The sequence below is a fragment of the Candidatus Dojkabacteria bacterium genome (assembly GCA_030583845.1).
Taxonomy (GTDB): domain Bacteria; phylum Patescibacteriota; class Dojkabacteria; order SC72; family JAHDCA01.
The window spans coordinates 230,685-346,027 of record CP129478.1 but is presented as its reverse complement, the minus strand read 5'-3'; the positions used below and the strand labels follow the sequence as shown (position 1 = coordinate 346,027).

The 115,343-nt window shown below is 46.2% G+C and carries 88 protein-coding genes and 8 tRNA genes (2 of these 96 cut by a window edge); 64 read left to right on the top strand and 32 right to left on the bottom strand.

Features of this window, described 5'->3' with window-relative positions:
* Positions 1-637: the beginning of an excinuclease ABC subunit UvrA gene (uvrA, locus tag QY318_01555; GenBank protein WKZ31437.1), read on the bottom strand. 2,264 nt of this gene lie to the left of the window's left edge; only the first 637 of its 2,901 coding nucleotides appear in the window; the start codon lies at positions 635-637; its stop codon lies off the left edge, out of view.
* A gap of 195 nt (positions 638-832) precedes the next feature.
* Here uvrA and QY318_01550 point away from each other — a divergent pair, with 195 nt between their 5' ends.
* The 7 genes from QY318_01550 (at position 833) to QY318_01520 (ending at position 7,703) form a co-directional block, all read left to right on the top strand.
* Positions 833-1,489, top strand: a complete 657-nt coding sequence (locus QY318_01550; GenBank protein WKZ31436.1) for a rhomboid family intramembrane serine protease — start codon at positions 833-835, stop codon at positions 1,487-1,489.
* 66 nt (positions 1,490-1,555) lie between these two features.
* Positions 1,556-1,629 (top strand) — tRNA-Arg (locus tag QY318_01545).
* 195 nt (positions 1,630-1,824) lie between these two features.
* Positions 1,825-1,901, top strand: a tRNA-Arg gene (locus QY318_01540).
* 27 nt (positions 1,902-1,928) lie between these two features.
* Complete coding sequence (gene argS / locus QY318_01535; protein WKZ31435.1) at positions 1,929-4,556, top strand: arginine--tRNA ligase; 2,628 nt, start codon at positions 1,929-1,931, stop codon at positions 4,554-4,556.
* Positions 4,557-4,782: 226 nt separating this feature from the next.
* Positions 4,783-6,540 carry a proline--tRNA ligase gene (gene proS / locus QY318_01530; protein ID WKZ31434.1) on the top strand — a complete coding sequence of 586 codons (1,758 nt, stop codon included), beginning with the start codon at positions 4,783-4,785 and terminating at the stop codon, positions 6,538-6,540.
* Between the two features lie 117 nt (positions 6,541-6,657).
* A complete protein-coding gene (gene uppS / locus QY318_01525; GenBank protein ID WKZ31433.1) occupies positions 6,658-7,464 on the top strand; it encodes a polyprenyl diphosphate synthase in 807 nt (268 codons plus the stop codon).
* Between the two features lie 165 nt (positions 7,465-7,629).
* Positions 7,630-7,703: transfer RNA gene (locus QY318_01520), tRNA-Arg, on the top strand.
* A 78-nt stretch (positions 7,704-7,781) separates the two neighbouring features.
* Here QY318_01520 and QY318_01515 read toward each other — a convergent pair.
* Complete coding sequence (locus QY318_01515) at positions 7,782-9,416, bottom strand: PEGA domain-containing protein (protein ID WKZ31432.1); 1,635 nt, start codon at positions 9,414-9,416, stop codon at positions 7,782-7,784.
* Positions 9,417-9,831: 415 nt separating this feature from the next.
* Here QY318_01515 and trpS point away from each other — a divergent pair, with 415 nt between their 5' ends.
* Entirely contained in the window at positions 9,832-10,812 is a 981-nt protein-coding gene (trpS, locus tag QY318_01510; protein ID WKZ31431.1) for a tryptophan--tRNA ligase, read from the top strand.
* A gap of 37 nt (positions 10,813-10,849) precedes the next feature.
* Here the strand turns inward: trpS and QY318_01505 are convergent, their stop codons facing one another.
* Complete coding sequence (locus tag QY318_01505; protein WKZ31430.1) at positions 10,850-11,731, bottom strand: hypothetical protein; 882 nt, start codon at positions 11,729-11,731, stop codon at positions 10,850-10,852.
* A 140-nt stretch (positions 11,732-11,871) separates the two neighbouring features.
* Here QY318_01505 and QY318_01500 point away from each other — a divergent pair, with 140 nt between their 5' ends.
* A complete protein-coding gene (locus QY318_01500; protein ID WKZ31429.1) occupies positions 11,872-12,882 on the top strand; it encodes a rod shape-determining protein in 1,011 nt (336 codons plus the stop codon).
* Positions 12,883-12,983: 101 nt separating this feature from the next.
* Complete coding sequence (locus QY318_01495) at positions 12,984-14,144, top strand: DUF1704 domain-containing protein (protein WKZ31428.1); 1,161 nt, start codon at positions 12,984-12,986, stop codon at positions 14,142-14,144.
* A gap of 48 nt (positions 14,145-14,192) precedes the next feature.
* On the opposite strand, the gene QY318_01490 is transcribed toward QY318_01495, so the two are convergent.
* Genes QY318_01490 through QY318_01480 form a run of 3 tightly spaced genes read right to left on the bottom strand, consistent with a single transcriptional unit; the run spans position 14,193 to position 18,296 of the window.
* Positions 14,193-15,107 carry a hypothetical protein gene (locus QY318_01490; protein WKZ31427.1) on the bottom strand — a complete coding sequence of 305 codons (915 nt, stop codon included), beginning with the start codon at positions 15,105-15,107 and terminating at the stop codon, positions 14,193-14,195.
* A gap of 52 nt (positions 15,108-15,159) precedes the next feature.
* The gene (locus tag QY318_01485) at positions 15,160-16,842 is read right to left on the bottom strand and encodes a hypothetical protein (protein WKZ31426.1); all 1,683 of its coding nucleotides are present in this window, start codon (positions 16,840-16,842) and stop codon (positions 15,160-15,162) included.
* A 38-nt stretch (positions 16,843-16,880) separates the two neighbouring features.
* On the bottom strand, positions 16,881-18,296 hold the full coding sequence (locus QY318_01480) for a glycine--tRNA ligase (GenBank protein ID WKZ31425.1): 1,416 nt from the start codon (positions 18,294-18,296) through the stop codon (positions 16,881-16,883).
* A gap of 352 nt (positions 18,297-18,648) precedes the next feature.
* Between QY318_01480 and QY318_01475 the strand changes: the two genes are divergently transcribed.
* Positions 18,649-18,825: a hypothetical protein gene (locus QY318_01475; GenBank protein WKZ31424.1), complete on the top strand. Its 177-nt coding sequence runs from the start codon at positions 18,649-18,651 to the stop codon at positions 18,823-18,825.
* 22 nt (positions 18,826-18,847) lie between these two features.
* Here the strand turns inward: QY318_01475 and QY318_01470 are convergent, their stop codons facing one another.
* From QY318_01470 to rpmG, 10 genes are all read right to left on the bottom strand, one after another.
* The gene (locus QY318_01470; protein WKZ31423.1) at positions 18,848-19,822 is read right to left on the bottom strand and encodes a hypothetical protein; all 975 of its coding nucleotides are present in this window, start codon (positions 19,820-19,822) and stop codon (positions 18,848-18,850) included.
* 34 nt (positions 19,823-19,856) lie between these two features.
* Positions 19,857-21,317 (bottom strand): sugar-transfer associated ATP-grasp domain-containing protein, encoded by a 1,461-nt coding sequence (locus tag QY318_01465; GenBank protein WKZ31422.1) that lies wholly within the window; start codon positions 21,315-21,317, stop codon positions 19,857-19,859.
* Positions 21,318-21,367: 50 nt separating this feature from the next.
* On the bottom strand, positions 21,368-22,027 hold the full coding sequence (locus QY318_01460; protein ID WKZ31421.1) for a 7TM domain-containing protein: 660 nt from the start codon (positions 22,025-22,027) through the stop codon (positions 21,368-21,370).
* Between the two features lie 141 nt (positions 22,028-22,168).
* Positions 22,169-22,570, bottom strand: coding sequence for a 50S ribosomal protein L7/L12 (rplL, locus tag QY318_01455; protein WKZ31420.1), 402 nt, complete (start codon positions 22,568-22,570; stop codon positions 22,169-22,171).
* 88 nt (positions 22,571-22,658) lie between these two features.
* The gene (gene rplJ, locus QY318_01450) at positions 22,659-23,189 is read right to left on the bottom strand and encodes a 50S ribosomal protein L10 (GenBank protein WKZ31419.1); all 531 of its coding nucleotides are present in this window, start codon (positions 23,187-23,189) and stop codon (positions 22,659-22,661) included.
* Between the two features lie 187 nt (positions 23,190-23,376).
* Complete coding sequence (gene rplA, locus QY318_01445; GenBank protein ID WKZ31418.1) at positions 23,377-24,072, bottom strand: 50S ribosomal protein L1; 696 nt, start codon at positions 24,070-24,072, stop codon at positions 23,377-23,379.
* Positions 24,073-24,143: 71 nt separating this feature from the next.
* Positions 24,144-24,578: a 50S ribosomal protein L11 gene (rplK, locus tag QY318_01440; protein WKZ31417.1), complete on the bottom strand. Its 435-nt coding sequence runs from the start codon at positions 24,576-24,578 to the stop codon at positions 24,144-24,146.
* Positions 24,579-24,665: 87 nt separating this feature from the next.
* A complete protein-coding gene (gene nusG / locus QY318_01435) occupies positions 24,666-25,328 on the bottom strand; it encodes a transcription termination/antitermination protein NusG (GenBank protein WKZ31416.1) in 663 nt (220 codons plus the stop codon).
* A 296-nt stretch (positions 25,329-25,624) separates the two neighbouring features.
* Positions 25,625-25,698, bottom strand: a tRNA-Trp gene (locus QY318_01430).
* 95 nt (positions 25,699-25,793) lie between these two features.
* Entirely contained in the window at positions 25,794-25,967 is a 174-nt protein-coding gene (gene rpmG / locus QY318_01425) for a 50S ribosomal protein L33 (GenBank protein ID WKZ31415.1), read from the bottom strand.
* Positions 25,968-26,168: 201 nt separating this feature from the next.
* Between rpmG and QY318_01420 the strand changes: the two genes are divergently transcribed.
* Positions 26,169-31,958 (top strand): response regulator, encoded by a 5,790-nt coding sequence (locus tag QY318_01420; protein WKZ31414.1) that lies wholly within the window; start codon positions 26,169-26,171, stop codon positions 31,956-31,958.
* 4 nt (positions 31,959-31,962) lie between these two features.
* Here the strand turns inward: QY318_01420 and QY318_01415 are convergent.
* The 6 genes from QY318_01415 to QY318_01390 all read right to left on the bottom strand — a co-directional run bounded on the left by QY318_01415 (position 31,963) and on the right by QY318_01390 (position 34,741).
* Positions 31,963-32,039: transfer RNA gene (locus QY318_01415), tRNA-Thr, on the bottom strand.
* A gap of 77 nt (positions 32,040-32,116) precedes the next feature.
* Complete coding sequence (dcd, locus tag QY318_01410) at positions 32,117-32,677, bottom strand: dCTP deaminase (protein WKZ31413.1); 561 nt, start codon at positions 32,675-32,677, stop codon at positions 32,117-32,119.
* A gap of 61 nt (positions 32,678-32,738) precedes the next feature.
* A tRNA-Tyr gene (locus tag QY318_01405) sits at positions 32,739-32,824 on the bottom strand.
* 203 nt (positions 32,825-33,027) lie between these two features.
* A tRNA-Thr gene (locus QY318_01400) sits at positions 33,028-33,104 on the bottom strand.
* A gap of 114 nt (positions 33,105-33,218) precedes the next feature.
* Complete coding sequence (locus QY318_01395) at positions 33,219-33,749, bottom strand: hypothetical protein (protein WKZ31412.1); 531 nt, start codon at positions 33,747-33,749, stop codon at positions 33,219-33,221.
* 347 nt (positions 33,750-34,096) lie between these two features.
* On the bottom strand, positions 34,097-34,741 hold the full coding sequence (locus tag QY318_01390; GenBank protein WKZ31411.1) for a site-2 protease family protein: 645 nt from the start codon (positions 34,739-34,741) through the stop codon (positions 34,097-34,099).
* A 133-nt stretch (positions 34,742-34,874) separates the two neighbouring features.
* Between QY318_01390 and QY318_01385 the strand changes: the two genes are divergently transcribed.
* The 3 genes from QY318_01385 (at position 34,875) to mreC (ending at position 37,390) form a co-directional block, all read left to right on the top strand.
* Positions 34,875-35,126 (top strand): L28 family ribosomal protein, encoded by a 252-nt coding sequence (locus QY318_01385; protein WKZ31410.1) that lies wholly within the window; start codon positions 34,875-34,877, stop codon positions 35,124-35,126.
* A gap of 200 nt (positions 35,127-35,326) precedes the next feature.
* Positions 35,327-36,376, top strand: a complete 1,050-nt coding sequence (locus QY318_01380; GenBank protein WKZ31409.1) for a rod shape-determining protein — start codon at positions 35,327-35,329, stop codon at positions 36,374-36,376.
* A 153-nt stretch (positions 36,377-36,529) separates the two neighbouring features.
* Positions 36,530-37,390 carry a rod shape-determining protein MreC gene (mreC, locus tag QY318_01375; protein WKZ31408.1) on the top strand — a complete coding sequence of 287 codons (861 nt, stop codon included), beginning with the start codon at positions 36,530-36,532 and terminating at the stop codon, positions 37,388-37,390.
* Positions 37,391-37,499: 109 nt separating this feature from the next.
* Here the strand turns inward: mreC and QY318_01370 are convergent, their stop codons facing one another.
* Complete coding sequence (locus tag QY318_01370) at positions 37,500-37,628, bottom strand: hypothetical protein (GenBank protein ID WKZ31407.1); 129 nt, start codon at positions 37,626-37,628, stop codon at positions 37,500-37,502.
* Between the two features lie 22 nt (positions 37,629-37,650).
* On the opposite strand from QY318_01370, the gene QY318_01365 reads away from it, so the two are divergent.
* The 21 genes from QY318_01365 to dnaX all read left to right on the top strand — a co-directional run bounded on the left by QY318_01365 (position 37,651) and on the right by dnaX (position 61,808).
* The gene (locus QY318_01365; protein WKZ31406.1) at positions 37,651-37,878 is read left to right on the top strand and encodes a hypothetical protein; all 228 of its coding nucleotides are present in this window, start codon (positions 37,651-37,653) and stop codon (positions 37,876-37,878) included.
* A gap of 11 nt (positions 37,879-37,889) precedes the next feature.
* Positions 37,890-39,842 carry a penicillin-binding transpeptidase domain-containing protein gene (locus tag QY318_01360; GenBank protein WKZ31405.1) on the top strand — a complete coding sequence of 651 codons (1,953 nt, stop codon included), beginning with the start codon at positions 37,890-37,892 and terminating at the stop codon, positions 39,840-39,842.
* Positions 39,843-40,021: 179 nt separating this feature from the next.
* On the top strand, positions 40,022-41,074 hold the full coding sequence (gene dprA / locus QY318_01355; protein WKZ31404.1) for a DNA-processing protein DprA: 1,053 nt from the start codon (positions 40,022-40,024) through the stop codon (positions 41,072-41,074).
* Between the two features lie 16 nt (positions 41,075-41,090).
* Positions 41,091-43,214: a type I DNA topoisomerase gene (gene topA / locus QY318_01350; protein ID WKZ31403.1), complete on the top strand. Its 2,124-nt coding sequence runs from the start codon at positions 41,091-41,093 to the stop codon at positions 43,212-43,214.
* A 74-nt stretch (positions 43,215-43,288) separates the two neighbouring features.
* On the top strand, positions 43,289-43,939 hold the full coding sequence (gene radC / locus QY318_01345) for a DNA repair protein RadC (GenBank protein ID WKZ31402.1): 651 nt from the start codon (positions 43,289-43,291) through the stop codon (positions 43,937-43,939).
* A 52-nt stretch (positions 43,940-43,991) separates the two neighbouring features.
* Entirely contained in the window at positions 43,992-44,714 is a 723-nt protein-coding gene (locus QY318_01340; GenBank protein WKZ31401.1) for an HAD-IA family hydrolase, read from the top strand.
* A gap of 219 nt (positions 44,715-44,933) precedes the next feature.
* Positions 44,934-46,040: a methionine adenosyltransferase gene (gene metK / locus QY318_01335; GenBank protein ID WKZ31400.1), complete on the top strand. Its 1,107-nt coding sequence runs from the start codon at positions 44,934-44,936 to the stop codon at positions 46,038-46,040.
* An 80-nt stretch (positions 46,041-46,120) separates the two neighbouring features.
* A complete protein-coding gene (locus QY318_01330; protein ID WKZ31399.1) occupies positions 46,121-46,387 on the top strand; it encodes a hypothetical protein in 267 nt (88 codons plus the stop codon).
* Positions 46,388-46,590: 203 nt separating this feature from the next.
* Positions 46,591-47,799 carry a 30S ribosomal protein S2 gene (gene rpsB, locus QY318_01325; protein ID WKZ31398.1) on the top strand — a complete coding sequence of 403 codons (1,209 nt, stop codon included), beginning with the start codon at positions 46,591-46,593 and terminating at the stop codon, positions 47,797-47,799.
* A 59-nt stretch (positions 47,800-47,858) separates the two neighbouring features.
* Positions 47,859-48,596: an elongation factor Ts gene (gene tsf, locus QY318_01320; GenBank protein ID WKZ31397.1), complete on the top strand. Its 738-nt coding sequence runs from the start codon at positions 47,859-47,861 to the stop codon at positions 48,594-48,596.
* 283 nt (positions 48,597-48,879) lie between these two features.
* Positions 48,880-49,425: a ribosome recycling factor gene (gene frr, locus QY318_01315; protein ID WKZ31396.1), complete on the top strand. Its 546-nt coding sequence runs from the start codon at positions 48,880-48,882 to the stop codon at positions 49,423-49,425.
* A gap of 42 nt (positions 49,426-49,467) precedes the next feature.
* Positions 49,468-50,640, top strand: coding sequence for a M50 family metallopeptidase (locus tag QY318_01310; GenBank protein ID WKZ31395.1), 1,173 nt, complete (start codon positions 49,468-49,470; stop codon positions 50,638-50,640).
* Between the two features lie 712 nt (positions 50,641-51,352).
* Positions 51,353-51,955, top strand: a complete 603-nt coding sequence (locus QY318_01305; protein WKZ31394.1) for a hypothetical protein — start codon at positions 51,353-51,355, stop codon at positions 51,953-51,955.
* Positions 51,939-52,400 carry a hypothetical protein gene (locus QY318_01300; protein WKZ31393.1) on the top strand — a complete coding sequence of 154 codons (462 nt, stop codon included), beginning with the start codon at positions 51,939-51,941 and terminating at the stop codon, positions 52,398-52,400. The genes QY318_01305 and QY318_01300 overlap by 17 nt, the downstream gene beginning before the upstream one ends.
* 196 nt (positions 52,401-52,596) lie before the next feature.
* Positions 52,597-55,236: a hypothetical protein gene (locus tag QY318_01295; GenBank protein WKZ31392.1), complete on the top strand. Its 2,640-nt coding sequence runs from the start codon at positions 52,597-52,599 to the stop codon at positions 55,234-55,236.
* Between the two features lie 79 nt (positions 55,237-55,315).
* Complete coding sequence (gene rpsU / locus QY318_01290) at positions 55,316-55,525, top strand: 30S ribosomal protein S21 (protein WKZ31391.1); 210 nt, start codon at positions 55,316-55,318, stop codon at positions 55,523-55,525.
* Between the two features lie 106 nt (positions 55,526-55,631).
* Positions 55,632-56,087, top strand: a complete 456-nt coding sequence (locus tag QY318_01285; protein WKZ31390.1) for a GatB/YqeY domain-containing protein — start codon at positions 55,632-55,634, stop codon at positions 56,085-56,087.
* Entirely contained in the window at positions 56,084-56,548 is a 465-nt protein-coding gene (gene ybeY, locus QY318_01280; protein ID WKZ31389.1) for an rRNA maturation RNase YbeY, read from the top strand. The genes QY318_01285 and ybeY overlap by 4 nt, the downstream gene beginning before the upstream one ends.
* A 45-nt stretch (positions 56,549-56,593) precedes the next feature.
* Positions 56,594-57,157 (top strand): aminoacyl-tRNA hydrolase, encoded by a 564-nt coding sequence (pth, locus tag QY318_01275; protein ID WKZ31388.1) that lies wholly within the window; start codon positions 56,594-56,596, stop codon positions 57,155-57,157.
* Positions 57,158-57,171: 14 nt separating this feature from the next.
* Positions 57,172-59,679, top strand: a complete 2,508-nt coding sequence (locus QY318_01270) for a CarD family transcriptional regulator (protein WKZ31387.1) — start codon at positions 57,172-57,174, stop codon at positions 59,677-59,679.
* A gap of 326 nt (positions 59,680-60,005) precedes the next feature.
* Positions 60,006-61,808 (top strand): DNA polymerase III subunit gamma/tau, encoded by a 1,803-nt coding sequence (dnaX, locus tag QY318_01265; protein WKZ31386.1) that lies wholly within the window; start codon positions 60,006-60,008, stop codon positions 61,806-61,808.
* Positions 61,809-61,837: 29 nt separating this feature from the next.
* Here dnaX and recR read toward each other — a convergent pair whose 3' ends face one another.
* Both recR and QY318_01255 read right to left on the bottom strand, forming a co-directional pair.
* Positions 61,838-62,461 carry a recombination mediator RecR gene (recR, locus tag QY318_01260; protein WKZ31385.1) on the bottom strand — a complete coding sequence of 208 codons (624 nt, stop codon included), beginning with the start codon at positions 62,459-62,461 and terminating at the stop codon, positions 61,838-61,840.
* Between the two features lie 40 nt (positions 62,462-62,501).
* A complete protein-coding gene (locus QY318_01255) occupies positions 62,502-62,807 on the bottom strand; it encodes a YbaB/EbfC family nucleoid-associated protein (GenBank protein ID WKZ31384.1) in 306 nt (101 codons plus the stop codon).
* 325 nt (positions 62,808-63,132) lie between these two features.
* Here QY318_01255 and cysS point away from each other — a divergent pair, with 325 nt between their 5' ends.
* The 7 genes from cysS (at position 63,133) to QY318_01220 (ending at position 81,742) form a co-directional block, all read left to right on the top strand.
* A complete protein-coding gene (gene cysS, locus QY318_01250) occupies positions 63,133-64,599 on the top strand; it encodes a cysteine--tRNA ligase (protein WKZ31383.1) in 1,467 nt (488 codons plus the stop codon).
* A 6-nt stretch (positions 64,600-64,605) separates the two neighbouring features.
* A complete protein-coding gene (gene rnhC, locus QY318_01245) occupies positions 64,606-65,493 on the top strand; it encodes a ribonuclease HIII (protein ID WKZ31382.1) in 888 nt (295 codons plus the stop codon).
* 5 nt (positions 65,494-65,498) lie between these two features.
* A complete protein-coding gene (locus QY318_01240; GenBank protein WKZ31381.1) occupies positions 65,499-66,482 on the top strand; it encodes an ATP-binding cassette domain-containing protein in 984 nt (327 codons plus the stop codon).
* A 49-nt stretch (positions 66,483-66,531) separates the two neighbouring features.
* Positions 66,532-66,618: transfer RNA gene (locus QY318_01235), tRNA-Ser, on the top strand.
* A 568-nt stretch (positions 66,619-67,186) separates the two neighbouring features.
* The gene (locus QY318_01230; GenBank protein ID WKZ31380.1) at positions 67,187-79,963 is read left to right on the top strand and encodes a tandem-95 repeat protein; all 12,777 of its coding nucleotides are present in this window, start codon (positions 67,187-67,189) and stop codon (positions 79,961-79,963) included.
* 35 nt (positions 79,964-79,998) lie between these two features.
* Positions 79,999-81,318: a serpin family protein gene (locus QY318_01225; protein WKZ31379.1), complete on the top strand. Its 1,320-nt coding sequence runs from the start codon at positions 79,999-80,001 to the stop codon at positions 81,316-81,318.
* 10 nt (positions 81,319-81,328) lie between these two features.
* Positions 81,329-81,742, top strand: coding sequence for a CoA-binding protein (locus tag QY318_01220; GenBank protein ID WKZ31378.1), 414 nt, complete (start codon positions 81,329-81,331; stop codon positions 81,740-81,742).
* Here the strand turns inward: QY318_01220 and QY318_01215 are convergent.
* Positions 81,720-82,367 carry a hypothetical protein gene (locus QY318_01215; protein ID WKZ31377.1) on the bottom strand — a complete coding sequence of 216 codons (648 nt, stop codon included), beginning with the start codon at positions 82,365-82,367 and terminating at the stop codon, positions 81,720-81,722. The genes QY318_01220 and QY318_01215 overlap by 23 nt on opposite strands.
* 484 nt (positions 82,368-82,851) lie before the next feature.
* Between QY318_01215 and QY318_01210 the strand changes: the two genes are divergently transcribed.
* Together QY318_01210 and QY318_01205 are read left to right on the top strand one after the other, a co-directional pair.
* Positions 82,852-84,015: an AAA family ATPase gene (locus QY318_01210; GenBank protein WKZ31376.1), complete on the top strand. Its 1,164-nt coding sequence runs from the start codon at positions 82,852-82,854 to the stop codon at positions 84,013-84,015.
* Positions 84,016-84,078: 63 nt separating this feature from the next.
* Positions 84,079-84,579 carry a hypothetical protein gene (locus tag QY318_01205; protein WKZ31375.1) on the top strand — a complete coding sequence of 167 codons (501 nt, stop codon included), beginning with the start codon at positions 84,079-84,081 and terminating at the stop codon, positions 84,577-84,579.
* Positions 84,580-84,611: 32 nt separating this feature from the next.
* Here QY318_01205 and QY318_01200 read toward each other — a convergent pair whose 3' ends face one another.
* A complete protein-coding gene (locus QY318_01200; protein WKZ31374.1) occupies positions 84,612-85,724 on the bottom strand; it encodes a hypothetical protein in 1,113 nt (370 codons plus the stop codon).
* 49 nt (positions 85,725-85,773) lie between these two features.
* On the opposite strand from QY318_01200, the gene QY318_01195 reads away from it, so the two are divergent.
* Both QY318_01195 and QY318_01190 read left to right on the top strand, forming a co-directional pair.
* Positions 85,774-86,775 (top strand): succinylglutamate desuccinylase/aspartoacylase family protein, encoded by a 1,002-nt coding sequence (locus QY318_01195; protein WKZ31373.1) that lies wholly within the window; start codon positions 85,774-85,776, stop codon positions 86,773-86,775.
* Positions 86,776-86,797: 22 nt separating this feature from the next.
* Positions 86,798-87,415 carry a hypothetical protein gene (locus QY318_01190; protein WKZ31372.1) on the top strand — a complete coding sequence of 206 codons (618 nt, stop codon included), beginning with the start codon at positions 86,798-86,800 and terminating at the stop codon, positions 87,413-87,415.
* 34 nt (positions 87,416-87,449) lie between these two features.
* On the opposite strand, the gene QY318_01185 is transcribed toward QY318_01190, so the two are convergent.
* Positions 87,450-88,412, bottom strand: coding sequence for a manganese-dependent inorganic pyrophosphatase (locus tag QY318_01185; protein WKZ31371.1), 963 nt, complete (start codon positions 88,410-88,412; stop codon positions 87,450-87,452).
* 177 nt (positions 88,413-88,589) lie between these two features.
* On the opposite strand from QY318_01185, the gene QY318_01180 reads away from it, so the two are divergent.
* Both QY318_01180 and QY318_01175 read left to right on the top strand, forming a co-directional pair.
* Positions 88,590-90,014 carry an MgtC/SapB family protein gene (locus QY318_01180; protein WKZ31370.1) on the top strand — a complete coding sequence of 475 codons (1,425 nt, stop codon included), beginning with the start codon at positions 88,590-88,592 and terminating at the stop codon, positions 90,012-90,014.
* 57 nt (positions 90,015-90,071) lie between these two features.
* Complete coding sequence (locus QY318_01175; GenBank protein WKZ31369.1) at positions 90,072-91,517, top strand: HD domain-containing protein; 1,446 nt, start codon at positions 90,072-90,074, stop codon at positions 91,515-91,517.
* On the opposite strand, the gene QY318_01170 is transcribed toward QY318_01175, so the two are convergent.
* Positions 91,514-92,431 carry a hypothetical protein gene (locus QY318_01170; GenBank protein WKZ31368.1) on the bottom strand — a complete coding sequence of 306 codons (918 nt, stop codon included), beginning with the start codon at positions 92,429-92,431 and terminating at the stop codon, positions 91,514-91,516. The genes QY318_01175 and QY318_01170 overlap by 4 nt on opposite strands.
* A 290-nt stretch (positions 92,432-92,721) precedes the next feature.
* Between QY318_01170 and QY318_01165 the strand changes: the two genes are divergently transcribed.
* From QY318_01165 to QY318_01155, 3 genes are read left to right on the top strand one after another with little or no spacing between them, the layout of a single operon-like run.
* The gene (locus QY318_01165) at positions 92,722-94,215 is read left to right on the top strand and encodes an MBL fold metallo-hydrolase (GenBank protein WKZ31367.1); all 1,494 of its coding nucleotides are present in this window, start codon (positions 92,722-92,724) and stop codon (positions 94,213-94,215) included.
* Between the two features lie 2 nt (positions 94,216-94,217).
* Positions 94,218-95,162 carry a translation initiation factor eIF-2B gene (locus tag QY318_01160; protein WKZ31366.1) on the top strand — a complete coding sequence of 315 codons (945 nt, stop codon included), beginning with the start codon at positions 94,218-94,220 and terminating at the stop codon, positions 95,160-95,162.
* A gap of 55 nt (positions 95,163-95,217) precedes the next feature.
* Positions 95,218-96,735 (top strand): thymidine phosphorylase, encoded by a 1,518-nt coding sequence (locus tag QY318_01155; protein ID WKZ31365.1) that lies wholly within the window; start codon positions 95,218-95,220, stop codon positions 96,733-96,735.
* A gap of 89 nt (positions 96,736-96,824) precedes the next feature.
* On the opposite strand, the gene QY318_01150 is transcribed toward QY318_01155, so the two are convergent.
* Positions 96,825-98,693 (bottom strand): transglutaminase-like domain-containing protein, encoded by a 1,869-nt coding sequence (locus QY318_01150; GenBank protein ID WKZ31364.1) that lies wholly within the window; start codon positions 98,691-98,693, stop codon positions 96,825-96,827.
* Positions 98,694-98,989: 296 nt separating this feature from the next.
* On the opposite strand from QY318_01150, the gene ychF reads away from it, so the two are divergent.
* The 12 genes from ychF (at position 98,990) to QY318_01090 (ending at position 113,339) form a co-directional block, all read left to right on the top strand.
* Positions 98,990-100,108: a redox-regulated ATPase YchF gene (ychF, locus tag QY318_01145; protein ID WKZ31363.1), complete on the top strand. Its 1,119-nt coding sequence runs from the start codon at positions 98,990-98,992 to the stop codon at positions 100,106-100,108.
* Positions 100,109-100,248: 140 nt separating this feature from the next.
* Positions 100,249-100,854, top strand: coding sequence for a hypothetical protein (locus tag QY318_01140; protein ID WKZ31362.1), 606 nt, complete (start codon positions 100,249-100,251; stop codon positions 100,852-100,854).
* Positions 100,855-101,043: 189 nt separating this feature from the next.
* Positions 101,044-101,388, top strand: a complete 345-nt coding sequence (gene rpsF, locus QY318_01135) for a 30S ribosomal protein S6 (GenBank protein ID WKZ31361.1) — start codon at positions 101,044-101,046, stop codon at positions 101,386-101,388.
* A 66-nt stretch (positions 101,389-101,454) separates the two neighbouring features.
* A complete protein-coding gene (locus tag QY318_01130) occupies positions 101,455-101,943 on the top strand; it encodes a single-stranded DNA-binding protein (GenBank protein ID WKZ31360.1) in 489 nt (162 codons plus the stop codon).
* Between the two features lie 27 nt (positions 101,944-101,970).
* Positions 101,971-102,294, top strand: coding sequence for a 30S ribosomal protein S18 (gene rpsR / locus QY318_01125; GenBank protein ID WKZ31359.1), 324 nt, complete (start codon positions 101,971-101,973; stop codon positions 102,292-102,294).
* Between the two features lie 118 nt (positions 102,295-102,412).
* On the top strand, positions 102,413-103,816 hold the full coding sequence (locus QY318_01120) for a hypothetical protein (protein WKZ31358.1): 1,404 nt from the start codon (positions 102,413-102,415) through the stop codon (positions 103,814-103,816).
* Complete coding sequence (locus QY318_01115) at positions 103,809-104,849, top strand: hypothetical protein (protein WKZ31357.1); 1,041 nt, start codon at positions 103,809-103,811, stop codon at positions 104,847-104,849. Before QY318_01120 ends, QY318_01115 begins: the two co-directional genes overlap by 8 nt.
* Positions 104,850-104,955: 106 nt before the next feature.
* Positions 104,956-106,305, top strand: a complete 1,350-nt coding sequence (locus QY318_01110; protein WKZ31356.1) for a S41 family peptidase — start codon at positions 104,956-104,958, stop codon at positions 106,303-106,305.
* A 29-nt stretch (positions 106,306-106,334) separates the two neighbouring features.
* Positions 106,335-107,600: a trypsin-like peptidase domain-containing protein gene (locus tag QY318_01105; GenBank protein ID WKZ31355.1), complete on the top strand. Its 1,266-nt coding sequence runs from the start codon at positions 106,335-106,337 to the stop codon at positions 107,598-107,600.
* A 224-nt stretch (positions 107,601-107,824) separates the two neighbouring features.
* Complete coding sequence (locus tag QY318_01100; protein WKZ31354.1) at positions 107,825-108,916, top strand: hypothetical protein; 1,092 nt, start codon at positions 107,825-107,827, stop codon at positions 108,914-108,916.
* A gap of 451 nt (positions 108,917-109,367) precedes the next feature.
* Positions 109,368-112,250, top strand: a complete 2,883-nt coding sequence (locus tag QY318_01095) for a ribonucleoside-diphosphate reductase subunit alpha (protein ID WKZ31353.1) — start codon at positions 109,368-109,370, stop codon at positions 112,248-112,250.
* Between the two features lie 96 nt (positions 112,251-112,346).
* Complete coding sequence (locus tag QY318_01090; GenBank protein ID WKZ31352.1) at positions 112,347-113,339, top strand: ribonucleotide-diphosphate reductase subunit beta; 993 nt, start codon at positions 112,347-112,349, stop codon at positions 113,337-113,339.
* A gap of 105 nt (positions 113,340-113,444) precedes the next feature.
* Here QY318_01090 and QY318_01085 read toward each other — a convergent pair whose 3' ends face one another.
* Both QY318_01085 and QY318_01080 read right to left on the bottom strand, forming a co-directional pair.
* Positions 113,445-114,461, bottom strand: coding sequence for a peptidoglycan bridge formation glycyltransferase FemA/FemB family protein (locus QY318_01085; protein ID WKZ31351.1), 1,017 nt, complete (start codon positions 114,459-114,461; stop codon positions 113,445-113,447).
* Between the two features lie 24 nt (positions 114,462-114,485).
* Positions 114,486-115,343, bottom strand: the 3' portion of a protein-coding gene (locus tag QY318_01080) for a peptidoglycan bridge formation glycyltransferase FemA/FemB family protein (GenBank protein ID WKZ31350.1). Its footprint extends 201 nt past the window's final position; 858 of the gene's 1,059 nt are visible here — the last part of the coding sequence; its start codon lies off the right edge, out of view; the stop codon is at positions 114,486-114,488.

Sequence of the window (115,343 nt, the reverse complement as noted above, 5' to 3'; positions counted from 1 at the left end):
CGATAACTAGGTCGATGCTGTGCTTCTTGTTCTTATCAAGCTTGATCTCGTCAGCCTCGTCTAGTGAGTATACCTCACCGTCGACGCTTACTCTTAGGAATCCCTTGGACAGAAGGTTGTCGAAAAGATCTTTATAGCTTCCTTTCTTTGCCTGCACGATAGGTGCAAGCACCTGCAGTTTAGCCTTGTCTTCTTTGCCCTCAAGCAGTTTCGTATTGATCTGAGCGACGATCTCCTGGATAGTCTGGGCTTGGATAGGGCGGCCACAATTTGGACAGTGCGGCTCACCGATCTGGGTGTAAAGAAGCCTCAGGTAGTCATAAATCTCTGTCACTGTGCCGACTGTCGATCGTGGATTGCTGCTAGATGTTTTCTGGTCGATGGAGATAGCTGGGGATAGTCCAGTTATGCTCTCAACGTCGGGTTTCTCCATGAGTCCAAGGAACTGTCGTGCGTATGATGAGAGCGACTCCACATAACGACGCTGCCCCTCAGCATAGAGGGTGTCAAAAGCGAGCGACGACTTCCCAGAACCAGAAACGCCGGTAATAACAACAAATTTGTTCTTGGGGATGGACAGGCTGATATTTTTTAAGTTGTGCGTCTTCGCGCCCTTAATTACTATTTCTTCCTGCATAACGGTGAGCATTATACCATTAAAATGTGTGTTTCGTCTCATATCATGTAGAGGTAAGTGTAGAGGATTGCGCTGCATTCAAGCCAGATTCCATTAAATTTTAATGAAAGAGCGGTGGAGAGAAATCTTGACTTTCTGAAAGTCAAAGGAAGTTTGCTAGTTCTTTAGCTCATCAGATGCTAGAATTTCAACAAGATGTGGCCAATAAGCGACTCGCAAAAATCAAAGATCTTCCCAGTGGTAACAGTCGTACTTATTCTAATAAATGTCCTCTTTTTCGTTTTTCAGTACCTGCAGTCAGATCTTGAACTGTTTCTGCAGAGCTATGCACTGATCCCAACAGAGCTAATTGCAAATGGCGAGTGGCTTACACTTGTTACATCTATGTTTATCCATGGTGGGGCGCTACATCTATTCTCAAATATGTGGTACCTCTGGGTGTTTGGAGATAACGTTGAGGCGAAGATGGGGAGTGGGAAGTATCTGCTGTTTTATCTTGTAGCTGGGCTCGTTGCCGCACTTGTCCAGTTAGGGATTTCGTGGGACACAAATGTGGCAATCATAGGAGCGAGCGGAGCAATTTCAGGAGTGCTTGGATATTATGCGGTTGCTTTTCCACAAAGCAAAATCAAGAGCTTTATAATTGCATATCCTCGCGTTGGGATTTATGATATTAGTGCGAAGTATCTACTAGCGTTCTGGTTTGCTTTGCAGTTCTTAAACAGTTTGTTGAGCTATAGCAATGGCGAGGGCGGCGTAGCATGGGGAGCACACGTTGGTGGCTTCCTCTTCGGAGCTGGGATCGCCTGGCTGGGTAAGGCAATGGGTGGTCAGGTTGTGCCCAAGAAGTGAGAAATCGAAACGGCATAGGTTGGTTGCGGTTATTGATGTCGTCGGGTAAAATCACCTGACGATTATGTACCCGTAGCTCAACTGGATAGAGCATCAGCTTGCGGAGCTGAAGGTTGACGGTTCGATTCCGTCCGGGTACGATTTACTGTCCTATAGCCATATGGCCGCTGGTACTGCAGACTTAACGATCTAAATGAGTGTAAAAACCGTGTAACGCGCATGGGACGGAGTGAAACTAACGATCACATGATTGGTGCAGAGTCGGTATCAAGGTGGTAAAATAGGAAGTAATTCATTCGCAACTTCGAGGGTAAATGATTTTGGACTTTGGAGATGCATCCGTAGCTCAATTGGATAGAGCATCGGTCTTCGGAACCGAGTGTTGGGGGTTCGAGTCCCTCCGGATGCGCCAGGCAAGATAACCTAGAGAATAGATCGAATGAAGGTCTCAATTAGTAACAAAATCTTCGAGAAGTTCCCCGACGCAGTGGAGTATATTGTCATCGCTCGTGGCCTAAATATCGAGACCAGATTTGGCAAAGATATATTGGAAGAAAGCCGGAAGATAGAAGCTGGGCTGCGTGAGAAATATGCCGACCTTGATTGGCTAAGCCTCCCACAGTACAAGCTATGGCAGGATCGCTACCAGATGGTGCTAGACAATATCTCTCAAACGACCAAGGTAACTGAGAGCTTCGACGCCTCACATATTGCCCTTACCAAGAGGGTTATGAGCGATAAGGACCTCCCAAATATTAATGCTTTGGTCAACTTCTACAACAGCTATTCGGTCAAGTATGGCCTCCCATTTGGAGGAGAGGATCTAGCTAAGGTTGTCGGTGATTTGCAACTCGATTTCGCAACAGGCGATGAGCCTTATTTGGGCATAGGTGAGGCGGAAGTTGGCACTCCATATGTTGGTGAGCCAGTCTGGAAAGATGACCACTCTGTAACCTGTAGGATGTGGGGGTGGCGACAGTCGGAAAGAACAGCAGTGACAAGGGAAACCAAGGATGCCTACTTTGTCATCGATTTCTCGGAATCGCTTTCTAAAGGTATTGAGGTGGGTATCGAGCAGGTAGTCGAGGAATTTGCTAAAAACCTCCAAAAGTACTTTGGAGCAGTAACTGATGTATATCGACTAGATAATAACTCTCAGCATATAGTAATTGAATATGACCAGTCAGCTGCAATTAATGCTTATGACAAGGCAAATCCTAGAGAAGATCTACAGAAGATGGTCGCAAAAGATGTGGCAAAAGAGAAAGGCAGTAAGGGTATAAAGAAGAGAAGGGCAGAGAATATGGGTCTGGTGAAGGAGGATTCGATCTTATCCCTTATTGATTCTGAATTGACTAAGATAGTTAGTGAAGCAGGGCTGGCAGCCGAGAGTCTATATTTCCAATACTGTGCGAACTCTGAGATGGGAGATTTCTCAAGCACTGCGGCTATGAGGCTAGCGGGCGAATTGAAGAAAAGCCCTAAAGAGATTGCCGAAGAGCTGGCACGCATAATTAACGATGCCAACCTCGATTGGATATCAGAACTTACAGTTGCTCCTAACAATTTCATTAATCTGAAAGTAAATAACGCATGGCTTATAGAGAATGCAGCCAAAGCTGGGCTCAATTTTGCAAAATTCTCAACAGCAACAGCAGGCCAGGAGCGTGTGATACTTGTTGAATCTCCATCACCCAACCCAAACAAGCCACTTCATATAGGACACCTTCTCAACCTGTTCTTAGGCACTTCACTATTGAGGATGTTTGATAAGGTTGGGTTTGTGGGAGAGCAAGACAGCATCATCAATGACCGCGGCATGCCGATCGTTAAGACGATCTGGGCACTCGATAATCTAGCCCAAGGAGGCACGCCCGATAGTGAAGGGCTGAAGCCTGACCAGTTTGTCGGTAAATACTATGTGTTAGGATCTCAGAAATATAAAGATGACAACGATGTAAAAGAGCAGATCAAGGGCATGCTGGCCAAGTGGGAGCAGGGAGATCCAGAAATAAGAGCGACCTGGAGAAAGATGATCGACTGGGTACTTGAAGGTCAGTTAGCTACAGCAGGCAGAGTGTGGGAAGATTTCGGACATAGGTGGTATGAAAGCGAGATCTATACAAGCGGTCGAGATACTATTATGAACTACCTCGACGGCACCAAGATTGAGAAACTAGAGGACGGTGCTATTGTCGGTCGTATAGAGGATGAGTATGGTGTTCCAGATGTTGTGCTGCTTAAGTCGGATGGAACATCTCTATATCACACCCAAGATATTCACCTGACTACGCTGAAGATCGAGAAATTCAAACCGTGGAGAGCGATGTGGGTTGTGGGCAATGAGCAGATCATGCATTTCCAGAGGCTGTTCTCTCTGCTCGACATGCTTGAGCTTATCCCGATCGATAATCTTTACCATTATGCCTACGGTTATGTGTATGGCAAGGATGGAAAGAAGATGTCTTCGCGAGATGGCCAGGCTCTATCGGGCGATGGTTTGCTGGATAAGATGCACGAGGCCGCAGTGAAGGCAGTGCAGGAGCGCAATGTGCAGATGGAGTCCAGCATGAGTGAGGAGGAGATCGCTGAAGTAGTTGCTGTGAATGCATTGAAGTTTGCATTCTTGGTGACCGACCCGTTCAAGGATATGCGATTTGATATTGAGAAGGCTGTCTCATTCACCGGTAAGAGCGGCCCATATATAATGTATGCATATGCAAGAGGCAAGAGCATTCTGAGAGGTCAGAACTATGAGCCGGGCACTATACCTGTCGATATGGGCAATATTAGTGACTCGATGACAGAGCTAGACCACCAATTGCTAATGAAGGCGTTAGAGTATCAGGAGAGGTTTGTATCGGCAGCAAATAATTATGCACCAAGCATCGTCGCAGAGTATATCTATGATCTGGCCAAGCTATTCAACAACTTTTATGAAAGAGAGTCCATACAGAACGCAAATGAGAGCGAAAAGGCTGTAAGGCTTCTCGCAGTAGATCTGGTAACTCAGGTGCTCGCAGACGGTATGAAGCTGCTCGGCATGAAGCCACTAGAGCAGATGTAGCTCGGTATCAGGGGTAGAATTTATGAATAAAGGTGATAGAATTGTTTTGAGATGGATATTTCATCGTGGAAGACAGAAAAATCGTTCACAGATAACTTAGGTTTGTTTTTACAATCCTCCGACTCTTATTGCTTCAAGAATCCCACATGGCAGTTGATGCCACCCCGTTAGGGGTAAAATTTTATAGAATAGCTGAACTAGTAAATATAATTTGAGCTTATAAGATATGAAATATTCAAATACGCTTTTCAAAACCAGTAAAGGATCAAAAGAGTACGACTCTAAGAATGCAACATACCTAGTAAGAGGGGGCTTCGTAAGCCAGGTAATGTCAGGCGTGTATGCATACCTGCCACTAGGGTTAAGGGTGATTAGAAATATCGAGACAATTGTACGAGACGAGATGGATAAGATAGGTGAGGAGATGCAGATGCCCGCACTCGCTCCGAAAGAGACCTGGCAGACTACCAACCGACTCAATACAGTAGACGTACTGATGAAGACATCTCCTGCAAATGAGGTGTCTAAGGCCAAGAATAGCTCCGAATATATCCTAAACCCGACCCACGAGGATGTGACAACCTCGATCGTAAAACAGTACGGGAATAGCTATAAGAACTTACCCATAGCGTTGTACCAGATCCAGACCAAATTTAGAAATGAGCCGAGGGCCAAATCGGGACTGCTCCGCATGAGAGAGTTCAGGATGAAAGATCTGTATAGTTTCCATGCATCGAAGGAGGACTTTGAGCAGTATTACGAAGAATCGAAGAAATATTATATGAATGTGATGAAGAGGGTTGGTATCGGTAATTATACATATTTAGCGCTCGCATCAGGCGGTGACTTCACTGAGAACTTCTCGCATGAGTTCCAGGTGAGGCTCGAGACAGGTGAGGATTGGCTTTTCCACGTTGAGAGCACTGGGGTTACATATAATAGAGAGGTTGCGCCTAGCAAAGCGCCTGAATTTGAGGGCAACGCAGAGGAGTCAGAACGAAAGCTTGAGGATGTGTATGGTGAGGAGATCACAGGGATGGAGGAGCTTGTGAAATTCTTAGATGTGCCAGCACAGAAGTGCGTAAAGACATTGATATATAAGGCTGACGATCGAGTAATCGTCGCAGCTGTTCGTGGCGACTACGACGTGAACGAGATAAAGCTGAAGAAGGTCGTCGGTGCAAAGCAGTTGGAGCTGGCTGATGAAGCCACAGTCAAAGAGGTCACAGGAGCAGAAATCGGGTACGCAGGGATTATAAATCTGCCCGATAGTGTGGAGCTGTATCTTGATGACTCGATCGAGCCGATGAGAAACTTCGAGTGCGGTACAAATAAGACTAACTATCACACTATAAATGTGAACTGGGGGCGCGATATCGATAAGCCTGAGCAGTTCTACGACATCAAGCTTGCCAAAGAGGGTGATATCCACCCTGAGAGCGGTGAGGTGTATGAGCTGTTCAAGTCATCCGAGGCAGGTAATATCTTCCCGCTCGAGACTAAATTTACCTCGGCATTCAAATATGAAGTGGTAGATGAGGCAGGAAAGAGCAAGCCTATATATATGGGGAGCTATGGCATCGGTATTAGCAGAATGATGGGCATAATTGCGGAGCTATTTAATGACGAGAATGGGGTAATTTGGCCTATAAGCGTTGCGCCATATCATATGCAGCTGATCACGCTAGATAAGGATGAGCAGATTTTGAAGAAAGCAGAGGCAGCATACGACGAGCTGATAGGTGCAGGACTTCAGGTGTTGTGGGATGACCGAGAGGATGCATCGCCTGGAGTGAAATTCGCCGACGCAGACCTGATAGGCAATCCAATTCGTGTAGTGATCAGTAAGAGGAGCCTAGAGAATGGCGGGGCAGAGGTAAAGCAGCGCAGAGAAGATAGTAGTGAGGTGGTTGCACTTGATAAGCTTTTGGGTCGATTGCAGGAGATAAAAAAGAACCTAGAGTCTGAGCTGACCGCAGAGTAGCTAATTAATCTCTTAGATACAACTGGAATCTCTCTTAACCGTATGGTATTGTCGGGGTTCCATTTGTGTTCTATTTGCGTATAATTACGAGCACATACCTTATAAAATTTGGCAACTATGAGCAAGACAAGTAGCAAGAAACAAACCAAAAAGAAGCTGTTTACTGGCGAAAATGGGAAGAAAATACAGTTTGGCGCTCGGAAGATTGAAGGAGGTCCAAGGCACGTTGCAATTATTTGCGATGGAAACAGGCGATGGGCCGAGGAACGCGGCCTGACAGCCTTTGAGGGCCATAAGGCAGGGGCAGAGAACGTCCTGATGCTAGCCGAGCGAGGTATTGAGCTTGGTATAGAGGATGTCACCCTGTGGGGGTGGTCAACCGAGAACTGGCAGCGCGGCAAGGATGAGGTGAAGTTCATTATGCAGCTGTTCATCCAGGTCTCGAGACGATTTAAGCGCAAATTCTTAGATAACAATGTGAAGTTTAGGCATATTGGTAGGAAAGATCGACTGCCTAAGAAGTTGCTTGATATATTTCATGACCTAGAGGAAAGAACAAAGAACAATACTGCGACTACTTTTTCAATCGCGCTCGACTACGGGTCACAAGATGAGATCGTCCGGGCTGTGAAACAGATAGTGGAAAAGGGTATCCCAGCCGATGAAATCGACACCGACCTTATTTCCTCACATCTGGACACAGCCGGACTCATTTACCCGGATATGATTATACGAACTGGTGGGGAGCAAAGGCTGAGTGGATTCCTCCTATGGCAGAGTGCGTATGCAGAACTGTTCTTCGTCGATGAAAAATTCCCCGAGCTTACTCCTGATCGATTTGAGGAGCTTGTCTTGGAGTATGCGACTCGGAAGAGGAGCTTCGGAGGCAACCTGAAAGAGGTTAGCTACCTAGGCAAGAGCTAGAAGCCTCTCATAGAGCGGAATTCTCAGTATTCGGGTAATTATTGTGAACCTGGCCTCCATCGCAAAATTTCAATGTTTCACTTGATTTCGACACTGTTTCACTCGCAGTTATGAGAGGTTTTCAAGCGACACTATTTAAGATACAATTGTCTCCGTAAGCAATTTGCACCCGTAGCTCAATTGGATAGAGCAACTCACTCCTAACGAGTAGGTTACTGGTTCGATTCCGGTCGGGTGCGATTTAGTAGGGTTGGAATGCGTGAGCTAATGATTTCCCCAATGAGGAGTGAGCAGATGGTAAATACCCAATCGTGGCCTTATCTTAGCTCGTAACGTACTAGGCTGTAGCTGCCTGATTCGCCCTCGCTGTCAGATTCAGGAGCGAATGTATATAAGTATTCGCCTGATCTGTTTATCATGTAGAAATCTAGAGCTGCCTTATCATCAAGAATCTTTAGATAATTATCACCCTCATCATCGATCACATAGAGGCTACTGTCGACCAATGTTGAAAGATAATCTGTCGAAGGGACCCATCTGAATTGCTCATTCTTTGATCCCTCAGAATGGTGAGTTAGCACCAGTGTGCCGATCTCTACCGTATGGTCCGCTTCCTCCTTATCATATGTATAGACTGCTGTAACGGTAGTCCCATAAAGTCCTAGCTCGGTGTTGCCACTGTCTGAGCCGACAACTGTAGCAGCTTCCGGTAGCATGAGCGTGTACCTGTTATCCTCAGGGTCATAGAAATAGGTCGAAAGAGTGGTGAATATAACAAAGCCAGGGAAATCCTCCATCTCTAAGATCCCAGTAATATCTCCTGCCAATTTATCTCCAACTTCACTAACCTCAAATGGTGTCTGTAGCTCACTCTTGGTGACAGGATCCTGGAACTGCTCTACCAATATCTCCGACTCAGGCAGAGTGAAAATATCATCGATAAAGACAGTGCTGTCATTTCCTTCCATGCTTGATCTTGCGATCTGAAATTTCGATTGCTGAACCTGCTCGTCCTCAGCTGCCTCGCTAACCTCATCAATTAGGTATAGATGGCCGTCGGTGTTGGTGCTCCATGCGGCTGGTAGATTGTCTCTGCGGATGATGTACTTGGTCTCGTCTCTGGTGTTAAGGGTGACCAGCTCGGTGTCAGATTGAAGCATAAGGAACTGACTGTCCATTGCCCATTCGATCTCGTAGCCCTCCGTAAAGGCCTCGAGATTTAATGGGGTCGGGGTATCATTCTTGCTGCCAGTGTTGAGCAGTGAGTAGGCTTTGGTTTGCTCTTCTGGGCCGGCGACAGGTGTGGTTAGCGTCAGGAGCGCCTTCTGGCCGTTTGGTGATACGAGCAATTCAAATTCCTCTACTGCTGCTATCTCCTCTTCGTAGATGAGCACTGGGTTCTGGGCTAGCTCCCAAAAATTAGGATTTATGTTGTACCGCCATATTTTATAGAGTGCCTGATCTTGAGCCAATGGAGCTGTTGGTGTGGGTGAGGTGGTCAGCTCTTTCTTGGTGGTGATGAAGACATAGTTGTACAGCTGGTCATGGCTCACATTTACTATCTCATCGTCGACCTTAAATACCTCTTCTGCTTTGAGCTCAGACCTCAAAAGAATGGCACTGATAGGTGTAGACTTTTCAACTTTTACATCAACCTCTTTGTACCAATCATGGAACCCATCATTGGTAATCCTCACTGTGTGGACACCTGCTTTAAGGGAGGAGACCGTCTTCGGGGTCCTACCGATTGGTTTGCCATCGAGATAGATCTCACTTCTATATGGGCTTGCACTTATACTTATGACACCAGTCTTGTCTAGTGTCCCTTCCTCTCTATTAAATCTATAGCCGTTAGCGTAGAGGAAGACAATAAGAGTACCCGATATAATTATTAGCGCTCCGAATATGCTTGTAATGACCGGAAGGATTTTCGTTCTGAATTGCTTTTTCATCAATCTGAAGATATCAGAGTGCAATTAACAAATCAATAAGGCTGTAGTATAATGTAATCATACCCTTGTAAATGATTTTGCGAAGGTATGAAATGCCGTGATCTGGAGAATGGGCCAGGGAGCAGCAATCAGAAAGGTCTGTCACACGAAGGCATGATTGAGTATGTGCGACGTAGCGAATCACGTAATAGATTCGGACTGATGAGATAAGTGGTGGAAGTTAGTTTCTACACCGGAAGTCAGTCGACAAGGTGGGTGCAGCGATGTACTCGCAAAGAAGGGGTGGCAACACGTGAGTAACGTCCCCGGGCAAGAGTGAATTTTGGTTCATTCTTGTTCGGGGATTTTTGTTTTATGGCTTAGGCTGTAAACGAGGTCCCCAAGTAAGATAGATTAAATTTAATGAAGAAAAGTGATGGAAAAAAAGAAAAGGCTACTGACAGGGGATAGGGCATCTGGAAATTCATATGTAATCGGTGCTTATATTGGCACGCTCAAAAACAGAATCGCAAGGCAAGATGAGTACGATACCTTTATCTTCTCTGCAGACTATCATACCTTGACTACTCATTATAATCAGGCCGATATAATTCATCAAAACGCGATCGATTTGATAAAGACGCAGATCAGCCTCGGAATGGACCCGGAGAAAGTTACGTTCTACAGGCAGTCTAGGTTGGCTCAGACATTTAGATTGCATCTAATTCTCTCTATGCTGACTCCAATGGTTGAGCTCGAGAGGCAGCCTGCACTGAAGGAGAAGCTGCAGGGTGGGCATGACCTAACATATGGTCTTTTGGGATATCCAGTTCTGATGGCATCCGATATATTGATTGTAGATTCCGACGTAGTCCCAGTTGGTAAGGATCAGGAGGCGCATATTGAGATCACACGCGACTTGGCGAACAAATTTAATAAGACTTATGGAAAGGCTTTGAAAGTTCCTGCAGGTTTGATAGGGGAGATACTGGTAGGACTGGATGGACAAGGGAAGGCAGGGAAATCGACGGGTGGAATCTTCTTTAGTGACTCGCCAGAAGATGTGCGTAAGAAAGTAATGGGCATGTATACAGATCCTAACCGAATCCGTGCTACCGACCCTGGTCGCGTAGAGGGTAATCCTGTGTTCATCTATCATGACTACTTTAATGAAGATAAAGATGAAATTAACGATCTGAAAGAAAGATATGTTAAGGGAACTGTAGGCGATGTAGAGGTGAAGGAGAAACTATACGCAGCAATTGAGAAGATGCTTCAGCCTGTACGAGAGAAGAGGGCTGAGGTAGATAAGCTTGGAGACAAGTATATAGTTGAGCTATTAGAGGAGGGTGAGAAAAGTGCAAATAAGGTTGCAGATGATGTTATAGGACGAGTGATGGATGCAATGAAGATCTAATGAAGTGTCTGACGTGGGTCAGGTAGATGATTGGGAGCTAGCCAATAGGTGGCAGATTCCAAAGAGTGCGGATGATGCTTTTCTCTTTGAGCAGCCTTTCGTTGCCAGCATTAACCATCTGGGTAATTAGGCCAGATAGCTCTTCTTGGCTTTTCACCCCTTCAGTGACTCCGCTCTTGAAGATGATCTCCTCAGCTTGCTTATTAAACGGAGAATCATTAAACAGATCCAGTGCACCATCGGTCAGTAGCAGGATAATATCGCCTGGCTTTAGCTCTACTTTGCCTGTTTGCCAGAAAGCCGACGCGCCTTGCTCGCCGTTAAATGAGCCCCATCCAGTTTTATTGCCCTCGGCGTCTTTCGCATCGGGGTTGTTGCGCAGCTTGGTGCACCAAAATTTCTCGAAGTCTAGAGTAGGATCTTTCTCCTTCTCGTGCTGGGCATATTGAAATGCCTTCATCAATGTGTAGCTCATATTAACCTGGTCGGATAGCTCCTCGCCACGAAGCACATTCAGATAGACATCCTCCATCACGCCGTAGTAGAGGACCCCCTCAACTACTTTTACAACAGCACCTACGCATTCTGGCTTCCAATACTGTTCCAGCTTCTCATAATCGAAGCCTAGAGTCTGGTTGTTTTCATATATTCTCTTATTAATTTCATGAAGCATGTCATCCATTTCACCACTTGCGAAATCAAACTGCTCCTGTAGCTCCTGAGCGCTTTTCACGAATAGCTCAGCAGTTGCAGCCGCATAGAAATCTTTAGGGTAGTTGTGCTTCTCTTTGACGATGTTTCTGGTAGCGCCGTCGGCTAGTGCGAGCAAGTTATTCTCAAGGTCGATCATAGACCTGTCTTCAGCAGGCTGCCAAGGTGCCTTTCGGCTATTTTCATGAAAATAGAAGAGTGCTTTCATGAATTCATAATAGCGAATAGCGAGGGAAATTACTATAAGCAGCTTTCATGAAGTCGCCCGGCCGCTTAATATTGCCGATTCATTAATTAATTGAGCCCATAAGCTTTGAAATTTACCAGCCCACAAGTATAATCAGACCAATGATAGGAGGAAAGAAGCTAGGCATCGACCTAGGAACAGCCAATTCAATAGTATTTCTCGAGGGCAAGGGTGTGGTGCTAACAGAGCCCACAGTTGTCGCCCTTGATGTAAACAATATGTCGGTCCTAGCCGTAGGGATGGAGGCAAAGGAGATGATCGGCAAGACTCCCGATGACATCGTAGCTCGCAGGCCAATGCGAAGCGGTGTTATTGCAGACTCACGCGTGACCGAAGCTCTGCTTAAGTATTTCTTCAACAAAGCACTTGGAGGTCCTTCTCGATTTTTCAAACCGGATGTGATGATTAGCGTGCCTGCCGGAATCACCTCTGTAGAGAAGCGTGCTGTGCTCAAGGCGGCTACGGCTGCTGGAGCCCGTAAGATCTATCTGGTGCCCGAGCCGTTGCTCGCAGCGATTGGCGCCGGCTTGCCAATTGAGACCTCGACCGGAAGCATGATCGTAAATATGGGTGGTGGTACCTCTGAAATTGCCGTGATCTCGCTCCGTGGAATTGTAGAGTACTCATCCTTGCGTGTCGCAGGAGATGCGCTTAATGATGCTATTGTGTCATACCTGCGTAAGCGACATGGGTTGCTGGTTGGTGAGCAAACAGCCGAGATGATCAAGATTAAGATTGGCTCAGCGATGAAGGTGGAGAATCCACAATCGATGGAGATTCGTGGTCGTGATGCAGCAGGCGGAATGCCTCGCTCGATGGAGATAAATTCGAATGAGGTCGCAGAGGCTTTGCGAGTGCCGCTGGCGCAAATTATTCAGGCTATCAAGTCTGTGTTAGAAAAGACACCGCCTGAACTATCGGCCGATATTATTGATCGTGGCATGGCGATGAGTGGGGGTACAGCAATGCTTCGGAATCTGGACAAGCTATTCACGAAGGCGACCGGCGTGCCTGCATACGTTGCTGATGAGCCGATGTACTGTGTGGCAAAGGGTACTGGTGCAGCCTTGGAGCTGCTCGCAGCAGGCGTGACTAGCATCGCGAAAGAATAAGCGCGAAGCGCGAACCAAGTCGCACTTGCAAAGTGCGACTTCCCTTGGTTAAGGCTAATATTTCTGTTAGAATCGGCGGTAAGATTGAATATGGTAACCATATGACGATATTCGCCAAAAAAGGAAAGAGCGAAATTAAGCTCAAGGAACTAACAGAGCTGCTGCAAGAATTCCGCGCCCCTACATCCCTAGTGTTCACCCCAACCAACCTAAAAGAAGAGCGCAAGAGATTCTTTGAGTCCAGCAGCTACAACCCGCTTTTCACTTATACAGTTGTAAAAAATAAAAATGCCGACATCTTAGCAAAGCTGAGTAGTGTAAAAGTTGTCACCGATGTAGATCCTCGAATTTCAGAATTCTACCTAGAACTGATCGATTCGAAGCACCAGCTCAATGAGCTTCTACATTCAGTCGGCCAGAATTTTAGATTCACAAGACTCTCGCAGGAGAGATTTGGAATGCCTGGCGATATCCTTTTTAGGAATGCCACAAGAGTGCTACGGGGCAAGGTGAAAAATTACAAACTGATGGATGAGGGGAGTAAGAAAGTTGAGAGAAAGCTGAGGTACGAAGAGATTGCAGAAACTATGGCAATCGTCCTTGAGGAGCTTGGACTGAGTGATTGGAAAGCAGGCAAGTCAAAGAACATCGACAAGAACGGGGTGAAGGTTGGTATCAAGAAGAAGGAGATATTGATGGATCCAGAGATTGAGAAGAGTGCCGTAGATCTACGGAAGACAATTGTGCATGAATTCACGCATATAGCCAGGGCCTATAATGGAGAGCAGACTAAAGTGCCTGCCTTGGCAAATTCAAACCTCCCTTCATATCTTGAGGCAGAGGAGGGATTAGCTACATATAATGAGGAGATGGTTGGCGTATTGAAGAAGAAAGATCTGGTAGGCCGAGCAGTCAAGGTGTGGGCTATCCGGGTTGGTGAGCAGATGTCGTTCCGTGAGCTTTATAATGCTACACAGGCTTTTGCTCCTAGGATCGAGGCATTCCACATCGTATATCGAGTCAAGCGTGGGCTAGGGGATACAAATATGCCGGGTATATACTCGCGGGACTATAACTACTTTAAAGGCTTTAGAAGGGTCAGGAATAAAGTAGAGAAGGATCCTACAATCTATGAGAAGCTATATGCTGGCAAGATCGGATTTAGCCAGATAAAGTGGGTGGATGAAGGGCTCATCCCTAAGCCAAAGCTTGTTTACAGCAAGAAGATGTTTGATGATGCTTTCAAGGTAGCAGGGCTATAATCGCATCCTGTAGTCACCTAGACACCTCGCAGGCTTATCTGAATTTCATTAAAAAGATTTAACGATCGCCTCGGCGATATTTGTTGGCTCGCCATCTTCGCACTTCTTCTCATAGGCATCGAAGCCAGGGTTCATGCTGAACTCCAAAATGTGAGGCTCACCATCCTTATACATGAAGTCCAATGCCATAAAGTCGACTCCCCAGCCATCCGCGGCGGCTTTACAGATATCTCGAATCTTCTTGTCTGGCTCGTTGGCATAGAAATATCTGGCACCCTCTTTGCGGTTCACGGTCATAAAGCTGTCGCCCGCGACACGCTTCCAGCCTCCTATCACTTCGCCCTTGGATACAAAATATCGGAAATCTTCTCCTGAGTCGGCGAATTCCTGTATGAAGAAGAGCGCTGGGCTCTTGGTGGCCAGCCTGTCCTGCTTCCAACCGTTCTCATTATCAAGCTTGTATACATTCTTTTTAACTTTCTTCTCACCGTCGATCATCACCAGATCATTGCGACCATCGACATGTTTTGCAATCAGAGGGTAGGGGAAGGGTAGGTTGGACTGCTGATACTTACCCGAGCGGTCGTAATATGTTGCGAGGAACGGTAGGCCATAGTCTGCGCAGATCTTTGCCATGTGCAGCTTTGAGTAGAATGTCATTCGTTTAATGAATCGAGAGTTCTGAACTCTTATGGGCTCTGAGTTACCGCTATCCTGGTTATGCTCATCGACAACGTCGACGATCAGTCTCTTTATCTCGTAATCTCGTTGGCTATGGAGGTGGTGACCACCAAAGATAATATGTGTGTACTCTCTAACATCTTTTCCATTAACTTTAATCTGGAGCTCGCTTTTATTTAATGAAATTGATATCTGATCGTTGTATGCGAAATCATAAGGAAGACCGGCCTTCTCAAGCTCCTCCATTATGCGTATAGCACGCTTCGGGTATTCACCGGACATTTTGACTCTTTGGGGCTTTTCTATGTATAGGTATCGCATCTGCATTACATCCTTAGATTTTAATGAAATTCAACACCTTACTCTTATATCCCTCGCCACTCAGCTTCTCACTTACCTCATCATTGGCGATTAGATAGTCTACCTTATCAAACCCAAGTCCCACTTCCTCAACTTCGTCAGCATCTTTATAGTGCAGCACTAGCACCGAGGGTAGGGCATTCAATTTGAGTGCCTCTACTGCCTCCCAGGTCTCTACATCCTCATGCATAATCTCGCTGTCGATATAGATGCTACCACCCGACACTGTACCTACAATTGCATCATCGACAATCACACCCTCGTTCTCCAACTTCTCAAACAGCTCTGGTAATCCCAACCCTATAGCCACGATACGGGTTACTGGCTTCATCTTCTCCAGCAGTCGCTTAATGATTACCTGACCTGTCTCGGGATACTGCTTGCCGATCACCGGGAAGGTGTTGAGGTATGCTTCGGGCATTGTGTTCATCTCGATAAAGCTACCGTTGTCTGCGGTCAAAGGCTTCGAGATATCTTTGCAGATCACGTCGATGCCAACCACATGTGCGTGGATCGAGCTGGCCATTGATTCTGCAAGATACTTAATCTGTGGGTGTACTTTATCTGTGAAATCTTCTGTGATCCCACCCTGGCTCATGCTTGCAACCTTGCGCACGAAGATCTTCTCACCCTCACCTGGGATATGGTCGAGCGATAGATTCTGCTCAGCAAGATACTCGTCCAGTTTCTCATCGAAAGCTATCGGCTTCAAGATATGGGCGGGGTTGCGCATGTCTCGGCGTGGATCTCTGTTTGTCTCTTCGATCAACTGCTCCAGAGTGGATTTCCCATCGCCAGTCACAAAGGCTGGGATGCGCTTGGTAGCAATCTCCAAGATTCCACCAACGACCAGTAGTCGATAATCTTCACCTGCGACCTGCTGCTGGATCATAATCTTCTGCTGCCACGCCGATCGGTTTTTCTCATGGACGATGTCGTAGGCATAATTGTATGCCTTTTTAGCTTGCTCGAGAGTATTAATATTGGTGGTGACCCCATTGCCACCTACCAATCCTGTCGGTTTTATAACCACGGGCTTCTCATACTCCTCAAAAAGTCGCTCAACCTCTTCTTCGGATCGAAGTAAGTCCCATTTGGCTACAGGGAGCTTCAATCGATCGGCATATGTGTTGGTTACCCACTTGTCTCGCTGGATATTCAAAGCCATGATCGGGTCACCAGTAGAGCCAGTTGATTTTGTAAGCATTGCGGCCGAGCCGGCTCCGATCGTATAGACACGATTCCATGCACCACCAGGCTTCTCATAAGAAGGGTCATCGAATACAGGGCCGTTAAAGAGAGACTGGGTGACTTCTTCACCTAACTCGATCGCGCCTTCCAGCATAAACAGTGTCGACATCGAGTAGATCTGATTCTTGATAGTATATCCTATAACGTATTCTTCAACCTCTTCTTGTGAGAGTTCGCCTAAAGATAGTTTGTTCAGATGCTCTGCTGAACTCTTCCACAAGTGCGTTAGCTTCGAATTCAATATCACCGTCGAGCCGTCCACCACATACTCCTTTAACAAGACATGGTGGAAAGATTTAACTAGGTCGAGTAGGGGAGTTACTTTACCAGCATCACCATCTAGGCTGATCTTAATAAGCGTGTGCGGTGCTTCAAAGTTCACACCCTGTAATACTTTGATTTCCATATTGGCAGCTGGCAATAAATTTAACAATTACCCTGGTTTTAAGCCTTCTCCGGATACAACCTTGAGTTAATAATCTGTGGCATATCGTCGATCTTGATCCTTTCCTGCTCTAGCGTATCTCTGTTGCGCAATGTCACCATGTTGTCCTCGAGTGATTCGAAGTCGACAGTGATGCAGAAAGGTGTACCGATCTCATCCTGTCTTCTATATCGCTTACCGATTGATCCTGTTTCATCATATTCGACCATGTGCTGTGAAAGCAAGTATTGATAGATATCTTTAGCCAATTTTGTGAGCTCGGGCTTCTTGATAAGTGGGAATACTGCCACCTTTATTGGTGCCAATGATGGCTTCACCTTCAACACAACTCTTTCGCTACCATCTTCAAGCGTCTCTTCTGTATAGCCGCTATCGAGTACGGCAAGGAACATTCGGTCGAGTCCACCCGAAGTCTCTACTATGTGTGGGATATACTTTTCGTTCTTATCCTGGTCGAAATACTCGAGATTCTCGCCTGAGAATTTCTGATGCTGTGAGAGATCCCAATCACCTCGCTGATGGATACCCTCAACCTCGGCAAATTTCCCAAGTACATTGAAGTCGTACTCTACATCACATGCTGCTTTCGCGTAGTGGGCAAGCTTTTCGTGATCTTTAAATCTAAGCATCTCTGCAGGCACGCCCAACTCCTCTTTCCACCACCTCATTCGCTCCTTTTTCCAATAGTCATATTTCGGCTGCTCGTCAGTTGGGTGAACGAAATATTGCATCTCGCACTGTTCAAATTCGCGCATACGGAAAGTGTACTGTCGTGCGACCACCTCGTTTCGGAAAGCTTTACCAACCTGAGCTATACCAAACGGAACCTTCACCCGCATATTCTGCAGGTAATTCTTATAGTTGAGATAGATACCTTGGCAGGTCTCACCTCGTAGGTAGACAACATTCTCTTCTGAAAGCTCTGAAGTAGGGGAGCCTAAGTTTGATTTAACCAGCAGGTCAAATCGCTTAATATCTGTGAGATCTTTGCCTCCGCATACTGGACACTTCAATTTCCCTTCTGCTTTGACCTGCTCTACGATCTTGTTTGCTTCTGAAATCTCCATGCGGTCGACATCGGTATATCCAAGTGGCTCCAAGAGGTGGTCGGCTTTAAATCGGTTCTTACAGCTTTTGCAATCGATCTCAGGATCGGCGAATGAATCAACATGTCCGCTGGCCTTCCAGGTGGTTGGGTGCATAAATACTGCTGAATCGAGAAGCTTCACATCATCTCGGCGGATCATCTCTTTGACCCACGCCTGCTTGATATTCTCGCGCATAAGCGCACCGTAATGTGCGTAGTCGTATACAGCGGCAAATCCACCATAGATCTCTGATGATTGAAATACGAAGCCGCGCCTTTTTGCAAATGCCGCAAGCGTCTCTATTGTCATGCTTTTCTCTTTTTCCATATTCTTAAATGATTATATATAAATAAAAACCGTCCCGCTAACTTATACTCCGTCGCCGAGGCTATGGACTATAAGTTAGCGGGACGGTATATTTCAAAAATGTACTACCGCGGTTCCACCCGCATTATTACCGCGCCATATAAGCTGCGATAATCTCTCGATATTCTTTTATCACGCTGCTTTCTCAAGCGAAAAGAGTGCCAATTTGTAAGCTCGCCAACCTCTCAAATCCGGCAATTCATGCCTTGGGTCGACTCTCTGTGTTTGCTTCAAAGATCTCTTTCTGCTGGTATTATAGCTCTAAGCAGGCAGGCAATGCAAATTTCGCTTTTGCTTGTGGTATACTGGCGATATGGCAAAAGAGATGAAGATTACAACTGCAAAGAAGAGTGGTAGCACTGTAAACCAGAAGCTCCAGCTCGCTAAATCACGAAGGCTTATGAGGGCAAATACATACCTTGTGTTCATGCTAATTGCAGTTATTGCAGTCCTCAGCTCAGTAGTAGTGTGGCAGCTCTGGGTACGCTAAGGATCCCTTCTGTGAGCTCAAACTATATATTGGCCACTATGTAGGAGAGAATCTTCGTAGCAACTGGCACAACCTCGCCCTTATCCACCTTATAATGCACCCTTAGCCCTGGATTTGTGTTTATCTCGTTAATAACTGCAGCAGCACCAGGAGTGGTCACATCCTCGGCAATCAGATCTACGCCGCCTAGTTTTAAGCCGAGCTCCTTAGTAGCGCGTATGGCTAGATCCAGATAGCTAGGGTGAATTCTCGACATGCACTCCTCAGTCGTGCCTCCAGTTGAGAGATTCGAGTTGAATCTCAGCTCGACCTCTTCGCCCGCTTGAGGCACATAGCCCTCGGTAAATCCGTTGGACCTCAGCTTCAGCATGCTCTGGGCATCAAGCTTGATCGGTTTCATCAGCTCTGCCTTGCGTGCTGCATTTTTTGCTTCGACCAGCTGTGCAACTGTCGAGACTCCATCACCTGTGACATGGGCTGGCCTTCTATGTACGGCACCAATTACCTCATCACCAAGTACTAACAGTCTATAATTAGAGCCGATAGCGAATCGTTCGGCCAAAGCCTCGACCTTTGTGCTTGCCATATTCTTGTCGCGGGCGAGGACATATGCCTGACGCACCTCATCTTCGCTTTGTGGCAGGATAGTGATGCCGGTGCCTCCGATATTGCGGACAGGCTTTATGACGATATTCTTATACTGGTTGAAGAATCCTAATGCATCTTGCTCACTGAATAACTCAGCCTGCTCAGCCACTGGGATACCAGCGTGCTGGAAAACTTTGTATGTATAGCTCTTGATGCGGGATAGTGTAGAGCTGGGCTCGCCGTTAATAGGAACCGAGGCGTTCATCATAAACCAGATCTTCCCATCTTTCTCCATGCGGGCTGTGAGCGAGCGGATGATGACATCATATTTGATGCCAAGCTGGTCGGCTGCTTCTAGATAGTAAGCGAGGTGGACATTGCCGCCTTGCTCTAGATATTTGGGATCCATATTGTACTGGCTCATATTCAAATGAAGAGTTAGGTTAGCGTGTGAAGGTCTTGCTGGCGTCTATCAGGTAGCTCTTCAGCTCTGCGCGACCGATCAGCACTGGATAGAGCATATCACTTTGAGTGCTTACAACAAAGTCCATCGCGCGTCTTTCACCTGCGACCTTGATTTCAAGGCTAATAACAGGCTTTACATTGATTTTGCCATCTTCTGATATCTTAGCGAGACGTAAAATCTGTGGGTGTGAGGTAATCTCTTCCTCATGGGCATCTATGTACTGTTGGGCTTCTGTGAAACTACCGAACTCACGGGGTGGTTTATGCTCGGAAAAGCTTTTCAGAGCGTCTGTGAAACCAAGCCGAGAGGCGAGCCCCTCGTCGATTCGAGATGTAGTAATTCCTGTGTCCAACATTGCACTCACCAGCTCCTTCTTGTCTGCATGCTCGGAGTGGTATACATTTACCTTCTCTACAAGATTGACTACCCGCTTACCGCTGATCACCTCGATCTCTTCCTCGACCTCACCACCGAATAGGCTCTTAGCCACGCGGATTCCATGCTTATTGCTCTTGATTTGCAGCCCAGCGACTCGCTCTAATCGAGCCCGTAGACCTGTCTTGTTTGCTGTCTGGATGCCTAGCCCGGGACGTGCGTTCAGCTCAAGCACCATTGGGCCATGCTCTTGGTCGATTACGATGTCGACGCCTAGATAGCCTAGGCCGCTAACCTCTTGGCATTTTACTGCTATCTGTAGGATCTCTTCCCAAAATGGGATCTTGATACCTCTCAGGGGTAGGGGAGGATTCTGGTCTAGGGTAAATTCGAGGTCTTCATATGTGTCCTCAATCAGCGGCTGCTTGCGAAGGTGCATTGCATTTGTAGTGACGCCTGATGCTATGTCGATACCAGCACAGATCGCACCAGCGTGTAGGTTGGCTTTACCGTCGGAGCGACGGGTGGGCAGGCGTACCATGGCCATGATAGGCACTCTGTTGAAGACGATGAGGCGAATGTCGGGAACACCCTTGTATGAGTAGCGCTTCAATTCACTATGGGTTCGAATTCTATCCTCTATTATCACAATATCTTTGCGGTTACCCATAGATAGACGGCCGTCCAGAATCTTCTCCATGTGCAGGGAGATCTCGTGTGGATCCATGGTCTGGCCGCTCGGTCGGATCCATTCGAGGCTATTCTTCTTCTGGCCGTAGAAGACTATGATGCCGCTTCCTTGAGAGCCGCGGTTTGGCTTGATGACGTAGCTCTTGGGCAATGAGTTCCAGTCGAAGAATTTGAGCTGCTGCTTGCTGCGGATTACTTTGTACAGTTCAGGTGTCTTGATGCCAACCTGATTGAGAATCTTCTTGGTCGTGAGCTTGTTGTCGGCCTTACCACGAGCTGATGGGGGATTGAAGGCACGGATATAGTTCTGGTTGCGCCTGTTGATCCCCAACACCTCTTTTTCTTTCTGCCCAAAAATGGCTGTGGCTATCATGCTTGTAGATGGAAATGATTAAGTGAAAAGGTTAAATATGCTTTAGACGCTTACTCGTCTTTAATAACCCGTTGAAATCTGAAGAGCTCTTTAAATCTTACCCCTGTATATTTACCAAGTGCAATATTTACCCCTAAGAGGATCGGCTGCAGCCATAGGTTATCTAGGATAAATACCTGTAGAAATGGGAGTCTTAGGAGTGCCCAGCCAGCAATACCGATGACTACAGTCTCGGCCACAGCTCTAAGTGAGCTACCCAGGTCCTTCTTAACATACTGTTTAATGAAGAAGTCAGAAAGAGTTACGATCAAGATCACACCAAGTGGTGGAATTGTAGCAACGTTATGGTTCTCAGTAGTGATGGGGAATGGCGAAATTTCATTAAAAGCAATCACGAAGATAATGAAAAAGGTTACCAATATATAGTTGACAGAGATTCTGGAGATATAGTGCATTCTCACCTTCTTGAAGATAGAGTAGGTGATGAGAGTTCCAGCGATTACCGCAGCGGTGATAAGTAAACCGAAACGTATCCCGGTGAAGATATAGGCATATGCTAGAACCATTGGGGCATAGATTCCCAAAGTCTTAAATCCAACCACATACCTGGTGAAGTTAATAAGAGTGACGATCACAGGAATATAGAGCAGCATAAGTAGCATCTGCTCTGTCATTCCAATGTCTGTAACCCACTGTGTGAAATCCATCATTTACGGCTATGTGTAAGGAAATTAATAAATAGCTAAATGCATTGTAGGATAGAAGGGTAGAGGTTGCAACTAAGGAATCACCCCGCTAACCTATAAGTCGCATCGACTTATAGGTTAGCGGGGTGATCTAGTATTGTGCTATTAAGCAAGCTCAACTGTTGCACCTGCTGCTTCCAGAGATGCTTTGAGAGCTTCAGCCTCTTCCTTTGGTGCACCCTCTTTGATGGTACCACCAGCCTCAACAAGCTGCTTTGCCTCCATAAGACCCTGGCCGGTTGCATCTTTCACAACCTTGATAACCTCAATCTTATTGGCACCTGCATCCTTGAGGACAACATTGAAGATAGACTTCTCCTCGGCTGCCTCACCAGCTGCTGCTGGAGCTGCTGCAACTGCTACTGGAGCTGCTGCGCTTACACCGAATTTGTCCTCCATAACCTTCACGAGGTCAGCAAGCTCAAGAACGGTCATTTTCTCAACCATTTCGAGCACTTTCTGGCCATTCTCTGAAAGCTCTGGAAGATTCTTTACTTCGTCTGCCATATTAATGTGTAAATAAATTAAATTATTAGCTTTTGTCCGCTAACTCATAGCGAGTATCTCACTATGAGTTAGCGGACAGTGTTAAATGCTACGCTTTCTGCTCGCCCTTCTCACCGAGCTGGCTCAATACCTGAGCAAACCCTCGAACATTACCAGTCACTGCATTCATCACGCCAGATACAGGTGCAATCATAGAACCAAGCATCTTTGCGAGTAGTTCTTCTCTCGAAGGGATCTCTGCAAGACCCATGACCTTTGATTTCTCAACAAATTTGCCCTCAACCACACCAAATCGTGCCTCAAACTTCTCAGTGTCCTTCTGGACATCCTTGATAAGCTTGGCAACAACGGTAGGGTCGGCATCGTAGGTGATGACAGCTGTCTGGAAGTCGAAATCCTTTGTCTCAACAGGTGATTTGGTCTCATCAAGTGCGATCTTGAAGATATTGTTCTTAACAACAGTTACGGTTGAGCCGATCTCTCTGAGCTTCTTCTTGAGCTCAGTTACAGCTGTTGTATCTACACCCTCGGTGTCGACGGCGATATATCCCTTATTCTCTGTAAGGAGTGATTTGTACTGCTCTAAAAGAGCCGTTTTCTGGTCTTTACTCTTTGCCATTATTATTTATTTTGTAAATTTGAATCTTTGTGCAGCTCCCGAGTAGGGTACTGCGTTAGCCTGGTATGGTTTTATATTCGGGCTGGAGTCTAGCTGCCAGCTGCGAAATACCTTACGTCTTTGGCTGAAGGGAGTATAGCACTGATCTGCCTAATCGTAAAGTGTTAATTCAGCGGAATCGGGCTAACTAATCCTCAAACTCAAATCGAACCTTCACACTTGCTCCCATGGTAGGGGCGAGGTGAGCTTTCGATACGAGCTGGGCTGGTCGGCGACCAACCACATCGGAGGCTGCTGCGACTGCTGCCATTATATTCTCCACAATCTGCTCGTCCTCCATCGAGATCTTGCCGACTGGGAAATGCATGTTGCCGCTGTCGTCGCATTTGAATGTTAGCTTACCCTTCTTATACTCTGATACTGCTGTTGCGACATCGTCGGTTACTGTGCCTGTCTTAGGGTTTGGCATCAATCCTCGAGGTCCAAGCTCCTTACCGAGCATAGCGATCTGAGGCATTACATCTGGAGTTGCGATTGCAACATCAAAATCAACTTTTCCACCCTTTACATCCTTGATCAGCTGCTCCATGTTGTACATGTCCGCACCTGCCTCTTTTGCGGCTGCTTCGTTATCTGGTGTGCAGAAAACTGCGACCTTAACATCCTTGGTGCCTGTAGAGTGGGGGAGTGAGACTGAGCCCTTAAGCGACTTCATGTCTGTATCCTTAGGGAGCTTAAGGGTGATGTGCAGCTCTACTGTGCCGTCAAACTTTGAGTATGAAAGCTTCTTTACTGCTGCCACTGCATCCTTAAGTGCAAACTCCTGGTCTGGAGCTGGGGCTGCCTTCTTCATTTTCTGGTACTGTTTGCTTCTTGTTGCCATTTTTGTAAATCTGTCTAAAATTTATGCCGCTAATTATGTTAACAATACTCCGTAGCTTTAGCGAAGGAGTATTAATTCGAGTATGGTGCTACTTCTACGCCCATCTGCTTAGCTGTTCCCGCAATAATATTGTAGGCGCTCTCTTCGCTAATGCTGTTCAGGTCGGGCTTCTTTATCTCGATGATCTTGAGAACCTGTTCTTTGCTCAATTTACCAACCTTCTTCAAGTTTGGTGTGGCTGAGCCACTCTTAAGCTTCAATTCTCGTCTGATCAGCTCAGATACAGGAGGTGTCTTATACTCGAGTGTGAATGTCCTGTCATCGTAGATTGTGATGATTACTGGTGTGAGGACTCCCTGACCCTCGCGAGTTGCTTCATTAAATTTGGTGATGAACTCCTGGGTGTTGATACCTGTAGGAGCAAGCGCAGGTCCGAGCGGAGGAGCCATAGTGGCCTGTCCGGCTGGGATCGTGAACTTCATTTTGTTTACTATTTCTTTTGCCATTTCTGTTTTATGTATAAAATATTTAACTACTACAATCGCTTACCGCTAACTTATAGTGCGAAGCGCACTATAAGTTAGCGGTAGAGCTTAAAGTTTGCTTACCTGCGAGAATTCTAATTCAATTGGCACCTCGCGGCCGAAGAATGTGATCATTATCTTCACCTTACCCTTCGACTCGTCGATCTCCTTCACGCTACCGATAAAGTCTGTGAATTCTCCATCCACAATCTTAACGGCCTCACCGACGCTGAACGATGCCTGGTAAGCAGGCTGCTCAACCTCCATGAATTTCATGATTGCTTCGACTTCTTTCTCTGGGAGTGGGCGAGGGTGCTTGTCAGTCTTTACGAAGCCGCGTACACCTTCAGTATTTGAAAGGATGCTCCATGTATTCTGGTTCAACTCCATCTTGATAAGCACATAGCCTGGGAAGATCTTCTCTTCTTTAACTGTCTGCTTGCCCTTCTTTACGACGATCTTCTTCTGTACTGGTACTAGGATCTGCTCAACCATGTCGTCAAGGCCAGAAGCCTCGACACGCTGCTTTAGAGCCTCTGACACGCTATTCTCATAGCCTGTCCTTGTGCTCAATACATACCATTTGCACTTTGGATTTGTTTTCTTGGCTGCTGGCTCTGCCTCAGCTGCAGGTGCTTCAACTGCCTGATCGACTGCTGCAGAATTATCTACAATCTGCAGATCACCTGCATTTTCCATTTCTACTTCGTTTTTCACTTTCTTATTTGCCATCTCTCTCAATTATAACTTTAGTAAGGTCTCTCTGATGTTAAAAAATACCACGTCCAGACCCAAGATTATGAGTGCAACTATACCACAGAGTATCATTGTGTACACGAGTAGGAAGAATGTCTCTCGCCTCGTAGGCCAGGTTACCTTTCTCAACTCTGCAACTACATTTTTAATTCTCTGTAACATAATTAGACTCTTAATTAACTGTAACTGACTTATTGTTAACTCCGGCTTAGCAATCTAACTCCAAAAACCTCTAGTACGCCCAGCTCTCATCGATTGAGCCTACTAAAATACAGGCCCACTCCGACTCGAACGGAGAACTACGGTTTTGGAGACCGCTGTTTTAACCGATTGAAACTATGGGCCCCCCGACCACTTGACCCAATCTCTACCAAATACGGTGTAACCATTACCGTCAAGTGGTCGGGGGGGCTTAGGTTCTTAAATTAAAGAGCAAACTGACTAACTAAGCTTTGTCTCTGTCTGCCACTCGTGTTTCTGGCTTTCAGGACAATACTTTTTAATCTTCAACTTTTCGTTGTTTTCCTGGTTGTTCGGCTTGTAGATAGTGTAATGTCTCTTCCCGCAACCCTCACATTTCAAGCCGAGAACGGTCTTTTTTGTTTTCTTAGCCATTGGGAATATCGTGAAAAATGATTCGTGAGTGATTATAGGTGATATTTCGGCGCTGGTCAAACAATTTTTTCTGCTTTAATCTGTGGTGATAAAGTTGGTTGTCGTGTACGCGAATATGCCCAAGATCATACTGTATGATTCGTTGAATTCATCAAGGAAATACATTATCCTGTATAACCAAAATAATCTGCCTACAATGCAATGGGAAGGGATTCCGTAAATATAGTATTAATAGAAGACGATTCTGTCATACGGCTTGTACTGAAAAACCTGCTCTACTCCTCATTTCGCAAGGAGAAGTTAAATATCTATACATGCTCTAACGGCATGGACGGTCTCGGCTATCTATATGTAGTCCATCCAGAGATCATAGTAATCGATGCGACACTCCCTCAGTATGGTGGATTAGAAATAATAGAGTATGTGAGAACCAACAAGGTACTTAACGAGTCATCAAAAAAGGTGGTAGTACTGACCGCGGCAAATCAGAAACTGGGTGATCTTCCCAGCGATTATGTAGTACTGGATAAAGACGACTCCGATTTTCTCGACAGGCTTATCAATGAGATCTCTTCACTAGTAGAGGGCAGAGTGGAGGATGGCTCGAGATGGTTCCGATTTGTTAAGTATATTGCTTCGCAAGCATACAGGTATGCTCACCTCTCAAATCAGTCCGCTGACATGGCGCAGAAGGGTAACGGTCCTATCTCCAAAGCTATCCTGCGAGCGAATTGGATTTTCTACCAGGTAATAACGACCTTCTTTCTCTCGATACTCTACTTTCTGATCTCCCGGGGCGACAAGGATCTCAATGTCCCTCAGCGCAAAGACGATCTAAGGCTATCCAGAGTTCGAGCCTATCCGGCGTTAGCTGTCACCCTCACCTTCACTCTTTTCCTCTGTGCGCAGGTTGTTCTAGTATCGTTATCCTCGTATGAGTTTTTTAATTTTTTTAGATCTCCGGCGAAAGCGGCTACCTACACCTGGGATGGTGGTGGAGCTACGGAGAACTGGAGCGAGTGTACTAACTGGAGCACCGATGTGTGTCCTACCTCAGCGGACTCAGTAATATTTGATGGTACAAGCAGTAAAAATTCTACGGTAGACAGCTCTTTTGGTGGTACTATAACGGCTGTAAGTATTAATGCTGGGTATAGCGGAGTAGTAACCCAGGGACGAGCCCTGATTATGAATGGTGCCTATACTCAGTCCGCAGGTACATATAGTGCGAACAGTTTCAACTTTGATGCAAATAGTACGGTTACGCTTAATAGTGGCGCAATTTTTACTGCCTCGTCCGGTAATACGAACCTAGGCAATGCGGTAACAATCGACAGCGCTGCAACATTTAATAACAACAGTGGAATTGTAATTTTTGATGGGTCGTCATCAGCTGTGATTGCGTGTGGAAATGTAACCTTCAACACTGTGCAAATCACAAGTAGCTCAAGCCGGACTTTCAACAGTGATTGTACCCTACCAGTAGGAAACAATTACACAACCACAGCATCTGGATTTATCCAGTTGTATGGTACTTTGAGTGGCACTGGAACTTTTACTAAAAACAATGGGAGTATGACTGCTTCTGCAGGTTCAGTTTTCAGTGGCTTTAGTGGACTTGCCATAGCATCGTTAATTGTTGTAGACGGCGATTTTAGTAGCTACACATCGTTTGTTTCCACCTCGTCGCTAATAGTTAATGGGACAATCGTGTTACCACCGTCTGGGACGAGTTTCGGTACACTGAACCTAAATGCAGCTGCAAATGTTACCGCCCCATCTGGGACTATGACTATTACTGGAGGTATAAACTTTAACGCTAGCTCAACCTTTAATCACAATAACGGTACAGTAAGCTTTACGGGTAGCTCTGGGACAGTAACCTGCGGAGGGAAACTGTTTAACCTTGTGACGTTTAACAATAGTGGCAGTAAGACTATTTCATCAAGTTGCACAATACCACTTGGGAACAACCCAACTCTACTCGGAAACGGAGGGCTAACGGTGGCAGGTACCTTAAGTGGAACTGGTACTTTGACCTTTCCTACTGGTTCACTATTTACTCTCAACAGTGGCGCTAGTTTTAGTGGATTCTCTAGCATCTCAGGTGGCGGCTTGACTGTATCTGGTGCCACTCTGAATCTCAGCGGGATAAGTAGTTTGACCCTCTCAGGTCAGCTGCTTATGACTTCAGGTAGCGTAACTTTACCCCCAGTTGCAGATATAAATGGAACTCTTTCCATGAGCGCCGGAACCTTTACAGCCTCATCCTCGACACTTAACTTAGCAGGCGCGCTTACCATCTCAGGTAGTGCTGTATTCAACCACAATAGTGGGACGATAATATTTGATGGCAGCACTGCAACACTCAACTGTAACAGTGTGTCATTTAATCAGGTAATTTTTAGCAATACAGGGGTTAAGACTATATCCTCCACCTGCACTATTGCATTAGGAAATAATCCCACCGTTGGGGTAAACAACTCCGGCGGTTTGACAGTCAACGGTAATGTGAGTGGGAGTGGTACGCTTACAGCAATGGGGATACTCACAGTGAATAGTGGTGGAGTGGTAAGCGGTTTCAGTAATGGTTCGATGAACTCTATTACCATCGCAGGTGGGACGTTTAACACATCGATAATGACAGGTATAGCAGCGACTACTGTTGCAGTAAGCTCTGGAAGCATAACCTTGCCGCCGATTGCTGATCTTACCTCGGTATCAGTCAGTGGTGGGAGTATGACAGCATCTTCAAATACAATGTCCGTCTCCGGTTCTTTCACCATAAGTGGGTCTGGATCATTTAATCATAACGGAGGGGTACTTACCTTTGACGGAATCTCAGGCAGTATTAATTGTAATAATTCAACTTTCAATCTCGTGAGCTTTAATCACACGAGTACGAAAACCGTAGCGTCTAGCTGTTCATTACCACTCGGGGGCGATGCAGTCGTCACAGCAGCAATATCACTGCAGGGGACTCTCTCGGGCAGTGGTGATCTGACCATTCAGGGTGATTTGACTGTAAATAGCACAGGCGTTCTTAGCGGCTTTGAGAGTCTATATATACTGGAGGATATGATAGTCTCAGGTCCAACATTAAACCTATCTGGATACAGCGGTTTGGACATTGCAGGAACTCTGACCTTTAGTTCGGGCACACTCACACTTGCTGAGAACTCCGCTTTTGGCGACTTCACCTTTTCTGGCGGAAACCTGATCGCTTCCGCCGGCACAACTACATTACGTGGCCAGATGCAGGTGACTGGCACGACAACATTTGATCATAACAATGGAACAATCCACTTTGATAATACCGCATATGAGCCAATAGACTGTGAAAACTTCGTGTTTAACCATGTGACATTCGGCCTAGACTCTATTCTAGGAATCGCAAATAACTGTAGCCTTCCAGTCGGTAACGATCCAGTACTTCCAAATGGAGCAATAAATCTGTACAGGTATGACCTGGGCGGTGCCAGTTTGACTGGCACGGGAACGCTCACGAAGGGAGGAGATACACTTTACCTAGCTGAGTTATCCCAGGATCCTGGTGGCTTTTTCTCAGGATTTGACTCTCTTAACATTGACAACCTTACTGTTTCAACTACAACTGTTACTGACCTAAGTGGGTCAACGAGCTTTAATAGTGATGTTATGGTTGAAGTCTCGAGTCACCTGATGCTACCTGCTACTTCAACGGTTTCGCAATTGGTCATTAACTATAACGGTACATTAACCGCACCATCTGATGAGCTTATTGTCACAGGTGACTTAACCAATAGTGGTATTTTTAATCATAATAACGGTACAGTGATCTTCGACGGTGGTGCAACGATCCTTACAGGAAACTATCAGTTTAATAATATTGAGGTATTGCCAAACATCGCTACTTTCCAGGTGTTAGAAGGAAGTGTGATAACAGTAGAAGGTATGACTACGATTGCGGGGACAGAAAACAATCATATTGATTTGGTCTCTGTAACTCCAGGTCAGCCTTGGTACATTGATCCTCAAGGTTCAAGGAATATACAGTATGTGGATGTTAGCGATAGCGTAAATAATAGTCCGACTGCTATTCAGCTACTTGGTACTGGGTCTAACCTAGGTAATAATGTTGGTTGGAACTTCGGAATTCCGGTGACGACCGATCTTGGTGAGGGTGCCGTAATAGATGGAGAGTTTAGCGTTAATACAGCCCCTGTATTTGCATTTGCTATATCTGATGAGGACAGTACGGACACAGTCCAGTATCGAATTCAGATTGATGACAGCGAAGATTTCTCAACCCCTGTCGTTGATTTCACATCGGCACCACTAGCACAAGGTAGTTATACCTTCACCGTTGGTCAGGCTCCTTCAGGCGGCACATATGCTGTAGGTAACGAAGGGCAAGTTCTAGGTGATTCTACTTACTACTGGCGCGTTGGTGGCTATGATCCAACCCTTTACCCAGTCGTTTATAGTACTGCAAACGAAGGAGAGGTTGCCTTCGGAGTTGACACTATCCCTCCTGTGGGCGAACTATTTATTACAGACAATTCGGGCAGTAGTAATATTCGAGATATAGTAATTTTGATACCTGCGATCGATACTGGTTCTGGCGTTGCCGAGATTATGATATCGGAAGGCGAAGAATTTATTGAAACTGAGTGGGAGCAGTACGAAGCAAATCTTGAATACAGGACTACGGCAACTGGCTCGGTAACAATAAATGTGAGGCTTAGAGACGCCGTTGGTAACCTTTCGGAGGTTTATTCAGAGACGGTGCTGATATCTAATAGTGAACCTTTACCGCCTGAACCAGAACAGGATCCTGAACCCGAACCAGAACCTGAGCCTGTACCAGGCGCAGAACCAGACGACGGAGAGGAGCCAGCCGCACCAGCAAATAATGGTAGCGGAAGGCAGACTACCTCGCAACCACAGTCGATAATAGGTAGGGCTGGGGAAGCTATCGTTGAGACCACTGGACGGGTGGTGGAGGAGTGGGAGGAGGGAGAGTACGATCTGGTAACTTCTGGAGTGGCTACAGCCGCTTCTGCGGGCTACATATTACTCTTCATACCAGAGATCCCTGGCATGGCCTTGCGGTTCTGGATCGCACTGCTGAACTTCTTGAAATCGCGCAAACGTGAGTCGTTCGGTATCGTCTACGATGCTCAAGACAAAGCCCCACTAAATAATGTGATAGTACGTGTTTACGACGATTTTGGCAGGTTGGTTGATACAGATGTGACCAGATATAACGGTGTGTATAACCTATACCTTGATAATGGTAGATATAGGATCGATGCAGTTAAGACTGGCTACCGATTCCCTGCAAGGACGATCAAGACCTCTACAGATGGGATCTATCAAAGCCTTTACCTTGGTGGAGTATTTAGTCACAAAAAGGATTACTCGGTAGATAGAGCAGTGCCGCTAGATAGAGCTGAGAGCGGGTGGAGCACAGTATTAGTAAATGTCGCACAGAGCGGTTTTGTGAATGCACTATTTATTGTTTTGAGGATACTATTAGTTCTAGGCATGGTGCTCTCTGGCCTTGTACTTATTACCTCTCCATCGTGGTTGAACTTCACATTCTTCCTGCTATATCTAATACCTGTAAGCCTTTTAATCATTCAGAGCATGCTTAAGAGTGGCTATACATATGGTGTGGTAAGGTCTGTTAAAGGGAATAGGTTGGCCGGTGTGGAGATTACTTTAATCGAAGAGGGGACGGATAAAACTGTTCAGAAGGTGATTACTGACGAGCAGGGAAGGTATAGGATTGTCTCATTCGCCGGGATTTACAGATTGGAATTCAACGGTGAGCATAAAGTGGTCAAAGGGAAGGTAAAGTACACAATTAATAAGAAATTGGATCTGATAACGGGTAATTTCAAGCTGCAGCCTCCCGAGGATAATTGGACCGGGAGTACTGAGAGTGGAGTGATGAGGAGAGTTGATAGTCCGCAATCGGTTTCTCCAACACAAATTACCGCTTAATAAATGGAGCTGGATCCGGGGGTCGAACCCGGGACCTCATCCTTACCATGGATGCGCTCTGGCCAACTGAGCTAATCCAGCCTATATCCAAATGATACAGCAGTGCACGAGAGTTTAATATAGCAAGGGTGCTCAGTCAACGCCGCTATAGGAGAGGCCTAGAAATTCTTGTGCATCTTGCTCGCCTGTACATCCATGTCGCCATAATATTTGCTGTTTAATGACTTGTGGCCATAAGGCTTCTCACATGGCTGATCGAGCTCCTCAAATGCCATCTGGGCAATTTTCATCCCTGGATACAGCTTGACCGGCAGAGTGCCGATATTACTGAATTCGAGAGTCATGCGAAGCTTATTGCCTGGGTCGAGGAAGCCTGCGGTCGCATGGATAATTATCCCGATGCGGCCGAGTGAGCTTTTGCCTTCAAGTCGACCAACATGCTTATCGTCTACACCTGTAACTTCGGCAATGTTTGCGAGGGCAAATTCTCCTGGGTGCAGCACGAAGAAATCACCGTCATTTACGACCACCTCGCGCATCAGGGCGCTTGAGTCTTCTTTCACATCAATTACCAAGTTGTTCGGAGTGTCGAAAATCAGAAATTTGTTTCCCAAAGTAAGATCATATGAGGCAGGCTGAAGATGATCCTCATTAAATGGCTCGAGGACTAATTGGCCGCTCTTGACGCGGTCGCGGATAGTTTTGTCTGAAAGAATCATGACTGTAAATTGAAATCTTAAGTTTGGGACTGGTTTCAACTACAGCTATTAAATTTTGAAATGGTGCAGGGGACAGGATTTGAACCTGTGTAGTCCGAAGACGTTGGATTTACAGTCCAATGCATTTGACCGCTCTGCCACCCCTGCTTCTCGGTGATGTTAAATAAAGCTTCTAATACTCGCTACGCTGCGTGCGAAGCTTTATTTAACATCACCTCATGGTTGTGATTCATATCATGCCATGTTTTAGGGAGTTTGAGAACTCGCCTCACCATAAGCATGCTTTTGCGGCCATTTGGAGTATTCTTCCGCAGCGCAGCGAGGACTGAGTTCGAGAGATTCCTAAAACATGGAGCTGGAGGAGGGATTCGAACCCTCGACCCACGGTTTACAAAACCGTTGCTCTGACCAACTGAGCTACTCCAGCGATTATTTAAAAGAGCACTATTATTCTACACAAAATCGCCACAATCCGAAATCGGTTGAGAGTTTAATATAGAGTAATAGGATAGTCAAATGTCTGCTAGTGGGGATTCTATTTCTATTTGGTAGGCTCCTCGTAGAGGAAGTGCCATAAAGACTTTTGTATGCAACCGATTAGGTAGAGGAGCTGCTCATAGTTTTGCAATGCTATAAAATGCTCTTTTCGAACCTGTTTGTAGAGCTCATTAGGTATTGATCTTGCTGGGTTGAACGAGGGTTCGATAACTGCTCGAATAGCCTCAAGTGGGACTATCTTGCTGTCACTGTTCGAGTACACTGCATAGTTCCAGATAACGTAATGTTGAAGTGCTCTAATTGCATTCAATTCGCCCGTGTCATACTCATAATAATCTGGTTTGTAGGATATAAGTAGCGCTATTGCGGCACCGAGCTTTTCAAGATCTGGTGCGTCTGAATGCATGGATTCAAGATAGGCTGATCGAAATGAATCTACTCCGGCGGCTTGATGTATGCAGCTAATCACATCAGTGAGAGGTGAGCTTTGGTCCAAGAAACCATCCACTGCGTCGGCTATCTTAGTAGAGATCTTTGATTTTGTTCGAGTGTCATAAGAGAACTCATCGTGCATGGCAGATGTAGTCTAGTTACAAGATACCGGCTCGTGAAAGAATCGATCTTATAGAGCACTCATTACACACGGGGATAAAGTACCCTAGCACCAGAGAAACTTAAGAGCCCTAAAGAATATTTAGGGTGGGTCACCTCCTCAACACAAGCCCAAGGGCAAGTGCGATCTCGGAGTCCCATTCTTAAACTAAGGGGCTTAAGAATTCCTCTTGTAACGTGCTAGGGTAACCTATTATACAATTGCCAAAACTGTTGTACAACAATTTCAAGCGACTGTTAATAAATCCTTAAATAGGTTGAAAAGCGCCTAGTGACGTTACTTTTCCCGCCCTTGAAAAGCGAACAGATTTACAGGATTAAAAGGTTCATAAAGTAGAGAATTCCACTTGTCAGAAATGTCCCGATTACCTGGCTCAAAGGGGAGAAAGGAAGCAGAATTAATAGCAGCAGTATCCCTGAGTAGTTCTCCATTAGATCCCAGTAGTACTGGAGGCTCTTTGGCATTATCACTTTCACAATCCTTGAACCATCGAGCGGTGGGATTGGAATAAGGTTGAAAAGCATCAGCACAATATTTACATATATAAATGATATCAGTGCAGAGTTGAGCACTCCAAGGACAGGGCTAGATGATGGTAGTAGTGCGAGAAATTGCTGTGCAAAGAGAGCGTTGTATACAATCGCAGCAGCTGTTGCCATTACCAGGTTGGAAGCAGGACCAGCAAGTGCTGTGATCGCCATTCCTACAACAGGATTCTTAAAATTGTATGAATTCACCGGAACGGGCTTCATCCAGCCGAACTTGGCAATTATCATAAGTAGCAGGCCGAACGGGTCGAGATGGGCTAAGGGATTCAGTGTGAGCCTGCCTTCTATAGTGGCGGTGTAATCTCCCAGTTTCTTGGCTGTCCAGGCGTGCATATACTCGTGAACTGTACCGGCTAATATGAATGCTGGGAGTCCTACTAAAATCCATTGGAGGTCGGGAACCATGCCTTGTTAATCCTTGTCAAATAATTTACTTTCTGATAATATCACGCTTGTAATTTTAAACATTGAAGGTTGTTAACACAAGAGAAGTTAATGAACCCTTTAATCGCTTAAGAAAATTTATTGAGTCATCGAAATGGCACGTCAATGTGAAATTTGTGGAAAATCAACAGTCGCAGGCAAGCGAATTCAGCACCATCACTCCATCGGTTGGAGGTTTAAAGCTCCTCGCAAGAATCGCGTCTTTAAGCCAAATGTCCGCAAAATTAAGGCCAGCGTTGATGGCAAAGTGCAGTCTATCTCGGTATGTATGAAGTGCTACAAGCGACTTCGCAAAGAAGATGCAGCAGTAGTAGCTCCTGCAGCCAAAGCAGCTTCAGCAAACTAATTATCCCTCCCGCTAACTTATAGTTCGTGCATCACTGTCCACTGTGACCAATTGCCCAGCCCGGATTTAATGAATCTTGAGAAAACAGTGCAGTACTAAGGGTTGAGTACATACTATAAGTTAGCGGGAGCTATTTTGTTCCACAGTTACAGTCCTGTAGAGTATAATCACCCTGAAAGTGTAATTATCATATTGAAGAAATGTTCGACAAACTTTGGAATCTAGTCACATACGATATCGGAATTGATCTCGGTACCGCGAATACTTTGGTGTACCTCAGAGGGAAGGGTATCGTAATCTCAGAACCTTCAGTGGTTGCGATAGATAAGAAGACGAAGCGAGTGCTTGCCGTAGGAGCTGAGGCTCGCCAGATGATCGGTAGGACTCCAGCCCGGGTAGTTGCCGCTAAGCCCCTGCAAGATGGTGTGATCTCAGACTTCGATATGACCCAGGCGATGATTCATTACTTTATCAGTAAGGTGCATCGGTACAGCTCTGGAAGCTTCAAAATCCCTCGTCCACGTGTGATTGTGGGCGTACCCTCATCGGTGACCGAAGTAGAGCGCCAAGCCGTCATGGACGCTGCTAAGAGCGCAGGAGCGCGCCAAGTATTCATCGTAGAAGAGGCAATGGCCGCCGCGATCGGTGCCGAGCTGCCAATCGAGCAGGCGTCGGGTAGCATGATTATAGATATTGGTGGTGGAACCTCTGACATTGCAGTGCTCTCGCTTGGCGATATTGTCGTAGACAAGACCTTGAGAGTAGCTGGTGATGAAATGGATCAGGATATCATCAATTATGTGCGTCAGAAATATAACCTGCTGATAGGGGAGAGAACCGCCGAAGATGTGAAGATAGCGATCGGCTCAGCTGTGCCGCAGGAAGAAGAAAAGAAGGTGATCATCCAGGGTCGCAACCTGCTGACTGGCCTCCCAAAATCAGTTGAATTTTCAAGCATCGAATGTCGTGAGGCTATCATGAATTCGCTGGACAAGATCACCGATGCTGTGAAGGACGCCATCGAAGAGACGCCTCCGGAGCTACTCTCAGACTTGGTGACCTCAGGTGCATATATTGCAGGTGGTGGCGCCCTGATTCGAGGGCTCGATAAGCTTTGGGAGCAGGAGCTAAAGCTTCCGATAAATATCGTAGACGAGCCACTCTCTGCTGTAGCGCGCGGAACCTCAGCTATGCTCGACCACATCGAGCTGCTCGAGAGAGTACAGAAGTCCTGGGAGGAGCTGGCCTAATTGCAAGTTGCACAAACCGTTTCACAAACTCCGCCTTCACGAAGTCGGACTTCGCCAAGTCGCACTTGCAAAGTGCGACTTGGCGTGGCGTTTCTCCCGCTCGCCATAAGACCCTCTTAAGACAGAAATCGGGAAAATTGCTACAATCAACCGATGAAAGTTACTGACCTCTCTCTCAATGAGAAAAGCTCAAAAGTTCCCAAAGAGTTTATTGCCCTGGCGGTGGCGGTGCTGCTGCTTTCGGCCAACTATATATTGCCCGCAGAGAGCCTGAGAAAGCCGATTGCATATGCCGGGTCGCCTTTGATGAAGGGTGGTGTGGCTGTAGGCAAGGCAATTGACGACTCAGTTGAAGCATTCTTCTCAATCCCATACATCCGCTCTGAAAATGCAGTCTTGCAGATAACATCGGCAGAGTTAGAGGCTGAAAATCGTAAGCTACAGCTACTATTAGAAGAGAATGCTGCATTGCGCAAGGAGATAGATTTAGGCAAGCGAGAGGATAAGTTGTTGGAGGCCAATGTATTGGCTTCAGATATAGGAGTAGATGACTCGATGATAATTGATGCCGGCAAGAAGGATGGAGTAGAAGAGGGCGATATTGTACGGATTGGGAGCATATATATTGGCTACATAGGCGCCGTGAGCGAGCTTACCTCAAAGGTGATCTTGCCAAATAACGAGACAAGCACCCTCGAGGTGTTGCTAATCGATAATCCTGATCTTGACAAGGGAATTGAGCAACTAAAAGAGGAGTTTAGCAACCGCGACGATTTAGCAAATGGTCTCGCCCTAGGCGAAAATTCAGCTATCAAGGTCGACAATATATCCAGGAACGATACGGTGCAGGCTGGATATGCTGTTGTAGTGAATGACCCCGAGATTCAGGAGCTGCTCTACATCGGAAGCGTAAGTGAGGTGATCGATGATCCGGCTGCACCGGTGAAGCGTGCCAAAGTTAGACCAGCTTTTGTGTATGACAATATAAATTACTTATTTGTGGTTATTGAATAATGGGATTGATCATTGCTGTAATAATAGGCTCCCTGCTGCTTGTCTTTATCCAGGCAATATTGAACACATTAAGTGTCTTTAGTTTGCTACTGGTAGTGGCTGTTTTCGCCTATAGCAGGATGAGGCTGGTTGCGTTTTTAGGCTTAATCCTGCCTGCAACCTTGTTAAATGACATATATTTCTCATACCCGATCGGGTTTACATTTTTGTTACTTATTATTGCTTGCTTACTCTTCAAATTGGTGTGTCGCTTTCTCCCTATGAGCAATATCCCAGTAGAAATAATTACATTAATTTTTCTATTCATTGGATTTCACCTCCTCTTCTTTATGGCTGCTGGTGTGCTGGAGCAGGGCCAGATAGGCTTGAGTTGGAGAGAGCTATTTTCGGCGGTTAAGTTCTCCTTGATTGAGGTGGCAATTTATTTCGCTCTTAAGACTGTTGTTTCTAAGATATCGGAAAGTAGTCATTCTACGATTAAACTATAAATAGAGCTTTCTTGGTCTGGCACGAAGAAGAAAAAATCAAAACCTCCTCTTGGAACTTCACCTATCTATTCATAATTATGATAGTGCTTTTTGTCTGGCTAGCAGTCGCGCTAGTAGGGCTTCAGATAGTAGAGGGTGGGGAGTATTCACAAACCTCTGCAGCAAATAGTGTAGTGCTAAGCTATAAATATCCAAACCGTGGAGTGATCTTAGATCGAAACGGTGAGATTTTGGCCGAAAATGTTGCAGCAAATAACCTCTACCTAGTGCTTGATGATTACTACACAAAGGAGGGGGTAGATAAGGAGAAGGTGAGCGAAGCGGCAGAGCAGATTGTTGCCGTGATAGGCGACCAGTGGCGCACCCAAATCGAGGATCAGGACACGGAAAGCCTAGCTGCTTGGCTAGTAGATCAGATGCAGAAATCTCTCGATAAGAGGGAGGAAGATATGACTGTGGAGCTACTAAGTGAGGTATTGATCTCTGAGGATGTAGATAATGAGACGACAATTAAGCTGAAATCTCTAAGTGACACCGTCGAAGGTCTCGCTGTAAGAGAAGGGAGCAAGCGAAATTACCCAGGCGGTCATGAGTTCACACATATTCTTGGCTACACAAGTATTGTAACTGCTGAAGATCTCGACGAGCTTGACTATCTTGATTACGATGAATTTGTAGCACGAAATGGCTATAACGATATTGTTGGAAGGCTAGGTGTGGAAAAAGTATATGACGAGCAGTTGATAGGCGAGCGAGGCCTTATTGCGCTTGAAATCGACGGCTACGGCAATGTAGTGACTGACACAAGCCATGAGCTACAGCCGGTTAACAGTGGCAAGAACCTGTATCTCACGATCGACAGTAAGGCGCAGAAAAAGATGGTGGAGGTCATTGATGCCGGAGTTGAGAAATATAACGCTACTGGTGGTGCGGGGATCATCCAAGATATCAAGACAGGTGAGCTGCTTGTCCTCTCAACATTCCCGACCTACGACAACAATCAGTTTATTGGCGGAATCTCTCAAGCGGATTATGATAAATTGCTTAATGATAAGCGCTTGCCACTGCTGGATAGGCCGATCGGTGCGCAGTTTCCGCCCGGATCGACATTTAAGACTATCGCTGCGGCAGCCGCACTTGATGCTGGTGTGATCGACCTGGATACAATCTATGTAAGCCGCACTGGCTATACTTTCTCTAACGGCGCGCCATTTCAGGAGTACCGCAACAACTCATACGGTTCGCTTAATATCATAGACGCTATTGCTCGGTCGTCTAACATTTTCTTCTGCGAGACGATCCGAGACTGGAGTATCAATGAGCTGGTGCCATATTATGAGAAATTCGGAATTGGTGATTATACAGGGGTTGATCTGTATGGCGAGCAGCCAGGACGATTACCATCTCCTGCTCATAAGAAGGAGCTTGCCAATACTCCAGGCGTCACATGGCTCGATGAGATCTGGTATCCGGAGGGAGACAGCTGCAACACGGTCATAGGGCAGGGTATTGGTTTGGTTACCCCTCTTCAGATGTCAAACTGGATCGCGGCAATTGCCAATGGAGGTACTTTGACTACTCCGCATGTTGGTATGAAATTCAAGGATGCTGATGGAAGTGAGGAGATGCTGGAGTTCAAACCAATTCGAGCCGATTTTATATCCGATGAGGCTTTAGAAACAACCCGCTATGCGATGCGCCAGGCAGTAGCTGGTCCAAAGAAGAGCATCTCGGCTTTGACTGATGCGAAAGTTGCGGTTGCCGCCAAGACTGGTACAGCCGAGTTCGGTGCAATTAACTCGAAGGGGCAATATGAGCATGCTCACGGGTGGGTAACTGGCTTCTTCCCGTATGATGATCCGAAATATGCCTTTGTCATACTACTCGAGGATGGTGGGGAGAGCTTCTATGCTGCGCAGATGGCGCGCGAGTATATCGATTGGATGGTAAGCGAGGGCTACTAAGTCGCACTTGCAAAGTGCGACTTGGGGAAGGCGGAGTTGGTTTCACGAGAGCAGTCATGAATTGGGTTTGTCCTATTCAAATAGCCTTTCCCGGTGATCGCACTCGGCCGGTGCATCTGCCAGTACACATTGACGGAGAATTTCAGAAATATTTAATGATTGGGCGCTACAATCGGAGTATGCCCGATCACAAAGATTTTAAGAGCTACCTGATCTCAAAGCTACTCAAGCCAGGTTATGGCAGCCAGGCTGCTAAGCTTGAGTATGCGAGGATCTCGAACACTTACCATTTGGCTAAATATCCCACTGCGAGGATCTCAACCTCCCACCCTAGATACCATTCATCTAAATATCCCACTACAGAGCCCGGCCAGCCAAGCATAGCTTTCTGGGAGAAAGAGTACCCGCCTCAGCTCAAAGAGCTCACAGATTGCCCAGCCTTCCTTTTCTACGAAGGTGAGCCAGGGATACTAAATAAGAAGCTGATCACTGTGGTTGGCACACGGAGGATGAGCGAATATGGCAGACGTATATGCCACGAGGTACTGGCAAAGCTGTTCGAGAAGATCAAAAATACACATGCAATTGTGAGTGGATTGGCATATGGTGTAGATGCCACTGTGCATCGTATATGCCTCGAGGTTGGGATCGCTTCGGTAGGTGTGGTGGCGGGTGGGCTAGGGCAGGGCTACCCTGCCTCGTCGAGGAGGATTTACGGCGATCTAGGGACAAAGGGGCTTATTGTAGCGGAATTCCCGCCAGGTAGGCCAATAGTTAAGGGGATGTTTCCGATGCGCAACCGAATAATGGCAGGATTATCGAGCCACACAATAGTGGTGGAGTCGGCAATCCATGGTGGGTCAATGATTACGGCAAGATTGGCAGCCGAGTATGGGCGGGAGGTGATCGCTTTCCCGGGCTCGGTATTTTCAAAGCAGTCAGAGGGTTGCAACAAGCTAATTAGTGAGGGTGCTACACATGCTGCTTCGTTAGAAGACTTAATAGATGCCCTTGGCATCGAAGTGCAAGCAGAAAATGGCCGAAACTACCCACCAGAGCTTGCGCAGATAGCGGCTAAGCTGCTCCAAAATTATCCTCATGGGTTCAGCCTTTTGGATGTCCAAAAATTAACAATGCAAAGCATCGGCGAGACGGCCGCTATGTTGACAAGGAATGAAATGACAGGTATTTTGGGGCGTTATGACAACGGTAATTACTATCTAATCAGATGACTGAAGTGGGGGAAGTATGAAGAACTTAGTGATCGTAGAGTCTCCGTCTAAGGCGAAGACAATAAGCAAGTATCTAGGAAAAGATTACAAGGTGATGGCCACGGTTGGTCATATAATTGACCTACCAAAAAGCAAGCTGGGCATCGACGTTGACAACAAGTATGAGCCTGAATTTACCACGATTAAAGGCAAAGCCGACATCATCAAGAAGCTCGGTACAGCAGCTAAAGGGAAGAAAGTGTTTCTGGCAATGGACCCGGATCGTGAGGGGGAGGCTATCGCATGGCATGTAGCGAAAGCATTGAAATTAAAGAAGCCGCAGCGTGTTGTTTTCTACGAAATTACCAAAGGGGCAGTAAACGAAGCAATATTGGCACCGCGGAAGATCGACGACAACCTCGTCGAGGCACAGCTGGCGCGTCGTGCTCTAGACAGGTTGGTCGGATACAAAGTGTCTGAGCTTGTGTGGAAGAAGATCTGGTACGGACTATCCGCAGGTCGTGTGCAATCAGTAGCTCTCAGGCTAATTGTTGAAAGAGAGAAGGAGATCGAGGCATTTGTGCCTGATGAGTATTGGGATCTGTATGCAATCGTTCAGCACAAGAAGAACGAGCTAAAGGCGAAATTCACCAAGAAAGATGGGAAGAAAAATATACCTGGCAGCAAGGATGACGTAGAGAAAATCAAGAAAGATATCGGCAAAAACGATTTAGAAGTTATCGACGTGCAGACAACTGCCAAGTCGAAGAAGCCATATCCGCCATTCTCGACCTCGCTTCTACAGCAGGCAGCCAACAATCTTTTTGGATTTACTGCCAAGCGCACAATGGGATTGGCTCAGGCGTTATACCAGGCCGGTTACATCACCTATATGAGAACTGACTCATTTAATCTCGCCCAGCAGGCGATAGATGCAGCACGAGACAAGATCGTAGAGCAGTACGGCGAGAAATATCTCCCAGAGCAGCCAAACTACTACAAGAGCCGAAGCCGAAATGCCCAAGAGGCGCACGAGGCGATCCGTCCAACCGATTTCAACACTTCAGATATACAGGTGAAAGCAGATCTAGGCCCAGCGGAGGCGAAGCTGTACAAATTGATCTATGACCGCACATTGGCATGTCAGATGAAGAACCAGCAGACCGAGGTGCTAACCGTGACCTGTGAGGTGGTTGGCAAGTCAAAGGCAAAGTATGAATTCAGAATGGGTGGTGAGAAGGTGCTCTTTGATGGCTTCCGCAAGGTGTGGAAGGCCTCAAGTGAGAAGGATGAGGAGCAGCTACAGCAGATCAGCGAGGTCCAGAAAGGAGAGAAATTGGAGAACAAGAAGCTAGATGCTGAGCAGCACTTTACCAAGCCGAAGCCAAGATACACAGACGCATCCTTGGTCAAAGCACTCGAGCATTACGGAATTGGTCGACCTTCAACCTATGCAACCATCATCAGCACAGTTCAGAGTCGTGGCTATGTAGAGAAGAAGGCGCGTTTCCTTCACCCGCTCGACGTCGGCAGGGTAGTAAATGAATTTTTGATGAAGAACTTCGCGAGCCTAGTTGACTACGAGTATACAGCCGAGGTAGAGGAGAAGCTTGACCTAATATCAGAAGGCAAGGTCGAGTATGCACCTTTCCTCGATAAAGAGTACAAGCCTCTCGTAAAGGATATCAAAGCTGCTGACAAGAGCGTTGAGAAAAACGACGTCGTCATTCTAGGCAAATCAGACGAGAAGTGTGACAAGTGCGGTTCAAAGATGGTAATTAGGCTAGGTCGGTATGGAAAATTCCTAAGCTGCTCGAAATTCCCAGAGTGCAAAGGGATGAAGAGCATCGACGGCGGTGAGGAGAGCATCGACCTTAAGAAGTATAAAAAGCCAGAAAAATGCCCAGAATGCGGTGCAAAGATGCTGCTCAAGAACGGTAAATATGGGCAATTTTGGGCGTGCGAGCGCTATCCAGAGTGCAAGGGGATCGTCCCGATGCTTCTACACGAGAAGTGTCCTGAATCTGGACATCATCTAGTCGAACGCCGAGGCAAGTGGGGCAAGAACTTCATCGGTTGTAGCGGCTATCCGGAGTGCAAATTTATTAAGAAGGTCAAAGCAGAGAAGAAGTCGGAAGATGAAGATGGTGATGATGAGTAGTCGTTAGCAAACCGAAGACCCTTAGCCTGTAACTGTTTAAGATATTTTTCACATTCCTTCATTATAATTAAGCAATGAAGCCTCGTGAAAAATATGAATCCCGCGGATTAGAGTCTCTCTCCGATAGAGAGCTTGCTGCAATCGTGATCTCTAGCGGTAGTCGTGGTGTGCACTATCGTGATATAGCCAATAATCTAGTCACAGAGCTAAGGAAAGGCTCCCCAGATCGACCCGTAGATCTTGAAACTCTTTCGCAAGTCCGCGGGCTTGGCCGTGTGAAATCAATGCAGGTTCTAGCTGGGATAGAGCTTGGTAGGCGTCTTTACCAGCTATATAGCAGCGAGAAGCCTCGCATCTCATCGACGAAAGAATCAGTCGCTCAATTTGAAGATATTAAATATAAAAAGCGCGAATATCTGAAGGCGATCTACTTGAACGCCAGATTTGAGCTGCTCCATAAGGAGGTGATCGGGGTTGGGAATATAGATTCACTTTTTATTCAGCCGCGCGATATATTATTGCCGGCGCTAGAGAAGAACGCACTCTATATAGTGATGGCACATAACCATCCGTCAGGAGTACTTGATCCAAGCAGGCAAGATATTGAGCTTACCGATAGGGTGGGTAGGGTAGCAAAAGAGCTCGGCTTTGTGTTGCTCGACCATTTAATAGTTGCCAAGAATGGATGGCGCAGGATAGTACAGAAGGGTTCAGATCTCGTATAGATCCGAGTGAGGTGCTACAATGATTCTGATTTAGATAGTTTTGTGGCTGCCCATGCTGAAATATAAAGCCGTCCTCTTTGACCTGGACGATACATTGACCAAATCTGGCAAGATATATGACCGTGCACTCAGGTTTGCATCCAATTTCTTGGCGAGGAAGTATTCACTTGATACAGATGAATTCTATAGCCTGGTTGCAGAGAAGCATCTGATCGTTCAGCGCAATTTCCCGACGGTGCACACGCGACACAGCAGGATACTTGTATTCAGGATGGCGCTAGATGAGATGGTTGGGAAGTATGATCTCTCGCTGCTTCCAGATGTTGAGGATATGTACTGGGAATTTTTCATGAACAATATTGAGCTATTCCCAAATGTAGAGTATGTACTTATGCGGATCCGTGATACCGGGATGAAAGTGGCAATCGTATCAGATGGTAGCCTGAGCCTGCGCATCCGTAAGGTGAAGGCTGCGGGGCTATTGCATTATGTCGACCAGATAATCGCCTCGGAAGAGGTGATCTTTGAGAAGCCGTTTAGTGCAATATTTACCCTGGCTCTCTCGCGACTCAAGATTGAGCCAAATGAGGCTGTGATGATTGGGAACAACTATAAGAACGATATCCGTGGTGCGCAGCTAATCGGGATCAGAGCAGGAATTTACGACCCAGCAACCGACGGTAATGTAGAGGGGAAGGATGCAGGCGTACAGGCAGATTTCACGATAAAAGATTATCCTGAGCTACTCACAGAGTTGGGCATTGCAAGCAAATAAGCCAGACACATCAGTCTGATTCTGCGTATAGATCTATGAGCAACTTCGGATTGATGTGTTACGTGACTATGTAATATTTAACGGCTAACACTTCACACCAAGGTGGACTTATAGTATCATCGCACCCATATTTAAAGAGTGTGATTTTGTATGTAGTCGGGCTTGTACCTAGTTCGAATCTAGCTATAACACCCTAATAATTTGAATTACCAAATTGTAATGAATCAGACATTCACTTCGGAATCGGTTTGTGCAGGGCATCCAGATAAGATCTGTGATCAGATAAGCGATGCGATAGTTGATTCCGCCTTATCGCAAGACAAGTACGCTCGGGTTGCAGTTGAGACACTCGTCACTAGAGATAAGACAATTCTTGCAGGTGAGGTCACACTTGCAGGTGAAATTGATTATGAGAATGTTGCTAAAGGAGTAATCCGTAAGCTTGGGTACACTGACGATAAACTGGGGTATTCGGATCGATCCCCAATATCAGTATTCATCCATAAACAATCTCAGACAATTTCGGATGTAGTAGATAAGGCTGGTGCAGGGGATCAGGGTATTATGTATGGATATGCGACTAATGAAACAGCAGAATTCATGCCAACCCCCATTGTATTATCACACACCTTTGCACATGAAATTGACAGGCTCAGGGAATCCAAAAAGATCCCATATTTGAGACCTGATGGAAAAACACAAGTGACTATTCAGTATAAAGATGGAAAACCATACAAAATCTTAAACATTGTTTTAGCAGCGCCGCACAAAGAAAATGTAACTCCCGACCAGGTAAAAGAGGACTTCTATGAAAATATTATTGTCCCGATGAGTGATAAATTCGGGTTTGCATTAATCTCTAGAGAGAATGTTTACGTGAATGGTGGTCCATGGTATATCGGTGGTCCAGCTTCAGACACAGGTGTAACGGGGCGCAAGATAATTGTTGATTCTTACGGCTCGTTTGCACGAGTTGGAGGTGGCGCTTTTAGCGGCAAAGATCCAACCAAAGTTGATCGTTCGATGGCTTATTTTGCAAGGTACATAGCCAAGAATATTGTAGCTCATGGATTGGCCGACAAGGTTGAGACTAGGCTTGCGTTTACTTTTGGAGGGCATTATCCTCTTATGAGTGATTTTGATACTTTTGGGACAAGCAAGTCACCTAATAATGTGATTGTAGATTTTGTAAAGAGTTTAGTGGGCAATCTTTCGGTCTCTGAGGTGATTGACTTTCTTGAGCTGAGAAACCCAATCTATCTAGCTACAGCGGCATACGGGCATTTCGGGAGAGAAGATTTCCCTTGGGAGAAGATTCGAGCGTAAAGTATAAGTAAGTAAATATTCGGATGTATAAGATATACGTATTCGTTCCACAAGATAGCACTGATAAAGTAATTCAAGCAATGGCAGAAGCTGGAGCTGGAGTTATTGGCAACTATTCTCATTGCGCATTCATTACTTCTGGACATGGAAATTGGCTAAGTAAGGCTGGTGCAAAGCCAGCGATCGGTGAAGTCGGAAAGATGAGCAGAGAGCCTGAGAATAAAATCGAAATGGTGTGTCCGGAGGATAGATTGGGTGCTGTACTAGAGGCAATAAAGAATTCACATCCATATGAAACTCCAGCAGTTGATGTTATTGAAATGAAGACGCTAGCGGTGCTAGATTAGTTTTAATCTTCCCACGTGCCTAAGTAATATCCTTCTGTATAGCAGCACCCTCGGCTTGCGCCGAGATAATAAATTTGTTATCATCCCGACGTAAATCTCGCATACTTCGAAAGTTTCCTGGGCATTGCCCTTCGGAGTAGGTGGCCTCAACCCGAAGCTAGAAAGCTCGGAGAGGTAGATAAATTATAGTAAGGAAATATTTTATGGCAGAAGCTAAGAAAGCAGCTCCAGTTAAAGGAGCGCAGGCAGTCCAGACAGAGGCTGCAGCACCTAAGAAAGCTAAGGTGCAAATTCCATCACTCGACGAATTTCTGAATGCGGGTGTTCATTTTGGTCATAGGACCAGCCGCTGGCATCCAAAGATGCAGCAGTATATCTATACTTCGCGAAACGGAGTGCATATCATCGACCTCGTAAAGACGATGCAGATGCTTGATACCGCACTCGAGAAGATTCAAGATGCAGTAGAAAAGGGCTCAGTGCTCTTTGTAGGTACAAAGGGTCAGGCAGCTACTTTGGTGCAGAATATCGCGATAGAGAATGGTGCGTTTTACATCAATAACAGATGGCCAGGTGGTCTTTTCACAAATTTCTCAATGATTAAGAAGAGTGTCGACAAGCTTGTATCTATGGAAGAGCAGCTTGCAGCCGGCGCACAGGGTCTAGTAAAGAAAGAGCAGCTAATGCTCGCACGTGATGTTGAAAGATTGAACAAGCTTTACAGTGGTATCAAGTTTATGGACCGTCTCCCAGAATTGGTTGTTGTAATCGACAGCAAGGTCGAGATGAACACCATCCGTGAGGCAGCAAACATGAAGATCCCTGTAGTCGCATTGATTGACACCAACTGTGATCCAGAGCTCGTAACTTACCCGATCCCAGCCAACGATGACTCGATCAAGAGCATCCGACTATTTATTGAGCTCTTTGGTAAGGCTCTAAAGGGTGGTAAGCGATCGGAAGCAGTAATCTCACTCAGGCAGTCGCATGAGGCAAAATTGCATGCATTGTCTACAGAGTTCGAGCGGGAGACGGAGAGAAAAGCTGCAATGGAGGAGCAGGATCGCGAGAAATTGAAACGAATGCGAACAGGTGAAGCAGTTCCAGAAGTAACAAAGGCTTCAGTTGTGAGAGTAGTGAAGAAAGAAGCTCCAAAGGCAGAGGTAGCTAAGGCAGAGAAGCCAAAGGTATCACCAAAAGCAGCAAAGCCAAAGAAGGCAGCTGTGAAGAAGGAGACAGAGAAAGCTTCGGCACTTGGTGACCTCGGACTGCCAGCAAGGACAGTTAAAGCCCTCGAAGCAGCAGGTTACAGCACCGCAGCAAAGATCAAGAAGCTCTCTGCTGAGCAGCTCATGGATATCAAGGGTATCGGCGAGAAAGCTGCAAAAGATATATTAAAGGCTGTTAAATAGCCAAATAAATGCCCGATCCGGTCTGGCATTTCCTAAATTAAGCTAAATAATTAAAAGAAATGGCAAAAGCAGATACGAAAGTAAAGATTGATGCAAAAGATATTATGTTTCTGCGTAATAAGACATCGGCTGGAATCGGGCTTTGTAGAGAGGCATTAGAAGTCACTGGTGGAGATATAGAAAAGGCAATCGCCTATATCAACGAGAAAAGTGATGCAGTTAGCAGGCTCCACAATATGACTGGCGCAAAGATCGGTCTTTGTAAGATCGCATTGCAAGACGCAGAGCAAGATTTTGAGAAGGCTTTGCAGATTATCAAGGAGCGAGGTTGGGAGTCTGATCCAGTCGACGACAGCAACGAGAAAGTAGGCGAGGGTGCAATCGGTGTATACCACCACGGTACAGACCGCAAGACTGTAGCTCTGGTTGAGGTGCAGTGCATCACAGATTTCGTAGCCCGAAACGAGAAATTTATCGAGCTTACAAATGAGCTTGCTAAGCAGGTGGCAGCAATGAAGCCGAAGTTTGTATCGAAGGAGTCTATCCCTGAAGATAAGGTAGCCGAGCTTCGCGAGCTTTTCACCAGAGAGGCTAAGGAAGAGGGCAAGCCGGAGAATATCCTTGAGAAAATTATTGAGGGTAAGATGGCAAAGTATTTCGAAGAGAATTGTCTAATGCAGCAGAAATGGTTCAAGGATGACTCAAAGACGATGCAGAATCTTTTCGACGAAGCGATCTCACAGATGGGCGAGGCTCTCGTCATAAAGAGGATTCTCCTCTGGGAATTTGGCAAATAGTCACCCCGCTAACTTATAGTGTGGTCCTCGATGCTCATGCAATACTGGTTGTAAAGCTCCGTTAAATCTCGAGTTCATGGTTGGGATATTGATCTGTGAGGTTCTCGTTAAACTGGCAGTCTAATCATGGTTAAGGTGTTGTGAAATGCCGCACACTATAAGTTAGCGGGGTGACTTGTTGGATCTGATATACTAGAGAAGCGAATTCGTTAGGAGTGCATTATTGAGATAATGCCTGTGGGATTAATGAATTTGCAAACTAATCTCTAGCAATATCTAATAAATGGATGAAGCGAAGCTAACTGCTGATATGGGTAAATGTGTCGATCACTTAAGGGATGATTTGGCACAGCTAAGGACAGGACGGGCAACTGTTGAGTTGCTTGAGCCAGTCAAAGTAATGGCATACGGAGCTGAAAACCCGATCAAAAGCATCGCAAATGTAGCGGTGGCAGATTCGAAGACCTTGGTCGTTCAGCCGTGGGATAAGTCCATAGTGGCAGAGATAGCCAAAGGAATCAGCGCCGCTAACCTCGGCTTCTCAGTAGTAGAAGAGGGTGATTTTGTAAGGGTTAGCCTTCCTGATCTCACAGAGGAGCGGAGAAAGGACTTGGTCAAAGTAATGAAGGAACGGGTAGAGGCCTCGAGAGTAGCAGTAAGGAGTGTAAGGCATGAATATATGGAGGCGATCGAGGATGCCGTCAAGAACGGCATGTCAGAGGATGAAGGGAAGAGGCAGAAAGAGAGCGTCGAGAAGGCCGCAAAGAAGTGCAATGACGAGATTGAGCAAGTTAGGGAGCAGAAAGAGGCCTCCTTAATGGAAGTGTAACTTTGATTCTGATAGATTGTCTCGAGTAAAGAATTCATCAATATGGAAATTTTTATAAACATCGTATTAACAATTGTTGTATTAAACCTGCTGATTTTCCTGCATGAGCTGGGGCATTTCATCGCCGCAAAGATCATGAAGGTGCGAGTTGATGAATTTGCGCTCGGTATGGGGCCAAAGGTGATAGGCAAAGAGTTCAGAGGTGTCCTGTATGCGATCCGCATGCTCCCAATCGGTGGTTTCGTCCGAATCTATGGTGAGGGTGATGAGCCGGGCAAGAGCTATACAGCCTTAAAGAAAGATCCAAGCAGCTTCCAGAGCAAGAAGTTGTGGCAGAAGATTGTGATACTTTTTGCGGGTGTTTTCATGAACTTAATGACTGCGGTGGTGATCTACTACGCTTTCCTTGGCATGTCAGGTTTTCGATTCCCATTCCCAGCGGCAGAGCTAGGCATTACACCACCATTTGGTGAGGCGCAGGTAGAGAAGCTAGGTGATCTCTCATATAGCGAGCTGATTGAAGATGGTGCTGCGGAGGAGGCTGGGTGGCCTGAGAGCGGCTATATTATCGCTGTTGGCGATGGCCATGATATGAGTCCAATCGAGTACGACTTTGAATTCCGAGAAGTGATTGCTGACAATGCAGGGGAAGAGATAGTTGTAGAGATTTGCGAATCGATAGAAGAGGATGACAGCTGTGAGCTTTACCCAACACTGGTGAGTGATGAAGGTAGGGTAGGCATACTGCTCGGCTTCAACTCGCTCCAATATATCCAGTATTACGGGTTAGAGGTGTACCTTGGTGGGTTTGTGCACTCGATAAATGTGATCTATGTCAGCATAGCCCAGATGGGGAAAATCTTCTCACAGTCTGCGGCCACCGGCGATTACTCGACTGCACTGAATGTGGTATCTGGCCCTCTCGGACTTTACTATGTGATTGATTTCATTAAAGGGCTCGGCTGGATGGGGGTTCTTGATCTTATTGCTAACCTGAGCTTGACCCTGTTTGTAATTAACCTGCTGCCGATCCCTGCGCTTGATGGGGGAAGGATTGTCTTGGCGGTTGCAGAATCGACAATGGGACGATACTTCAGCAAGAGAGTGGAGGCGTGGCTGATCAGGATAAGCTTTGTGATGATGATGCTTCTGATGCTTGCCATCATCCTTAAAGACATTATTTATATAGAAAATTTGCAGAATCTTTTCGGTTAATGTAGATTAGATGAAGGTGCGGCATATTTGTCGTACATTCGGTATGAATACCGCATTAACTTGAAGCTGGGGAATGCAAAGTGGCTGTCCGTTTCCGTCTGAGCAAGAAAGGTATGTTTATCTCCTCTAGGAGGGCTTTTTCTTCTGGCAGCTGTTGCGGGTGTGGCTATTTGGCTTATTAATAGAACCGAGCAGGTCGCTCCAGATGATAGTGCGGCTTCGATATGTTGTAACTCATTTACCTGTCCTGATGGTCGATGCGGCTGGTGCAGGACTGACTCTTACAATCCCTGTACGCCTGGTGTGAATTGTCCAGCAGGCTACACGGGAGATTGTGAATGACAGATGGAGGGAGTTTTGTGGCATGGATAACTCCTCCGGTTTCAGCAATGGCAACGAGTGTGATGCAGATCCCGGAGATTCGCTGGTGGCGCCTCGGAGAGCCTTGTTGTGATGCAGATGGCCAAGGCCACAATCGGCTCCTGGGATCACGGATGTAACACCGCCGTTACAATGTCTAGACGCCTCTGGTAACAATCAGGCAGCACCGAACGAGCAGGGTACATGTGGCTCATATCGGTGGTACGGAGTGTCAAGGAACCCCAACCTGTAACAATAACGGCTGCTCAGCTGTGAAAATAGCGAAAATTGTTCATACCAAACAGCTGAATTTAACTGCCCGTTTGATACAGATGTCCAGGGGCAGATCCCTGTGTCATGCAACGACGCAAACGGCAGCTCAGGTAGCGGTCGTGGATATTGTGTGACTATGCAGTATGATGTGACCGGCTGTCGAGGTACAAACGCTAATGTGGTGTGGATTGATGCTGATGGGACTCGCTGTAGCTCAAACGATGCCAGCCAGGCTGGCGCGAGTGACTACTTGGCATGGTGTCTCGCAAGAGATGATTTTGACGTATCAGCTTGTGTCCCTGAGCCAGATCCATACTGTGGTGATGGGACAGTAGATCCAGGGGAGGCTTGTGACCCTGAAGCTGCAAATACATGTGAGTTTGGAGCTTGCAATACGAACTGTACCTGCCCTCAAGAGCCACCTCCAAGCTGTGGAGATGGAGTAGTCGATGAAGATGAGGGTGAAGAGTGTGATATGAATGCAGGCTCATGTACATATGGTGCTTGTCAGTCTGATTGTCTCTGCCCAGATCCAAATCCTGGATGGGAGATTGAGAAAGTCGGTACGCCAAGCTGTTCCACTACAGGTGATCCATATGCAGACGTCGAGTATGTAATTGAAGTAAGTAATAACGGTACGACACAGGGTACGCTTGAGACAGTAGTTGATCAGCTTAGATGAAGCTGTGCAGCCAGATTGGATTATACAGAGCAGCATCATTCCTCCTGGAGTAGTCGATGGTAATACCATCACTTGGGAGATAAATGAGGTGTTTGAGCCAGGTGATTCTATGACTTTGAGTTATACATTGCGTGTGCCTAGGTCAGCCTTCGGACAGATTGAGAACTTGGTAACTGCAACTCCAGAGGAGGGTGAGCCTTTCACAGATGAGAGTACTGTAATGGTCTCATGCACAACTCCTGTGACAGGAATCTTCGACTCGACAAGGTCAAAGGTTGTCGCTGGAGTGCTGATGATCATAATCAGCGGTGCATACCTAGCCTTTGAGAAATTCGACATCATCTCTGTCAATGCATTGCACTCGGCAAAGGGTGGAATCAATAAGAGATATGGCAAAGAGGCGAAGGTAAGCAAGTCTCGAAAGAGATTTGAGCGAGACTGGTAGAACCACAACGCACCTTTTGTTGCGCTGACCTATAAGCCGACTACTTGGTGGTTTCAGACTTGCTGCATCGAATGTTTGCCTAACCGGACGTGGGCGGATCTATAGGTCAGCGCAACAGTTTGATTATTTCGTATAGATCATGTAATTTGATATAAGGAAATCTTAATTTCTCATTAACTGTTTTACAGAACTAGATATGGCTGTACGAATGTCCAGAGGTGCAAAGATAATAACAGGGATTGTAGGATTTCTGCTTGTAACTACAGCTGTAATTGTTGCTTTAGTCATGCTCACTGATCTAGAAGAGCAGATCGGTCTTGGTGGGTCTAGTGCAAGTTCAGAAGATTGTCCTTGTGGTGGATATAATGAGGGCTGGTGTGATGAGAACGCTTGTACTCAGAATGCGGCTTGTAGAGGAGATGATGGAGAGCCATACCCAGAAGGTGCACCTTGTAACGGCAATGTCCCAACGAATGGTGGTTGTGAAGATAGTCTCTTCCACTGCTCAAACACAGGTAGCTGTATCCCGGAAAATCAATGCCCATCAGGTGGTGGCAATCAGCAGCAATGCAACACATGTGTAGGAAGCTGTGGTCATACTGGCTGTAATGTACAGTGTGATGGAATAGACCCTCATGAATGTGGATTTTTCTCAGGAACAGATTACTGCCGCGGACAGCGTGGTGACGGTTGCAACTCAGCAATGGGCTTCGACCCAGAAGTATTCCCAACCCTTGATCCAGACGGACCGTTTATCGGCAATGGTGGCAGCAATGTTGAGGTTGGCGAAAGCGTTGACCTAAGCTATACACCAGAGGGCGGTTCAACGATCAATGTAACCACTTCGACCTGGTGCTCAACGGTACAGGCGGACAGCAATGCTCCTAACGGTGCTTATTCAATTGTATATATTGGTGATAACGGCGAGATCTGTGCAGAGGTGGATGATGGCAATGGTGGAAGGACACATAGAGATGACCAGGGCAACCCATGTGACCCAGACGAGCTAGATTGGGATTGTGATAACGATCCTCCTGAGTGTGCAAGTAGCCTTACAGCAAGCTGTGTAGGTACAAACCAGGTGCGATTCAACTGGACAAATCCAACGACCACTCCGGTTAGCCAGATCTTGAGACTAAATAGCGATCCTACAAATGAATTCCAGTGCATGGGTGTTGGTCCAGAGCATCTAGCCGATCCAAGTCTCCCAAGATATGTAGGTTGTCAGACAGTTATGTGTTACAACCCAAGTACTGACCAGGAAGCAGCGGCAATCGCAAACTCAAGCGCCCCTAACGGCTATACATGCCAGGGTGTCTCAGTATGTCCAAACGGCAACACCAGCTGTGTAGTTGGCTGTCCTGTCGGATGGGCTTGTGTAGCCAATAGGTACTGTCTAGCAAATACCTCATGTGAGCTGTACGACCAATATCTGGTATCTCAGGGTACTCAGGTGGGCTCAAATCCAGCAACAAGAAGCCATACAGTCACAATACAGCCAGGTGAGACCTATCAATGGTCAATCCAGGATCAGGCGAATGGATGTCGAGTAGATGTTGGTAACTTTACCTGTGGCCAGGGTACACCACAAGAGGATGAGGCAACCGCAACAGGACGAGTATATTGTCAGGATACAGGATCGTCGACTACATATCCTGTAGCTGGGGTCACAGTCAGGGCACGTGTATGTCCTCCCGATGAAGCATGTACAAACGTAAATGTAACAACTGATGCCAACGGTAACTATACAATTGATGTACCAACTGCTGAGGATGAGGAGTTTAACGTAGATGCCTCGATAACAAATCTACCAACAGGAACTCTCTCCACAGGACAGCCGTTCTCAAGTATGAACCCAAATTCAACTACCCCTGCAACTGGTGACAATTTCGCCGTAAATTGTAACAGTGGCACTGAATGTACAGATACAGGTGAGGTGTGTGGTCCAAATGATTCAGTCGGTGGTAGCGGTACTTACTCTAGCTGCGGTGTTGCTGCTGGTACCGAGGTAGGCGGTCTAGACTTTAGATTTACTAACTGTGCAGCCCCAACACAGAACGAGTGTATGGAGGAATGCTCGACTGATAATGACTGTGCTGGTGATCTGATCTGCTCTGGCGGAATGTGTGTCAACGACGCATGTAGTGTTGATGACCAGGATGAACAGTGTCTATGTGAGACAGAGAATCCAGACTGGAATATGGCCAAGAACCACGATATCACATGTGAAGCAGACGGGACAGCTTCATCAGCAGTTGTGAACTATACTATCACGGTAAGCAATACAGGCGATGGTGAGGGAGTATTGGAGCAGGTAATTGACACACTTGATCCTGATGTAGATATGTCATGGGTAGACGCTAGCTCGATTACCCCAAGCTACGGTACTATAGTAGGTCAGACAATTGTGTGGGAGATCCCATTGGCTGAGCAGACCTTTGATCCAGGTGAGACCCGAGAATTTACCTATACAGTTGTATTCCCTGAGCAGTACTATGCAACTTACGATAATAATGTAGAGGCATTCCCTGGAGATGGTGGTGGCGGTGATGATACCGTGTTCACAGCAGAGGATACAGTGGATGTTACTGGTATATTCTGTCCTGAGACAGGCACGCCTACAGACCCAGATCTACCTGATACAGCAATCATTAGCCCAAGTGCTGCAGTGAAAGTACTTATCGGATTGGTAATTGTGGTAGGTAGTGTGGCTTACCTTAGGTCAGATAGATATGATGTGTGGTTCCTGAGATTAATGAGCAAGGATGAGAGACTTGACTACACCAAGGAGAAATTTGAGAAGGGTGTAGAAAAGAAGCGAAAGGGTGGCAAATAAAGCCCTTGGTCACTTGTTTCCCTGGTAACCGGGTGTTATAATCACACCGTTTTAAGATATAAGCTTGTTGGAAAGCAGAATGGCTGTTATCGTACACTCAAACGAAAATGTTGATAGCGCACTGAAAAGATTGCACAGAGAGGTATTGCGAGAGAAGATTCTCGAGACCTACCGTGACCGCGTATACTTCGTAAAGAAGTCTCAGCTTGCAGCAGATAAGAGGCGAGAATGGGCTAAGATGAAGCGCCGAAGAAGAAGCGCAGCCCGCCGAGCTAGGTCAAAGAGATAGGCCGATTTTGGCTGGATTTTGTAATTTTGAGAGCTGTGAATTTGCCTTTTTCAGGGTGTAGGATTACTATTTATTGAGTGCGAGCTAAATTGAGCAGGTTCCAAACATGGCTTCAGGGATAATCGACCAGTTAAGGACAGATACATTTCAAGCAGTGAAGGATGGAGATGAGATGAAGGCAGGAATTGCCCGTCTCGCTATGGCGGCAGTTAAGAATGCGGAGATTGAGAAAGGCTCGGAGTTCACCGATGAAGAGGTGCAGAATGTCCTGCGGAAAGAGGCAAAGAAGCTCTCGGATTCGATTGAGCAGTTTAATGCCGCTGGGCGGGAGGAGTTAGTCTCAGCGACCCAGGGTCAGCTTGATTATCTGAATAGTTTCTTGCCAGCAATGATGAGCGAAGAGGAGGTCGGTGCGGTTGTTGATGCTGTTATCAAAGAGAGCGGAGCCGCTGGGCCTCAAGATATGGGGAGGGTGATGGGTCAGGCAATGGGCAGGCTGAAAGGTCAGGCCGATGGTGGTGTAGTAAAAAGTGTAGTTGAGCAGAAATTGGCAGCATTATGAAATTTGAGATACTTGGATTGGCAAAAGATCAGCTTGAAAGTAGCTTCGGAGTGAAAGAAGAGCAGTTCGCTAAAATGCTCTCTGAAGTAGTTGAGAGCAAATTCGCCAAACAGAAAAATTTGGTAAATATTGTCTTCGTAGATGAAGAGGAGATGCAGCGGATAAATAGGGAGAACAGAGACACGGACAGTAGCACTGATGTGCTTGCGTTCAATATGCCAGAGGGAAGCGATGTCTTTGGCGAAGTGTATATCTCGCTTGAGGATGTAAGGAAAAATGTAGTTGATAATGGTGTCTCTTCGGTGAAGGAGGAGTGTATCAGGATGATTATGCATGGCATCCTGCATCTTTTTGGATATCAGCATGAGGATTATTTTGACGAGAATCGCGACGATCTTGAAATAATGTATAGAATGCAGGAAGATATGTTGGGTGAGTTCATGGAGAAATTACCCAAATAGTATAAAGTGGCTTTGCTGCCTGAAATAAGTTGTTGATTATTGAGCATGCTTCTAATTGTAGGATTGGGCAACCCAGGATCTAAATATGAAAATACGCCGCACAACGCCGGCTATCTTTTCTTGGATCAGCTGAGGGAATTCCTCGGGTGGGACACACTCTATTCTGTAGGAGATTGGGAAGAAGATAAGATGTTTGAGAGCCAGATCTGTAAGGCACGTGTCGGCGGAGAGACAAAGGTGATGCTGGTAAAGCCTCTTACATTCATGAATGCGTCTGGGCGAGCAGTGAGCAAGATAGTTAAGAAATTTGAGGTGAGAGTCTCAAGCGGCTTGGTGGTTGTACATGATGACCTAGATATCAAGCTCGGACAGTATAAGCTCCAAAGGGCAAAAAGCCCCAAAGCTCATAACGGAATCACAAGCGTCGAGCTATCTCTCGGCACAAACGACTTCCTCCGACTCAGAATCGGTGTCGAAAACCGTAGTGAAAACAATCGGATCCCCGGCGAAGATTATGTACTTAACAAGATGAGCCAGGAAGAGCTCGACACCCTGAAAGAGATCGGCACTGACGCCACGAAGAGTCTAAGAACCCTCGTTGAATTCTAGCTTCCTTTTCACATATGCTTGACCATTCAATTTTCAAAAACGAGCTTGATAATATCCAGCCTGTAGAGGGCCGAGCCAATGATAAGCAGCTCGTGCTGGTCACTGGCTTGCCTAAATTTCTCAACCAGGTAGGTGCAAATCTACTTGCCTCACATTATGGTCAGCGAGTTGAACTAGTCCAAATTGCCGACAAAGAGTCACTCGAGGAGCTTATGGAGAATATCGATAAGCTAAAGGTCGATTCGGTTAAGATAGCTGTTGGAAAAGAGCTACAGTTAGCCGAGAGACTGGTATCTTACAACTATATGCGAGTCAGTCGAGTCTGGGAGCCTGGAGAATTCTCACTATTTGGCGATGTGGTTATATGCTGGCCCAAAGATGGATCTCATCCAGTGAGGGTGAGTTATTTCGGCAATGAGGTCGAGTCGATATCGTTGCTCGATCCTGTGACCCGGAAGAAGAGCGAGGAGTTGAAGAGCTTCGAACTGATAAATAATGAGAGTGGGCTGTCGTTTGCTTCTGTAATTATCGGGGAGTCTTTGGTATCGGACAAAGAAAAGGCAAATATCCAGCCGCCTATATTTGTCGTGATTGAGAGCCTCTCGAATATTGAGAGGGGAGAGATACGACTACCTTCGATCGATATAGGATTTAGGCAGCTGCCAATTAAGGAGATCTACAAGAACAACGCAGAGGTAATTGGGAAATTATTAAACAAATATATTGCTGACGGGTATAAGGTGGATCTCATAGTTAATGGAAAGTCGGAAGAGGGCAGGCTGCCTGAAGAGCTGAAGAAAGTCGGCAATGTAGTATATAGCCGCACATTGCCTTTCACCACATCGAAAGGGTTTATATCTTCTCTCAACAAAGAGCTATATGTGACACCTTTTGAGCTATTTGGGAGCATCGATACGCAGAAATTTGCTAAGCTGGCTGGGCGATCTAAGAGCAGCGTGAATACGAGTGATGAGTTTTTGCGCAACTTGCTGCCTGGAGATTTTGTGGTGCATGAGGATCATGGAATCGGTGAGTATGTGGGAATCGTTGATAGGGGCGAGGAGCTGTTTGTGCTGGTTAAATATGCAGGGAAGGATAGGCTCTATGTGCCGCTAGATCAAATCTCCCGGCTCACACGATATCTAGGGACAGGTAGGCGAGTACCTAAGCTTACGACTCTTAACAGTGGAGCCTGGAGAAGGGTGAAACATAAGGTTGAGGAGGATGCCGAGAAATTGGCAAGGCACCTGCTCAGAATCTATGCACTGAGGAAGATGAATAAGGATAAGGGAATAATAGTAGACAGTGGTAGCAGGGATGTCGAGAAGTTTATCGACGCATTTCAGTTTACGGATACAGATGATCAAAGTGCGGCTACAGAAGAGATAATGAGTGACCTATATAGTGGTGTACCGATGGATAGGCTAATCGTAGGGGATGTCGGCTTCGGCAAGACAGAGGTGGCAATGAGGGCAATGTTTGCTGCAGTAGACTCGGGACACCAAGTAGCATTCCTGGCACCTACGACGATACTCGTTGAGCAGCATCTTGCCGTGCTAAGGGAACGATTTAAAGATTTTGACGTTAGCATTGCCTCTATATCGCGCTTCCTTGGGAAAGGAGAGGTGCAGGAGGTTATAGATGGAGTGGCAAAGGGTGAGGTGCAAATTGTTGTGGGTACTCATTCTCTCCTGAGCGACCAGGTGAAATTTAATAAACTTGGGCTTGTAGTGATCGATGAGGAACAGAAATTTGGTGTTAAGCATAAGGAGAAGCTAAAAGCGCATAGAGTAGATGTACATGTGCTCTCAATGAGCGCTACTCCGATACCGCGCACGCTCAATATGGCTCTCTCCGGTATTCGTGATATTAGCGTAATCTCAACACCACCATCAGGTAGGAAGCCAATTCGTAATCACTTTGCCAAATTTTCATGGAGTCTAGTGGAGAAAGCTGTAAAGGGCGAGGTAGATAGAGGTGGTCAGGTATACTTTCTGCACAACAATGTGAAAAATATGGCTTCTATCAAAGCTCAGATGGCTGAGAAGCTTGGACCGAAGATAAAGATTGAGATGGCGCATGGGCAGATGGATGACGATATGCTGGGAATGGTGATGCGAGAGTTTGCGGCAGGAGATATAGATGTGCTGGTTTGCAGTACGATTATTGAGAACGGTATCGACCTCCCTAATGTAAATTGTCTCATCGTCAACGACGCCGAGAACTTCGGACTCTCACAGCTCTATCAGATCCGTGGTCGAATAGGGCGCTCCGATAAGCAAGCTTACGCTTATTTCACATATAAGAATCTCCGTGGTGATGCAGGCAATCGCCTCGATGCTTTGTCTGAATCTGAAGAGCTGGGCTCTGGGTTGCTTCTCGCAAATCGAGATCTCGAAATACGAGGCGCTGGAAATGTGCTCGGACGAGAACAGTCGGGCTCAATCGATACTGTTGGGTATGGATTGTTCATGAAAATGCTTGAGGACAAGATCGAAGAGATGCGCGCTAAGCCAGCTTAAGCTGTGGAACATGGAAGTGGGTTTCACAAATCCATGTTCAAATTATTTGCACGATGGCAGCTGGCGTATTATCAGAACAGTTTGTTCAGGCAGGTGGAAGTAACTATTAGCCTCTAGTGTGCTGTGGCCGCGATCTCTGTGAATTTGCCTTCAACTATTCCAATGCTCTTGTTTAAAATCCCTCTGAGAAAGCATTAATCAGCTGTAGAGTGGGGGCTGTTTTAATTAGAGCTTTGTTAAATGCGAATATACCCCTAGGGAAGGGCAACTATATCACCTCACTACATTTGTTTGCTCTCTGAAATATTTGAAACTATGATGGCCATATGGCAGACGTCCTTTACCGAAAATATAGATCACAAACCTTCGACAGCCTTCTGGGTCAAGAACATATTACCCGAATATTGAAAAATGCTGTGCTGACAGATAGTTTGTCGCATGCCTATCTCTTTGTTGGGTCACGTGGCACGGGAAAAACAAGCACCGCTCGCATACTTGCCAAGGCAATTAATTGTGAAAAGCTCACCAAAGAGGGCAATCCATGCAATGAGTGTAATGCCTGCAAGTCAATCACCTCTGGCACATTTCTTGATCTGATAGAAGTAGATGCCGCATCTAATCGAGGTATTGACCAGATTCGCGATCTCAAAGAGAAGATCGAATTCTCCCCAACCGAGGGAAAGTACAAGATCTACATCATCGATGAGGTTCATATGCTTACTACTGAGGCGTTCAACGCACTTCTGAAAACGCTTGAGGAGCCGCCAGAGCATGTGATCTTTATGCTGGCTACTACCGATGTTCATAAGCTTCCAGCGACAATTCTTTCGAGGTGTCAGCGATATGATTTCCGCTTGGGCACAGAGAAAGATGTTGAGCAGCTTATCCTAAATGTGGCTGGCGATGAGGGTGTCACACTCTCAGAGGGTGCGCTTAGGCTGCTAATTGAGAATTCTAGGGGAAGCTATAGAGATGCCCTCTCACTGCTTGACGTGGTTGTAAGCGGACAAGCGGCAAGCGATAAGCCCGACGAGGTGAGTGAGAATGAGGTACGCCTCATTCTTGGTGTTCCAGATTCTACTATGGTCTACTACCTGCTTGAAAATCTGGTCAATCGCGACCCGGAGAAGGCACTAAACCTGATCGACGAGCTAGATGTTAAAGGTGTTGATCTACAGCAATTTGTCCGCTACGTGCTTAATTCCCTGAGGCAGATCTTGGTCGATAAGATGCGCAGCCGTGAAGAGCAGAGCGAGTACGGTTTCATCAAGCAGATGAGCAAGCGAGATGTGATAAAGATGATCAATCTCTTCCTTGATGCCGATCGTAAACTGCGCTCAGCTCATTTGCCAAAGCTGATCATCGAGGTTGTAGTTGCAGAGATCTGTTTCGATGATGGAAGTGGTGCGGTTTCTGGCAGCGATAGGCAGGGTGGTGGCAACTCCGCTAGCCCTAAGAAAGAATCCAGCTCTAGCAAGGATAGTGAGAAGCCTGTAGAAAAGCCTGCGGCCAAGTCGGGTGAGAAGAAGGCGAAAGCAGTTGCAGAAAGTAAGAGCGAAGTCGCAGAGGTGAGTCAGTCGAAGGAAGGCGAGAAGGTCGTAAGCAAGGACAGTGGTAAGGATAATGCCGAGTCAAAGGCAGCAAAAAAGAGTGAAACCGCAGTAGTCGATCCAGTTTCACAGGCAGAAACGAAGGGAGGCAATGCTGATCTCTCCATGAAAGATGTCGAATCAAAGTGGGGCGAGATTATCAACCGACTACAGCAGCACAACGGCCACCTATATGCATTCTTGAAAGCGAGCAAGCTGCAGGGATTGGAGAAGGGCACGGTAAATATCGAGGTGCCTTTTGAGTTTCACAAAGATAGAATTGAGTCACCAAAGAGCCGAGAGATCATCTCTTCGGTATTCGCTGATGTATTTGGTGGAGTATTGGCATATAGGTGCGTGGTAAACGAGTCGGCACAGACAAAGCGACCGGTTGCAGCTGATGTGATCCTGAAGAGCATCCCAAAGCCAGAGCCAAAGGATGCGAAGAAGGCAGATGGAGCAAAGTCTGAAGGTGGTAATGGTGACCAGAAACCAAGGAAGATGAATAAGAAGATAGAGGCAATATTTGCTGGCCTATAGAGGTGTGGGGCGCTACGCTGTGAGCAAAGCTACATGTTTCTCCTGCCCTCGAGGGCTCTCTTGAGTGTTAACCTATCCGCATACTCCAAGTCAGCACCGGTAGGAAGCCCAGTCGCAAGTCTGGTAATCTTCACCTTCTCCTCAGAGATAAGCTTCTGCAGTACCTCTTGTATATGGTTTGCCGTTGCTTCGCCCTCAAGGCTTGGGTTCGTAGCCACGATGATCTCGATACTCTCGTTTTCACTGACTAGCTGATTGACGCGCTGCTGTAGCTCTTTGAAGCGTAGCTCGTCTGGTCCAATACCGTCAGCCGGGGAGATTACACCACCAATTACGAAATATAGGCCGTTAAATATGGCTGAGCTTTCAAAGGCGACCACATCTAGCGGCTCCTCAACAATGCAAAGCTTATTCTGCTCTCTTAGGCTATTTGAGCAGATGTCGCACACCTCTTTCTCCGCCACGTTGTAGCACTTTGAGCAATTAACCACCTTCTCATCCATCTCTTTCAATGCATCTGCCAGCCGTACGGCGTCTTGGTTGCTTGATCGGATGTAGTGGTAGGCCATCCGTGCGGCAGACTTGGCACCTACACCTGGTAGGCGCTCAAACTCTTCAATCACCTTTTGTACTGATTTCGGAAGATAGGACACAATGATTGTGTGCTAATTTAGTTGTGGCTCTAGAGCAGGGCTAGTTTCCAAGCATACCCTTGAGCGAGTCCATGTCGAACTCTTTCATCATCTCCTTCTGCAGCTTCTTCTGGTAATCTTTGAATGCTTCCTTCATCGACCTCTTCAGCTGGTCATACATGTCGGGTGAGAGGAGCGCGTCGTCAATATTGATATCTTCGAATTCTTGGGCTGCATTCATGAAAATTTTAACATCTCCCTGCTTTGATTCTCCGCTAATTATCTTCTCGCGAAGCTTTGCCTGCATCTTCTTTGCCTCTCGCTGCATCTTGTATAGATCCTTCATCTGTCCAAATGAGTTTGCCATTTTGTAAATTTCATTAAATTAGAAACTTGCTGATTGTATCACTGGTATGGCTTAACTAGCAATTAACTAGGCCGCTAACCTATAATGCGAAGCATTTCACGGCTCGCTACGCATCATTAATGAGCAAGTATAGCCCGCGGCCCTGTGTATGTTAGATGGCTAAATATCCGTAAAGTAGCTCGATACTCACCTCAATAGCTATTTCACCGTGATTTTCATTAAATTTGCAAAGACTGTACCGCCAAGCTAAATCCGCCTTTCTCTTGACGGCTTATAGGTTAGCGGCATGATATAATTGACTCAACTAATATTTATTTCTAATAGCATGGAGCTGCAGCTGTACAACACCCTCACGCGCCAGAAAGAATTAGTTAAGCCGCGCCACGGCGATTGTTTGAAAATGTACAACTGTGGACCAACAGTGTATTCGAGGCAGCATATTGGAAATTACCGCGCTTTCGCAGAGTGGGACGTGCTCCATAGGTCGCTACTATACTTGGGATATTGCGTTGAACGAGTCACAAATATCACCGATGTGGGTCATATGACCACCGATGAGGATTTCGGTGAGGATAAGATGGATAAGGCTGCCGCAAAATCGGGCAAGCAGCCGATCGACATCGCAAATGAAGTAATAGATACTTTTCTCGAGGATCTTAGCAAGCTGAATATCCGACACCCAGATGGCACCGAGATTGACCTGAGCAAAGACAATCATACAAATGTCGCAGATCACAGCTGGACTCGAGCGACTGACTACATTGAGGCGATGGTCGACAGTGTGAAAAAGATTGAAGAGGCCGGATTGACCTACGAGACCGAGCAGGCTGTGTACTTTGATGTGACCAAATACGATAAATATACAGAGCTTTCCAGACAGAAATTAGACGAGAAAGAAATTGGGGTGCGGGATGAGGTTGCAGTAGACACGAATAAGAAGCACCCAGCTGATTTCGTGCTATGGATGAAACTCACAGGGAAGTATGCCAACCATATAATGCATTGGCCATCGCCTTGGGGAGAGGGATTTCCTGGCTGGCATATCGAGTGTACAGCCATGGGCTGTGCTGAGCTTGGCGATGCTATCGACATTCATACTGGTGGTATCGAGCATATCCCAGTACACCATACCAATGAGAGGGCGCAAAATTTCGGCGCGTTTGGCCATGATGTAGTTGATATGTGGGTACACAACGAGCACCTGGTAGGGAAGAAGGGTGCCAAGATGAGCAAGAGCTTAGGGAATATCTACACGATTCCTGAGTTAGTTGAGCTCGGATATGACCCGCTAGATCTCCGTTACTACTATCTTACCGTTAAGTATAACCAGCCTTTGTACTTTAGCTTGGAGGGATTGGATAGTGCTAAAGATTCGAGGATCAGCCTTCAAAATAAGATAACTCATCTCGCTTCGACTATTAATGTGGCGGAGTTAGACGCAGGCCGACCATTGGACGAGTATTTAGATAGGTTCAAAGCTGCGTTGAATGACGACCTCAATAAACCAGTCGCGCTAGCAGTACTGAGTGACCTTCTGAAAATTGATGCCGAAAGTGCCGACCTGTTAGCCACAGTAAGGCATATGGATGAGGTGCTCGGGCTAAGGCTTATAGAAAATGCCTTCTCTAAAGTCGAGATTACTGAAGAGCTGCAATCATTGATGTCTGAGCGAGAAGCCGCCAGAGCTAATAAAGATTACTCTAAGTCGGATGAGGTGCGCGATAAGCTAAAATCTATGGGATATGAGGTCTTGGACAAACCTGATGGATCACAAGAATTAAGGAAAATCTAGCAAGCAATGACAAGCTACACCAAAGAGATCAATAAAACTGAAATCAATAAGTATGCCCAAATTATCCAAGACCAGGGCCTGCAGCCAGAGACAACCAAGAGCGAGTATGAAACTCACCGATATCGAGGCATGGGAGTGACTGCAATCATCTATAGCTCCGGCAAAATCCTGCTACAAGGTAAGGATGTCACGCAGTTTGCTAATCGCTTAAATGATGGTGCTATATCCGAAAATAGCCCATATACTCCCCATATAGGAGCAGACGAGGTAGGGAAGGGAGACTACTTTGGCCCATTGGTTGTAGCTGCGGCATATATTCCCGCAGAGAATATTCAGGCATTGAAAGAGATCACGGTATCGGATTCAAAGAAGCTTTCAGATGAACGGATTTTGAATGATTTCCCAAAGCTAGCCGAGCTTTGCAAGTATAGCTCGAAAGTTGTGAAGCCTCTCGAGTATGCAGAAAACATTAATAGCACAGGAAATATTAATATCATGCTTTCAGATGTGCATATGCAAAACGTAAATCAGCTAATGCTAGAACTCGCAGACGAGGGTATAGAGTGCGATACCGTCGTAATTGACCAGTTCTCAACTAGAAAAGATCGACTCGAGACTGCAGGGAAAAAATTCCTTAGAAGTGAGAATGTCAAAATTGTGCAGTTCCATAAAGGTGAGAGTGATATCGCCGTAGCTGCGGCGTCGATGATAGCGAGGGCGGTCTTTCTATCCGAGTGGGAGGTGATGGAGAAGGAGTATGAGTTTGAATTCCCCAAGGGCTCAAGCAATGTCATTGAGGCGGCGCGACGCTTCGTGCTCATGTATGGTGAGGATAAGCTAAGAGAAGTGGCAAAGGTAAGTTTCTCAATAACCGCTAAGGTTTTGAATCAGTAGGCAGAATGGGGAGAGTTTTAGCCGTCGAGGCAATCAAATTAAGCAAAGAGTTTCAAAAGTATAGAAAGAAGCCTGGTGTCAAAGGCTCAGTTCGTTCGCTGCTTAGCAGGGAGAGGCACTCTGTGCATGCAATTAAATCGCTATCATTGAATATCGATGAGGGCGAGGTGGTCGGACTGATAGGTGAAAATGGAGCTGGCAAAAGCACCTTTTTGAAGATGCTATCTGGTATCCTAAAGCCAACCTCTGGAAGTGCGAAAGTCCTCGGCTATAGCCCTTGGGAGCGCAAACGAGCATATCTGAAGCAGATATCATTTGTGATGGGTAACCGTGGTCAGCTATGGTGGGACCTTCCTGTGGTCGACTCGTTTGAGCTGCAGAAAGAGATCTATCAAATAGGTGCGGATCAGTATAAAGAAAATTATGATCAATTGGTTGATATGCTCAATATCTCAGAATATTTAGACTCACCAGTGCGTAAGCTCTCACTGGGTCAAAGGATGCGGTGCGAATTGGCTCTGGCGTTGCTTCATTCACCAAAGCTTATTTTCCTTGATGAGCCAACTTTGGGGCTAGATCTGATAGTCCAGAAGAAGCTGAGAGATTTCCTTCTCGATTACAATAAAAAGACCAGGGCGACAATAATAATGAGCAGTCACTATATGGACGATGTAAAGGAGATGTGTAGGCGGGTTATTCTGCTTAGCTCAGGTGAGAAGCTGTATGACGGCTCGATCAGCGAGCTGGCTCGAAAATATGCCGAGTATAAAACAGTCACAATTTCCCTTGGTAAAAGTAGTAATAAGAGTGGTCTAGAGAAATATGGCGAGGTTGAAAATTTGAGCCGTAACCTGATTGCAGTAAAGGTCCCACGCAAAGATGTGCCACAGGTGGCGGCGAGGATTTTGAAAGAGTTTGATGTAGAGGATCTCGATATTCGCGAGCCTGAGCTAGATGATATCGTGCGTACTATCTACGAGGAACGGTAGCCGCGAGAGCTAAATCGGTGTAGCTATGATATAATTCTCACGTCAGATTGGAGGGATGCCTGAGCGGTCGAAAGGGACGGTCTTGAAAACCGTTGTGCGGGCAACCGTACCCAGGGTTCGAATCCCTGTCCCTCCGTCCGACCACTAACCAAAGGTTAGTGGTCGGACGGAGGAGAGTATCTGAGAACCCACTGCAAAGCAGGGGTTCGAGCGGACATGCTCCGCGAGCAACGTGAGCGGCAAGCATGACGGACAGCGAAGTTGCCACGAAGTGGCACACGTAGATATCCCTGTCCCTCCGTCCGACCACTAACCAAAGGTTAGTGGTCGGACGGAGGAGAGTATCTGAGAACCCTCTTGCCGAAGGCAAGGGGTGCGTATAGACGAGCACAATCTGTTTCTCGTCTATCTAGAGAGGGAGCAAAGCGACCGAGCGTCCATCCCTGTTCCGTAAGTACCCCAAGAGCGGAGCGATTGGCAGGTACTCGTGAATGCCGCGAAGCGGCGCCCTCAAGATCCAACTGATCTCAAAAGCGCCTCAATAATCCAAGCCTGTAGAATGCATGATCAACTCTTTTCGATGGAATCCTCATTTTTCTCCACAGGTTAGCCACTTTTCATCTCCTCTTAATCTTCTCCAAAACTTGCCAGCGTATTGCAAAAATACTAGTATGAAAAGAGAAACTTGTATTTGAACCTGCCCAATGAACAAGGATACAGATCATCAGTTGAAAATAGTCATAATCGACGACGATTTCGTTGTACGCCAAGTGCTTGGGTTGCTTCTAAAGCACTTTGCACACCGAAATGTAAAAATTTTCACATCGGATAACGGTTTGGAAGGATTAGGCTACCTGATGGTTGTTCTCCCTGACATTATCATCCTAGACACCACACTTCCTAAGTATAGCGGTACCGAGCTTGCGCAGTTTATAGTTAGCAACCCGCGATACCATGGCCAGAAGCTTAAAGTCCTCCTTATTGAGGGTAAAGATCAGCTTTCTGAGGGCTTTCTCAACCTCAACAAATCTGACAAAGACTTCATAGAGAAAACGCTCGTTGGAGCCACAGGGGTAAATAAAGAAAACTTATCTAAGACGAAGATTGACCGCATCCTGCTTAATGCTGCACACAAGACATTGAGCAGCACCGATAAAGCTGACCAATACATCAAGAAAAGAGATTCTTCAAAGAACCGATTTGAAAAATTTGGATATGCAGTAGCGTGGCTTGCATCTCAGGTGCAGCTTAGCTCATGGCTGCTGCTGATTAACCTGTTCCTCGGGCGCTGGAAAGATGAAAACGAAGTACAGAACCGAGAAGACTTAAGGAAGTATCGAGTAAGGTATTACCCCACATTCGCAACATTCTTCATCTCTGCGTTCTTTGTGCTGATGCAGGTGCTGATCTACATAGCTGGCGGTGTCACAATCCTTAACTCGAGACTTGATAGTGTCTTTGCCGATCGGGAGAGGCAGATAATATTGACCTATAATGATGCGTCGTATTCTGAACAGGAAGTAGATGTAGTTGAAGGGAAGATCTATCTCTCGCAAAACGAGCAAGTTGCTGCCGCACAAGATTTAATGAATAGCCCTTATAGGGGGCATATGGAGTATGTACTGGGTGCATCTACAGACGATTCTGAGACAGCTCCGGAAGTAGATGATGAAAGCGTGGAGACACCGATTGAAGATATTGCTGAGACTGGCGATGTCCCAGTTGTGGATGAAGGTGATGCGGCTGACGATGAGAATGTAGAAGTGGTTGTACAGGAGCCTGCAGATCCGGCAGCACTTTATAGTGATCAGCCGGCCGAGATTCTTTTTGTTACCAAGGTCGAGTACTCGGAGCTGGTTAGCTTCTACGAGAGAAGTAGCCATAATAACGATGCGACAAGCACCGGAGATATTTCACAGTTTGATGATGCTCGAACTTGGGGTGTGTATTACCAGCTATCGCCAAACGGCACTGACTGGTACTACCATGACGGCACAGAGTGGGTGCTTACTCCTGCAGGATTTCTTACCTCAAACACAGTGCAGGAGGTGAACGGCAGTCTCGCAGCATTCTCAGAAAGCTATGATGCGGTATACGTGAAGGCTTTTATGAAGTCTGATGGCGAGAAAGAGATCTACTTTGAATCACTTGCAATAAACTATGAGGTTGGAGTTATTACCCTTGGGGTGGAGGAGGAGCCAATTGCAGAGGATCCTCCTGTTGAGCAGCCCATGGAGGTGGCCGAGCTTCTTGAGAATATTGAGGTGCGAGTCATGAGCGCGGCGTGGGTAGGTGGAAATAAGGTAATTACTGGCAATGTCTTTCTGCCCGAGGGCATATCTCTAACAGAACAAGATGTAGAAGATGCTACTGTTGAGATAAACTATACTGAGGATCAGGATATTAAAACTCCTGCTACCAACATTGGGGCCTTGATTGGTCAAAGCCCGCTGGTTTCATATACAAATCCTGAGACAGGTGAGAGTAGCTATAGCTTCGAGCTCGTAACGCCTGCAGAGCCTGGTGGATATGTAACTGCAAGGTTAGTCATAAACAAGCCAGATGAACAGAAGCGTTATATTACCAATTACTCTACGCCGCTCGAGAACTCTACTTTTACCGTCGACGTTAGTTTTGAGGAGGATGACTTCATTCCCGGTGACGGTTTTTGTGATACCCACCCAAATACGCATATAAATGACTGTACACTGAGAGCTGCTATACAGGAGACAAATGCCTTGGCAGGATCGGATAATATCCACTTCACCGTTTTGGGTGTAAGCCCAATTGTTCTGACTGACGATCTCCCGAAGATTACCGATTCGGTAGTCATTGATGGTACAACAGTATTTGAAGCCAATTGCGGGGATATGTTGGGTGGCTCACCCCGTGACTTAAAGGTGGCTGTAGATGGTGATGGTCGGTTTACAACATTCAGTATCTCGGCTCCCAATACGACAATTAAGGGTCTCGCAATTTATAATAGCGGCGCAGATGGGATCCTTGTAGATAACGTCAACAACGCAACTATCACCTGTAATAACATAGGTACAAATCTTACAGGTACGACAGCTATTCCCAATAGCGGCGATGGTCTGGAGATTCAAAACTCAAGTTCATCCACAGGGCATATCTCTGATAATGTTCTGAGTGGCAATGATGGAAATGGAATCAACATTGTCGATAATGCTGACTATGACATCCGCGGAAATGTGATTGGTCTGGGTGAGAATGCCGAGACAGTTATCCCAAATGGAGAGAACGGTATCCTGCTTACGAGAGAGGTTGCAGGATATGGGTATGCGAGAATAGGTGAAGCTGGCCAAAATATGATATCAGGCAACACAGGTAATGGTATAGAGATTGTTGGGGGCTACTATATGTCTTGGCCAGGGCAGAGGCTCTCAAACAATATTATTGGTGAAGATATCAATGCTGCTCCCGCCGGCAACGGCGGACATGGGTTGGTCCTAGCGTATGACAGCACTGGAACCTACTATCCATATGTCTACGCTCAGTACAACAACATCAGATGGAACGGAGGTGACGGAGTCAGACTCGAAAGTACCGATAGCCGTATTATGAGTAATACGATTTCGAATAATGAAGGCAATGGCGTATTTATTGGTCACCCGACAGATAACACCAGTCTGAATATTGTAGGGTCGAATTACATTCAGGAAAATGGCGAAGATGGAATTGCAGTGGTCGCTTATGACCCAGATATTTACCCAGAAAATAGTCAGACGAACATGCTTGAGGAGAATGTCCTAGCAAATAATGAGGGTGAAGGGATCGATCTGTACGCCGTGATTGATTCAGAAGAGGTAAACCGAGGTGCGACACCAAACGACTCCCTCGACACTGATGAAGAAGGTGGAAACCATATGTTAAATACACCAGAGATATTATCCTACGAAGATGGTGAGATTACTGTATCTCTAGATGTTCCCTATGATTCAGTGGGTTATTACGACGGCACATATACCATAAACATCTATTCAAATAACTCGATTGATAGTAATGGTAGGTCGGAGGGTGAGAGCTTGGCTTGTACAGAAATATCGCTGAGCCATCTCGGTGTGGGGCCACAGCAGTATACATTCCCATGTGATCTGTATTCAAACTATATTACTGCGACAACTACCTTTGTCCCTGACGCAGGGAGTGGCATGTATGGAGAAACATCGGAATTTAGTGATGTGTTTCTACCTTCATTCCTAGTAAATTCGACTAACGATGCCGGAGACGATGATGCTGGTGATGGAGTATGCTTCACAGGTGCCACCAACAGCGACTCAGATCCCGAGTGTACACTTAGAGCTGCGATCGAGGAGTCGAATGCTTTTTATGGGGGTGACTTTATAAATTTTAGCATTCCAACATCTGATAGTGGATATTCAAATAATGGTACTCCTGGCGATGGAACAGACGACACCTGGACAATCTTACCTGGAAGCGCCTTGCCATCAATTGTAGAGATACTGGTAATCAACGGACTCCCAGCAGGAATTATCGATAATAGCTGTAATAGCTACAACCTACCGATAATTCTCGATGGGTCTGGGTTTGGAGGTAGTGGAACTGGATTCGAGATCGAGGGGGAATATGTTGAAATATATGGGATACATATTACAGAAATGCAATCGCATGGGATTTCGATCCATAATGGTGGGTATTACAGTAAAATAAAGTGCAATATCATTGAAGATTCCGGATCAGGTGGCTTAGCCAGTGGAGGAATATTTTCTGATAGCAGTGGTGGAAACATATATCAGAAAAATATAATTCGCAATAATGATGGAAGTGGTATACACATTAACCATAGCGACGGAGAAATAATTGGTACAGATCCCGATGCTCTTGCGACTCCGTTGGGTAATACTATTTATGGGAACACTCTCGCAGGAATAAGTACTGCATCAGGAAGAACTGAGCCACTCTCAGTAATAGATAATGAAGTATATAATCATAGTAGCGGCCCGGGCATTACGATCGGCAATGCGGACAGCTGCTATGTCTTCCGTAATACCTCTAGAGATAACCAGCGAGGTCTTGTCGTAAATGGTAGCGGACCTGACCCTTACACTGAATGCGTCCTGTCGCAAAATCTTCTCTATTCAAACTCTGTGCTGAATCTTGATCTAAACAATGATGGCATATCAGCAAATGATTCCGAGGATACAGATGTCGGGCCAAACTACTTACAAAACTATCCGCTACTTAGTGGGTATACATATGATAGTGTTAGTCAGGAAGTTACTGTATCAGGGACTCTAAACTCTGCACCTACGAGCAGTTACAGATTGGAGTTCTTCGTCGATGATTCAATAACCGGCTGGGTAGGTGCAGGTAGATATATAGGCTCAACAGTAGTTACCACAAACTCATCTGGTGATACAAGCTTCACAACTCCTGGTGTCACGCTTACTGGGGTTACCTTGGCGGTAGGTGAGAGATATCTTACATCGACGGCTACACTTTGCGATTCACCTAACTGTACTGGAAGCTTATATACATCTGAGCTAAGCCCGGCTGTCTCAGATGCTGGCAATCTGATAGTTAACTCGACCGGTGATGCAATCGATACAGATCCAGGCGATGGACACTGCAATACTGGAAATCAGAATAGCGAAGACCAACCTGAATGTACTCTGAGAGCTGCGATAGAAGAATCAAATCTGCTAAAAGGGAGTGACTCGATAGCATTTGAGCTCCCTACCAGTGACTCTGGCTATTCACTTAACGGTACCCCTGGTGACACATCCGATGATTATTGGAGCATCGCTCCTTCAACACCACTCCCAGCTATCCTTGATCCTACGTCGTTAGATGCTTCCACTCAGAGTGGGACATCATGCGTTGATTCCAATCTTAAGGTTGAAGTAGATTTCACCAATCTACAGATTGGGGATTATGGACTAACAGTGGCTGCCACTGACACCTCAATTCGCGGTTTCGTGCTTAACAGGTCGCGTGCAGCCAAGGTGCGGCTAGAGATCGGGTCTGATAACAGCGTAATCCAGTGCAATATAATTGGGCTTGATCCGAACGGCGATACTGCCTTCATTAGCCCGAATGGTATAGGTATCCAATACGATACTGGTGGTGACCCTACAGTATTGAGTGGCTTAATCGTTGGTGGAGACACAGCAGAAGAGCGAAATATAATCTCCGGCAACAGTCAGGGTATATTTCTTTACAATGCGGTAGATTCACTTATCCAAGGCAATTATATCGGTACTGATAAGAGTGGGACGTTAAATCGAAGTAACGATACTATGGGTGTGGTCCTTTCTGGAATTGGTACAACCGGAAACAACCTTGTAGGAGGTGCCAACGTCGTCGGCTATGAGGATGATTGTATCGGTGAATGCAATGTGATCATTGGCGGTGGTGGCATAGCAGTTCAGATTTATCAAGATGGTAATGAGGTCGTGGGCAACTTTATCGGAACCGATGTGACTGGTGATCTTGAGCTGAACTCTAACTTATCAAATATCACTGCATCAGCGATTGATTCTCTCCTTATCGACAATAACCTGATCAGGTCTGCGTTCACAAACGGTAACTCACTGTCAAATGTAATCGTCAGCAACAATCACTTCATCCGGCCTGCCACGAGTGGAAATTCTATAAACCTGTATCCGCCAAGCACCGGTACTGTTGATGATGTGCTGATTCAATCAAACATTATTGAATATAGTACAACGAGCGGTAGTGGCCGTGGGATACGTATTCCGCAAGATGCGACTGATGTTACAGTCTCCCAAAATATCATTAGGTCGATCCCAACAGACGAGACTATCGAATGGCTTGCCGTATCGCCTGTGGTTAGTCCGACATTGTACTATCACAACCAGGATGGAGCACAGTTGGATATCTGGGGCGAAGTTCTAGGGGCGGCTGCAAATACTACTCACCGAATAGAGTTTTTCGGTAGTGAGGAGGGAGAGGCGTATGAGGCATGGCAATACCTCGGAAGCAGCAATGTTACTACAAATTCTTCGGGTAACTACAATTTTAGCGGTGTTAGCCCGATATCTATAACTGCAACCTTAGATCCACAATACGAAATAGTCACAGCTACATTAACTGTCTGTGGCGATCCCTCATGTAGTAGCAGATTGAGTACATCTGAGTTTGGGACGCCAACTGAGGATGGTCAGGTGATATCTGGCAATATTTATGAAGATCAGAACGGAGATGGAGATATAACCGGAGGTTATGATATAAGTGGCGTGGAGGTTTCGTTATATCTAGACGATGGGAACGGACTTCCAGATGTGGCTGACTCACTTATAACTAGTGCCGTTACTGACAATAATGGCTACTATGAGATGGTGTCTCCATACTACCCGCCACCAAATGAAGAGATAGGGTGGCTAGTGGTTGATTCGTCTACGGTAACGTCACTTGCTAATCTAGAGGGCATCTCACTTGGTGACCAGACTTATGGTGGAGTCGGAGCCTGGTGTCAGGATGATAACGGCGATCCGATAGTGCTTGAGAGTGCAGGTGAGTGTTTTGGTGGTATTTCTGCTGATAGTGCAGACGGGTTTGGCCTAGGGCTGGAGAGCGCTGAGCATATAATCCAGATCTCACTATCTGACGGAGAGGTGTCTGGGGCTGATTTTGGATTTAGCTTTGTGGTAATTACAAACAGCAATGAGACAGGTCAAGGCTCATTAGACCAGTTTATAATTAACTCAAACAATCTGGAAGATTTTCAAACAACAATATTTAGCATCCCAAGGAGTGACACAGGGTGTCTCTCATACCAGGATAATTCTGATGATGGCACTGTAACAGTTGGTACCAGGGTTCACTGTCTCGATCCACAGGCAGATCCTGATATCGAATGGTGGAGTATACAGCGCCCAGATGGTGCTAGTGCCATCACAGATGTAGTGCATATGGATGGTACAACTCAGGCTGGAGCCTCGTGTAACCCTTTGCGACCTGTAATTGAGCTTCTGAGTCCGGCAGACGACGCACCATACGCATTGCTGGATTCCTCACTTGTTCGTGGATTTGTATTTGATTATGCATCACCGACAACAATCTCGATCTCAGAAGCGAATGATGTACAGATTAAGTGCAACATATTTGGGGTAGATCCATCTGGACAACAAGGGGGTGGAGTTGCATCAGCAGCAACAGTTATAGATGCTTCTGAGACGGATAATGTCCAGATCGGTGGTGTATCGCTGTCTGACCGCAACCTTATAAATGCAAATGGCGGAACTGCAATATCTATCAGCGACTCAACGATCCCTCAGATTCGCAATAACTATATAGGTGTAGATATAAATGGAGAGAATAGTCTTGGTGGTGGTACATTCACTGGTATATCTATGACCAGCGTAAATGGTGCCTCGGTTACAAACAACGTCATAGGAGGAGGCTCACTCAATGAGGCTGTCTATCTTGAGGCCACTCAGAACGTCACAGTCAGGAGTAATCTAATAGGTGTCGTGCCTGGCGTCGATGCAGTCAACTCTGTGCCGACAGCTGATGGCATCGTCTCGTTGTTTTCTACCAATCTACAGATCGGTGGTACATCGGCCGGCCAAGGGAATATCATAGGCGGCATAGATAAGGCGGTCAACATGCAGGCAACGTCAGCACAGATTCTTGGTAACTTTATTGGAACTGACTCGACCGAAACGTACGATTTGGGGAATGTCGTGGGCGTGGCACTCTATACAGAGATTGGGGCGGATTACGATGTAGGATCTCAAATAGCGCCTAACATTATCCAAAATAACGACACAGGGATATTTTTAGGAGTTGGTACGGGTAGTGATATATATGATGACACATATGTAGAGCTGGAGAACAATGAAATTAGGGATAGTGTGGTTGGAATTAATGCTTCAATCTATTCCCCAGGTGTGACCGAGATGTTAATCTTCGATAATACGATAAGTGATACTGTTGCCGACGGTATTAAAGTCGATGAGAGCTACAGCCCTAGCTCTGGAAACATCGAAATTGCTGGCAACACCTTGACCGATATTGGCGAGAATGGAATCAATTTAGTTGAACTACAATCGTCATACGTTACACTCGAGGCAAATAGTATAAGCGAAACTGGGTTAGCAGGCATTCTTATAAATAACTCCAGTCTCATAGGTGATCTTGGGAGTAGCATCACCGGTGCAGGGACTGACGGCGTACAGATTTTAGGGTCGACTTCTAGGTTCGTTGCTCTAGGTACAATGATTACCGATAGTGGCGATCTCGGAATAGACATCGGGAATGATGGCGTCACGCTTAACGACTCGGAGGATATTGATAGCGGACCCAATGAAGTCCAAAATTTCCCGATTCTGTCACTGGCGGCTAGATTTGAGGATACTTATATAATCGAGGGAGTCTTGGACTCAGAGCCGAATACAGACTACAGGGTGGTACTATATTTTAATGATCAGACAGATCCTTCAGGGCACGGTGAAGGGGAGATCTATTTAGATTACTTCTACTTAACTACAGACGAGTCTGGTCATGCGAGCTTCAACAATTCTTCCGTAATGCCTGGACTTCCCCAAGGGCAGTTTTATGTCAGTGCCACTGCTACAAAATGCAGTGGATTGCCTTGTGGTGAGGGGCAGGATGTGATTGCTACTTCCGAGTTTTCGCCTACAATTGTATTGGCATCTTCTGATAGCGCTGGATTGATTGAGGTTAATTCTACAGGTAGTTTGAGTGATAGCTTGCTTGGTGATGGTATCTGCTATACAGGACAGCTAAACTCTGATAGCGAGCCAGAGTGCACGCTAGAGGCAGCCGTAGCAGAGACCAATGCTCTGGCAGGTGAAGATGTGGTTCTATTTGATATCCCCAATAATGACCCAGGCTGTTTATCCTTCGTAAATAACGGAATAAGCGGAACCTATAATAATCTAGCGACAGAGGTGAACTGCCTTGCTGGCAATGCAGATCCAGACATCAGATGGTGGAGGATCAATCCAACAATTAATCACTACTATCTAGACAGCCCTGTGTATGGTATCAGCTATGACTTGCCGGAGGTGAAAGATGACCTAGTGCTTAATGCTACAACCCAAAGCGGGTATAGGGCAGGCACAGCAGTCTATCCTGCTGTGCCAAATGGCCAACCGGTAGTTCAGATTACATGCGAGAAAACATACTGTATCTATGCATCAGATAGTAATCAGATCTCAATCCAAGGGTTGGCATTGAGCCCTAACGCTTCAATTCCTCCCAACGTTATTGTCGGTGGGTATGTTGGGCAAGTTCAGTCTAGTTTTATTGGTACAGATATAAGTGGCCTTGAGACAAGCGAGGTTGATTTTGGAATTGATGCGGTCTCTCCATCTGGTTGCTCGCCGAACTTCTATGTTGGTGGTGTAACTCCACAAGTAAGAAATGTGATTGCAGGCTATAGAGAATCCGGCATCAGGGTACGTGCCTGTGGAAGCACGAGTAGGATTCAAGGAAACCTAATCGGAGCACTTATTAATGCAAATCCTCAGCCAGACCAAGCAGTCAATGGTATCTACTCGGTAGATGCAAACGGTATTGAGATTGGTGGCGGGACAGGCGCGGGCAATCTGATTGCCGGCAATATACATGGTATCCGTAGCGTCGGCACCTCGAACTCTTCTCTGATACAGGGCAATGAAATATATGCTAACAATTACGGTGTATATGCAACTAACAGCAACATCTCTATCCTTAACAACAATATCTTCTCAAATACAATTAAAGGCATAGCGCTAGAGTCCACCTCTCAAAACCTTTCCTTTAGCCAAAATTCTATCTACCTAAATGGTGATATAGGTATAGACCTAGATAACGACGGTGTGACCCCTAACGACTATCAGGATCCTGATCTCGGCGCAAACGAGAGGCAGAACTTTCCGCAGATTATCGCTGCAACAAGAACGTTGGTCACTGATCAGTTTACGATCTTGGCGGGGCTAAACTCTAAACCAAACAGCAATTACTTTGTTGAGTTCTACGTGTCTGATGCAATTGAGGCAAATAATAATGTAGAGGGTAGAGTGTACCTAGGTAATACTCAAGTAACAACCAATTCAGAAGGAAGCAGTGGTATAAATGTCACACTTCCTGGGCAAACTTTGGGGGAATCCTATGTGTATGTCACTGCTGTTGCAACTGAGTGTAGTAATCCTAGCTGTACACAGTTGTCGGATTCATCAGAGTTCAGTGCACACTATGAGCTCGATTATGCAGGTACACTCGCAACGATAGATATCGCTCAGCTACAGATCGAGCCAACAGATAGTCTCACAATTACATTGAACGAGCCCGATGCGAATCTGTTCCCGCTTGCAATAGACCGGGCTCCGATCACCTTGCGAAACGAGATGACGAACGAGATTGAAAATATTCTACTTTCAGAGACAGCAATAAATAGTGGCATATTCAGGACAACATTTGGTACTGTTCTCTATACAGGAAGTAATAGTCAAAGCAACAACGGTGTGCTTGCAGTCAGTAGTGGGGACACAGTACGGGCTTTCTACCTTGATACTACCTCGCCAGTGACCTCAACTCAAAATGTAAGCGATACAGCTCTTGTATTAGAGAATTTGCCTCCGATTGCGGTCGACGACGAGATATTGATGCCAGTTGCAGGCAGCGGCTCTGTAAATGTGCTCTCTAACGATAGCGATCCAGAGGGTGCGCTTGACCCTGCTTCACTTGCGATAGCAGTGACACCTGTAAACACAGCAGCAACAGTTGAGCTTCTCGGAGGAGGAGTTATCAGATATAACGCCGTCGCTGGGTATGTAGGATATGATTATTTTGACTACACTATCTGCGATACAGACGGGAATTGTAGCGATGCGACTGTACAGGTTGGTGTCGGCATCAGCTTGCCTGGCCTCACCGATGACAATGCGCAAACAGAAGAGGACAATGAGGTTGTAATTAATGTATTGAGCAACGACTTGGACACTACCGGTACCTCGAATGCCGCTCTCAATATTGACACGATGGAGATCGCGACCGAGCCGTCTCGCGGAAGTGCATTTATCGATCCAAGTAGTGGCGAAATTGAGTATGTGCCCGAACCAAACTTCAACGGTACCGACAGATTCCAATACTCTATATGTGATAGGATATCTCTTGGCTGCTCCACAGCCTCTGTCTTTATGACAGTTTTGCCGCTCCCAGATCCTCCAGTGGCGAATGACGATCGCTATCTGTTGAGCACCGGAAATATAGTACTAAATGTATTAGACAATGACTGGGATCCAGATGGGAATCTGGATAGGGACTCGCTGGTGATAATAGAGGCTCCAAGCATTGGTGCAGTCGACATTGATAGCGATAGAAACATTTTTACTTACAGTGCTGTAGAGGGTGCAAACTACTCGACGACACTTATATACGAGATATGCGATACGGAGGGGGCATGTGATCGTGCCACTGTGACCATAAATTACGATAGGACGGCTGGTAGATTGACTGTTGCAGAGATCCTAGACAATATCGCAAATTGGGTCGGTAGGCGGCCGGCTCCAACAGCGAGGACAAGCGCATCTATCGGTGCGATAGTTGTGCCTACCGCGTTGGTTACATCTTTAGCTAGCGTGATCGGATTTAACCCGATCACCATATACTATCTGGCTATGAGCACTCTCTCAAGCTTCATCTCAATTTTCACAGTGAAGAAGAGACGAGTACCGTTCGGAGTCGTGTATGACTCTGTCACGAAGGAGCCAGTCTCCAGGGCACTGGTTCGTGCATATGATCAGAATAAGAGGTTGATCACGACCGCGGTTACAGATGTATTTGGTGTATTCGAAGTTGACCTAAGAGATGGTGTATACAGCTTTATAGTTCAGAAGAATAATCATATATTCCCATCAAGGACTATAACTGGCAAGGTTGATGACCCGTTGGTAAACGTCTATCACGGCGAGCCGATTGAGGTTAAGGCAGGAAGGTCGCTAGACCTCTCGATCCCTCTAGACTCTGGCAAGGTCCCAGTCGTGAGCAGGTTTGAGACCAAGATTAACAGCCAGCTTAAGAATGGATTTGAGGTGTTGCTATGGAGCGTCTTTGCGCTTGGGTTTGTGCTATCGATCGGGGTGTTAATTGCCTCGTTCTCACTGTTCAACCTTGCGATTGTACTGCTCTATGTGCCAGCACTACTTATGATCCTGATAAGCCGAGCTGCTGTCCCTTCGGCACTTTATAGCCAGATCGTAGACAAGAATGGGAACCCATTGGCCGGGATTGATATCGGCTTGAAGGAGGTTGGTAAAGAGACATATGTGGCTCGAAGAGTGACAGATAGTCTGGGCCGATATCGATTTATCACCAAGGATGCGAAGGATTATGAGCTCGATATAATTACAAGAACCTATAGAGTGGTTGACGGGGATACTGCACTCTCGAAAGGGATTTATAGAAAGCGTACTAAGCAGTACAATGTAATTGGCAAGAAGCTTGTTATCGAGAAGATAACGGTTTAGCTCTTTGTGAAGCTAATTAATTTATAGCTAAATCAATGAAGACATTTCTACAAAAATATGGATTTATTATCATTATCTCTATCTCGGTCGTTGCAATATTGCTGATCATCCTCTATGTAATTTTTTGGGGAGAAAGTGCAGAGCCAGTGAGCGATAAACAAGATCCAAATAGTAATCAGAGCGATGTCAAAGATCTGAAGCCAGAGGTGATCACTCAGTCATCTAATCAGTTCGGGGCCGAGCTTATTGCTGCTATATGTAGCTCTGATCAAGAGGCATGTGAAGAGAATCTCTTTATATCTCCTGTAAGTATTCACTCAGCCTTGGCTATGCTGGGACATGGCGCAGCCGGAGACACGAAGGATCAGATATGGAGTGTGCTAAATATAGAGAACTCAGCTGATTCAGTGGTAGCCGCGCAGTATAAGAGTCTAAATGCCTCACTTAACCGCAGCGGCGAGAGCTCAGAAATCAGCATCGCAAATTCACTTTGGGCAAATTCTGAAAACAGAGTGAATGCACCAATCAAGCAGAGCTATCTGGACCAGTTAACCGATAACTATGGTGCGTTGGTTAGCAGTCTGCCATTTAGCCAAGCCTCTACTCTAGACGAGATAAATGGCTGGGCATCTGAGAAGACAAAGGGCAAGATCACGAAGGTGGTTGATGAGCTTAGTGGCGATACATATCTAATACTGATGAATGCAATCTATACAAAAGCAGATTGGAAATACCAGTTCGACCCAGAGCTTACAGAGGAGAAAGACTTTACGAAAGCGAATGGTGGAAAGGTTCGGGTGCCAATGATGAGCAGTGGTGAGCTTGACTTGAACTACTTCGATGGAGATGAATGGAGTGCGGTTGAGCTGCCATACGCCGATGAGTCACTCTCGTCGTGGCTATTTATGCCTAAAGGAGATGGATCAGTAGCGGACTTTAATTATGAGCTATTTGAGTCAGTACTAGCTGGTAGTGTAAAAGGGGAAGCCAGCGTAGAATTGCCAAAGTTTACCATCCGCGGTGATCTGATCTTAAACGATTACTTGAACCTAATGGGTATGGAGGATGCTTTTGGGGAGGGAGTGGCGGATCTGAGTGGAATTTCTGATGCAGAGCTATATGTGTCTAAAGTTCAACATATCTCATACCTCCAGGTGGATGAGGAGGGGAGTGAGGCGGCAGCCGTGACCAGTGTGGTGGTGGATGTCACCTCGGTAGGGCTCGACGATGAGCCATTTGCGTTTATAGCCGACCAGCCGTTCGTGTATACAATCTATGATAAGAACAATGGCGTGCTGCTATTTGTTGGGCTGATAAACGATCCATCCACTGTACAGGGGTCAATAACTCGTTAAATTATTGGGTATGGAAGTCAAAGATTATATAAATAAGACCTATAGATATGCCGTAGTGGGTGCCTCGCGCGACCCGAATAAATATGGGCATAAGGTGTTCGTGGATCTAAAGCAGGGTGGATATCAGGTGTATCCGATCAATCCGAATGCTGGAGAGCTGCTTGGTGAGAAAGTGTATGCAAGTGTAGAAGAGTGTCCGGAGCTGGTCGACGTGGTGGTGATGGTGGTGCCTGCTTCGGTTGGAATGGTCGTAGTAGATGAGGTAGACAAGCTGGGTATCAAGAAGGTGTGGTTTCAGCCGGGAAGCGAATCTGATGAGTTGGTCAAGAGGTGTGAGCAGCTCGGTCTGAGCTGCTCGGTTGATAGATGTATCATGGTGGAGCGGGCGAAGTCTGATCGGGCTAGCACTCCAGTGGTTGGTTGATTCTTCTGGCGTGGTCAAGCAGGTATCTGTTTCTGTGCGCTCTTTGTAGTGGATTTCCTAAAGATGACTTGCGTAAAGGGTATAATCCGTTCTCATTACGGCCAAAGATTGTGCAAGCTCGAACTGCGACATGTCCAAGCCCAATATCTTCTACGAGTAATGCCCAGTACTGGTCTTTACTATCAGTCAGGCAGTCGAGACCAGCCATTGGTAGGGGACTAGCGCTTAATCTTCCATGGGTAAGAGAAGTAATATAGGCGCCTGATGTGAAGATTTTGCTAGCACTTCCGCTTGTAGTATCTTCTACTCCCGGTAGGAACCCCGCAATCGCGAGGTGATAATCAACTAGATGTAAGGGAAGCTCTTCTGCAAGTTCTCTAAAGTCGATCTGGTGGGTCGTTATGAAGTTGATGCGAGACTCTATTGCTGGTGACTCATGCGCTAATCTATATCCGTCGACTATGCACTGATATCTAAACGGGTCTTCGTCTGCTGGTATTGCTAGCCTAGCATATTCGGCGAAGTACTCGGGGGTTGGGAATTTACCTTGTGATTCCACTAGGTACTGTATGAAATTTGTGGCTGTTTGGGTCTCGGGAACAATAGTCCCTTGATTGTTGAACATTCTGATGGGCAGTAATTTTAGATCTGAGGATTGTACGACCTATTCCGCCGTCATGCAAAAGCCACCACATATGTCTGCGAGGACACATATGAAATCGTTGTTCATGTGGAGTATGTTTCACAGTCCATTAAGAATTACCAACCATCTATTTTGATCCGCAGAATTGCTGGCGCCTCCAGAGCGGCGTAAAAAGTATTCTCTATATTGCTGGTACAAGGCTGTTTAATATTTGCTATCGATCACTCGGCGGCGTTCTGTGCTATGCATGGAATTGGAAGTTAGCCTGAAGGTAGTGATTGGAAGCAGGCGATGAAGCATAAACATTGCACCTGATGGGCTCCTGAAATTGACCCGAGCTGTCAATGGCTTCTAGAGTTACTCCACAAGTTTTGTACATCGAGGAATGCGGTTGGAGTCGGTGTGCAGTTTGGCACGCCGAAGTTGCTGTATAATCACGCTGCACTAGATAACGAAACTTATGCATATGGCGCAGATAAGCCTGACCGAAGAACAGAAAAAAATAACTGACACCCTCCTCGACTGGAAGAAAGGGAATAAGCCTTACATCACACTTGGCGGCTATGCAGGAACCGGCAAGACTACATTGGTAAGCCATTTCCGCAAAGAGCTAGAGAAGCAGCATAAAGGTATTGCTGTCGCATTCTGCTCATATACGGGCAAGGCAGCTAGGGTGCTAGAGGGGAAATTAAAAGAAACGGGGGCTATCTATCCGAAAGACTCTGTATCGACAATTCACTCACTGATCTACTCACCGATGGTGGACGATAAGGATGAAATCATAGGATGGGAGCTGCGGGAAGATATAGAGGCCGACCTTATTATTGTAGATGAGGCCTCTATGGTCGATCAGTCGATCTGGAAAGACTTAACCTCCTATATGATCCCCATCATAGCTGTTGGTGATCATGGGCAGCTGCCACCGATCAAGGGAAGCTTCAATTTGATGCAGTCTCCTATATTAAAACTTAATGAAATCCACCGACAGGCCAGAGAGAACCCAATTATTGCGCTCTCGATTGAGGCTCGTGAGAAAGGTCAGATCGCCGCCGGCAAATACTCTCCTGTCGTCCAAAAAATCTCACGACAGGAAGATGATGTGCGCGACCAGATCGAGGATTGGCTAGCGATGTACAATGACGAGACTCTGGTGCTTTGCGGCTACAATAACACCCGTATTAGGCTAAACTCACATATCCGGGGCTTTTTGGGCTTTGACTCGTCGTTGCCACAGCCGGGCGATAGAGTGATCTGCCTCCGCAATAGCCACAAAGAGCGGATCTACAATGGCATGCTTGGCACGATGTCCCACCTCGAGGATGAGAGTGCAGACTTCTACTATGCAGAGATCCAGATGGACGGGGAGGAGGATCAATTTAAAGGGCTCGTCTCAGTTGAGCAATTTAATAGTCCACAGACATTGAATTACACCGAGAAGCGGTATCTGTTCAATAGGTGCGAGCTGTTTGATTTTGGGTATGCGCTGACTGTGCATAAGGCGCAGGGTAGCCAGTCGCGGCGGGTTATACTATTTGAGGAGCGGTTTAGGAGCATGAGTGATGATGAGTGGAGTAGGTGGTTGTATACAGCAGTTACTCGGGCGGAGGAGGAGCTGTATATTGTGGGATAGGATTTGTCGATATCTAACCCATAGTGTAGAATCGGGTAAATAAGTTGGAAAGGGGTGATTGCTATGGCAGATTCAGCAGAAATATTAAAAAATCCGAGCTATGGCGTATTGGATGGTGCCAGAGCGGCAGGCGAAGAAGGAGGTAGGTTGCTAACGTACCTTTTTGGAGGGAACGAGCCCATAATCCGGTATGCGGGCAGATTAGAGGAATTTGTTTGGCAACTGGAAGATGTATGCATGTGTGTGCAATTCAGATGGTCGGATGACAATTCTCGTGAAATAGCAGTCAGGCCGGGACTGCAAAGTTTCGTTCTCGCCATGTTGACGTGTGAGGTTGCCGATGATGGCTTAGTGGGTCTATATATACCAGATGCTGATACCGATACTGATCGGGTGGCCCCAGAGTTTGACTTCATGACTGTGCAGGTAGTCGATTTTCAAAGGATGCTTCGTGATAAGGATAGCATTGGTGGACTATTAAATGAGATGGAATCCATGTCCGAGTATCACAATGATCTTGTGAGATCAATTCGGATGAAGCTTGCGAATGTTCTAGGGCGATAAGGCTCCTTAGATTTGAGAAGGATATAGTATTCTTACTCTTCCTCTTCTAGCTCAAGCTCTTCATCTGGATCCTCGTCAACATCGATATCGTCGCGGGGATCATCATACTGATCATCAGTCATTGTTCGTACGCGTCGAGATGGATCTCCACCCTGACCGATAAATTGCCTCGCATCGCCACTACCTTGACTCACTGTGTCATAGTCGTTCTCCGCTTCGGTGCGCCTGATCGAGAGTTGCGTGCCTATCGCCAACACAATTCCAAATGCAATCGCTAGCTTCGCATAGAGAGCAGCCTCTTCCTGAATATCCTCGAACAGTGTCAGTGCAAATGTATTCACAAAATCGGGCGTCTCGATCTCTTTAACTGTCTGCACAGATTCGTTCAGCACAGTTTTGACCAGCCATGGGAGCCGGTCGAGCTGCTCGGCAACTGTCTGCTCTGTACCGGTTGAGCGCTCAAGATAGAGTGGAGTGAATAGCACTAGGGCTCCAGATGCTGCCAGCACGATTCCGAGTGAGAAGGCGCCTTTGCGGATAGATTGGGCAGAGAGAAGCAACACAATAGTAAGCACGGCGATTCCGATTAGCAGCTTCTTGTAAAGGCCGGTCAGAGTCTGGTAGAGCTGCGGGATCTGATTGATCTGATCATCTTTTACCTCGTATAGTCGGAATTGCGATGAGGCCTCGTTTAGCTCATCGTAATTGATAAGGTCGCCAACTGGCCCCAGCTTGTCTCGAATCTCCTCTTCTAGCAAGGTCTCATCAGAGCCATCACTTTGTCCGATTACAATTGTTGGCTCATCAGCATCACCCTCGAGCCAATCATATGTGTCGTCTACGAGCTGGTCTAAAGTCTCATCAATTTTCTCCTCAGCGGTAGGATCGTCTAAGATTGTTTGCGCTGCATCTTCATTAATAATTAATGAGAGGTCGCCGTCGGTCTGCTTATCAAGCTCGTCCTGTATATATAGTATGAAATCTTCTTTAACTTTGTCGTCCTTGATAGCCTCTTTCACCTTCTCACGGTCACTAATCACCTCCGAAGCGGCATACGAAATTATCGCTGCGGAGATCATAAAGGTGAGCACAATACCGATGGCAATAGTGAGTATGAGGTTTGTAAGTCGGCTGCATCCAAGCATCAGCTTGTTAGGTTGAAATATATTCTTGCCAAGTATAGTCTATTGGTTAATGGAATTAAAGAATCACATCATTAAATTTAATGAAATCGAAATCTCTATCCCGTACTACCATCTTGTGGGCAAAGAGCCTGGAAGCAAGCTTTTTATCACCGCAGGGATACATGGCGACGAGGTAAATGGTGTATATGCTGTCAGTAAAGTGATCGAGTGGGCTCGTGAAGCAAATGTCGTCGACAAATTAAAAGGCGAGCTATACATATTTCCATTATTAAATCCGACTGGCTTCAAGAAGGGCGAGCGCAACCTTCCAGAGGATGGCAAAGATCTAAATCGTCAGTTCGGTGAGAATCTAGATGAAATTGAAGAAAGTATCTCTGAGGTAGTCGCAGCATCTCTAGTCGAGAATTTCTTCAAGAAGTGCAATATGGGGATCGATATCCATGATGCAGGGGATGGGGCGGTGTTCCTCCCACACGCGCGGATCCATAAGAACGATGCGGATGATTGCGAATCGTGCACACGCGAGCTTGCCCGCTACTTTGGTACAGAGTACATAATTGAGCGTGATGGCGATCTAAATATGATGGCCGTCGCCATGAACAACACTTATAAAGTGCCGGTAATCACCGTGGAGATCGGCGGTGCGCAGATAATCTACCCAACTCTAGAGCAGGTGGCTCTTCGCGGAGTCCAGAATATCCTAGCCGCCAACAGTATGTTCCCAGGGAAGATCGTGGTGCCAGAGAAGCAGTATGTTGTCAGTCGTCGAATCGGTGTCCGATCGTCGGTTGCCTCAGTGCTCCACCTAAAGGTGAAGCTTGGGGATAGGGTGGCAAAAGGAGATAGGGTAGGTTGGAGGTATGTTGTAGGAGAGGGGCGGAATGCAGATGTGTTGGCGCCTGATAACGGAGTAGTCTTCTCGATGTGGCCGACGAACTTGGTGCCGGCGGACAGAACTTTCTTGTCGGTGGTGGATGTGGATTGTAAGGATCCGCAGGAGAAGGGGATTGAGGTATTGGAGGATCTGACTGTGTGGGAGTATAATGGGTAGATAAACTTTATAGAAGATAGCAATGAATCCTAATGGTCAAAAAACTGGTGAGGTGGGAGCGGTTTCTGGTGCAGTAAATGAAGGACAAAACCAATTCATACCAACCCCTGCTGAAAGCTACAATTATCTGATAGGAATGGGGTTTCCAGAGCACACTGCGGTTTATCTTGCTCATCTAACAGATGCTCAAGGTAATGCAATGCAACTATCTGAGATTCGCACTGTCAAGGCATTAGCTGAGCCAAATGCTAGTGCAGTAAGAGAATTCAGACCACTTAGAGGTCTTCCAATCGCAAATGCTGACCGGATACATCAGACTATCGGTTTTTATATAGGCGCTATTGAATCAGAAACTGAAACCCTGGATCAGTATATGAACGGCCAACTCTTTTTAGGGTTGGCACTTGCTCAAAAAACCGAAGGCAAGGACGAGTTTCATCTTCCGATATTTCAAGTGAATCATGCTGGTGGCCCGCGATATCTTCAATTAGATCGTTTCGAGTACCTGAGGTTTAGCAGAGCTGAAGCATTGATGGTACTTGGTAGACTGACCGAGCATATCTATACCACATCAGAGCAGTATCAGGTAGTGATGTCGGTAGTTAAGAGCTTGCGTGACAAGTACGAGGCTGTAAGATAACTGATGCTTAGCTGAAGTTTAAAGCTTGTAGACTCTACTCCTTCACCTCCCCATAAAACCTCACCAGAGGAGGAACCATCTGTTTCTTGCGCGACAACATCCCTGGGATTATCAAGCTACCATCCTTCTCTAGCTGCACGCCGAAGATTCTCTCTAGGTCTCCAGCTTTCTCGCCTGCACAGATCACGATGGCATCTTCGCGCAGTAGGTCGGTAAGCATTAAGATCGCAAGCTCTAGTTTTTCAGCTTTAGCATGCTTCTCAAGCGCCTTCTGGAGCTCTGGGACGCGCTTGCTCAATTTCCGGTTGTCCATCGTCTCTGCCTGCGTAATTGTCATCTTCACGCCACCCATCTCGAAGCTCTTGATATCTGTGTTAATAATCTTCTCTGCGCTCATCTTGCTCCATACATCTTTCTTATTGAACAGCTTCTTGGCATAATCGTCGACATCGCTGATGCCCGAGATTGCGGACAATTCGCCAGCGACCTTCTTATCAATGTGTGTGGTGATAGGGGATCGAAGGGCAAGTGTGTCGTCTAAGATTGCGGACAGCATCAGCTGCGCGAATTCTGGACGGATAGTTACATTTGTTTGAAGCAACTTATTTGCAACAAGTGTAGTAGTGGAGCCGTACGGTCGGATAGTGATCTTGGGTGGGATGCTGGTCTCAAGCTTCAGCTTGTGGTGATCCATTACCTCGATAATTTCGGCTTTCTCCCAGCCGTTTGGTCTCTGCTCGGGATCTGTGTGGTCTACCAGCACGATTTTCTTACCAGAGACATCTTCTACCAGTCGCGGCATGTTAAATCCCGTTTCTTTGAATACCCATTCGGTTACAACATTCGGCTCGTCGCAGCGGACGGCGATATAGTTGAAGTCTCCGCGCGCGTGACGATACACCTGGTAGGCGTATGCTGAGACTATTGCGTCTACGTCAGGCTTCTTGTGGCCGACTATATAGACTGATTCTCCGATTAGGATGTTTTCGACTGTCATGTTGGGCTGATACATATCTTAGCGCTGGTATTATAGCGCTAAGCCTTACTTAATGCCACCCCGCTAACCTATATCGTGATATAGGTTAGCGGGGTGGCTGAGGATACGGTTTTCTGATAGATTAAATTAAAGATTTTCATGAATTTAATGAAATTTAACTAGTCGACAAAGCTGCTCATGACACTTACCGATATAGTCTTCAGATTTATACTGGCAATATGCTTGGGAGCACTACTTGGATTGGAGCGGGATGGTGTGTGGAAGAATCCAAGGACGGCAAAGGAGATCCAGAAGAAATCCGAGAACGCGAGGCGTAAATTCCCTTTCATAAAGGCGGCGATACCTGCTGATAATATCGGTGGGGTAAGGACATATATCTTGCTCGCCGTGCTTGGATCCGTCTCGGGGCTTGCATATCATTATGGGTTGGAGGCATTAACGATCTCGATAAGCATCGGCTTAATGGTTTTCATTATAATTTCATTCGTACTCAACTATTTTGATAAGAACTCGTTTGGGCTGACCACTGAGCTTTCGATTATTCTCGTTTACACGCTCTCTCTGCTCATGTTTGCGACAGATGTGCCACTCAAGCTGGTTGTCGCCATTGCGGTAATCGATGCGGTTGTTCTTTCTATGAAGTCAGAGCTAAAGACCGCGATAGCCAAGTTCTCGGAAAAAGAGATAGAGGACACCTTGAAATTCATACTGTTTACGCTTGTCATATTGCCGTTTCTGCCAAATGCCTATTACGGGATCGCAGATATACCAGTGGTAGGCGAGCAAATTGCGCAGAATCTGTCGGTAGAGGTACTTGAGGCGTCGGAAATCTTTAACCCACAAAGATGGTGGATGGTGGTGGTATTTATTTTGAGCATGAACTTTGTTGGTTACTTCCTGACCAGGATCTTGGGCAAGAACAGAGGACTTAACCTGCTTGGGCTTCTTGGTGGGCTAGTATCAAGTACTGTTGCGACACAGACCTTAGCTGAGAGCAGCACACGGGTAAAGACTAAGTCTGACAAGACGCTGCTGCTGAATGCTACTGTGATGGCTAACATGACAAGTTTCGTGCGTGTCCTCTTCCTCGCGATGATTGTGGATATAGCATTGGCAAAGCTACTGTTCATCCCTATGATGGGGATGTCAGCCTTTCTGCTTGTATGGGTCATCTGGAGCACGCATATGTTTAGGCGGAGTGGCAAGGCTAAAAGCAAGGAGATCGAGGCTGTCGGTCTGAATTTTGACTCACCATTCAAGATAAAGCCGGCGTTGGTTTTTGGAGCAATATTTGCTGTTATTACAATATTTACCCGTCTAGCGTTGTATTATGCTGGAGACTCGGGATTCGTTGTATCCACAATGATATCTTCAGTCTTAGGGCTTGATGTCGTCACGATAAATACTGCCACTCTCGTAGGAGATAAGATCACGTATGAATTTGGTGCATTTGTACTGGTTATTGCTGCCAGCGTGAACTTAGTAGTGAAAATTGTGCTCGCAGCGCTGGTGGGCGATAAGTTTTATCGCTTAAGATTGATGCAAATCTTCCTGGTGACAATCTTGATAGGGCTGGTGTTAGCACTTTTCGTACTGCTCTAGTTTGGTGTAAGATCGGGTCAAGCTAATTTGCCCAAGTTTATTGAAGATAACTTACTAATGAATGAGCAGAAATTAACCACACAGATTCCGGACTATGTCCAGAAGGTAGCGCGAATGCTCCTAAAAGAGGGGTATAAGGCCTATCTGGTAGGAGGCGCTATTCGAGATATCGCTCTGGGCAAGACTCCATATGACTGGGATCTAGCAACCGATGCAAAGCCGGAAGAGATGCTAGAGCTATTTCCGAAAGCGGTCTCTACTGGTGCTCGCTTCGGTATGGTATCGGCACTGGTGCCAGACGTGCATGGTGAAATATTTGAGGTAGAGGTGACGACATTCAGATCTGAGGAGCAGTATGTGGATGGTCGCTGGCCTTCAAAAGTAGAATTTATAGGGGATCTGGATAAGGATCTTGGGCGTCGCGATTTCACAATTAACGCTATGGCCATAGACCTGGCATCTGCAGAGCTATCTGGTGATGAGGGTGAGCGAGAGTGGGTAGTGTACGATCCGTTTGACGGGATGGGGGATATCTCGAGAAAATTGGTAAAGGCTGTTGGCACACCGCTTGAGAGATTCAAGGAGGATGGGCTGCGTGCATTTAAAGCGTGCCGACTGGCTTCACAGCTACAGTTCGAGCTTGATCCTGAGACATTTGAGGCGATTAAAGAAGCTCTACCTGTGGCAAAGCAGGTATCGATGGAAAGGGTACGCGATGAGTTTATGAAAACACTCTTAGGCTCTCCGAAGCCATCGGTCGGCATCGAGATGATGAGGCAGACCGGATTGTTAGAAATCTTCATCCCTGAGCTGCTTGAGGGAGTGGATGTTGAGCAGAAGCTTTTCCATCATGATGATGTATATTGGCATTCACTTCGCACCTGTGATGTGGCGCCAGACAATATTAAGCTTGCAGCACTATTTCACGATATCGGGAAACCACGAAAGGATATGAAGGATGGGCATTTCTATGGTCATGACACCGAAGGAGCCGAGATGACCAAGCAGATTATGAAGCGTATGCGCTTCTCAAACAGCGATATAGAAAAGACTGTCACGCTGGTGAGATGGCACATGTTCTACTATCCTCATGTGCAGGAGGGGATGAGTGAAGAGCAGGTGGAGCATGTCAAAGTTCACGAGTGGAGTGATTCGGCGGTACGACGCTTCATGTCAAAGGTCGGCGACGAGAACCTAGACGACCTATTCGCATTGCGCATCGCCGATGCCTCGTCTAATCCGATGTCGGCATTCAATCCGGATGAGATAGCCGAGCTGCAGCTAAGAATCTCAGAGGTACGGGAGAAAGACATGGCGCTAAAAATCTCTGACCTGGAGATCACCGGTCATGACCTGATGGAGCAGCTTGGGGTAGAGAAGGGGCCACAATTGGGTAAAATCTTGAATCATCTTCTGGAGAGAGTACTGGACGACCCGATCCTAAATACCAAAGAGGCGCTAATCGATGAGGCCAGAAAATATCTAGACACTCAGCCAGCTTAATCTTGATCTATTTCCACAAATAACCCTCGGTGATCAGAGAAAACTGTGTCTCCCATGGTTACATTGATCTCACTATTCGACATCGCATGGTCGATGGGGATGGTTAGCAGTGAGCCGCTGTTCCAGCTGTAATTATTCTGTACGAAATAGTCATGGAAGCTATTTGAAAATAGTTGCGAATAAGAGGTAGAGTTGAAATCGCCAACCAGCACGAAGCGCTCATCACGGCTATCAAGCTCTTCAATCATCTCTTCTATATATGTAAAGTAGCGTTTCTCCCGCTCGAAGTTATGTGGATTGAGCGGTGGAATCGGGTGTACCACGATTAAGTGGTAGTCGGCATATTGCGCGTAGCAGATAGGGTATTCTGTGGCTTGAATAACTGTGCTCCTTATTGGCACTTCTTCAGATAGTATTGCGCATGAGAGTGCCCCACGAGTATAGCTGGTTTGGAGTGGGTAGCCTTTTTGAACAAGTTCTTCAACCACATCGTCGTGCGCTTCGACTAGCGCGATTTTGGCTGGGCGATAGCTAGATATGTAATTGGCCATCTGGCGGTATTCTGCCTCTGTCCTGAAGGCGTTGGTATTCATGAAGTATATTTCGGGCTTGTAAATTGGGGCCGATGCGAAGGTAGAAGGGTAGATGAGTGGCATGCTGAACGCCAAAATGAAGAATATAAAGGCAAAAGCCTCTCTGTAAAATTTGAGTAACACCATGACAAGAGCCGAAATCAGCCAGATGACGGAGTATTGAAGTTGGAAGTGCGAGAAGAGATCGAAATAGAAGGAGTGATAGCTGAGCAGCACAGCCAGAATTGGAAAGAGGAGTGCGGCGAAGGTATAGATCACCGCAACTCTCTCGATCTGTGCCGCTAACCTATAAGGCGAAGTGCTTCTTGGCGTGTTTGTCATGATAATTGTGCAATATAACGGCTTATTATAGCCAAGACTGTGCGGTCTTAGTTAAATTATTTAATTCTGGCTACAGTCTACCACACTCAATTCTAGTCGCTACCTAATACTAAATTACAATCTGCTGCCATAAACTATTGTGCACTATCCGTGCCCATTTATTGTAAGCATTGCACCGTGAAATACTTCGTACTATAAGTTAGCGGCCTGAGGTTTGCCATACCAGCAAACCTAATATAAACTGTATCAGATTAAACAGGCTGAAATATAATTTAACTGCCCGATTCAGGATGAAGATACAGTTTTGTGGCGCCGCAAGGACAGTAACAGGCTCGTGCTATTTTCTAGACCTCGGATATACCAAGATACTTGTAGATTGCGGTGCATTTCAAGGCTCGGACGAGCTGGATCAGCTTAACCGGGAGGATTTCCCATTTGATCCTGCGGAGATCGAGTATCTGCTACTAACTCACGCCCATTTTGACCATTGTGGTAGGGTTCCTCAGCTTGTACGCAAAGGCTTCAAAGGTAGGATTATTTCGACCCAGCCAACTCGCGATCTTGCCGAGATTGTGCTCATGGACGCAGCAAACCTACAGGAAGAGGAGTATCAAAGATGGCTTACCCGCCAGAAGCGAGAGTCTGAAGAGCATTACTATGCCGACCAGCAAGGATATGGAAAGGGTGGCAGCCAAAAAACGAATGGCAACTCATATTGGCCACACGCAGAGGAGGGTAGTCTTTACGAAAATAAAGAGCCACTCTTCACAACTGAGGATGTGACAAAAGCGATGGGACTATTCGATATCTACCCATTTGGAAATTCAGTGGTGCTTCGTGACGGTTTAGAGTTTAGAATGCGAGACTCAGGGCATATCTTGGGCTCGGCAATATTCGAAGTATGGGTAAAAAACAGTAGTGGAACACAGAGGAAAATTGTGTTCTCGGGTGACTTGGGTCAGCAGGGACAGAGAATTGTGCGAGATCCAGATATGCTGCGCGAGGCCGACTATGTGCTGATTGAGTCGACATATGGCAACCGCCTCCACAAGAGCAAGGATGAGACGGTAAAAGAGTTTCTAAAAGTAATTAAGGACGCACAGAAAGATGGTGGAAATATCTTGATCCCTACATTTGCAATAGAGCGAGCGCAGGAGATAATCTACGAATTAAATGTAGCAATTGAAAACAAGCTATTGAGCGGCCTCGAAGTATATCTCGACAGCCCTATGGCGATGAAGGCTACAGAAGTATTCCGTAAATACCCAACATTCTATGATGAGGATGCACGCAGATTGCTTGAAAAAGGCGATGATCCTTTTCATTTCGAGGGCTTCCACACTGTAGAGAGTGCAGATGAGTCAAGGCGACTTATTGGACTGAACGGCATCGTCATATTAGCCGGCTCAGGCATGTGTAACGGTGGAAGAATTGTCCACCACCTCGCAAACAATATTGAGAAGAAGAATACCCATATTGTTTTCGTTGGGTATCAGGTAAAAGGGACGCTAGGACGAAGGATTGTTGATGGTGAGCCGGTTGTGAGGATAAAGGGTCGGGAAGTGGATGTAAGGGCACAGGTACACACATTGGGCGGATTTTCGGCGCACGCGGATTCACGAGATCTCCGGTACTGGTTGCGCGGCTTCGGTCACTCGCCCAAGACAGTATTTGTGATGCATGGTGAGGAGAGCATAGCGATGGGTTTTGCCGCAAACATTACCGAGGAGCTACAGCTGAAATCATATGTGCCGTATCTAAATGAAGTTGTAGAGCTTGATTAACAATGGAATACAGTAGCATTGAACAGATTGAGCAAGATATCAAAGATGTAAAGATCCAAGGGGCAACCAATGTCGCGATTGCCACATTTGAGGGCCTGAAGCTTTTTGCCAAAGATTATAATGGAGATAACGATGTGCCAATATTCCTCTCAGAGGTAGAGCGAGTAGGTGTACGGCTATCACAAGCGAGGCCGAATGAGCCTTTGGCAAAAAACGGTCTTAAGTTTGTCATGCATATGCTGAGGATCGAAAACGCCGATCTACACGATATAAATGAGGCGAAAGATAAGGTTGGACAGCTCGCCGATGAGTTCCTCAAGTTTATCGAAGAGTCAAAGCAGAAGATAACCCAGAACGGACTTGAGCTGCTTGGTACAGATGTAAACGAGGTGCTGACTCACTGCCATTCATCTACTGTTGAGGGGCTGATCATTCAGCATGCCAAACGTGTTCCAGGATTTAAGGCTGTATGCACTGAGACGCGACCGTTGATGCAGGGTAGGCTCACGGCGAAGGCTCTGGTTGAAGGCGGTGTCGATACCACAATGATTGTAGATAGTTCAGCCGAGTCTTACATCATCGGTCGAGGGAGCCACGAGATTGATGTGATCTTTACAGGCTGTGATGAGATAAGCATGAAGGGTGATGCGATTAATAAGATCGGCAGCTGGGGAGTGGCGCTTGCCGCTTATTATGCGAGCAAGCCATTATATGTCGTTGGGAGTGTGTTGAAGACAGATGTAACCACTGCCTACAAGCCACCTGAGATTGAGATGCGAGAGGCAAGCGAGGTGTGGAAAGAGGCTCCTGCTGGCTTGAAGCTTGTAAATCCATCGTTTGAGCTGATTAACAAAGAATTTATCACAGGATATATAACTGAATTAGGTGTGCTTAAGCCAGATGAGATCGAACGTGCGATACAGCGAGAGTATAAATGGCTTTTCTAGCATGGTAGTCAATGTCACTTTGAAAATTTTAATCTAAATGCTATACATTTAGCGAATGGCGTTATATTTGAAGAGCAACAATTTAGATGTCGAGACAGGAAATGAGCTCGAAGTGTTATTAAATGCCGACGATGCGCGAAAAGAGGGCATCAATAAGGGCGACATAGTCTCATTTTCATTTCAAAATGATGTGGTGCTATATGTAGTCGTTGAGGTTACAGACAGTGTAGTCCCAGAAGGGCATGTGGGCATAAACGAGGATATCTGGTCACGCTATGGAATCCATCAGGGAGATACGATCACGATTACAATTATTGACCGCCCAGAATCGCTTGAGTATATCAAGAAGAAGCTTCTTGGCAGCAAGCTCAGTGCACACGAGCTAGAGGTAATTACCCAGGATATCTCAGACCGAAAGATACGTGAGGTTGAGATTGCCTACTTTATGGCGACCTTCTTCAACCCAGGGTTTGACGAGGAAGAGGTGTTGGCAACAATCCATGGAATGGCGAAGGCAGGTGATGTACTCGACTTCAGGAATGTAAAGGAGAATGGAAATATGGTTGTCGACAAGCACTCGATCGGTGGTGTGGCAGCAAAAGGCATAACTCCGATCCTTGTGCCAATAATCGCCGCTCACGGATTGGTCATCCCAAATACATCTACCCGAGCCATTACAACTCCTGCTGGTACTACCGACATCCTTGAGGTAATCATGCCGATGACCCATACCAATGAAGAGCTGTATGAGATTATCAAGAAAACAGGGGCATTTATGATCTGGGGTGGAGCCTTGAGATTATCACCAGCTGATGATGTACTGATTGGAGTAGAGCGTGGCCTCCATGTCCAATCTTTCCAGAAGCTGTTAGTCAGTATCATTGCTAAGAAGGTCTCAATGGGTATCACTCATATTGTGATCGATATCCCATATGGCCCAGGCACTAAGGTTGAGAAGCCAGATGATGTTGAATTTCTCAGCACAGAGTTTAAGAAGCTCTTTGCCAAAGTTGGAATTAAGTGCGAAACATACACTAGGCGGGTGGTTGCACCAGATGGCTATGGTATTGGTCCAGCCCTCGAGGTCCGCGACATTTTGCAAGTATTTGAGCGCCATCCAGAGCGGCCTATGAAGCTCGAGGAAACAGCTGTCGACATGGCGGGTGTACTGCTTGAATTGACAGAGAAAGTGCCAGTAGGTGAGGGTAGAAGAGCAGCATTGCAGAAGCTAGATTCGGGTGAAGCCGCAGAAAAGTTCTGGGAGATAGCTATGGCTCAGGGTGCGCCTGGCAAGAAAACATCCGAGGAGATCAAGATTGGTGATTATGAGCAGAAATTTATGGCAGAAAGAGATGGCATAATAGATTTCGTCGATAACAAGGAGATTGTGAAGATATCGCGCGCGCTTGGCAATCCATTTATCAAAGAGGCTGGCGTGTATTTGCATAAAACAGCTGGCGATAAGGTAGAAAAGGGCGAACTGTTGCTAACTATCTATGCCACGAGTGGAGAGCGGCTTGATACCGGTATTGAGGCGCTGAATATGGAGAAGCTGTTTGTGTATAAGCAGTAGTCCGACCAGCTGCTGCCATATGGGCTAGATCGCACTATACTTGCTCATTAATTATGGTTAATGAGCCGTGAAATGCTGCGCATTATGAGTTAGCGGGGGGAGTGAACGATTAAATACTTTTTCGCCATCCTTACTGCTACGGTCACTATCAGAAATGTGAAAAGCAGCATTGCACAGGTTGGCGCAATGATCACGATTGATTTCCCTAAAGGTGTGGTCTTCAGATAGCTTGAAAAGGCATCGTCATCTGCTGAGAACTGAGAGGTCAGCTGGTCAACCTGAATGAGCTGGCTAATTTCTGGGATGCTTCCTTTTGGTAGGGCTTGCAGATAGAGGTCGTAGTTTTCAAATGACTCAGAGCTAATATTGTCGGCACTGCTAAGTGCTGTGCCTATGTAGTCCTGGCTTGAATTTCCTATCGTGTACCAGAGGATATGGTCTAGATTGCCACCTATGTAGACTCGTCCGCTTTCTCCCCAGGTAGGGTCGAGTGAGAGCCAACCATATTCTGGTATCCATACCTGTACCCATTGGTGGGCGATATTCTGCTCGGTTGCTTCTTCGAGTCCGATGCTGTTCTCGGCGCCTGTTGGGTCGTTGCCATATCCGACAGCAGCCTTGGCAGCGACACCCTGTGCCCTCAATATGGCAATCAGTGCATCGGCATACTCCATGCATACAGCCTCTGAGCCATTAAGCGCGGCAACCGCACCAAGTCTTTTGTTCTCACCCTCAACCTTCTCGTAACTATAATCGAAAGTCTCGACGATATATTCATAATCGGTGCGCACTAGCTCTGAAAGGGTGGTTTTATCCTTGGCTAGCTCGGCAGCAATTCCCATCACCTCATCACTGTCCGACTCCCAATATCTATCTGATCGGGTGTACTGCTCTAGGGCAGGGTTATTGCGGACACTCTCTAAATAGGCATCTAGCTCAACGCTTGGGATCTCATTCTGGCTCTCGCTTTTCAGTGTGATATACCCTTCAATTTTGATCTCTCCATTCTGATTGGCCGGCACTTCAAAATATCCGATCACATTCCCTTCGTCGTCTATCTCAATCCTTGATGGCTTGGGCGAAAGATCCGAAAAGTATACCTCCTGATCGGTCTCGGCATAGGTACGGGGCAGAGGGAGCTGGTATATATTGGTAGAGAGATATTCGGTGTAATCGTTTACCCCAGGGGGTATAAGTAGGTCAGTTTTTGGCGTACGCTGAACCATTTTGAAGTAGTAGAACTGCTCCGTGCCGATCTGAATCCATCCAGTCTCGCCGAGTCGGTCTTCTGTATCTAGCTTGAAAACTCGTGAGCCGCCCAATTCAGTAGTAGAAATCTCACGTGGGGCAACATAGCTTGCCTGTGGCAGGCTATCAGGGATGCTTAGCTCGGCGTCATAATCATAGGTGAAGGTGACGCCATTATTTTTGTTGACGGTCTTGAGCTCGGTATCGGCTGGGATGCCCGGGATGTAGAAGTTGATGATATTGCCATTTAGGTTGACCAGCTCATGTGTGTCAAATTCGATTGTGACTGAGTAATCTCTCTCTGTGGTGATGTCGTATGGCGTAGTGATAGCAAATTGGAGGCCTGCATCGATCTCGGTGAGCTGTGGAGATAGCTGATTGCCTCTGCTATCGGTGACAGTTAGTGAGTTCCGCTTAAATTCTCTCTCTGCAGGGTCGCTGTTAATCAGGAAGTCGTGGATTATAAATTGCTGTGTAGTGCCAGCAGGCAATTTGTAGTTTTCATTAAATGCCTCGATAGTGAGCTTCTCGCTAACAGTGATGTACTCTTGACCCTCTTCATATACCAAGATATAGCTATCGCTCACATGAAAGTCAGTCGAAGTGCCGTTTGAGGCGTATGCTCGTGGTAGAGGAAGGTAATTTGTAGCAACAAGAAGTAGTAGTGCAAAGAGTGATATTAACTTTGTGCGGTTTAGTCGCTTGATCATATGATTAATATTGTATTCGCAAAGTGAGAGTATCTCAAGCCGCTAACTTATAATGTGCAGCATTTCACGGCTCATTAACCATAATTAATGAGCAAGCATATATAGTTGGCCAGATACAATAATATGGTTAACGACCACTTTGCGAATTTTTCATTAAAACTTCACTACTAGATTAAGTATACGCACGGTTAGAGCGTGGCGGCACAATCCATTGAGCATATGTTATACTTGCGCTGTAAATTTAGAAGTAGGAGTCACATATTTTCCAGTATGGCTCCGCGCTATAGGTTAGCGGCATGGTAACAAGATCACATTCATTATCAATAGGTATAGTTGGCCTCCCAAATGCAGGCAAGTCAACACTGTTCAATTCTTTAACAAAAAAGGCTGTGCCGGCTGAGAATTTCCCATTCTGCACGATAGATAAGAATGTTGGAATAGTTGAGGTCCCGGATGAGAGACTCGCCAAATTGTCGGAATTCTTCAAGGCTGAGAAAATAGTCCCATCTGCAATTCAATATGTAGATATCGCTGGATTGGTTAAAGGTGCGTCAAAAGGTGAAGGGCTAGGTAACCAATTTCTATCTCATATCCGCGAGGTAAACGCTGTAATGTATGTAATCCGCAGCTTCTCAAGCTCTACTATTTCCCATGTATATGAGCGAATTGACCCGTTAGAAGATTTTAAGATCGTGCAGTCAGAGCTGATTTTGAAAGACCTTGAAACAGTTGAGAAGAAGCGACATGAGGTAAATAAAAAGGCGCGCGTAGGTGATGGAGATGCAGAAAGGCTGTTGCAAGCTTTGGATGGGCTGATGGAATCTCTGGGTGAAGGGAAGCCAGCGATTGATTTCAAAGTGGATGAAAAAATTGAAGAGGAATTCAAAAATCTATGGCTGCTTACTAATAAGCCACGAATCTTCCTGCTAAATGTGCAGGAGGGTGCTGACGAGCAGCTGCGCGCTGATTGGAAGGCTAAAGTGCTTGAGTATCTAGGAGAGGATCATAAAGATTTTATACTCGAGGTAGATGTGAAGATGATTGGCGAGCTGTCGGAGATGGATGAGGCTGAAAAAACTGAATATCTAGCTTTACTGCCTGAGACACCTGTGCAGATCGAGGATATTATCCGAAAAGGCTTTGAGCGTCTAGGACTGATTACTTTCTATACCGGCAGTTCAAAAGAGTGTAATGCCTGGTCGATCCGATCTGGCGCAACTGTAAAAGAGGCTGCTGGGGTAATTCATACCGATCTGTCTGATAATTTTGTGACTGCGGACGTTGCAAATGTAATGGATATAGTAGAGAAGGGTGGGATTAATGCTGTGAAGGAGGCTGGATTGTTTAGGTCGCAGGGTAGGGATTATCTGGTGCGGGATGGTGATTATGTGTTGATTCATTCGACGAAGGGGTAGGGCGGGATTTCCCATGTTGTGTGCTTAATGTTTCCTTAATATCGTTCCAACGTATATATCCGTGTATTACGGGTGTTTTTGTTCTTTGAAAATATAGCAATCGAGCCGTTGATTTCCTTTTGTAATGCTGAGAGTGGGTAATGCCCTTTGTCGGGGTTACAAAAGGAGATCGTATGAAGCGCAAACTGTTTTTTGTTCTTGGCGCGGCTTTGATGCTGTGCCTTTCAGTTTTTATTGGGGTTGCCAGCTCGCAAGAGCCAGCAACCATCACCTTCCTTCGAGGGTTCATGAGTGGACCCTGGAGTGGGAAGATTTTGCTGGTCTCGGTGATCAGCAATGAGGTGGGATTGGACGTAGAGCTGGTTGGCTGCGCTGAAGCAGTATCTGCCATTATCGAAAATATGAGTTCAAGTCCGAGTTTATCTATCATAAACCCGATAAAGGCAACTGCGTTCCCCCCACTGGTCGAGGCCGGAGTATTCGAGTACTTTCGGGGCTCATCCGGTCTGTTGGAGATTAGCAACGGATTTTTCCTCACTAGCCTAGGTGGTGAGGAATATGATGGAGGTGCGGAGTGGTTATGGCAAAGTCCGCTAGGCTCGGAGGGAGTCGCACGTAATTGCAATGAGCGCGGCAAGGAGAAATTCTTTCCTGGATTAGCGGTTGTGCTAGCGGCCATACCGATCGCGGTCCTGCTAATCTTATTTTTCAAGCGTCTCATACGCACCCCACAGCCTGCCTTCTAGATTTTAGAGCCTCACATATGTATTTTTCAACCGTAACCCCGTATGTGAGGCTCCCTTGCTTTCGACATCGTTTTGCCGCGAAATACCCGAAAAATATTTGTCCCACACAGCTATTGAGGAGTATAATGATATTTGATACAATTCTTTCGCCTCTGGAAAGGATTTAATTTGATTTTTGGACGAAGGTTCATGGCTGAGAAGATGCAAAAATATGAGCTAATGATGGCCTTGAAGCCTCTGCTTCCTGATGACGTGCGAAAAACGATTCACAAGAACGTTATTTCCACAGTCACCGAGATGGGTGGAGAGCTGGTTGATACCGACGTGTGGGGTAAAAGATACCTCGCATACAAGATCAAGGGTCATAACGAGGGTTACTATATCCTCTACGTGCTCAATATGAAGCCTGAGGATGTTGCCGAATTGAAAAGGCAGCTAAGCCTCAAGCAGGAGATTCTTCGCTTCATGGTCGTCAAGGTTGAGCATAAAGATGAGAAAAACCTTGCGATTAAGAAGAAAGAGATAGAAGTTTAGAAATTTCAGAAATTTTTAATGTTTCTAGTTTAAGATAAAGGTAAGTTAAATTGTCAGTTTAATTAAATGTCAGTACGTTCGCTAAATAAGGTTATGCTGATCGGTAATCTTACACGTGACCCGGAGACCCGATACACGGGCAACGGCACAGCTGTAACTACCTTCGGCTTGGCGACAAACAAGTCTTGGAAAGATGCAGATGGAAATGCCCAGGAGTCAACACAGTTCCACAATCTAGTTGCATGGAACAAAATGGCAGAGATCTGCCAGCAGCTCCTCGCAAAAGGGATGAAGATCTATGTCGAGGGTGAATTGAACACAAGGTCATGGGAAGGTGAAGATGGTCAGACAAAATATAAGACTGAGATCAGAATTTCTGACATGATCTTACTAGATAGCAAGGGAAAGAGTGGTGGAGCAGGCGGAGCCGCAAATGATAATGGCGCTGCCGCATCAGATGATAACGGAGGAGCAAGTAGCTCGGCTCCAGCAGATGATTTTGCTGATGAGCCAGCTGCAGATACCGATCCGATCGAAGATGATCTACCTTTCTAATCGTTAATTTATTTAGTTCTATTTGATATGGCTGTTGAAGAAATTAAAACAAGCACAGAAGGTGGCAACTTTGAAGATAAGAGCTCGGACGAGCGAGCTGGTGATGACCGTGGGTCTCACAGAAGGCGCAAGAGGGTAAACCTCAATTTGAAGTGCCCACTCTGTGAAGGTGGTGTAGGACATGTGTCTTACAAGGATGTTTACCAGTTGAAGAAATTCACCTCGGTTCGTGGCAAGATCATCTCCACTGAGAAGTCAGGTGTATGTCACAAGCATCAGAAAGAGTTAGCACAGGCTATTAAGAGAGCTCGATACATGGCACTTTTGCCATATGTCGCAGTAGAGGCCTAACCGTTTTCGTTTACTCAGAACCATGCCGCTAACTTATAGTGCGGGACGCACTATAAGTTAGCGGCATGGTCTATTAATGTGATATCCTTAGTACGTATTAACATCATGAGCGACTGCCGTGGGAAGACTCTCCCTGCTCGAAAAAAACGCGTTTCTCTCGATCTACGCCAACCGATATGGGTTGCACGCCACTTTTGCCTATTCGCACTACGAAATAGATAGGTCATATACATTTAATGATTTCACGGTGATTGATTGGGAGAACGATCCAGTTGGTGAGTACGACTTCTGGCTCGAGTATCTGCAGAAATTGGGTGACAAATTTGAATGGGAGTTTCTTGAGAATAGCTTCTCGAAATTCTCGATGGGGAAGGTGAGAGAGTTTGAAGATGAGGGAGAGGGCGTCTCCGCAATTAGATTTGTATTCGATGGCAACCTGGAGGAGAGAAGTAAGAGCATTAATGCTATTCACGGCTATTTCCCGGAAGTTATCGTCGAAGTATTGGATAACAAGAAGGGGCGAGATTTGCTCTCAAAGCTGGCGATAAGGTTGGGGTATCGTGATGCACTGCTAATCGACCTAAACCTGCATAAGTTTGAGATTTTCCGAAGCAAGGTAAACGAGAAGACGCGATCCGCAAATCTGGCTGATATTCACGATAAACCATGGGATTCTGCGCATTCAAAGATTAGCTGGGATTCAAATCGGGCGTTGATCGAGAAGCTGAAGGATGCTCGCCTGAAGGCCTTTGCGACTGTAGATCCGGAGGGAAGTGTAGTCTACAACCAGTGGGCAAACCTAGTGTGTGATCGATATGCATCTACTTCTAACAGGAATCTGCTCGATATTCTCCGTTCATATGCTACCGTGCAGCTACTATCGATGTTTAACAGCGCCAAGCTGTTTGATGGGATGGGACAAGGTCAGAAGCCTACGCTGCTCATTATTACTGGTGGAATTCCTTCGATGCTGAAATCAGATCAGACATACCTTGCAATTCTTGATGGTCTTCAGCTTCGCGGCAGCTTTGATGTAATGTTTAGTAGTAATTATGAGGTTTTTACCCTTGCGGATGAGTTTATTGAGGGCGTGAATGCTAAATATTACATTGTCACGCTTGGCCAGATTACAGAGAGGATGGAGCGATTGTTCGCGCCGGATATACCAGGCAGGCCGGAAGAGAAGAAAACTGTATTTATGGCAAATATTACTACTAAGGGGACTGGAGAAAAGACTGTATATGCTCTGGCTTCTTCAATTGCGAATATAGACCTGCCCAAGGAAGAGTATGTGATAGACGGAGACTTCGTAAAGGGAGCTTACATCGAGGGTGGCAGCCTCCTAGGCATGAGTGGAGGTGAGAAGAAAAGTAGTAGGAAAGGTGAGGGATTTATGTGGCATTCGGCGAAAGAGAAGTTGCAGATTGATAGAATAGTTGTAGACGCGAGATATAAGCCTGTGGTTTACGGACCTGATTACCGTGTGAACAAGAATAAGATTAGCAGCTGGATCGGTGAATAGAGCAATCAGCAAATTCAAAATCGTAGAGCAGGCCACTCTCTTTATCGAAGTAGAGGGGAGTGCCGAGCTGTATGTCAAAAGCGGCGACAAATTAAAGAAAGGTGACAAGCTTTATTCAGTGGAGCGAAAGAAGATAGTCGAGTCGCATTATATACCGAAGGCGTTGGGCGTGCAGGTGCAGAAGTCGGCAGAGTATGTAGGCAGGGTAGGGGGCGAGTATGTAATGGAGGGTGAGCTGCTGGCTGAGAAGCTCACATCTGGTGGGTTGGTGACCAAGAGACTGATCGCAGGATCGGATGGGATTGTAAGTCTCCGAAGGCTGGATATGGGATATATCGATATTCTCTCTGAGGCAAATCGGATCCTGTTCGATAGCCCTGTCAACGGTGAGGTTGAAGAGGTGGTGCTAAATTCCGGAATCTATATCAAGAGCGAGGCAGTGAAGGTGCCTATCTTTGATATTGAAGGATTCCACGATATTGAGAACTTTTCACAGGTCACAGGTGTGCTTCACTCGATTGTTACCGACCATGAGGTGCCATCGCCGGCCAATCTGGAAGAGGATTATGAGGGAAAGATTGTGTTTGTGGGTCAGCACTATCATAGGAAGCTTATAACCGAGCTGTACAAGAAGGGTTGCGAGGCGATAATCGCTTACTCTGCCGATATTGAGGCAATAATCGAGCTGGGAATTCCAGTGGTTGTGCTAAGAGGGTACGGGCATATTAAGTCCGACGAAGAGTATTTTGAAATGATTGAGAAGAATGTAGGGGAATGGGTGCGGGTGGATCTGAAGGGTCGCGCACTCTATATTTTTGACTCTGCCGTCAGGCCGAAGGATGTTAAGGCTAATTTCTACCCGCGGCTGATTGAAGGAGCACGCGTCTCATCACACGATATCGACAGCTATGCGCTGGCAGGTAAGGTGCTGGATTATGAGGGTGATGATGAGAAATATGTCGCACTTATGCCGGATGGGAGCAGTGGCACTTCTGTCTTGGTAAATAAGGATCGGCTAGTCAGCACCAGGTAGTTTTAATGGATGTTAAATTTCTGTTAATATAGCAACTGATAATCTTGACGTTAACTGTGTAATTTCCCAAACAGGAAGCGTGGAATAATTTTTATATGTATATGTAATGAGCTCCGAGAAGCAATCACATCATCCAACTAAATCAGAACAATCACCAAAAAAGATTAAAGTCTCTTCTGCAAGCAGCGACGGATTAGATAAAGTGAGGCTCGGGGTTGGTATCGCAATCCTTGTTGTCTCGGTTTTTGCTGTCGGCTTGATGACGGGGCGTGTCTGGAGCTCTGAGTCCATCAAGAGCTCAACCAGCGGCAGCAAGCTTTTTGATTTCACTGGCGATACCAACGATGATGGGGGCAATCTGACAACCTCAGGCAAAAACGCCCTGGATTTCGACATGTACTGGAAAATCTGGAACACTATGAAGTATGACTATGTCGATGAGATGTCTGTAGACGAGAAAGAGATGTTCTACGGCTCTATCAAAGGAATGGTGAACTCATATGGGGATCCTGCGACGATTTTCCTAGACCCAGAAGAGACAGAGGCATTCACCAAAGGCTCAGCGGGTAACTATTTCTCGGGCATAGGTGCAGAATTAGGATATAGAGATAATAGAATTGTTGTAATCTCGCCTCTGGATGGCTCGCCAGCAGAGGCTGCCGGATTGAAGGCAGGAGATATACTTCTCGCTGTCGATGATACAGAGATCAAGAGCAATGACACTATATATGATGTTGTATTGAAGATCCGAGGTGAAGCAGGAACAGATGTGAAGATTGAGATCTATCGAGCGAGCGAAGGGAAGAATCGCGAGATGACTATTACCCGTGGCGATATCACTGTGCCAAGCATGAGCTACGAAGAATCAGAGGAATCTGGAATCTATGTCATAGACCTATCGAGGTTTACAGAGGCATCGTTGGCAGATTGGGTGAAAATATGGGATCAGACGATAAGCGAGATTGAAGAGAAGAATCCTAAAGGCATTATCTTGGACCTGCGCGGCAATCCAGGTGGCTTCTTCGATGCTGCTGTTTACGCCGCCGAAGAGTTTGTAGGGAAGGGGAAGGTGATCGCAATGCAGGAAGATAGAGCTGGCCAACGAGATGAGTATGTCGCCGACCGTGAGGGTAGATTTACCGATATCCCTATGGTTGTGCTTGTAAATGAGGGTAGCGCATCAGCATCTGAGATATTGTCGGGTGCATTGCAGCAGTCGGGACGAGCCACAGTCATCGGTGTAAATACATATGGAAAAGGGACAGCCCAGTCGATTATTGATTATCCAGACGGATCAAGCCTGCATATTACTGTGCTTAAGTGGTTGCTTCCTGACGGCACTTGGCTCAATACCGACAATCCAATTGAGCCAGATATTGTTGTAGAGATCTCCGATGAGCAATTTAAAGCAGGTGAGGATCCACAGCTAGAGAAAGCTCTTGAGGAGCTTAGGTAAGAATAAATTAATTGTTAGAGTGTCCAAAAATGGAAGAGAAGAAGAGCAATGAAGTGCCAAAGATTGAGAAGATGTCAGAGAAAGAGATTGAAAAGGGGGTCGAGGCATTGATGACAGAGGAGGTTCCGGCAACTGTTGCTGCGAAGAGCAAGCCGAGGCGAGGAAATCGTCTGGCACGAATGTTTATGGGCTGTATATTCGTGATCTTCTTCTTGCTCTGTATATTCGCCGTGGGCTCCGCACTTGGCTTTTACTACTATCCACGACTATACCCTCGATTTGGTGATAACTTGGAGCGGCTCGGCATTGAATTAACAAGTAGAGATGCACCAGTTGAAATCGAAGAAGAGGTGAGCGAATTTATTCCAGGGACAAGCGAAGAGGAGCTGGTGGTAAATGTAGTTGAAGAAAGCATGCCATCAGTGGTGACAATCGCTGTCTCAAGAGTGAGCTTTGATGCAGAAGAGGGTGTAGTTGATGACAGCAGCAATATCGGGTCAGGCTTTATAGTTGATCCAAGTGGCTTGATTATCACAAACCAGCATGTGGTTGCAGACAGTACAGTCGAATATAAGGTAATCACCAGCGATGGACAGGAGTACGATGTCGAGAATATTGCTACCGACGATGCAAACGACATAGCTCTGCTAGAAGTTAATGCAACGGACTTAAATGCTATGGATCTGGGTAATTCGGATAGCTTGGTCGTTGGACAGACGGTAGTTGCGATTGGTACGCCGCTTGGTGAATATGCAGGCAGTGTGACAAAAGGTGTTGTAAGCGGACTAAACAGATCAGTTGAGACCGGTAGTCAAAGCTTCTTTGGCACAGTGAAGACTTATGAGGATGTAATCCAAACTGATGCATCGGTGAATCCTGGTAATTCGGGAGGTCCACTGCTCAATACACAGGGTGAGGTGGTAGGTGTTAACTTCGCAACTACTTCCGGTGCTGACAATATCTCTTTTGCTCTGCCGATAAATAGGGTGAAGCAGAGAATCGACGAGTATAGGAAGTATGGGAAATTTGTAAAAGGGTACCTTGGAATCCAGTATGAGGTTGTATATGACCGTAACTATAATCCTCTGGTGCTAGTTGTTGATGTCGCCGAGGGTAGTCCAGCAGCCGATGCAGGGGTGTTGAGGCGAGATCTAATTACGAAGATTGACGGTGTTGAGATTGACGGTTCATTTGTATCGATTCTTCAGAGTTATAAGCCTGGTGATAAGATCGTTTTGACGATCGTACGGGACAGGGAAGAGGTCGAGGTAGAGGTGACTTTGGGCGAGGCTTAGAGGAGATCCAAGCCCAAGTCGCACTTGCAAAGTGCGACTTGGGGAAGGCGGAGTTGGTTTCACGCACCGATTGATATTTGCGAAAATCCTTCTGTTTAGGGATTGAATCTATTTGTCACAAGAACCAGTCAATTGCTATTTAGTTAAGCAGGCCTATGACACATCACTATACTATAGGGTGGTACAGTGATATAATCTCCCTATATAGCTATTTTGCTAATCCTATGGTCAAGACATGTGAGGTACCCAGCAATGAACAAACTCGTTTTTTTAGAGATGCTTTGTTGCAGTTCCCTCAGCTAGAGCAGTTTGAGGGTGATCTATCGATGAAGTACATATATTCTCAAGGGTTCAATGAGACTTATAATGCAGTTTTGGCTTTATATGCTGCAGAGTCAACAGCAAGTGGTGGTGTGTTGATCGTGCCAGAGTTAGATTCTCATGAGTATGACACTTATCCGCGTAATGAAAACAATCTTGGGGTGATTTGGCAAAGGATTCCCAAACATCCATCGCTTTATCACACGGGGTTTTATGGTATTAGAATTGATCCGACCGATGGTCAATCCAGAATTGTTATGCGCGAAGCAGGAGGAATGAGCAAATTACAGGGTTATTCCTCTGAAGGGGATAATGGAGGGGAACATGTTTTTGAAGTTAACCTTGTAGATGGAGAGGTATTTTCTGCTGCCAGTATGCATTGTCTGATCAGACCGGACTCCGATATGAAAGTAGGTGTTATGTCCGTATGGAGCAGTTCAACTGGTGGTGGGCTGAAATTTAAAGGTATTCGGGTTTTGACTTCACTTATGAGATTTCCATTTGCAGCACCTTTTGGTGATAATGTCGTTCCAGATAGGCATGACTATTTCAGAAACAATTACAATATGCTCCATAAGGGTCCTCAGTTAGGTTACCATGGCTCATATGATCTTATAGTACCAGCTGTGGACATTCCTCAGTACAGGGAGTATGGCAGACCAGGAAGGTTTACTGCTTGCAAGACTTCGGAAGGTAGATACTTTTTTGGAGGCACCTACTCGGATGATTTTGTGATGGATATAGATCCTGTTCGGGGAACGTTTAGGATTGCTGGGCGTCAATTCCCTTGGACCGCATACAAGGATATAGTTGAAGCTACGCCCCCAATAATAGAATCTGCTACGCTGTTGATTCCTGAGCTTATGTTATCTAGCCGAGCACACCTCGATCCAGATATCCTACAATCGGAGATGCAACACACCCTTGTAGACGGCTTTGATATGTTTACAGAACAATTACGAGCCCTCGCACCGAAGATAGAGCTTAAACAGTAATTATCTCGCACTAGGGAAGAGTAATACCTCATCATGAACACATATATTTGTGGCATGTTTTTTAATTTCAAGAATCATTCAAGAAAATACAAGTGGTTGTGGTATGTCATTTGTCTGATAACAATATCTGCTATCAATGCCGCTTAAAACAGTCGTCTAGTATGGATGGTGTATCTCTATTTAAAAATTTCTTGAAGGTAATCTAGAAAGCAACCTATGTCTATTTTAAATTGCCTGTGAGATCAGCAAGATCGACGAAATGAGGGGGTTGATTGTTCGTCTTTAACGCCTTCCTTACCGCAGAGGTCTTTCTTAGCACTTTTATGAAATTTTATAAAACAGGGTTACGCCTCAGGCCTGATTTCGATATATTGAACCCCAGGGATCAGTATGAATGTGAAAATTTCATGAATTCTGCCCGCATATATTTAATCTATTTCATTAAAAATTAATGAAAAATCCTGTAGATCTGTACAACAATCTGCTTCCAATCAATGATCAGAAGCTGCAGCAGTTTATCGAGTATCACTGTATGGATCTCGAAAAGAAAGATGAGTTCATTCAAACCATCTTTGATGAGGTAAAACTCACAGTATTTGAAGGCATGGACGAGGCGGCATTGATCGACTCGCTTATCCTCGTTGCTATTCAGAATATCCAAAACGACCCGGATTACGACAAGGTTGGCACAAGACTCCTTTTAACAAAAATCTATCTCACTACGGTCACAGAATACCAGGGTGAAGATTTCGACAAGGCGTATCGAGAGAGTTTCGTTAAATATATAGAGTGGGGAGTAGAAGAGGGATTGCTCGACAAGAAGATGGTGTCAAGCTTCAACCTGTACGAGCTTGCACTTGAGCTATACCCAAGCCGTGACGAGGATTTCACATATCTAGGACTCTCAACAGCTATGAATCGCTACATGGTGAAGCACCGTAGCTCGACAGTTGTGCGAGAGACACCACAATTTATGTGGATGCGGGTAGCGATGGGGATGTCGCTGTCAGAGGAAGAGCCTACCAAGTATGCAAAGCAGTTCTACAATAGGCTTTCTCGCAAGGAGTATACCGCAGGTGGCTCGACAATGATCGGCGCGGGCACTGTATGGCCAACTTTAGCAAACTGCTTCTTGCTCAATACGGATGACACTATTGAGCATATTTTCGAAAATATAACCAATATCGGCCTGATCTCAAAGGGTACTGGCGGTATCGGTATCGGCATCACCAAGCTGCGAGCCGAGGGATCACCAATTAAGACTAACAACACCTTCTCATCTGGCCCAATCCCATTTGCCAACATTATGGACGCTACAGTGGCTGCTATCGCCCGTGCAGGCAAGAAGAAGGGCGCAGTCGCTATCTACATGGAGAACTGGCATATCGACTTCTATGATTTCCTCGACCTGCGACAAAATGCAGGTGACGAGTACCGAAGAACCCGAATCGCCGACACCGCCGTGTATATTTCTGATGAATTCATGAAGCGAGTCATTAATAATGAGGATTGGTATATGTTTGATCCTGCAGAGACGATGGAATTAACAGAATTGTATGGCTCTGACTTCTCTAAGAAGTATCTAGAGTATGTAGAGAAGGCTGAAGCAGGTGAGCTGCGGGTATTTAAGAAGGTGCCAGCCAAAGAGCAGATGCAGGCAATTGTCACCATGCTCATGTCTACTTCGCACCCTTGGATTACATTCAAAGATACAATCAACGTCCGCGCTTTGAACAATAACACAGGCACAATCCACAACTCCAACCTGTGCACCGAGGTATGCTTGCCACAAGATAAGGATAATATCGCTGTATGTAACTTGGCATATATCAACCTACCACGGCATATTGACTTCTCGAAGACGAAATTCGGTGGCAGTGTAGAGGAAAATATGGAATCAGTAGATTGGGATAAGCTCAAAGAGACTGTAAAGATCGGTATGCGCCACCTCGACAACCTGATCGATGTCGGCATGCACCCTGTCAAAGAGGCGGAGCACTCTGACCTGAATAACCGCGCGGTTGGCTTGGGAATTATGGGACTAGCCGAGCTTTATGAAATCTTCGGCTATGCATACGATAGCGAGGAGGCGTATGAAGTTGTTGATATTTTGACCGAGTTTGTGAGCTACGAAAGTATCGCTTATAGCTGCGATCTGGCCGACGAGCGTGGCAAATATCCTAACTTCAACGGCTCGATGTGGTCACGTGGCTATGTGCCTTTTGACACCATTGAGATCTTGGAGAACGACCGAGGTGTGACAGTACGACAGAATCGCACGACTAGACTTGATTGGGATAAGCTGAGGGAGAGAGTGAAGAATGGTGTGCGAAACGCTACAACCATGATGATCGCACCAAACGGCAACTCATCTTTGACAGCTGGTACTTCACCAGGCATCGACCCAAGATTTGCCTTGATCTTCAGCCGTACCACCATGAATGGTAAGTTTTTGGATATCAACCTCAACCTTGTAAATGCTCTGAAAGAGCTCGGAATCTGGGATGATGTGAAGGAAGAGCTTCTTGAAAATCAGGGTGAGATTTCAGAAATTGATGCGATCCCAGACAGCTTGAAAGAAGTGTACAAAACATGTTTCCAGATCTCTCCGCTCGCATTCCTCGAGGTAGCCTCTCGATCGCAGAAATGGATCGACCAGGCAATGAGCCGAAACATGTATCTTGAGAGTCGCGACCCAGAAGAGAATGTCGAAGTGTATATCGAGGCATGGAGGCGTGGATTGAAGACTACCTACTATCTGCACATGAAGCCTCGTCACACCGCAGAACAGAGCTCGGTAAAGGTAAACAAAGCTAAATCTTTGGTTGGAAAGAAGGGCTTCGGCATGTCTAGCTCATCTGATGATGGTGAAACTGGCACTGGTACGAGCTCGGGTAGGGCAGAGGAAAAGGGTAGCGAGGTAGCAGCAAAGGACAGTGCTGAGGGCTCAGATGGTAGTGCTAATTCGGATAAGAAAGGCTTTGGATCTAAGAGATCTGAGAAGTCCGAGCCTGCAGGCACATCGACAGAGAAGAAGCCAGGGTTTGGTCGGGTGAAGGTCGAGAAGGCCGACGATAGTGAGGTTGAAGAGCAAGATTCGACAGCATCGCGTGGAACTGGCTCTCAAAATCGGTTTCACGAAGAGGATGCGGTGATTGAAGCAGAAGCTGAGGTACAGCTCCACCTGTCTGAGGGTGAAGTTGCCGAAGAGAAGATGGAAAAGGAGATTGCCACGAAGAGTAGTGTGGCTGAGAAGAAGCAGAATTTCCAGCAGCTGTTCAAAGCATGCCCGATCGACCCGATCGAGAGGGCAGCGTGTGACTCTTGTGCTTAAGGTAAGGAGTTTTAAGGTATAATTGCCTAGCCGCTAACTTATAGTGAGACACTCGCTATAAGTTAGCGGCTAGGGGTAAATTTAGTAAAAATAAAAATGATATTAAAAAAGTTAAAGTTAACAGATGATCCGCAGCTGGATAAGATTAAATACCAGTGGGCATACGACCTTGTGCAGCAAGGTATTGCAAACACTTGGTTCCCACACGAGGTCCCACTCATGGAAGACCTCGCCGACTGGAAGAAGATGACAGACGAAGAAAAAGAGGCTTTTGAGCTATTTCTAGGCTTTTTTAACCCAGGAGAGTTCCGAGTAAATCAGTCAATCACACGAGGAATGATGCCATTTCTATCAGCTCCTGAGGTGATCATGTATCTGACTCGTCAGATGTGGGAAGAAGTTAATCACTCGCTCTGCTTTGAGTATATTATGCAGACATTCCCAATCGATCGTAAGCGCGCATTCGGCTCGCACGCAAATGTACCAACATTAAAAGCGAAAGAAGAGTATCTGCTGAAGCATGTCGACGCCTTGAGAAATGGTGATATAGATATTGAATCGGTAGCGGGAATTCAAGAGTTTGTTAAGAATATCATCGCTACAAACATTATTACCGAGGGGATCTGGTTCTATGGAGGCTTCCTGTTCGCGTTGAGCTTCCGCCAGCGAAATCTGTTAAGGAATTTTGGATCACTGATTGCGTGGACATTGCGTGACGAGAGCTTGCACCTGAAGTTCGGCATCTATCTGATACTAGAAATATTAGATGAGCATCCAGAAATTATTACCGATCAGTTCATCAAGGATGTCCGCGGGATGATCACACATGCTGTGGAGCTGGAAGAGCAGTACAACAAAGAGCTTATCCCTAATGGCATAATTGGCTTAAACGCCGAATATATCTCGCGCTACATTAAGTATGTAGCTGACCGCAGGCTTGAAGAGCTCGGTCTGGAACCAGAATATGGGGTAACAAATCCTGCAAAATGGATGGCTACAGCCTCAGATACTTTGGAGCTGGTGAACTTCTTTGAGACTATCAACACCAACTATGAGGTGAATGCTAAGGGCGGGAAAACTTCTGAGTAAAGATTCGAGTTCTGGGAGAACGCACTCTCATCTCTATCAGAAGTTTTCATCAGGGTATAATTCTCGGCGGTTAGGAAATGCTTCGTGTGGTGAATAGAATAGAGGCTAATGACCGCGCCTCTTCTTTTCATACATCTCGTAATACCTCGTCAGGTGGGCAAGTGGGCTTACAATCAGGTCGTGTGCGTGCACCATATCCACTTGGAAGCCACCAAATCCGCGCTTGAACAGTGATAGGCCGTACCATGGATGGTTGGGCTGATCGGCAGGAGAGACTCCCCACAGGTCACACAGCTTGAAATCGCGGGATTTTGCATATCTGATCACCTCCCAAATGAGTAGGTAGGTTGAAGGGACATTGCGATACTCTGAAAGTGAGCCGCTATGGTGGTAGGCGACTTTGCCGTTAAAGAAAATGAAGATAGCAGCTGAGATAGCCTTGCCGTCCAAGTATGAGATAAATAGCCTTGCCTGGTCTTGCTTCAGAAACACCTCTAGCTCAGTTTTCACATACTCTTTGGAGAAAGCAACCCAATGATTCCTTTTGACTCCATCGATGAAGATCTCCCAAAAGAGATCGAAATGCTGAAGATCGTCGTAGATCTCAACTATGACGCCCTGCTTCTGAGCTTGTCTGATAGAGTAACGAGTATTTTTTCTCATCTCCATCAGGAGCTCCTCTTCTGATTTCGTGATATCGATTTTCAATGTGTTTTCGGCATCGAAGTTGTGGGTGAGAGATGGCACTAATCCGTGCTTTTTGAGGAGCTGGTTATTTGCTTCGGATAGTGAGAGTAGGGGACTCATTCTTACAAAAAGTGCCTTATGCTCTTTTGCTAGCCCTCGAAGAAACTCCATAGTCTCTTTCACGACCACCTCATTGCTCCAATCAAGAATTGGTGAGTGTCTTAGGTGCAAGTAGGCACCTCGTTTTGCTTTTAGAACTGAGATTGGTAGCACACCTACCAACTGATCATTATCGTAAACACCGTAATTCAGGAATTGATGCCCGAGAGTCTTCTCAAACTGGCTCCATGTCCATGAGTTAAGGAAAGTCGCTTCTTTGTGGCGTAACACAAATTCATCCCAAAGCGCGCCGTTTTCAACTATTTCAAATCTCATGTCGAGTAGTGTGTGAAATTTTACTTATCGCAATCGTTTGCTTATTTGCAATGCAGCGACCCTTCCTTTATCCAATAACTTGTACGATTGGTATCTTAAATTGTCAAAGACATAAAGCTGCTGTTTTAAGTACTCCATATACTCACCGCCGAAGCTGAATTTGAATTCTGAGAGATATGCCAGCTTATCTTTCGGGTCAAACATCTCACGTGTAGGGTGGCCTTCATACTCGGTTTTGAGTAGCTTCGCGACACCCCAATGGTCATACACTTTGTATCCACTCCGTTTTGCATCTAAGATGCTTTCCCACTTCATCAAATGTCCGGCGTTTACCGCTTTGCCGGCGTCGGTGACGCCTACATAAAGGTCGGAAAGCCTGACTCTGTTATGTCCAACTAGGCATGTAGCTACATCATTTCCCTGGTGTGTGACGATAAATAATTTAAATAGCTTACCGTCTGAGATCTCCCACAATTTTCTGAAATATGGATCTTGCTGCTTAACAAATGCGTTGCGGACATTGATAGAGTGCATCACCTTCAAGAATCGTTCAATTGCATCGCCCGTGGTGTGTGTCTCTACGGTGCAACCTGATTTAACGGCTTTTTTAATGTTGCGCCTGCTCGATTCTCTGACACCGAGTAGGAGCTCTTCCTCGCTCGGCTCAAGGCTGAGAAGGTTGGTGCACCGTGCCTGGACTGGCTCGCTTAGCTTGAAGCCAAGCTCGTTGAAAATTCTCTGTGACTCTTCTGAATACAGCTCCGGGTCGATCATTAGGTGGACCAGCTTATGCTTACTTGAGTTCTCACTGCCTAGAAATGCGATAAGCTGTGTCAAGATTGAATTTAGTTTCTCAGTGGAGCTATCTAGGTCTGTAAAAGG

What these genes read in the sequence shown, in the direction of transcription:
- QY318_01550 (WKZ31436.1), top strand. Translation starts at nt 833, where the DNA reads ATGTGGCCAATAAGCGACTCGCAAAAATCAAAGATCTTCCCAGTGGTA.
- argS (WKZ31435.1), top strand. Translation starts at nt 1,929, where the DNA reads ATGAAGGTCTCAATTAGTAACAAAATCTTCGAGAAGTTCCCCGACGCA.
- proS (WKZ31434.1), top strand. Translation starts at nt 4,783, where the DNA reads ATGAAATATTCAAATACGCTTTTCAAAACCAGTAAAGGATCAAAAGAG.
- uppS (WKZ31433.1), top strand. Translation starts at nt 6,658, where the DNA reads ATGAGCAAGACAAGTAGCAAGAAACAAACCAAAAAGAAGCTGTTTACT.
- QY318_01515 (WKZ31432.1), bottom strand. Translation starts at nt 9,416, where the DNA reads ATGAAAAAGCAATTCAGAACGAAAATCCTTCCGGTCATTACAAGCATA.
- trpS (WKZ31431.1), top strand. Translation starts at nt 9,832, where the DNA reads ATGGAAAAAAAGAAAAGGCTACTGACAGGGGATAGGGCATCTGGAAAT.
- QY318_01505 (WKZ31430.1), bottom strand. Translation starts at nt 11,731, where the DNA reads ATGAAAGCACTCTTCTATTTTCATGAAAATAGCCGAAAGGCACCTTGG.
- QY318_01500 (WKZ31429.1), top strand. Translation starts at nt 11,872, where the DNA reads ATGATAGGAGGAAAGAAGCTAGGCATCGACCTAGGAACAGCCAATTCA.
- QY318_01495 (WKZ31428.1), top strand. Translation starts at nt 12,984, where the DNA reads ATGACGATATTCGCCAAAAAAGGAAAGAGCGAAATTAAGCTCAAGGAA.
- QY318_01490 (WKZ31427.1), bottom strand. Translation starts at nt 15,107, where the DNA reads ATGTCCGGTGAATACCCGAAGCGTGCTATACGCATAATGGAGGAGCTT.
- QY318_01485 (WKZ31426.1), bottom strand. Translation starts at nt 16,842, where the DNA reads ATGGAAATCAAAGTATTACAGGGTGTGAACTTTGAAGCACCGCACACG.
- QY318_01480 (WKZ31425.1), bottom strand. Translation starts at nt 18,296, where the DNA reads ATGGAAAAAGAGAAAAGCATGACAATAGAGACGCTTGCGGCATTTGCA.
- QY318_01475 (WKZ31424.1), top strand. Translation starts at nt 18,649, where the DNA reads ATGGCAAAAGAGATGAAGATTACAACTGCAAAGAAGAGTGGTAGCACT.
- QY318_01470 (WKZ31423.1), bottom strand. Translation starts at nt 19,822, where the DNA reads ATGGATCCCAAATATCTAGAGCAAGGCGGCAATGTCCACCTCGCTTAC.
- QY318_01465 (WKZ31422.1), bottom strand. Translation starts at nt 21,317, where the DNA reads ATGATAGCCACAGCCATTTTTGGGCAGAAAGAAAAAGAGGTGTTGGGG.
- QY318_01460 (WKZ31421.1), bottom strand. Translation starts at nt 22,027, where the DNA reads ATGATGGATTTCACACAGTGGGTTACAGACATTGGAATGACAGAGCAG.
- rplL (WKZ31420.1), bottom strand. Translation starts at nt 22,570, where the DNA reads ATGGCAGACGAAGTAAAGAATCTTCCAGAGCTTTCAGAGAATGGCCAG.
- rplJ (WKZ31419.1), bottom strand. Translation starts at nt 23,189, where the DNA reads ATGGCAAAGAGTAAAGACCAGAAAACGGCTCTTTTAGAGCAGTACAAA.
- rplA (WKZ31418.1), bottom strand. Translation starts at nt 24,072, where the DNA reads ATGGCAACAAGAAGCAAACAGTACCAGAAAATGAAGAAGGCAGCCCCA.
- rplK (WKZ31417.1), bottom strand. Translation starts at nt 24,578, where the DNA reads ATGGCAAAAGAAATAGTAAACAAAATGAAGTTCACGATCCCAGCCGGA.
- nusG (WKZ31416.1), bottom strand. Translation starts at nt 25,328, where the DNA reads ATGGCAAATAAGAAAGTGAAAAACGAAGTAGAAATGGAAAATGCAGGT.
- rpmG (WKZ31415.1), bottom strand. Translation starts at nt 25,967, where the DNA reads ATGGCTAAGAAAACAAAAAAGACCGTTCTCGGCTTGAAATGTGAGGGT.
- QY318_01420 (WKZ31414.1), top strand. Translation starts at nt 26,169, where the DNA reads ATGGGAAGGGATTCCGTAAATATAGTATTAATAGAAGACGATTCTGTC.
- dcd (WKZ31413.1), bottom strand. Translation starts at nt 32,677, where the DNA reads ATGATTCTTTCAGACAAAACTATCCGCGACCGCGTCAAGAGCGGCCAA.
- QY318_01395 (WKZ31412.1), bottom strand. Translation starts at nt 33,749, where the DNA reads ATGCACGATGAGTTCTCTTATGACACTCGAACAAAATCAAAGATCTCT.
- QY318_01390 (WKZ31411.1), bottom strand. Translation starts at nt 34,741, where the DNA reads ATGGTTCCCGACCTCCAATGGATTTTAGTAGGACTCCCAGCATTCATA.
- QY318_01385 (WKZ31410.1), top strand. Translation starts at nt 34,875, where the DNA reads ATGGCACGTCAATGTGAAATTTGTGGAAAATCAACAGTCGCAGGCAAG.
- QY318_01380 (WKZ31409.1), top strand. Translation starts at nt 35,327, where the DNA reads ATGTTCGACAAACTTTGGAATCTAGTCACATACGATATCGGAATTGAT.
- mreC (WKZ31408.1), top strand. Translation starts at nt 36,530, where the DNA reads ATGAAAGTTACTGACCTCTCTCTCAATGAGAAAAGCTCAAAAGTTCCC.
- QY318_01365 (WKZ31406.1), top strand. Translation starts at nt 37,651, where the DNA reads ATGAGCAATATCCCAGTAGAAATAATTACATTAATTTTTCTATTCATT.
- dprA (WKZ31404.1), top strand. Translation starts at nt 40,022, where the DNA reads ATGCCCGATCACAAAGATTTTAAGAGCTACCTGATCTCAAAGCTACTC.
- topA (WKZ31403.1), top strand. Translation starts at nt 41,091, where the DNA reads ATGAAGAACTTAGTGATCGTAGAGTCTCCGTCTAAGGCGAAGACAATA.
- radC (WKZ31402.1), top strand. Translation starts at nt 43,289, where the DNA reads ATGAAGCCTCGTGAAAAATATGAATCCCGCGGATTAGAGTCTCTCTCC.
- QY318_01340 (WKZ31401.1), top strand. Translation starts at nt 43,992, where the DNA reads ATGCTGAAATATAAAGCCGTCCTCTTTGACCTGGACGATACATTGACC.
- metK (WKZ31400.1), top strand. Translation starts at nt 44,934, where the DNA reads ATGAATCAGACATTCACTTCGGAATCGGTTTGTGCAGGGCATCCAGAT.
- QY318_01330 (WKZ31399.1), top strand. Translation starts at nt 46,121, where the DNA reads ATGGCAGAAGCTGGAGCTGGAGTTATTGGCAACTATTCTCATTGCGCA.
- rpsB (WKZ31398.1), top strand. Translation starts at nt 46,591, where the DNA reads ATGGCAGAAGCTAAGAAAGCAGCTCCAGTTAAAGGAGCGCAGGCAGTC.
- tsf (WKZ31397.1), top strand. Translation starts at nt 47,859, where the DNA reads ATGGCAAAAGCAGATACGAAAGTAAAGATTGATGCAAAAGATATTATG.
- frr (WKZ31396.1), top strand. Translation starts at nt 48,880, where the DNA reads ATGGATGAAGCGAAGCTAACTGCTGATATGGGTAAATGTGTCGATCAC.
- QY318_01310 (WKZ31395.1), top strand. Translation starts at nt 49,468, where the DNA reads ATGGAAATTTTTATAAACATCGTATTAACAATTGTTGTATTAAACCTG.
- QY318_01295 (WKZ31392.1), top strand. Translation starts at nt 52,597, where the DNA reads ATGGCTGTACGAATGTCCAGAGGTGCAAAGATAATAACAGGGATTGTA.
- rpsU (WKZ31391.1), top strand. Translation starts at nt 55,316, where the DNA reads ATGGCTGTTATCGTACACTCAAACGAAAATGTTGATAGCGCACTGAAA.
- QY318_01285 (WKZ31390.1), top strand. Translation starts at nt 55,632, where the DNA reads ATGGCTTCAGGGATAATCGACCAGTTAAGGACAGATACATTTCAAGCA.
- ybeY (WKZ31389.1), top strand. Translation starts at nt 56,084, where the DNA reads ATGAAATTTGAGATACTTGGATTGGCAAAAGATCAGCTTGAAAGTAGC.
- pth (WKZ31388.1), top strand. Translation starts at nt 56,594, where the DNA reads ATGCTTCTAATTGTAGGATTGGGCAACCCAGGATCTAAATATGAAAAT.
- QY318_01270 (WKZ31387.1), top strand. Translation starts at nt 57,172, where the DNA reads ATGCTTGACCATTCAATTTTCAAAAACGAGCTTGATAATATCCAGCCT.
- dnaX (WKZ31386.1), top strand. Translation starts at nt 60,006, where the DNA reads ATGGCAGACGTCCTTTACCGAAAATATAGATCACAAACCTTCGACAGC.
- QY318_01255 (WKZ31384.1), bottom strand. Translation starts at nt 62,807, where the DNA reads ATGGCAAACTCATTTGGACAGATGAAGGATCTATACAAGATGCAGCGA.
- cysS (WKZ31383.1), top strand. Translation starts at nt 63,133, where the DNA reads ATGGAGCTGCAGCTGTACAACACCCTCACGCGCCAGAAAGAATTAGTT.
- rnhC (WKZ31382.1), top strand. Translation starts at nt 64,606, where the DNA reads ATGACAAGCTACACCAAAGAGATCAATAAAACTGAAATCAATAAGTAT.
- QY318_01240 (WKZ31381.1), top strand. Translation starts at nt 65,499, where the DNA reads ATGGGGAGAGTTTTAGCCGTCGAGGCAATCAAATTAAGCAAAGAGTTT.
- QY318_01230 (WKZ31380.1), top strand. Translation starts at nt 67,187, where the DNA reads ATGAACAAGGATACAGATCATCAGTTGAAAATAGTCATAATCGACGAC.
- QY318_01225 (WKZ31379.1), top strand. Translation starts at nt 79,999, where the DNA reads ATGAAGACATTTCTACAAAAATATGGATTTATTATCATTATCTCTATC.
- QY318_01220 (WKZ31378.1), top strand. Translation starts at nt 81,329, where the DNA reads ATGGAAGTCAAAGATTATATAAATAAGACCTATAGATATGCCGTAGTG.
- QY318_01215 (WKZ31377.1), bottom strand. Translation starts at nt 82,367, where the DNA reads ATGTTCAACAATCAAGGGACTATTGTTCCCGAGACCCAAACAGCCACA.
- QY318_01210 (WKZ31376.1), top strand. Translation starts at nt 82,852, where the DNA reads ATGGCGCAGATAAGCCTGACCGAAGAACAGAAAAAAATAACTGACACC.
- QY318_01205 (WKZ31375.1), top strand. Translation starts at nt 84,079, where the DNA reads ATGGCAGATTCAGCAGAAATATTAAAAAATCCGAGCTATGGCGTATTG.
- QY318_01200 (WKZ31374.1), bottom strand. Translation starts at nt 85,724, where the DNA reads ATGCTTGGATGCAGCCGACTTACAAACCTCATACTCACTATTGCCATC.
- QY318_01195 (WKZ31373.1), top strand. Translation starts at nt 85,774, where the DNA reads ATGGAATTAAAGAATCACATCATTAAATTTAATGAAATCGAAATCTCT.
- QY318_01190 (WKZ31372.1), top strand. Translation starts at nt 86,798, where the DNA reads ATGAATCCTAATGGTCAAAAAACTGGTGAGGTGGGAGCGGTTTCTGGT.
- QY318_01185 (WKZ31371.1), bottom strand. Translation starts at nt 88,412, where the DNA reads ATGACAGTCGAAAACATCCTAATCGGAGAATCAGTCTATATAGTCGGC.
- QY318_01180 (WKZ31370.1), top strand. Translation starts at nt 88,590, where the DNA reads ATGACACTTACCGATATAGTCTTCAGATTTATACTGGCAATATGCTTG.
- QY318_01175 (WKZ31369.1), top strand. Translation starts at nt 90,072, where the DNA reads ATGAATGAGCAGAAATTAACCACACAGATTCCGGACTATGTCCAGAAG.
- QY318_01170 (WKZ31368.1), bottom strand. Translation starts at nt 92,431, where the DNA reads ATGACAAACACGCCAAGAAGCACTTCGCCTTATAGGTTAGCGGCACAG.
- QY318_01165 (WKZ31367.1), top strand. Translation starts at nt 92,722, where the DNA reads ATGAAGATACAGTTTTGTGGCGCCGCAAGGACAGTAACAGGCTCGTGC.
- QY318_01160 (WKZ31366.1), top strand. Translation starts at nt 94,218, where the DNA reads ATGGAATACAGTAGCATTGAACAGATTGAGCAAGATATCAAAGATGTA.
- QY318_01155 (WKZ31365.1), top strand. Translation starts at nt 95,218, where the DNA reads ATGGCGTTATATTTGAAGAGCAACAATTTAGATGTCGAGACAGGAAAT.
- QY318_01150 (WKZ31364.1), bottom strand. Translation starts at nt 98,693, where the DNA reads ATGATCAAGCGACTAAACCGCACAAAGTTAATATCACTCTTTGCACTA.
- ychF (WKZ31363.1), top strand. Translation starts at nt 98,990, where the DNA reads ATGGTAACAAGATCACATTCATTATCAATAGGTATAGTTGGCCTCCCA.
- QY318_01140 (WKZ31362.1), top strand. Translation starts at nt 100,249, where the DNA reads ATGCCCTTTGTCGGGGTTACAAAAGGAGATCGTATGAAGCGCAAACTG.
- rpsF (WKZ31361.1), top strand. Translation starts at nt 101,044, where the DNA reads ATGGCTGAGAAGATGCAAAAATATGAGCTAATGATGGCCTTGAAGCCT.
- QY318_01130 (WKZ31360.1), top strand. Translation starts at nt 101,455, where the DNA reads ATGTCAGTACGTTCGCTAAATAAGGTTATGCTGATCGGTAATCTTACA.
- rpsR (WKZ31359.1), top strand. Translation starts at nt 101,971, where the DNA reads ATGGCTGTTGAAGAAATTAAAACAAGCACAGAAGGTGGCAACTTTGAA.
- QY318_01110 (WKZ31356.1), top strand. Translation starts at nt 104,956, where the DNA reads ATGAGCTCCGAGAAGCAATCACATCATCCAACTAAATCAGAACAATCA.
- QY318_01105 (WKZ31355.1), top strand. Translation starts at nt 106,335, where the DNA reads ATGGAAGAGAAGAAGAGCAATGAAGTGCCAAAGATTGAGAAGATGTCA.
- QY318_01100 (WKZ31354.1), top strand. Translation starts at nt 107,825, where the DNA reads ATGGTCAAGACATGTGAGGTACCCAGCAATGAACAAACTCGTTTTTTT.
- QY318_01095 (WKZ31353.1), top strand. Translation starts at nt 109,368, where the DNA reads ATGAAAAATCCTGTAGATCTGTACAACAATCTGCTTCCAATCAATGAT.
- QY318_01090 (WKZ31352.1), top strand. Translation starts at nt 112,347, where the DNA reads ATGATATTAAAAAAGTTAAAGTTAACAGATGATCCGCAGCTGGATAAG.
- QY318_01085 (WKZ31351.1), bottom strand. Translation starts at nt 114,461, where the DNA reads ATGAGATTTGAAATAGTTGAAAACGGCGCGCTTTGGGATGAATTTGTG.